The sequence below is a fragment of the Desulfovibrio sp. JC022 genome (assembly GCF_010470665.1).
Lineage (GTDB): Bacteria > Desulfobacterota > Desulfovibrionia > Desulfovibrionales > Desulfovibrionaceae > Maridesulfovibrio.
Genome location: NZ_VOPZ01000006.1, coordinates 1 through 115,343, shown reverse-complemented (window position 1 = coordinate 115,343; position 115,343 = coordinate 1). Strand labels below are relative to the sequence as shown.

The 115,343-nt window shown below is 48.6% G+C and carries 105 protein-coding genes and 1 pseudogene (1 of these 106 running past the window's edge); 32 read left to right on the top strand and 74 right to left on the bottom strand.

Annotation, left to right across the window (positions count from 1 at the left end; genetic code table 11):
- The 5 genes from FMS18_RS11110 to FMS18_RS11095 form a co-directional block, all read right to left on the bottom strand.
- On the bottom strand, nt 1-1,021 hold the 5' portion of the coding sequence (locus FMS18_RS11110; protein ID WP_368854166.1) for a beta-ketoacyl synthase. 185 nt of this gene lie to the left of the window's left edge; the window shows 1,021 of its 1,206 coding nt (coding positions 1-1,021); the start codon lies at nt 1,019-1,021; its stop codon lies off the left edge, out of view.
- A 93-nt stretch (nt 1,022-1,114) separates the two neighbouring features.
- Nucleotides 1,115-1,837, bottom strand: a complete 723-nt coding sequence (fabG, locus tag FMS18_RS11105) for a 3-oxoacyl-ACP reductase FabG (protein ID WP_163294485.1) — start codon at nt 1,835-1,837, stop codon at nt 1,115-1,117.
- A 74-nt stretch (nt 1,838-1,911) separates the two neighbouring features.
- The gene (locus tag FMS18_RS20470) at nt 1,912-2,085 is read right to left on the bottom strand and encodes a hypothetical protein (RefSeq protein ID WP_203544609.1); all 174 of its coding nucleotides are present in this window, start codon (nt 2,083-2,085) and stop codon (nt 1,912-1,914) included.
- 74 nt (nt 2,086-2,159) lie between these two features.
- Entirely contained in the window at nt 2,160-3,647 is a 1,488-nt protein-coding gene (locus FMS18_RS11100; protein ID WP_163294483.1) for a diguanylate cyclase, read from the bottom strand.
- Nucleotides 3,648-3,711: 64 nt separating this feature from the next.
- Nucleotides 3,712-6,012, bottom strand: a complete 2,301-nt coding sequence (locus FMS18_RS11095; protein WP_163294481.1) for a PAS domain S-box protein — start codon at nt 6,010-6,012, stop codon at nt 3,712-3,714.
- Between the two features lie 232 nt (nt 6,013-6,244).
- Here FMS18_RS11095 and FMS18_RS11090 point away from each other — a divergent pair, with 232 nt between their 5' ends.
- The 3 genes from FMS18_RS11090 to FMS18_RS11080 all read left to right on the top strand — a co-directional run bounded on the left by FMS18_RS11090 (nt 6,245) and on the right by FMS18_RS11080 (nt 11,114).
- A complete protein-coding gene (locus FMS18_RS11090; RefSeq protein WP_163294479.1) occupies nt 6,245-7,402 on the top strand; it encodes an efflux RND transporter periplasmic adaptor subunit in 1,158 nt (385 codons plus the stop codon).
- Nucleotides 7,402-10,641 (top strand): efflux RND transporter permease subunit, encoded by a 3,240-nt coding sequence (locus tag FMS18_RS11085; RefSeq protein ID WP_163294477.1) that lies wholly within the window; start codon nt 7,402-7,404, stop codon nt 10,639-10,641. Before FMS18_RS11090 ends, FMS18_RS11085 begins: the two co-directional genes overlap by 1 nt.
- A 110-nt stretch (nt 10,642-10,751) precedes the next feature.
- Nucleotides 10,752-11,114, top strand: coding sequence for a cupin domain-containing protein (locus FMS18_RS11080; protein WP_163294475.1), 363 nt, complete (start codon nt 10,752-10,754; stop codon nt 11,112-11,114).
- Nucleotides 11,115-11,182: 68 nt separating this feature from the next.
- On the opposite strand, the gene FMS18_RS11075 is transcribed toward FMS18_RS11080, so the two are convergent.
- A complete protein-coding gene (locus FMS18_RS11075) occupies nt 11,183-11,698 on the bottom strand; it encodes an ImmA/IrrE family metallo-endopeptidase (protein WP_163294473.1) in 516 nt (171 codons plus the stop codon).
- Between the two features lie 162 nt (nt 11,699-11,860).
- Between FMS18_RS11075 and FMS18_RS21060 the strand changes: the two genes are divergently transcribed.
- Entirely contained in the window at nt 11,861-12,337 is a 477-nt protein-coding gene (locus tag FMS18_RS21060) for a putative phage abortive infection protein (protein WP_163294471.1), read from the top strand.
- 53 nt (nt 12,338-12,390) lie between these two features.
- Here the strand turns inward: FMS18_RS21060 and FMS18_RS11065 are convergent, their stop codons facing one another.
- Nucleotides 12,391-13,383, bottom strand: coding sequence for an aldo/keto reductase (locus tag FMS18_RS11065; RefSeq protein WP_163294469.1), 993 nt, complete (start codon nt 13,381-13,383; stop codon nt 12,391-12,393).
- Nucleotides 13,384-13,492: 109 nt separating this feature from the next.
- On the opposite strand from FMS18_RS11065, the gene FMS18_RS11060 reads away from it, so the two are divergent.
- The 3 genes from FMS18_RS11060 (at nt 13,493) to FMS18_RS11050 (ending at nt 14,874) form a co-directional block, all read left to right on the top strand.
- The gene (locus FMS18_RS11060; protein ID WP_163294467.1) at nt 13,493-14,395 is read left to right on the top strand and encodes a LysR family transcriptional regulator; all 903 of its coding nucleotides are present in this window, start codon (nt 13,493-13,495) and stop codon (nt 14,393-14,395) included.
- 81 nt (nt 14,396-14,476) lie between these two features.
- Nucleotides 14,477-14,731, top strand: coding sequence for a hypothetical protein (locus tag FMS18_RS11055; protein WP_163294465.1), 255 nt, complete (start codon nt 14,477-14,479; stop codon nt 14,729-14,731).
- Nucleotides 14,728-14,874: a hypothetical protein gene (locus tag FMS18_RS11050; RefSeq protein ID WP_163294463.1), complete on the top strand. Its 147-nt coding sequence runs from the start codon at nt 14,728-14,730 to the stop codon at nt 14,872-14,874. Before FMS18_RS11055 ends, FMS18_RS11050 begins: the two co-directional genes overlap by 4 nt.
- Nucleotides 14,875-14,941: 67 nt before the next feature.
- Here the strand turns inward: FMS18_RS11050 and FMS18_RS11045 are convergent, their stop codons facing one another.
- The 15 genes from FMS18_RS11045 to FMS18_RS10970 form a co-directional block, all read right to left on the bottom strand.
- Nucleotides 14,942-17,551: a radical SAM/SPASM domain-containing protein gene (locus FMS18_RS11045; RefSeq protein ID WP_163294461.1), complete on the bottom strand. Its 2,610-nt coding sequence runs from the start codon at nt 17,549-17,551 to the stop codon at nt 14,942-14,944.
- A 34-nt stretch (nt 17,552-17,585) separates the two neighbouring features.
- On the bottom strand, nt 17,586-19,526 hold the full coding sequence (locus tag FMS18_RS11040) for a sugar nucleotide-binding protein (protein ID WP_163294459.1): 1,941 nt from the start codon (nt 19,524-19,526) through the stop codon (nt 17,586-17,588).
- Between the two features lie 15 nt (nt 19,527-19,541).
- Nucleotides 19,542-20,609: a radical SAM protein gene (locus FMS18_RS11035; protein ID WP_163294457.1), complete on the bottom strand. Its 1,068-nt coding sequence runs from the start codon at nt 20,607-20,609 to the stop codon at nt 19,542-19,544.
- A gap of 12 nt (nt 20,610-20,621) precedes the next feature.
- Nucleotides 20,622-21,281 carry a class I SAM-dependent methyltransferase gene (locus tag FMS18_RS11030; protein ID WP_163294455.1) on the bottom strand — a complete coding sequence of 220 codons (660 nt, stop codon included), beginning with the start codon at nt 21,279-21,281 and terminating at the stop codon, nt 20,622-20,624.
- 100 nt (nt 21,282-21,381) lie between these two features.
- Nucleotides 21,382-21,837 carry a hypothetical protein gene (locus tag FMS18_RS20680; protein WP_239061020.1) on the bottom strand — a complete coding sequence of 152 codons (456 nt, stop codon included), beginning with the start codon at nt 21,835-21,837 and terminating at the stop codon, nt 21,382-21,384.
- 17 nt (nt 21,838-21,854) lie between these two features.
- Nucleotides 21,855-22,886: a phosphotransferase gene (locus FMS18_RS11015; protein ID WP_163294453.1), complete on the bottom strand. Its 1,032-nt coding sequence runs from the start codon at nt 22,884-22,886 to the stop codon at nt 21,855-21,857.
- A complete protein-coding gene (locus FMS18_RS11010) occupies nt 22,873-23,499 on the bottom strand; it encodes a hypothetical protein (protein WP_163294451.1) in 627 nt (208 codons plus the stop codon). Before FMS18_RS11010 ends, FMS18_RS11015 begins: the two co-directional genes overlap by 14 nt.
- Nucleotides 23,500-23,661: 162 nt before the next feature.
- Nucleotides 23,662-23,889 (bottom strand): hypothetical protein, encoded by a 228-nt coding sequence (locus FMS18_RS11005; RefSeq protein WP_203544607.1) that lies wholly within the window; start codon nt 23,887-23,889, stop codon nt 23,662-23,664.
- A 3-nt stretch (nt 23,890-23,892) separates the two neighbouring features.
- A complete protein-coding gene (locus tag FMS18_RS11000; protein WP_163294449.1) occupies nt 23,893-24,369 on the bottom strand; it encodes an SIS domain-containing protein in 477 nt (158 codons plus the stop codon).
- 15 nt (nt 24,370-24,384) lie between these two features.
- Nucleotides 24,385-25,350 (bottom strand): hypothetical protein, encoded by a 966-nt coding sequence (locus tag FMS18_RS10995; RefSeq protein ID WP_163294447.1) that lies wholly within the window; start codon nt 25,348-25,350, stop codon nt 24,385-24,387.
- 1 nt (nt 25,351) lies between these two features.
- On the bottom strand, nt 25,352-26,881 hold the full coding sequence (locus FMS18_RS10990; RefSeq protein ID WP_163294445.1) for a PfkB family carbohydrate kinase: 1,530 nt from the start codon (nt 26,879-26,881) through the stop codon (nt 25,352-25,354).
- Nucleotides 26,882-27,748 (bottom strand): N-acetylneuraminate synthase family protein, encoded by an 867-nt coding sequence (locus FMS18_RS10985; protein ID WP_163294443.1) that lies wholly within the window; start codon nt 27,746-27,748, stop codon nt 26,882-26,884. It abuts the gene before it with no gap.
- Nucleotides 27,749-27,792: 44 nt separating this feature from the next.
- Nucleotides 27,793-28,419 carry an SIS domain-containing protein gene (locus FMS18_RS10980; protein ID WP_163294441.1) on the bottom strand — a complete coding sequence of 209 codons (627 nt, stop codon included), beginning with the start codon at nt 28,417-28,419 and terminating at the stop codon, nt 27,793-27,795.
- A 217-nt stretch (nt 28,420-28,636) separates the two neighbouring features.
- A complete protein-coding gene (locus FMS18_RS10975) occupies nt 28,637-33,700 on the bottom strand; it encodes a glycosyltransferase (protein ID WP_163294439.1) in 5,064 nt (1,687 codons plus the stop codon).
- A gap of 974 nt (nt 33,701-34,674) precedes the next feature.
- Nucleotides 34,675-34,818, bottom strand: a complete 144-nt coding sequence (locus FMS18_RS10970) for a hypothetical protein (RefSeq protein WP_163294437.1) — start codon at nt 34,816-34,818, stop codon at nt 34,675-34,677.
- Nucleotides 34,819-35,200: 382 nt separating this feature from the next.
- Here FMS18_RS10970 and FMS18_RS10965 point away from each other — a divergent pair, with 382 nt between their 5' ends.
- Complete coding sequence (locus FMS18_RS10965; protein ID WP_163294435.1) at nt 35,201-36,445, top strand: hypothetical protein; 1,245 nt, start codon at nt 35,201-35,203, stop codon at nt 36,443-36,445.
- Here FMS18_RS10965 and FMS18_RS10960 read toward each other — a convergent pair whose 3' ends face one another.
- The 6 genes from FMS18_RS10960 to FMS18_RS10935 all read right to left on the bottom strand — a co-directional run bounded on the left by FMS18_RS10960 (nt 36,446) and on the right by FMS18_RS10935 (nt 42,485).
- On the bottom strand, nt 36,446-37,531 hold the full coding sequence (locus tag FMS18_RS10960; protein ID WP_163294433.1) for a phosphonoacetaldehyde reductase: 1,086 nt from the start codon (nt 37,529-37,531) through the stop codon (nt 36,446-36,448).
- The gene (aepY, locus tag FMS18_RS10955) at nt 37,531-38,637 is read right to left on the bottom strand and encodes a phosphonopyruvate decarboxylase (RefSeq protein WP_163294431.1); all 1,107 of its coding nucleotides are present in this window, start codon (nt 38,635-38,637) and stop codon (nt 37,531-37,533) included. Before aepY ends, FMS18_RS10960 begins: the two co-directional genes overlap by 1 nt.
- 1 nt (nt 38,638) lies before the next feature.
- Nucleotides 38,639-39,934, bottom strand: coding sequence for a phosphoenolpyruvate mutase (aepX, locus tag FMS18_RS10950; protein WP_163294430.1), 1,296 nt, complete (start codon nt 39,932-39,934; stop codon nt 38,639-38,641).
- Nucleotides 39,935-39,936: 2 nt separating this feature from the next.
- On the bottom strand, nt 39,937-40,803 hold the full coding sequence (locus FMS18_RS10945) for a CDP-glycerol glycerophosphotransferase family protein (protein WP_163294429.1): 867 nt from the start codon (nt 40,801-40,803) through the stop codon (nt 39,937-39,939).
- A 326-nt stretch (nt 40,804-41,129) separates the two neighbouring features.
- The gene (locus tag FMS18_RS10940) at nt 41,130-41,342 is read right to left on the bottom strand and encodes a hypothetical protein (protein ID WP_163294427.1); all 213 of its coding nucleotides are present in this window, start codon (nt 41,340-41,342) and stop codon (nt 41,130-41,132) included.
- Between the two features lie 126 nt (nt 41,343-41,468).
- Nucleotides 41,469-42,485 (bottom strand): sialidase family protein, encoded by a 1,017-nt coding sequence (locus FMS18_RS10935; RefSeq protein WP_163294425.1) that lies wholly within the window; start codon nt 42,483-42,485, stop codon nt 41,469-41,471.
- A gap of 427 nt (nt 42,486-42,912) precedes the next feature.
- Between FMS18_RS10935 and FMS18_RS21055 the strand changes: the two genes are divergently transcribed.
- Complete coding sequence (locus tag FMS18_RS21055; RefSeq protein WP_368854165.1) at nt 42,913-43,014, top strand: 4Fe-4S cluster-binding domain-containing protein; 102 nt, start codon at nt 42,913-42,915, stop codon at nt 43,012-43,014.
- 622 nt (nt 43,015-43,636) lie between these two features.
- On the opposite strand, the pseudogene FMS18_RS21050 reads toward FMS18_RS21055, so the two are convergent.
- From FMS18_RS21050 to FMS18_RS10875, 12 genes and pseudogenes are all read right to left on the bottom strand, one after another.
- A pseudogene (locus FMS18_RS21050) lies at nt 43,637-44,395 on the bottom strand (glycoside hydrolase); the annotation flags it as partial.
- Between the two features lie 40 nt (nt 44,396-44,435).
- Nucleotides 44,436-45,665 carry a phosphoribosylglycinamide synthetase gene (locus FMS18_RS10925; protein ID WP_163294421.1) on the bottom strand — a complete coding sequence of 410 codons (1,230 nt, stop codon included), beginning with the start codon at nt 45,663-45,665 and terminating at the stop codon, nt 44,436-44,438.
- Nucleotides 45,666-45,782: 117 nt separating this feature from the next.
- Nucleotides 45,783-46,988 carry a methyltransferase domain-containing protein gene (locus FMS18_RS10920; protein ID WP_163294420.1) on the bottom strand — a complete coding sequence of 402 codons (1,206 nt, stop codon included), beginning with the start codon at nt 46,986-46,988 and terminating at the stop codon, nt 45,783-45,785.
- On the bottom strand, nt 46,988-48,541 hold the full coding sequence (locus FMS18_RS10915; RefSeq protein ID WP_239061019.1) for a TIGR04372 family glycosyltransferase: 1,554 nt from the start codon (nt 48,539-48,541) through the stop codon (nt 46,988-46,990). Before FMS18_RS10915 ends, FMS18_RS10920 begins: the two co-directional genes overlap by 1 nt.
- Nucleotides 48,542-48,550: 9 nt before the next feature.
- Nucleotides 48,551-49,480, bottom strand: a complete 930-nt coding sequence (locus tag FMS18_RS10910) for a transketolase family protein (RefSeq protein ID WP_163294418.1) — start codon at nt 49,478-49,480, stop codon at nt 48,551-48,553.
- Complete coding sequence (locus FMS18_RS10905) at nt 49,480-50,334, bottom strand: transketolase (RefSeq protein ID WP_163294416.1); 855 nt, start codon at nt 50,332-50,334, stop codon at nt 49,480-49,482. Before FMS18_RS10905 ends, FMS18_RS10910 begins: the two co-directional genes overlap by 1 nt.
- Before the next feature lie 9 nt (nt 50,335-50,343).
- On the bottom strand, nt 50,344-51,093 hold the full coding sequence (locus FMS18_RS10900; RefSeq protein ID WP_163294414.1) for an SDR family NAD(P)-dependent oxidoreductase: 750 nt from the start codon (nt 51,091-51,093) through the stop codon (nt 50,344-50,346).
- Between the two features lie 3 nt (nt 51,094-51,096).
- Entirely contained in the window at nt 51,097-52,011 is a 915-nt protein-coding gene (locus tag FMS18_RS10895; RefSeq protein ID WP_163294412.1) for a bifunctional 2-polyprenyl-6-hydroxyphenol methylase/3-demethylubiquinol 3-O-methyltransferase UbiG, read from the bottom strand.
- Nucleotides 52,012-52,058: 47 nt separating this feature from the next.
- On the bottom strand, nt 52,059-53,069 hold the full coding sequence (locus FMS18_RS10890) for a PseG/SpsG family protein (RefSeq protein ID WP_239061018.1): 1,011 nt from the start codon (nt 53,067-53,069) through the stop codon (nt 52,059-52,061).
- On the bottom strand, nt 53,056-53,742 hold the full coding sequence (gene pseF, locus FMS18_RS10885; RefSeq protein ID WP_163294410.1) for a pseudaminic acid cytidylyltransferase: 687 nt from the start codon (nt 53,740-53,742) through the stop codon (nt 53,056-53,058). Before pseF ends, FMS18_RS10890 begins: the two co-directional genes overlap by 14 nt.
- Before the next feature lie 24 nt (nt 53,743-53,766).
- On the bottom strand, nt 53,767-54,453 hold the full coding sequence (locus FMS18_RS10880; protein WP_163294408.1) for an NTP transferase domain-containing protein: 687 nt from the start codon (nt 54,451-54,453) through the stop codon (nt 53,767-53,769).
- A 19-nt stretch (nt 54,454-54,472) separates the two neighbouring features.
- Nucleotides 54,473-55,648, bottom strand: coding sequence for a CDP-glycerol glycerophosphotransferase family protein (locus FMS18_RS10875; RefSeq protein ID WP_163294406.1), 1,176 nt, complete (start codon nt 55,646-55,648; stop codon nt 54,473-54,475).
- Between the two features lie 267 nt (nt 55,649-55,915).
- On the opposite strand from FMS18_RS10875, the gene FMS18_RS10870 reads away from it, so the two are divergent.
- Nucleotides 55,916-56,344 carry a PACE efflux transporter gene (locus FMS18_RS10870; protein ID WP_163294404.1) on the top strand — a complete coding sequence of 143 codons (429 nt, stop codon included), beginning with the start codon at nt 55,916-55,918 and terminating at the stop codon, nt 56,342-56,344.
- 435 nt (nt 56,345-56,779) lie between these two features.
- Here the strand turns inward: FMS18_RS10870 and FMS18_RS10865 are convergent, their stop codons facing one another.
- Nucleotides 56,780-56,986, bottom strand: a complete 207-nt coding sequence (locus FMS18_RS10865) for a hypothetical protein (RefSeq protein WP_163294402.1) — start codon at nt 56,984-56,986, stop codon at nt 56,780-56,782.
- Nucleotides 56,987-57,187: 201 nt separating this feature from the next.
- Between FMS18_RS10865 and FMS18_RS10860 the strand changes: the two genes are divergently transcribed.
- Nucleotides 57,188-60,217 carry a hypothetical protein gene (locus tag FMS18_RS10860; RefSeq protein ID WP_163294400.1) on the top strand — a complete coding sequence of 1,010 codons (3,030 nt, stop codon included), beginning with the start codon at nt 57,188-57,190 and terminating at the stop codon, nt 60,215-60,217.
- On the opposite strand, the gene FMS18_RS10855 is transcribed toward FMS18_RS10860, so the two are convergent.
- Entirely contained in the window at nt 60,214-61,341 is a 1,128-nt protein-coding gene (locus tag FMS18_RS10855; protein WP_163294398.1) for a hypothetical protein, read from the bottom strand. The genes FMS18_RS10860 and FMS18_RS10855 overlap by 4 nt on opposite strands.
- A 157-nt stretch (nt 61,342-61,498) precedes the next feature.
- On the opposite strand from FMS18_RS10855, the gene FMS18_RS10850 reads away from it, so the two are divergent.
- Nucleotides 61,499-62,422 carry a DMT family transporter gene (locus FMS18_RS10850; protein WP_163294396.1) on the top strand — a complete coding sequence of 308 codons (924 nt, stop codon included), beginning with the start codon at nt 61,499-61,501 and terminating at the stop codon, nt 62,420-62,422.
- Nucleotides 62,423-62,632: 210 nt separating this feature from the next.
- Here the strand turns inward: FMS18_RS10850 and ychF are convergent, their stop codons facing one another.
- Complete coding sequence (gene ychF, locus FMS18_RS10845) at nt 62,633-63,733, bottom strand: redox-regulated ATPase YchF (RefSeq protein ID WP_163294394.1); 1,101 nt, start codon at nt 63,731-63,733, stop codon at nt 62,633-62,635.
- A 336-nt stretch (nt 63,734-64,069) separates the two neighbouring features.
- Here ychF and FMS18_RS10840 point away from each other — a divergent pair, with 336 nt between their 5' ends.
- On the top strand, nt 64,070-65,485 hold the full coding sequence (locus FMS18_RS10840) for a mannose-1-phosphate guanylyltransferase/mannose-6-phosphate isomerase (protein WP_163294392.1): 1,416 nt from the start codon (nt 64,070-64,072) through the stop codon (nt 65,483-65,485).
- Nucleotides 65,486-65,553: 68 nt separating this feature from the next.
- Here FMS18_RS10840 and FMS18_RS10835 read toward each other — a convergent pair whose 3' ends face one another.
- Nucleotides 65,554-67,050 carry a tetratricopeptide repeat protein gene (locus FMS18_RS10835; RefSeq protein ID WP_163294390.1) on the bottom strand — a complete coding sequence of 499 codons (1,497 nt, stop codon included), beginning with the start codon at nt 67,048-67,050 and terminating at the stop codon, nt 65,554-65,556.
- 183 nt (nt 67,051-67,233) lie between these two features.
- Between FMS18_RS10835 and FMS18_RS10830 the strand changes: the two genes are divergently transcribed.
- Nucleotides 67,234-68,415, top strand: a complete 1,182-nt coding sequence (locus FMS18_RS10830; RefSeq protein ID WP_163294388.1) for an NAD(P)/FAD-dependent oxidoreductase — start codon at nt 67,234-67,236, stop codon at nt 68,413-68,415.
- 150 nt (nt 68,416-68,565) lie between these two features.
- Here FMS18_RS10830 and FMS18_RS10825 read toward each other — a convergent pair whose 3' ends face one another.
- From FMS18_RS10825 to FMS18_RS10790, 8 genes are all read right to left on the bottom strand, one after another.
- Nucleotides 68,566-68,934: a response regulator gene (locus tag FMS18_RS10825; RefSeq protein ID WP_163294386.1), complete on the bottom strand. Its 369-nt coding sequence runs from the start codon at nt 68,932-68,934 to the stop codon at nt 68,566-68,568.
- Between the two features lie 122 nt (nt 68,935-69,056).
- A complete protein-coding gene (locus FMS18_RS10820; RefSeq protein ID WP_163294384.1) occupies nt 69,057-69,887 on the bottom strand; it encodes an FAD/NAD(P)-binding protein in 831 nt (276 codons plus the stop codon).
- Nucleotides 69,880-70,938 carry a 4Fe-4S dicluster domain-containing protein gene (locus FMS18_RS10815; RefSeq protein WP_163294382.1) on the bottom strand — a complete coding sequence of 353 codons (1,059 nt, stop codon included), beginning with the start codon at nt 70,936-70,938 and terminating at the stop codon, nt 69,880-69,882. Before FMS18_RS10815 ends, FMS18_RS10820 begins: the two co-directional genes overlap by 8 nt.
- 2 nt (nt 70,939-70,940) lie before the next feature.
- On the bottom strand, nt 70,941-71,900 hold the full coding sequence (locus FMS18_RS10810; protein ID WP_163294380.1) for a 4Fe-4S dicluster domain-containing protein: 960 nt from the start codon (nt 71,898-71,900) through the stop codon (nt 70,941-70,943).
- A 30-nt stretch (nt 71,901-71,930) separates the two neighbouring features.
- The gene (locus FMS18_RS10805; protein ID WP_136673522.1) at nt 71,931-72,395 is read right to left on the bottom strand and encodes a hydrogenase iron-sulfur subunit; all 465 of its coding nucleotides are present in this window, start codon (nt 72,393-72,395) and stop codon (nt 71,931-71,933) included.
- The gene (locus FMS18_RS10800; protein ID WP_163294378.1) at nt 72,383-74,341 is read right to left on the bottom strand and encodes a CoB--CoM heterodisulfide reductase iron-sulfur subunit A family protein; all 1,959 of its coding nucleotides are present in this window, start codon (nt 74,339-74,341) and stop codon (nt 72,383-72,385) included. The genes FMS18_RS10805 and FMS18_RS10800 overlap by 13 nt, the downstream gene beginning before the upstream one ends.
- Before the next feature lie 28 nt (nt 74,342-74,369).
- Nucleotides 74,370-75,260 (bottom strand): CoB--CoM heterodisulfide reductase iron-sulfur subunit B family protein, encoded by an 891-nt coding sequence (locus tag FMS18_RS10795; protein ID WP_163294376.1) that lies wholly within the window; start codon nt 75,258-75,260, stop codon nt 74,370-74,372.
- The gene (locus tag FMS18_RS10790) at nt 75,257-75,817 is read right to left on the bottom strand and encodes a 4Fe-4S dicluster domain-containing protein (RefSeq protein WP_163294374.1); all 561 of its coding nucleotides are present in this window, start codon (nt 75,815-75,817) and stop codon (nt 75,257-75,259) included. The genes FMS18_RS10795 and FMS18_RS10790 overlap by 4 nt, the downstream gene beginning before the upstream one ends.
- Before the next feature lie 572 nt (nt 75,818-76,389).
- Here FMS18_RS10790 and FMS18_RS10785 point away from each other — a divergent pair.
- The gene (locus tag FMS18_RS10785; RefSeq protein WP_163294372.1) at nt 76,390-76,869 is read left to right on the top strand and encodes a cytochrome c family protein; all 480 of its coding nucleotides are present in this window, start codon (nt 76,390-76,392) and stop codon (nt 76,867-76,869) included.
- Between the two features lie 10 nt (nt 76,870-76,879).
- A complete protein-coding gene (locus FMS18_RS10780; protein ID WP_163294370.1) occupies nt 76,880-78,883 on the top strand; it encodes a methyl-accepting chemotaxis protein in 2,004 nt (667 codons plus the stop codon).
- Between the two features lie 266 nt (nt 78,884-79,149).
- On the opposite strand, the gene FMS18_RS10775 is transcribed toward FMS18_RS10780, so the two are convergent.
- From FMS18_RS10775 to FMS18_RS10765, 3 genes are all read right to left on the bottom strand, one after another.
- Complete coding sequence (locus FMS18_RS10775) at nt 79,150-79,569, bottom strand: hypothetical protein (protein WP_163294368.1); 420 nt, start codon at nt 79,567-79,569, stop codon at nt 79,150-79,152.
- A gap of 69 nt (nt 79,570-79,638) precedes the next feature.
- On the bottom strand, nt 79,639-80,712 hold the full coding sequence (locus tag FMS18_RS20900) for an OmpA family protein (protein WP_163294366.1): 1,074 nt from the start codon (nt 80,710-80,712) through the stop codon (nt 79,639-79,641).
- A gap of 117 nt (nt 80,713-80,829) precedes the next feature.
- Nucleotides 80,830-82,149, bottom strand: a complete 1,320-nt coding sequence (locus tag FMS18_RS10765) for a serine dehydratase subunit alpha family protein (protein WP_163294364.1) — start codon at nt 82,147-82,149, stop codon at nt 80,830-80,832.
- A gap of 455 nt (nt 82,150-82,604) precedes the next feature.
- On the opposite strand from FMS18_RS10765, the gene rfaD reads away from it, so the two are divergent.
- The 6 genes from rfaD (at nt 82,605) to FMS18_RS10735 (ending at nt 90,554) form a co-directional block, all read left to right on the top strand.
- Nucleotides 82,605-83,582: an ADP-glyceromanno-heptose 6-epimerase gene (gene rfaD, locus FMS18_RS10760; protein ID WP_163294362.1), complete on the top strand. Its 978-nt coding sequence runs from the start codon at nt 82,605-82,607 to the stop codon at nt 83,580-83,582.
- A gap of 136 nt (nt 83,583-83,718) precedes the next feature.
- Nucleotides 83,719-85,944 carry an LPS-assembly protein LptD gene (locus FMS18_RS10755; protein WP_239061017.1) on the top strand — a complete coding sequence of 742 codons (2,226 nt, stop codon included), beginning with the start codon at nt 83,719-83,721 and terminating at the stop codon, nt 85,942-85,944.
- 133 nt (nt 85,945-86,077) lie between these two features.
- Nucleotides 86,078-87,967, top strand: a complete 1,890-nt coding sequence (gene mutL, locus FMS18_RS10750) for a DNA mismatch repair endonuclease MutL (protein WP_163294358.1) — start codon at nt 86,078-86,080, stop codon at nt 87,965-87,967.
- Between the two features lie 29 nt (nt 87,968-87,996).
- The gene (alr, locus tag FMS18_RS10745; RefSeq protein ID WP_163294356.1) at nt 87,997-89,121 is read left to right on the top strand and encodes an alanine racemase; all 1,125 of its coding nucleotides are present in this window, start codon (nt 87,997-87,999) and stop codon (nt 89,119-89,121) included.
- Between the two features lie 18 nt (nt 89,122-89,139).
- On the top strand, nt 89,140-89,328 hold the full coding sequence (locus FMS18_RS10740; RefSeq protein ID WP_136673534.1) for a hypothetical protein: 189 nt from the start codon (nt 89,140-89,142) through the stop codon (nt 89,326-89,328).
- 77 nt (nt 89,329-89,405) lie between these two features.
- On the top strand, nt 89,406-90,554 hold the full coding sequence (locus FMS18_RS10735; RefSeq protein WP_163294354.1) for an ABC transporter substrate-binding protein: 1,149 nt from the start codon (nt 89,406-89,408) through the stop codon (nt 90,552-90,554).
- Here FMS18_RS10735 and FMS18_RS10730 read toward each other — a convergent pair.
- The 7 genes from FMS18_RS10730 to FMS18_RS10700 form a co-directional block, all read right to left on the bottom strand.
- Nucleotides 90,538-91,128 (bottom strand): flavodoxin family protein, encoded by a 591-nt coding sequence (locus tag FMS18_RS10730; protein ID WP_163294352.1) that lies wholly within the window; start codon nt 91,126-91,128, stop codon nt 90,538-90,540. The two genes, FMS18_RS10735 and FMS18_RS10730, sit on opposite strands and share 17 nt — an antisense overlap.
- Before the next feature lie 133 nt (nt 91,129-91,261).
- On the bottom strand, nt 91,262-92,515 hold the full coding sequence (locus FMS18_RS10725; RefSeq protein ID WP_163294350.1) for an iron-sulfur cluster carrier protein MrpORP: 1,254 nt from the start codon (nt 92,513-92,515) through the stop codon (nt 91,262-91,264).
- Nucleotides 92,516-92,709: 194 nt separating this feature from the next.
- Complete coding sequence (locus FMS18_RS10720) at nt 92,710-93,069, bottom strand: NifB/NifX family molybdenum-iron cluster-binding protein (protein ID WP_163294348.1); 360 nt, start codon at nt 93,067-93,069, stop codon at nt 92,710-92,712.
- Between the two features lies 1 nt (nt 93,070).
- Nucleotides 93,071-93,541, bottom strand: coding sequence for a NifB/NifX family molybdenum-iron cluster-binding protein (locus FMS18_RS10715; protein ID WP_163294346.1), 471 nt, complete (start codon nt 93,539-93,541; stop codon nt 93,071-93,073).
- 132 nt (nt 93,542-93,673) lie between these two features.
- Nucleotides 93,674-95,008: a sigma-54-dependent Fis family transcriptional regulator gene (locus FMS18_RS10710; RefSeq protein WP_163294344.1), complete on the bottom strand. Its 1,335-nt coding sequence runs from the start codon at nt 95,006-95,008 to the stop codon at nt 93,674-93,676.
- Between the two features lie 232 nt (nt 95,009-95,240).
- Nucleotides 95,241-95,897: a hydrogenase nickel incorporation protein HypB gene (gene hypB, locus FMS18_RS10705; RefSeq protein WP_163294342.1), complete on the bottom strand. Its 657-nt coding sequence runs from the start codon at nt 95,895-95,897 to the stop codon at nt 95,241-95,243.
- 15 nt (nt 95,898-95,912) lie between these two features.
- The gene (locus FMS18_RS10700; protein WP_163294340.1) at nt 95,913-96,263 is read right to left on the bottom strand and encodes a hydrogenase maturation nickel metallochaperone HypA; all 351 of its coding nucleotides are present in this window, start codon (nt 96,261-96,263) and stop codon (nt 95,913-95,915) included.
- Between the two features lie 356 nt (nt 96,264-96,619).
- Between FMS18_RS10700 and FMS18_RS10695 the strand changes: the two genes are divergently transcribed.
- Together FMS18_RS10695 and FMS18_RS10690 are read left to right on the top strand one after the other, a co-directional pair.
- Nucleotides 96,620-97,279, top strand: coding sequence for a CBS domain-containing protein (locus tag FMS18_RS10695; RefSeq protein ID WP_163294793.1), 660 nt, complete (start codon nt 96,620-96,622; stop codon nt 97,277-97,279).
- Nucleotides 97,280-97,440: 161 nt separating this feature from the next.
- A complete protein-coding gene (locus FMS18_RS10690; RefSeq protein ID WP_163294338.1) occupies nt 97,441-98,196 on the top strand; it encodes an ABC transporter substrate-binding protein in 756 nt (251 codons plus the stop codon).
- Between the two features lie 13 nt (nt 98,197-98,209).
- Here the strand turns inward: FMS18_RS10690 and FMS18_RS21045 are convergent, their stop codons facing one another.
- Nucleotides 98,210-99,103 carry a hypothetical protein gene (locus tag FMS18_RS21045; RefSeq protein ID WP_163294336.1) on the bottom strand — a complete coding sequence of 298 codons (894 nt, stop codon included), beginning with the start codon at nt 99,101-99,103 and terminating at the stop codon, nt 98,210-98,212.
- A 191-nt stretch (nt 99,104-99,294) separates the two neighbouring features.
- Nucleotides 99,295-99,603, bottom strand: coding sequence for an IscA/HesB family protein (locus FMS18_RS20665; protein ID WP_239061016.1), 309 nt, complete (start codon nt 99,601-99,603; stop codon nt 99,295-99,297).
- 196 nt (nt 99,604-99,799) lie between these two features.
- On the opposite strand from FMS18_RS20665, the gene FMS18_RS10670 reads away from it, so the two are divergent.
- Complete coding sequence (locus FMS18_RS10670) at nt 99,800-100,354, top strand: TetR/AcrR family transcriptional regulator (protein ID WP_163294332.1); 555 nt, start codon at nt 99,800-99,802, stop codon at nt 100,352-100,354.
- A 145-nt stretch (nt 100,355-100,499) separates the two neighbouring features.
- Here FMS18_RS10670 and FMS18_RS10665 read toward each other — a convergent pair whose 3' ends face one another.
- A complete protein-coding gene (locus FMS18_RS10665; protein WP_163294330.1) occupies nt 100,500-101,876 on the bottom strand; it encodes a sodium:alanine symporter family protein in 1,377 nt (458 codons plus the stop codon).
- A gap of 625 nt (nt 101,877-102,501) precedes the next feature.
- Here FMS18_RS10665 and FMS18_RS10660 point away from each other — a divergent pair.
- Complete coding sequence (locus tag FMS18_RS10660; RefSeq protein ID WP_239061015.1) at nt 102,502-103,104, top strand: tetratricopeptide repeat protein; 603 nt, start codon at nt 102,502-102,504, stop codon at nt 103,102-103,104.
- A 67-nt stretch (nt 103,105-103,171) separates the two neighbouring features.
- On the opposite strand, the gene FMS18_RS10655 is transcribed toward FMS18_RS10660, so the two are convergent.
- Both FMS18_RS10655 and FMS18_RS10650 read right to left on the bottom strand, forming a co-directional pair.
- The gene (locus FMS18_RS10655) at nt 103,172-104,011 is read right to left on the bottom strand and encodes an arginase family protein (RefSeq protein ID WP_163294328.1); all 840 of its coding nucleotides are present in this window, start codon (nt 104,009-104,011) and stop codon (nt 103,172-103,174) included.
- Nucleotides 104,012-104,013: 2 nt separating this feature from the next.
- Nucleotides 104,014-106,500, bottom strand: a complete 2,487-nt coding sequence (locus FMS18_RS10650; RefSeq protein ID WP_163294326.1) for a heavy metal translocating P-type ATPase — start codon at nt 106,498-106,500, stop codon at nt 104,014-104,016.
- 139 nt (nt 106,501-106,639) lie between these two features.
- On the opposite strand from FMS18_RS10650, the gene pyrR reads away from it, so the two are divergent.
- Genes pyrR through FMS18_RS10635 form a run of 3 tightly spaced genes read left to right on the top strand, consistent with a single transcriptional unit; the run spans nt 106,640 to nt 108,379 of the window.
- The gene (gene pyrR / locus FMS18_RS10645; RefSeq protein WP_163294324.1) at nt 106,640-107,176 is read left to right on the top strand and encodes a bifunctional pyr operon transcriptional regulator/uracil phosphoribosyltransferase PyrR; all 537 of its coding nucleotides are present in this window, start codon (nt 106,640-106,642) and stop codon (nt 107,174-107,176) included.
- 52 nt (nt 107,177-107,228) lie between these two features.
- A complete protein-coding gene (gene thrB / locus FMS18_RS10640) occupies nt 107,229-107,783 on the top strand; it encodes a homoserine kinase (RefSeq protein WP_163294323.1) in 555 nt (184 codons plus the stop codon).
- Nucleotides 107,783-108,379, top strand: a complete 597-nt coding sequence (locus FMS18_RS10635) for a hypothetical protein (protein ID WP_163294321.1) — start codon at nt 107,783-107,785, stop codon at nt 108,377-108,379. Before thrB ends, FMS18_RS10635 begins: the two co-directional genes overlap by 1 nt.
- Here the strand turns inward: FMS18_RS10635 and FMS18_RS10630 are convergent.
- A complete protein-coding gene (locus FMS18_RS10630; protein WP_163294319.1) occupies nt 108,376-109,215 on the bottom strand; it encodes a WcbI family polysaccharide biosynthesis putative acetyltransferase in 840 nt (279 codons plus the stop codon). The two genes, FMS18_RS10635 and FMS18_RS10630, sit on opposite strands and share 4 nt — an antisense overlap.
- Nucleotides 109,216-109,281: 66 nt before the next feature.
- On the opposite strand from FMS18_RS10630, the gene cobT reads away from it, so the two are divergent.
- From cobT to FMS18_RS10615, 3 genes are all read left to right on the top strand, one after another.
- Nucleotides 109,282-110,367, top strand: a complete 1,086-nt coding sequence (gene cobT, locus FMS18_RS10625) for a nicotinate-nucleotide--dimethylbenzimidazole phosphoribosyltransferase (protein ID WP_163294317.1) — start codon at nt 109,282-109,284, stop codon at nt 110,365-110,367.
- Nucleotides 110,368-110,370: 3 nt separating this feature from the next.
- Nucleotides 110,371-111,411 carry a selenide, water dikinase SelD gene (gene selD / locus FMS18_RS10620; RefSeq protein ID WP_163294315.1) on the top strand — a complete coding sequence of 347 codons (1,041 nt, stop codon included), beginning with the start codon at nt 110,371-110,373 and terminating at the stop codon, nt 111,409-111,411.
- A 102-nt stretch (nt 111,412-111,513) separates the two neighbouring features.
- Complete coding sequence (locus FMS18_RS10615) at nt 111,514-112,323, top strand: arylamine N-acetyltransferase (protein ID WP_163294313.1); 810 nt, start codon at nt 111,514-111,516, stop codon at nt 112,321-112,323.
- Nucleotides 112,324-112,446: 123 nt separating this feature from the next.
- Here the strand turns inward: FMS18_RS10615 and FMS18_RS10610 are convergent, their stop codons facing one another.
- The 6 genes from FMS18_RS10610 to FMS18_RS10585 form a co-directional block, all read right to left on the bottom strand.
- Nucleotides 112,447-112,668, bottom strand: coding sequence for a hypothetical protein (locus FMS18_RS10610; RefSeq protein ID WP_163294311.1), 222 nt, complete (start codon nt 112,666-112,668; stop codon nt 112,447-112,449).
- Nucleotides 112,669-112,853: 185 nt separating this feature from the next.
- Nucleotides 112,854-113,123 (bottom strand): helix-hairpin-helix domain-containing protein, encoded by a 270-nt coding sequence (locus FMS18_RS10605; protein ID WP_163294309.1) that lies wholly within the window; start codon nt 113,121-113,123, stop codon nt 112,854-112,856.
- Nucleotides 113,110-114,036, bottom strand: coding sequence for a hydroxymethylbilane synthase (hemC, locus tag FMS18_RS10600; protein WP_163294307.1), 927 nt, complete (start codon nt 114,034-114,036; stop codon nt 113,110-113,112). Before hemC ends, FMS18_RS10605 begins: the two co-directional genes overlap by 14 nt.
- A gap of 33 nt (nt 114,037-114,069) precedes the next feature.
- Nucleotides 114,070-114,324, bottom strand: coding sequence for a zinc ribbon domain-containing protein (locus tag FMS18_RS10595; protein WP_163294305.1), 255 nt, complete (start codon nt 114,322-114,324; stop codon nt 114,070-114,072).
- A 206-nt stretch (nt 114,325-114,530) separates the two neighbouring features.
- Nucleotides 114,531-114,929: a hypothetical protein gene (locus FMS18_RS10590; protein ID WP_163294303.1), complete on the bottom strand. Its 399-nt coding sequence runs from the start codon at nt 114,927-114,929 to the stop codon at nt 114,531-114,533.
- A partial coding sequence (locus tag FMS18_RS10585) for a hypothetical protein (RefSeq protein WP_163294301.1) occupies nt 114,907-115,343 on the bottom strand: 437 nt, incomplete at its 5' end. The genes FMS18_RS10585 and FMS18_RS10590, both read right to left, overlap by 23 nt.

Genomic DNA, 115,343 nt, shown 5'->3' with positions numbered 1-115,343 from the left:
CTTGGCTGGCCCCGGACATCCATAATTCGTGCCCGGTCATGGATTTGGTAGATGAAATGCGTGGGCAGCTCTCGCCGAAAAGCGTTTTGATATTAGCGGCTTCTGCTCCGTCACCAGCCGGGGTGGCTGTGGCGTGGGCGCAGATATAATCAATGTCTGCCGGGGTTAGGCCGGCCTGTTTGATGGCTTTTGATCCGGCCCTTGCCAGCCCTTCGCGTCCGGGAACTGAAATGTGTTCACCGTCCGATGAAAAACCGTAACCGCTGACTGTGCCGAGGATTTCAGCACCGCGCTTTTCTGCAAGGTCGTACCGTTCCAGCATGATCGCGGCAGCTCCGCCACTGGGCACCAGACCGTCACGTTCTTTATCAAAAGGACGGCTGGCTTGTGCGGGATTTTCGGTTTTGGCGGAGAAAGCACCCAGTCCGTCAAAACTGCACATGGATTGCCAGTTCAATTCCTGGGCGCCGCCGCAGATAATCCGTTCCTGCTGGCCCATGGCAATGAGACCTGCGGCCTGACCCACGGCATGCCCGCCGCTGGAGCAGGCTGAACTGATTGTCCACGCTGCACCGCGGGTTTTGAAAATTGTGTTCAGGTTCATGGTTACGCAGGAGGTCATGGAACGGAAAACCGCGCCGCTGCCGATGAGTGCGGTTTCGCCCCTTTCCTTAAGCAGTTCTACCTGCTCAAGGGCGGCAATACAGCTGGAATCACAACCGAAGATCAGCCCGCTTTCATCGTTATGGAGGTTTTCTTCAGCAAGTCCGGATTGCGCAAGGGCTTGCTTGGCGGCGGCATAAGCTTGCACCGCGAAGTCGGGCATGGTCTTGCGCTGCTTACGGCCCAGCCATTTTTTGGGATTGAAATCCTTGATCACTCCGGTCAGCGGGCTTTCAAAGCCGAGTTTGATCCGCTCCTCGTCAACTTCAATGCCCGAACGCCCGTTCCTGAGCGCGTCCGCAATGGTTTCAAGATCCGATCCCAGAACCGAAATGGCTCCGATCCCTGTTATTGCCACTTTATGCAAGTAAAAAACTCCGTGAAATTAAGTATGACGCTCTTAAAATAAATTCATATTTATTTTAAGGAAAAATTATTTTTGTTGTTTTCTTTAAGTATGAATTCCGCCGTTAACAGCGATAGTCTGTCCGGTGATGTAGCCGGCCTTGTCTGAGCAAAGAAATGAAACCACTCCGGCCACTTCTTCAGGGGTCCCCAGCCTTTTCAGTGGAATCTGTTGTTTGATCTGGTCCACAGGAAGCTCAGCAACCATATCCGTTTCAATGAATCCGGGGGTGACCGCGTTGACCAGAATATTGCGTTTGGCAACTTCCACAGCCAGCGAGCGGGTGGCCCCGATGAGTCCGGCTTTGGCAGCGGAATAGTTGGTCTGTCCAGCTACGCCGGTTTCACCGGAAGTGGAGGCTATATTTATGATACGTCCGGTCCTTTTGCGCAGCATGCGCGAAACAACAGGTTTGGTCACATTGAAGAAACCACTTAGGTGGACTTGCAGCACTTTGTTCCAGTCATCGGAAGACATCATCATCATGATGGAATCCCGTGCAAACCCGGCATTGTTGACCACGATGTAGGGGACTTCTGCTTGCAGCAGGGGGGATAGCGCGTTCTCTACCTCTTCCTCATCGGTTACGTCGAATTTGAGCAGGGTGCATTCTCGGTCCATTTCGCGGATGGCTGCTGCTGTTTTTTCCGCACCTGCATCATCGCTACGGTAATTAAGCCAGATATCGTAGCCGTCTTCGGCAAGTTGCAGGGCGATGGCCGCGCCGATGCCTTTGCTGGCTCCGGTGATTAAAGCAATTTGTGACATATTTTGTCCGTAAAAACTCTGTATCAAGCAAAAAGGGGCTAAAAGCCCCTTGTCTGCAAAATTATGTGTTAAAACTACATGTTGTCTTCTTTGGAACTCCGGCCTTCTTTGTAGCCTTCATGGAATTCGCCGGGCATTTCCTTGACTTCCTTAACGGCCTGACCTGTGGCTTTGCCGATTTTCGCACAGCCAAGGGAAGAAATCATAAGTACTGCAATGATCAATGCAGCTCCGATTCTGGTGATCATATCTCCTCCAGCGTGTTTGTTTGTGTCTAACTAATCCGGTATTTTTTAAAAAGTCAAATTTCGTTCAGTTCGGATTAGCGGATTATACAGCCGGTCAGGGTCGCTAATCTGTTCCGTCCGTTTTGTTTTGCTTCATAAAGGGCGGCATCGGCGATTTCAATCAGTTGCGCCGGGGTTGTAAGTCTGTCTTCATTGCAGGCCAGTCCGATGCTTATGGTCATGTGGTGGGTGTTTGCTTCGAATTTGAAAGGAGTTGACTCCACTGCCCGGATAAGTCTTTTACCGATGGTAACGGCTGTGTCTTGATTCGTTGCAGGCAGGAGCAGAGCAAATTCATCTCCTCCAATACGGGCCAGCAGGTCGTTTCTGCGCAGCTGGGATTCGCATATTCCCACTATGTGTCGCAAGCCCTGGTCACCGGCTTGATGTCCGTAGCTGTCGTTGAGTTTTTTGAAATGGTCGATGTCAAAAAAGAGTAGAGTGAAAATAGTTCCTTCGTTGATGGAGTAATCGATGAACTCCTGTAGACGGTGCTCGAACAGCCGGCGGTTGGTAACCCCGGTGAGCGGATCGGTGACTGCTTCCTCGCGTAGCCGCTCCTCCTCACGTTTACGTTTTCGTATATCGATCAGTATTCCGGCCAGTTGTTCCGGCTTGCCGTCCTCGTTACTGCGTGTATTGCCTATCAATTCCACCCAGCGCAGGTCCCCGCAATCCGTGAAAAGCCGCATATCAAAACGGAATACTTTTTGGCGGTTGCCCTCGAGGTATTTTCTGACTGAGAAGAGTAGCGGGCGGCGGTCTTCCGGATGAATCATGTGCAGTGCCTGATGTAGTGAAAAGCGGATGTTCTCAGTGGGCACCGGGACAGAATGGAGAAGTTCCGGTGAGCACCAGATCTGTCCGGTCTTGAAATCGAATTCCCAGACGCTGCTGTCCGTAAGCTGCTTGAGAATGCTGAACTGCCTGCGTTTGGCACTGAGCCTGTCGCGCAGTACTGCGTTTGAAATAAGGTATCCGGCTGTTTTTAGCAGGGCTATTTCCACGTCCGACCAGTCGTAGGCCCGTTCACAATCGTCAAAACCGAGGGTTCCCCACCACTGATTTTCAACCATGACCGGAATGGTCAGCATGGATTTGATTTTCTGAATTTCCTGACTGTCCCTCAGCCAGCCCGGCTGCAACTGGTTGGTGACAATCTTTTGCCATTCTCCGCGCAACCTGCTCTGGATGGTCTCCCGGTATTCCGGGCGCTCGATCTTGTTGGTAAACATACTGAACATGGGCATACCCAGTTGTTTATAACGAGGGGCGGCTGCCCATTCAAAAGTGTAGTTCTGGGTAATGTGGGTGTCAGTTACTGCGATAGTCTGGAAGATCCAGACCCGGCTCACCCCTGTGGCTCGGCCCAGAGCAGCCAGAAGGTCGTTTACCCCGTCAGGCCAGCCTTTGCCGGATGTGAGTTCTTCCGCGCTCCGGGCAATCGCCGAGAGCAGGGCGGCATTGGAACCCTCTTCATAAGAGTTTCCCAGATTTTTAAAATTCCCCGTATTTATCCCCATAAAAGAATGTATTTCACTTATAGATGTTGTTCGTCAACCTGTTATGCTGGCGTAGTTCTTCAGGTTAACCCCGTTGCAAAGTTTTCATGATTGTTTTGTGAAGTTCCTCTTTGACTACCGGCTTTGCTATATAGTCGTTCATGCCTTCTTCAATGAAGCGGTTCCGGTCTCCCTGCATGGCATAGGCGGTGATAGCGATGATCGGGATTCGTTTGTTGTGTGCCCCGGCTTCTCCGCGTCTGATGGCCTGCGTAGCTTCAATACCGTTCATCACAGGCATCTGTACATCCATGAGTACAAGGTTGAAATCCTCATAGAATAATTTATCCAGCACCTGCTGCCCGTCTGTAACCGTTTCCACTGTGAAGCCAAGCTGTTCAAGGAATTGTTTGGTATAAAGCCTGTTCACTTTTTCATCTTCAGCTATAAGGATACGGTAGTTATCAAATGAGGTTGTAGTTTTGGGTTCGGTGGCTGGTTGTTCATGATACAAGGTTTTGCAATCGGGTATGGCAAAGGGAAGGGATATGTAGAAGGTGGTCCCTTCCCCTGCGGCACTGTCCACAGCAATGGTTCCGCCCATAAGCTCTGCGAGTCTCTTGCATATGGATAATCCCAGACCTGCCCCCTGATACTGGCGGGTGTAACCTTCGCTGGCCTGTGTAAAAGATTGGAATAGCAGATTCATTTTGTCGTCTGCGATTCCTACTCCGGTATCCTCAATAATAAATAGGAGATGGCAGTGCCCCGGAGTGCTGTGGGGCAGCATCTGTGCTCCAATTGAGACGTGTCCTTCGTGGGTGAATTTTAAAGCATTACCTACAATATTAGTCAGAATCTGTTGCAAACGGGCCGGGTCTCCGCTGACAATCTCCGGGAATTTGCGGGGTATTTTGAGTTCAAGCTTAACCCCGGAATGGCGAGAAGTGACTTCGAAAAGTTCAAAGACATGTTTCATCTCGTCAATAGGCTTGAATTCATTATTATAAAGGGTAAGCTTCCCCGCTTCTACCCGGGCCAGATCAAGAATGTCGGAAAGAACGTTGTTCAGCCGTTTAGAAGCCTGCATTGCCGCGTTAGTGTATTCTTCCTGCTTTGCAGCCGGGGTGTCAGTGTCCATGAGTTGCAGCATTCCCATGATTCCGTTCAGGGGGGTACGGATTTCGTGGCTCATGTTGGCCAGAAATTCTGATTTGGTTCTGCTTGCCGCTTCTGCCCTTGCTTTTTCCTGCTCCACTCGTTCAAGAGCATCCTTTAATTCAGTAACATCGCGGACAATGCCTTCCACCATAGCCGGATTGCCTTGTTCATCGTAGAACGGGACATTGCTTTGTTGCAGCCATTTTACCTTTCCGTAGCGGTCGATAATCCGGTATTCAACAAGGGGGGCCATTTTTCCGGAAGCCATGTCATACCATTGCTGGTGCATGAATTCTTGTGAATCAGGGTGGACCATATCAAAGAAAAATTGTGAGTTGTCATAGAATGTTCCCGGCGGATATCCGGTCATCTCAAGGCAAGCTGGGCTGACGTATTTGAATACTCTATTCGGGACAGAAAATCGGTAAATAAGATCCTTGGTGTTTTCCGCCATTATTTTGAAGCGGGCTTCCGCTTTTGCCAGCTTCTCTTCAACCTTTTTGCGTTCGCTGATGTCTTCGGCTACCCCGATCACTTCCGTTGGTGGATTGTCCGGAGCAATGGGGTTAAACATTCCCCGGATGAAAGTTGTTTTGCCTCCGGTCACGGAAGTGTAATAGTCCTCGTACTCCGTTGCTTCTCCGTTTATGGCCATGCGTAATTTTTCAGATACTTTTCGGGGGCTGTTTTGGACGACATTGAAACCAATCAGTTTTTCCCGTGTGGAGCCCATCTGGTCTATGAATTTCTGGTTGCAGTCGATAACACGGCCTTTTGTGTCGCAGCGGACTAAACCAAGGGGGGAATGGTCAAAGACAAGGCGGTGTCTTCTTTCGCTTTCCGCAAGTTTTTGTTCAACTTTTTTACGGTCAGTAATATCTTCAAGAGTGGCAATTACTTCGGTTGGATTAGTCCCTTTGTTCACAGGGTTGAACACAGCGCGGATGTATGTGGTTTTATTGCCCGTAACGGAAGTGTAAATATCTTCGTATTCGGATTTCTCACCTTGGATTGCTTTTTTTAAAGCAGCACTCATTTTGGGGTTGCTCTGGCGTACCGTATTAAACCCGATAAGTTTTTCTTTATCTGCCCCCATTAGTTCAATAAATTTTTGGTTGCAGTCTAGAATAGTTCCGGTTTTGTCAAAGTGGATCATTGCCAGCGGAGAAAAATCAAAGATTAACCTGTAACGGTTAGCATCCTTTGGCATTTTTTTGGCGTTCATCTATTCTCCGAAAATATATTCTTTTGTTTTAAACTGATTAAAAGCATAGGCACAATACAGAAAAATTAATATATTGTGAACTGGTTGTGTTTTTTTACGTAGACGAGTCTTAATGATTTCTTTTTTTAGGTGCTTTAGAAATGTTTGTAATTGAAACAGTCGCTTAACGGTTGTATAAATGTTTAAATAATTCTTATTTCATGCAGATCATATTGTTTTACCGGAGTTGGTTATGACTAAAAAATGTGTTCTGGTTGCTATGCTTGGCGCAGCCATAATGTTTCTGGTTCTTTGGATGACAGGCTCTTTCGAGTCAGGGATGATCGAAAGGGGGCGTATTGTCTCAACGCGAAGTGTGGACGTTCCGGCCGGAACCGCTGTTGCTGAATTCGGAATTGTCCCGGTTGTTTATGAAGCAGTGGGAACCGTGCGTCCTGAGACCGAAGCTTCCATTGAATCACAGGTTACCGGAAAGGTTCTCAGGGTTCTGGTCCGCTCCGGGCAGAAGGTCCGCAAAGGAGATAAGCTCATTGTACTGGACAGCCGTGAATTTAAGACTCGGCTGGAGAGTGCCCGGCAGGGGCTTAAATCTGCGGAGGCTGCCGAGCGTCAGGCCCGCGAAGCCATCAACGCAGCTAAAGCCGAATCCGATACGGCAACAGCTACATGGAAGCGGATGAAGAAGCTTTTTGCCGATAAGGTCGCCACCCGTGATGAAATTGACCGGGTGGAGGCCGCCTACCTCAAAGCCAAGGCCGGATTGGCACAGGCCGAAGACGGTTTGGACGCTGCTTCCGCCGGGGTCCGGCAGGCCCGCAGAGGCGTGGAGGCTGCCGGTATCGGGCTTGGGTATACAACCATAGCAGCTCCGGCTGACGGCGAGGTTGCGAAACGCATGGTCGAACCGGGGGATCTTGCTTTTCCCGGCAAACCGCTCATGTTGATCCAGACCGGAGGGGCTTTGCGTCTGGAAGCCCTTGTGCGTGAAGGCGTTATCGGTCAGGTGCGTATCGGTCAGAAGCTTGCGGTAGATATTCAGGCTCTTGGTGAGCGGGCCGAAGCGGTTGTGGAGGAAGTTGTTCCTTCTGCCGATCCTCTGACCCGTACCTTTCTGGTCAAGGCCGGACTAGATCCCCTGCCCGGATTATATCCCGGCATGTTCGGGCGTCTGCTTATTCCGGTGGGAAAGAGAGAGGTTGTACTTATTCCGTCAAAGGCCGTGTCCCGAGTAGGTCAGCTTGAGACCGTGCTGGTACAAAGCGGTGAGGTTTGGGAACCTGTATATGTGCGAAGCGGTGCAAGTTCTGGCAGCAAAGTGGAGATTCTTTCTGGACTGAGCGGTAACGAAATTGTTGGTTATGATCTGCCCGTAGCCGGAGGGCAGCAGTAATGTCTTCGCCCGAAAAAGCCCAAGGGTTGATTGCGTCGGCTGTCCGTTTTTTTCTGCATTCTAAATTGACCGTGGTACTGGTCATTGGCGCACTTTTGCTTGGCGTGGCTGCTGTGCAGCTGACTCCGCGTGAAGAGGAGCCGCAGATTGTGGTGCCCATGGCTGATATCATCGTTCAGGCTCCCGGTGCCGGGGTGGAAGAGGTGGAAAAGCTGATCACCACTCCGCTTGAGCGTATCCTCTGGCAGATTGACGGCGTGGAGTATGTTTATTCCATTTCCCGGCGCGATTCCTCCATGGTTACGGTCCGTTTTTTTGTGGGAGAGGACCGTGAAGAATCTCTGATTAAGCTGCATAATGCCATTACCAAAAATAATGATATTGCGCCGGGGATCGTTTCCAGCTGGGTTATCAAGCCTGTTGAAATTGATGATGTTCCCATCGTGGCTCTGACTCTCTATCCGTCCATGAATCCTGCCGCCGGGCGCGAGAATATTTCCGATTTTGAATTGCGTAGAGTGGCTGAAGAATTTGCTTCCCGGCTGGCTGAAGTTGAAGATCTTTCCCGTGTTTCTCTTGTTTCCGGACGTTCCCGCGAGGTCCGGGTGGAGTTGCTGCCCGAACGTATGGCTGGATTCAATATCTCCCCGCTGGAAATAGCTGGAGCACTTGAAGGTGCTGACCAGTCTGCTGTTGCTGGGTCAGTCCTTTCCGGCAATCGTGAAGTGACCGTAGCTGCAAATTCCTTTTTGGAAGATGCTGCCGATGTGCGTAATCTGGTGGTGGGAGTATTCAATTCCCGTCCGGTCTACTTGCGCGATGTGGCTGAAGTTATCGATGGTCCGCAGGAAGCTGATTCTTATTCTCGCATCGGCTTTTCGCGTATGTATTTGACAAATGCAGGACAGGACTCGGAACAGGCTTCCCGCCCGGCAGTGACCATTGCATTTTCCAAGAAAAAAGGAACTAACGCGGTTAAGGTTGCCGAGTCCGTGCTTGAACGTATGGAGCAGTTAAAGCAGGCTATTCTACCTGCCGGAATTGAGGTGCAGGTTACCCGCGATTACGGCAAAACTGCCGATGCAAAGGTTGACGAGCTGCTCAGTTCATTGGGATTTGCCGTGGTTACGGTGGTTATCCTGCTGGCTTTGACTCTTGGCTGGCGCGAGGCTGCGGTGGTCGCCCTTGCCGTACCGATCAGTTTTTCGCTGGCTCTGTTTGTCAACTACCTGCTCGGCTACACTATCAACCGGGTTACCCTTTTTGCGCTCATTCTTTCCCTCGGCTTGGTGGTGGATGATCCCATCACCAATGTGGACAATATCCAGCGGCACATCCTTATGAAAAAGAAGAAGCCGTCCGAGGCTACTCTTGATGCTGTTTCCGAGGTGCTCCCTCCGGTTATTATGTCTACGCTGGCGATTATTGTTTCGTTTGTGCCTCTCTTCTTTATCACCGGGATGATGGGACCGTACATGGCTCCCATGGCCGCAAACGTGCCGCTGACTGTTATTTTTTCCACGATCTGCGCCCTGACTATTGTTCCATGGCTGGCTTTCCGTTTGCTGAAGGATTTGAAACCGAAAGCTGTAACAACCATTTCCGGTCCGGGACGTATTGAAACCATGTATACCCGGATCATTACCCCTTTTCTGGAATCCCGCGCACGCCGCTGGATGTTGGTGGGAGTGATCGTGGTCGGGCTGATCTTTTCCATGGCTCTTGCCGGATTGAGGATGGTGCCGCTAAAAATGCTGCCTTTTGACAACAAGAATGAATTCCAGATTGTCATCGATATGGATGAAGGGACTCCCCTTGAGCAGACTGACCGGGTGGTCCGCGAACTGGAGCAGGTTCTTAAAACCGTACCCGAAGTAACCAATTATGTGACTTATGCGGGCGAACCGTCTCCCATGGATTTTAATGGGCTGGTCCGGCATTATTATTGGCGCGAGGGTGGGCATATGGCCGACATTCGGGTCAATCTTGCGGACAAATCCCAACGTGAAGAGCAGAGCCACGCCATTGTGCTCCGTTTGCGTAATGAGCTGGAACAGGTTGCCCAGCGCAACAACGCGAATATTAAGATTGTGGAATCCCCGCCCGGACCTCCGGTCATTTCCACTATCACAACTGAAGTCTACGGTGCTGAGGACCGCCCTTACTCCGCCCTTATTGAAGGGGCGCAGCAGATTGCAGGGATCATGGAAGAGGAACCCGGAGTGGTGGATATCGACACATCCACTGAGGCGGATCAGACCATGGTCGATTTTGTACTCGATAAGGAGAAAGCGGCTCTGCATGGAGTCAGTGCCCGTGACGTGGTGGGTACTTTGCAAATGGCTCTTTCGGGCATGGTTCCGGCAACTGTCCATGAATATGGCGAGCGCAATCCTCTTCCCGTGCGGCTCATTCTGCCGCTCTTGCGCCGGGCTGATGTGTCCTCGCTTGAGCAGCTCAAGGTGCGCACTGCCGAGGGCAAATCAGTCCCGCTGGCAGAGCTGGGGACTCTGGTTGAAATCAGCCGGGAACAGCCTGTTTATCATAAAAATCTTAAGCGTGTAGTTTACTTGTTTGCGGAAATGGCCGGGCGTGCACCGGGTGAAGCTATTATCGACATGCAGGGCAAGCTTGATAAAGACCCGTTGCCTCCGTTTATCTGGTCCGATTGGGCCGGGGAGGGCGAATGGCAGATCACCCTTGATGTTTTCCGTGACCTCGGCCTTGCATTCGGCGCGGCCCTGCTGGGCATTTACATTCTGCTCATTGTGGAAACCGGTTCATTCGGTATGCCGCTTTTGATAATGTGCGCCATCCCGTTAACCCTGCTGGGCATCATGCCCGGATTCTGGCTGCTTAATGTTGTTAGTGCCGGGACTGTACAGGGTTTTGTTGGCGAGGCTTTTGTCGATCCGGTCTTCTTTACCGCTACAGGCATGATTGGCATGATCGCATTGGGCGGGATTGTCATCCGCAACTCTTTGGTACTCATAGACTTTATCCGCCAGTCCGTTGCCGAGGGGATGAAATTAAAGGATGCCATCATCAAGTCCGGTTCCGTGCGGCTGAGGCCTATTGTTCTTACTGCGGCAACCACCGCCTTGGGTGCATGGCCTATCACTCTTGACCCGATCTTTTCGGGGCTGGCATGGGCGTTAATCTTCGGGTTGTTTGCATCAACCCTGTTTACACTGCTTGTAATTCCGGTGGGGTATTATGTATTTGAGAAAGAAAAATAGGTATGTTGACTTACATCATATAAATCCTACTTTCTTTGTGTGAAATATAAGCCGTAGCGGTTGATAAATTCAACCAGAACCCAAACCCGACCTTTTATATGGAGGTTGATATGGCTGACTTAGAACTCAAGAATCTTAAGGACGTAACCATAAAGAATATTGACCATAACAAGGTGCTGAACCTGACTGAGCTGGTGGTTTACCAGGAAGGGCAGGTGGTCAGCAGAACCCTTTCACAGGTCAAGCAGATTTCTCTAACCCTGTTTGCTTTTGATGCCGGGGAAGGAATCAGCACCCACAGCGCACCGGGCGATGCCATGGTGCAGGTGCTGGACGGAGTCGCCGAAGTGACTATCGGCAGCGAAGTCTTCAACGTGGCGGCAGGTGAATCAATCGTCATGCCCGCAAATATTCCCCACGGCCTTGAGGCGCGGGAACGGTTCAAGATGCTGCTGACTTTGATTAAGCTGTAGTATGTGATACAGGTTTTAGACTAGTTTAAACAAAAAAACTCTTGGCGATTCGCCAAGAGTTTTTTTGTTTATATGAGATTTAATGATTTTAGCCGAACTCTTGCCGCGGCACTTGATACCCCAAAGTAGTCAGCAAGATCTTCATGGTTATATTGCAATTCTTTTGCTTTCTGCCCAAATTCCTGTTTAGGCATTAAAAGTTCTGCTGCGAACCAATTGGCTTCCCACTCAAGACGATCACTGCCACCTCTGTTGCAGGATATTGTTTCGCAGGTTCCAGTAACTCGATCTTTTAGGTGTAGAAAGTAGTGTCCTAATTCGTGGGCAATAGTGAAATTATCTCTGACAACTGAAGTTCCATGAGGAAGGAAAATAGTGAATTTTCCATTTTCAGCTTCAATTGATTCTGTTCGTGTCGTATTTTCTAAAAATAAGACTTTTCCATTCAGTCTTTCTATCATTTTGGCCAACTTTTTTGATGTTGGCATATCAGATTGAAAGAATTCATTTCTAATTTTTAAAGCTATATTTTCTATTTCAACCTTTGGTTTTTCCGTAGGCTGTGGAGGTGTGCAAGAGTGCATTTTTTATCTCCATTCTATTTGGTTTTTTGAAAGAATTTTTACATCTTTCTCTATCACATAGAATAAACAACCCTGTTAAAAAAGCAACAATTTTATGTTTAAGAGTGTCTTTTGTTGTTGCTAAATAATTGTCCTTGACTACATGTGTTTGAATAATTCAATGTGACTCGGTCTAATAATGAATTTTTTACAGAAAATTTTGCCAAGGAGTTTGGGCTTGAGTTTGATTTTTTACGAGAGGATTCTGGTGAGATAGCAGTTGAAAAAGGAAGCGAACAATTTCTATATGAAAGTATTCATAAAGTTTTTGATAGTTATACAAATTATGAATTTCATGTGTATTTTAAACATCTATATCAAATTTTAAAATATGTAAGTCGCTGTCCGTGTTCGAGTCCCAATGATTACGTGGCAATATTAAGGGCACAGCTAACAAGTTATGAGTATGGTGTACTGTACTATCACGCCTTATCCGGTAATGATTATCTTGAGGGGGCAGTCGAAACAAAATTTCAGCAATTGATACAGAAAACATCTTTTTTCCATTCAATGGATTATAATTTTATCTTTGATGACTGCAAAGCTGGGCAGTATAATTTATCTGCTTTTGGTGAGAGAAGGAGTCCGTACTCTTCATAGTTTAATGAAATTGTTTGTTGTTCAAAAGAGAGGCCCAAGCTAGGGCCTTTTCTTTACACATTCACACCCTTCATACCTTCATCAGTATAGCGGTTTCCTTGCACTTTGTTAGCCGCGAGGATCTTTTCAATAGCAGCAAGATCGTCTTTATCTAAATCTATCTGCGCTGCACCGATGTTGGAATCAAGATTTTTGATTTTTGTGGTTCCGGGAATGGGAATGATGTTCTCTCCCTGTGCGCAAACCCAGGCCAGTGAAAGCTGAGCCAGTGTGCAGCCTTTGTTCTCGGCGATGCGGTTGAGGGTTTCGGCGATTGATTTGTTGCTGTTATATGCTTCTCCCTGAAAACGGGGCAGTATGTTCCTGAAATCGGTTTTGTCTTCTGACGGGGTCCAGTTGCTGAGCAATCCCCGGCAGATGGGGCTGTAAGGCACAAAGCTGATTCCAAGTTCGCGGGTCAGTCCCAGTATTTCTTCTTCCGGGTCACGGGTAAGCATGGAATATTCTGATTGCAGGGCGGAAAGCGGGTGCACCGCGTGCGCGCGGCTTAGGGTTTCTGCGGAAGCTTCCGATATGCCGATGGACCTGATTTTACCTTCCTCCACAAGCCTAGACATTTCTCCGATGGTCTCTTCAATAGGCGTATTCATATCAACGCGGTGGATATAATAGAGATCGATGTAATCAGTTTTCAGACGGCGCAAACTTTCGTGGCAGGCCTTGCGCACATACTCAGGTTTGCCGCTGATCGCCCGGGCATATTCGCCATCTTCGCGTACAATGCCGAATTTTGTGGCGATTACCGCTTCTTCCCGGCGTCCATTTATGGCTTTTGCCAGCAGTTTTTCGTTATGTCCCCCGCCGTACATGTCTGCGGTATCAAAGAAATTAACACCTTGATCAAGAGCATGGTGGATAAGTTTGCAGCCTTGCTTTTCTGATGCTGGTTCTCCGTAAAATTCACTCAAACCCATGCAGCCGAGACCGATAGATGAAATCTTGATGTCGCTGTTGCCCAGTTTTTTTAAGATGATTTTTCCAGACATAGTTATCTCCGGTTATTTTGTGTTGGTGGATGAGCGTATAAATATTGGCGGGTGATAAATATGTCGAATATATCTTTTTGATTAGAGTAATATCTGTTAGATATTACTCATGGAGACACGACAACTGAAATATTTTCTGGCTGTGGCTGAAGAGTTGCATTTCGGACGAGCTGCTAAACGGCTTCATATCTCACAACCGCCGCTTAGCCAGCAGATAATGAAATTTGAGGATGAGCTTGGAGTGAAGCTCTTTCAGCGCAATAAGCGTTCAGTTTTCCTGACCGCAGCCGGAAAATCATTGTTGCGCGATGCGCGGGCCATCCTGCGTTCAATTGAACGGGCCGAGGCTAAGCTGTTGGATGCCGCTTCCGGGCAGGGTGGTCAGTTGTCTCTTGGGTATATCGGTCCGGCACTTGAGACTTCGCTGGCAGAAATTATTCGAGAGTACAAGGCCAGTTATCCTGCTGTTCGTTTAAATCTGCGGGAAATGTTTACCAACGACCAGCTCAAGGCTGTGCGTGATGGCGAGATTGACGCTGGGGTAGTCCGGCTGTTTCGGCATGATGTTTCAGATCTAGAGTGTGAATTATTTCATCGTGAATCATATGCTCTGGTCCTGCCGACGGGGCATCATTTATCTGAAATGGAAAGCGTGGATGTTTCTGATTTGTCCGGAGAGCCGCTTATATTTTTCCCCCGCGCAGAGCAGCCTCGGCTATATGATGAGTGGATGAGGGTTTTTGCTGAGGCAGGGTTTGTGCCTGATGTGGTGCAGGAAGCTGCCCGTAAAAGTGCGACTGTTTCTCTTGTTGCCGCCGGTATGGGAGTTGGGATTGTCCCGGAAAGTATGGCCAACCGAAGGCCGCAGGGGGTAGTTTTTAAAAGTTTGACCGGGGATTTTCCGTCCATTGAATTACATTTAATTTACATGCCCAAGGATGGTTTTCCAGCAGTCTGTAATTTTATTAATGCTGTGCGTGAAAGTGGGACAAATGAGATTCATAAAAATTGAGAGTGATATTTGGATTCAGGCTTTGCGCAGTTCTTTCAGGAGAGATAATCTGAACTCAAATGTAAGCCAAAGGAGGTTTTTATGTCTCTGGGAAGAATAGCCATTTTTGCAGCTGGAGCCACTGCCGGGGTTCTGGCCAGTTATGCCGTTAAATCAGAAAAAGTTCGTCCTGTCGCAGTCTGTACTGTTAAAGCCGGACTGAAGGCCAAGGATTGGACTGTTAAGCAATACGAAACCATTAGGGAAGATGTGAAATCTCTGGCTGAACAGGCCCGTGAAAAAGGCAGCTCCCTTGTTTCCAAAGAAACCAAAGAAGCTGCGAAGGAAACAGCATGACCACATTAGCCAGACTCGCGCTCTTCGGAGCTATCGGCACACTTCTGTTCCTGCCTCTCATTGCTAAGCGTAAACATTGTCACCGCCACGGCAGCCCCGTCCTTGTGCGTAGCGCAGGGGGAAGTGGCAAAGGCCGCAAGTAGCTTTCGGGCCTAATGTACTTATTAACTTAAAGACCTGTTCTTCGTTGAGAACAGGTCTTTTTTGGTTTTATTTTCCCATGCTGGAGCGGATCATGTTCGCTACCCTGCGTTTAAGCTCCCGGACCGGAATAATGTAGGTGATGTGGCAGTTAAGGCAGGCCGGATCAGTGATGTTTCCGGTGATAAGTTGTTTGCGCAGGTCTGTATAGTCCGCGCTGTGCATGGCTTTTCTGATTGATGTTTCATCGTCTACTCGACCCATGACCTGCCCTCGGATGCAGCAGGAATGTAAATCACCGTTGGGCATTACGTAAGCTGAGTTCCATGGAAACAAGCAGGCCCGTGTCTCACCGGGGCCGGGAACGGCTTTTTTTTGTTGATACATGCGGCCTTCTCCCTGAATATTATTCATTTTTTCACAGAGTCTGACCGGGGTTGCTGCTATATTGAGTTCTACACCGAATTCTTCCATAGCCCGGTCTTCAGCAAGCCTGCTCTGGACCATATCGTCCCATGCGGGAAGGACACTCATTCTTATATCATGTTTTTCAGCCAATTTGCGGGCTTTGTTAATTTGTTCAATAGCCGTGCGAAATTCGTTACCTTTGAGGTTGAAGATACTGTTTAACGGAAGTTGGCGGTCATCAAAATAAACCAGTTCGTTGCAACTTATTTGGGGGACATTGTTGGATGATGCAAGTGCAACCAAGTCCGGCAGTTGTGAGGCAATCCGGTCAGAGAGGGTGCAGGCCCATTGGAAAATGGGGGCCGGTCGGTCATCGGCAATGGCTGTTGCACGGATTTTGTGCATGTTGTGCAGCATTCTCGCAAGATTTGCCGGGGGGCGGATTGCTTTCAACATTTCACTGTCCGAGGAGTCAATGCTAAGTTGCAGATGCTGGAACCTGCTCAGTACCCGGCAGTCCTCAGTGCTTAACTTCATATTGAAATTTGAGCAGATATTTAGGCTTACTTCCTCGTTGAGTAATTCCTCGCATATCCGGAGCCAGTTCTTGCTGATCAATGTTTCCCCGTAAAATCCAATGGTGGATTGGATCACATCATTTTCTTTGATGTAATCCAGAATGCGGCGCAGTAGTTTGTCATCCATTTCACTGCCCTTATCTTCATTCCAGTGTTGGGGACAGTAGACGCAGCTGAGATTACATTTCGATGTGGGCTGGAAGCAGACGGAATCAATGGTCAGCGGCGGAAAGTGCAGGTCGTAATCAGCCAGAACTTCGGGGAAAAAATGTTCATCTTCATTGTTACCTGCATTTTTAATTTCCGTTACCAGTTCAGCAGCTTCGAGTGAAAAATTTTCCCATAATGGACCTGATTTTCCATTGTGAAAGCGGATTTCGTGCTCAAAATATTGCCAATGGAATTCATCCGCATGGTCTTTCGCCCAAGCGGCGGTATAGCCGATATTGAAGGGGTCATTGAGTTCGATGGTCCGTACCTTTTTCCGGCTGAGGTCAAATCCGGTCATTTCATCAGAATCGCGGGTGATATATACCTCTTCGATGTTTTTGCAGATATTGCGCACGCAATCGTCATCAACAGTTCCGTGAAATACGCTTAGTTCTTCCGGGTGAACCATGAGCGGGTGCAGATGGAAATTTCGAGACAGAATTCCTTCGCCCGGAATTTCCCAAAGCAGCTGAGAGGGCCAGCCGTTGGTTTTTTCAGCTCCCATGATGGCATTACGGGTGTCGGGATGTAGATTCTTAATGACCAGATTTATAAGATCCCGGGCTTTGATAGGAGCTTCAATTGTATCTTCCGCAAAGAAACGTTCCTTCATCAGAGGCAGGAAATCTTCTTTAACCACCCGCATCGTTCCGATCATGATGGCCTTGTAGCCTTCTTTTGTGCGTTGGTACAGATTGCGGAAGGTGGAAGAAGAAAAAACACCGTCAGGGGCAAGGAATATGACCCGCGCTCCTTCCCAATGGGCTTTGTGGATGGCGTGTTTGTGGCCTTGCACCATATAGTGGTACTTTCCTGTGTTTTCGATGACATCAAGATCAACACAATAGATCCGTACATCCATTATTTTGTTAAGTTCAGCAAAGGCGGGGGAGTTTTTAATGACCTTGCTATCCTGTGGAGTCGTGTAAATTATGTATAAAGAGCGTGTTTCAGCATTGAGAGCTTCGATATTTCCGGGGCCGAGCTGAGTAGGTAGGATATAGTTAGCGAATAAGTCGGTGAATTCTTCACCAAAAACTACGATGATGGAGTGGAAGAAAATTTGGTCTCTAGTCCGTTGAACGCTGTTGTCCACAAATTCTTCACAGGGAAAAGCTTCCATGTCGGCAGCGTTGTAAGCGTGTTGCAGGTATTTTTTTTTGATCTTTTCATCATTGGGGGCGAGCTGAAGGGCATGGGTGATCAATTCCCCTGCCTGATGATGCCTCTCTTGCTGATCGAAAAGTTCAGCAATTTGTAATGATGTGTCGAGATCAGGCTCGGCGATATCCATATATTTTTCAAAGTAGTTAACTGCGATTTCGGGGCGGTCGCATTTTAGAGCCAGCTCTGCAATCAGTTTAATCGCTAGCGTATTTTGGCTTTCATTTTTGAGCACCCTTTTAAGCGCTATTTCTGCTTCGATGTAGTCTTTATCAGCCAGATGTTTGGCTGCCTGATCCAGAAGTATGTCAGTGCTCATCTATGTCTCCGTGTGCGGGTTGTCGGTATCTTTATCAGTCCGGAATAATAAAATTTATATGGGGATAGCAATTATTCAACCGCCGGACAATGCGTGTGCCCAGTTCTTTGTTGAAGCCCATGATTACTGCTGCACCCTGTGGAATATTGTCTGGTGTGATTATGGGCAGGTCCATATGGGTTTGTCCTTGTTTGCTCGAATCTTCATCAACAAAAAAGGAAGCCTCATCAAGGGATGCAGCCAGCCAAGTGCCGGCTACGGCTGTACCGAAGATTCCAACTTTTTGTTTTGCGCAGAGTTGTTTTGCCTTGCGGCGCAGTTGATTTAGCCAGCCTAGAGAATTGTTCATACTTTGCAGATTATTTTCAACCCGGATCGGGGGCTGATGAGTTAATCCCTTGCGGGCAGTAAAGCCGATTTCTTTAGCCAGCCACTGGTCGGTTCTTCCGGTAATCTTCAGTCCGGCCTGTGTTGCCAGAAATTCGAGAGTACCGGGGGTGAAGTGAGAGCAATGATCACAGACCATGAGATCAAAGGGATTGTTTTCAAAAGATGAAGTGTGGATCATGAGCTGTCCGTCTTCCCGCAACAAGCCAATCAGTTGCTTGAGTACGCTAACCGGATTAGTAAGATGTTCAATTACATAAGTCATGGTGATCAGGTCGAACTTGCGGTCAATCTTATCCAGTGCTCCAGAGTAAAAGGCTTCTACTCCGGGCAGGTGCAGGATCTCTTCCCTTTGTGCGGACTGCTCATGTCCGCTGAGTTTCCATTTGGGACGGCGTAGATGAAATTGTTGCAATAGGCTTCCGTTGCCGCAACCCACATCAAGCATTTGCCCTTTTTCAGGTAGGGAAAGCGCAGCGATGAGCTTGTCCAGCAGGACTCCACTACGGGGAGTGCCCGTCCCGTTATTATCAAAAATAAGCGGCTCGCTGCCCGCACTCAAGGGATACATTTCATAGCCGGAGTATATTTCGTTGATGTCTGCGAACCACTTTGCGGAAAGTTTTTTCTGAGCCAGCCCGCACTCTTTGCAGAGCATGAATTCACCGCTGCGGTCCCATGGTTTGCAATCTGAAGTTATGCCGGGGAATCCTTTGAATTGCTCAAAGCTATACAGCTTGCTGCTTCCGCAAAGCAGGCAGCGGGGTTGCAGCAGCTTTGCGATAACCTGCTCAGGGGCGGGAAATTTGAACTGGATCAATTTTTCTGTTGCGCTGGTTTCAAGCCCGCAATGAACCGGGCAGTAATCTAAAAAATCGTTGCAGCTGGCAGGCTTGATCAGATTGCTGTCAAAGCCGGATCGCTTACAAACCATGTGGGCAAATTCAAGATAGCTGATTTCTTGCGGCCCGGAACAATGGAAGACTCCACCGTTTCCGTATTCCATTATTCGGCAGCAGGCTAGGGCTGCATCTTCAAACAGGACCGGGGCGATACTTCGGTCATTAAACGGTGTGATGGTTTTCCCTGTTGCAAGATCGTTCAGCCAACTGGAAATGAGTGGAGTGTCACGTTCCAGAAGCTTTGTCAGTCGTACTATAGCTGTCTGTTCGGGATATTTTAGCAGGAAATTTTCAACTTCATTTTTCTGGCGGCCATATTCTGTGGACGGGCTGGTGGGCGTTTCAGGTGTGGGAAAAGTAGTTTTGCCATCAAAAACAGCAGTGCTGGAGGGAAAAAGTATTTTCGCGCCCCGTTCCAGAAGATTGCGGCAAAGTTTAAGGGTTTGCTCAACGTTAACTATACGGGACTCAGGGCTTTCTGCGCATTCTTTATATCCTGAAATCCCGGCAGCTATAACCGCCCAGTCTGTTTTTGGTAAAAAAGTGAACTCTTGTTCATTTTTTAAGTCAAAATGAATGAGTTGTTTGTTCTTGCGCGAAGTTTGAAATAGTTCATGCTCGGATTTTTGGGTATGTCGGGCAATTGAATTTCCAAGTGCACCGTCCCCGATTACCAGAATTTTCATGCTGTCCCCTTTTCTTTAAACAAAAGGCAGGTGGTCGGGGTTGGCGTTCAGGTAATCGTGGATGAGCATGTTCTTACCGTTGGAAATGCAGTGATGATTACAATGCTTGGACGGGTTGATCTTGAAGAATTTATCCCGGTTGTTATACCAGAAGTCCTTGAAGCGTATATCCTTGATGGAACCGAGTACTCCGCAATCAAGGTTATAGGCTTTGTCCTGACAGGTATAGACTCGCTGGTCCGCTCCGATAATGGGCAGAATTTGTTGGTATGGACACCACTGGTAGTTCTTGTCGAATTTTTCGTCCAGTTCGTGATAGGCATCAAAAACTTCGAATCCCTCTGATTGTAGTTCTTCTTTTGCTCGCTGGGTCTGTTCTTTGATTTTTCCAAAGACAGGCGCGTGATAGCGGTTGTTTTCGTGACCGTCATTGCTGACCACACAGCCGGAAAATTTTATGCTGTCAACTCCAGAATCTTTAAGTTTTTGGGCCATTTCAAAGACGTGCTCGGCATTATCTCGGTTGATGAGGTAGCTGACGCCCAGAAAGCATTTACCGTTCAGCTTCTTGAAATTTTTTATGTTGGTCATGATTTTGGAGAATTCATAGTCAGCAACTGAGCGGAAGCGTGAATAACTGGGACCGTCCCAGCCGTCCATGGAAATTCTGATCCAAGTGCCCAAGGAAGAAAACACATCTGCAACTTCACCGTCCAGCAAGCCGCCGTTGGTCAGGGTGGCGATGCTGACCCCGCCTTCAGCTAGATTGATGGCGGTGGTTGCCAACTGTGGGTAGCAGAGCGGTTCCCCGCCGCCGCTGAAAGTTACAGCTTTGACGCCCATATCAATACAGTCGGCAACAATTTCTTTCATCTTGCTTGCAGGGATGCGGTCGGCAATGGACATGTCTTGCCCCAATTGCAGGGCCGGGTTGCGGTAGGCGCAGTAAGAGCAGCTGTGGTTGCACGCATTGGTGGGCTTGATGCGAATGTGGATCGGTGCTTCAGTGCGTTCCGATTCCGGGGGCAGTGAATCAAGTTTGTGCTGGTAATGGAAAATTTTCAGATTGGTGTAGAACTGCATTATGTTCCCCGTTTATTCAAAGTAGATGAATTCATAGTCACCGGAATAATTGAATTCCGTGAAAAGCCATTCCCACTCTTTTTTACTGAAAAAAGATTCACAGGTTAGGGCCCAGCATTGGAGATTAAACAATTCCTGTTCATTGCGGAAGCTTTCAACACAAAGATATTTATTTCGACCCACCCTTTCCATTTCGACCAGGGCTTTTTTGAAATTGAAGACGGGCAGATTGTGCAGGGAATTGACGGAAATAACCAGATCGAACTCCTTGTCAGCGTATGGAAACGGTTCTTCGGCCTTGTGTCTGAACAGTTTGTCGCGGATTTCGTCTTTTGCTCCTTCAAGCCCGTGGTGGGAAATATCAAAGCCGTGCACTTCCATGCCCAGTTTATGCAATTCATAGAGCAGGAATGCTTTGCCGCAGCCCACATCTAGAATGCGTGCACCCTTATGCAGTCCGTAGGTCTCGATCAGTTTCTCAGCCACCGGGGTCCAGTAGCCTGCAAGGTAACGGTAGCCTCCGTATCCGTAGCGACGGTCTCCGTCCCAGTAGTCGAATTCGTATTCCTTGGCCTTGAGCATGCACTCTACTTTATCATCCACCATGCGCGGCAGGTATTCGCGTTTGGTGGATGTGTGTAGCGGAGTGATTAGTTTTAGTAGATTTGCCATAAGTTGTATGCTGCGCTGCGCGCTTTTGGGGTGTAAAATTTTGCTTCCGGAGGCCAGAGAATTTTTTAATAGGGTTTTGCCGCTGTATATAAAAAAACGTCTAAGCTAGCAGTTTTTCGGCTTCACTAACAATATTTTCCGCGGTCAGGCCGTTGTGGGCGAAGTGCTCCAGCTGCGATCCGTAATTTTCGCTGAAGGAGTCCGGTGAACAGAGCCGTTTTATGCGCAGCGGGTTTGGCAGGCAGGCATCAGTCAGGATTTCTGCCACCGCGCTGCCCGCCAAGCAGCCCGTCAAAGGAGCAGAAACTGAACAGCTCTTCTTCGCGGATGAATTTTTTCCCGCCAGCATGCAAAGGGCCAGACAGCCGTGGCCTTTGCTGAGAATGAAGCTGTCTCGTACCACTGATTGCGGATCTGCGGAATCATACTTAAGAACCGAATCATAGAGAACACGCAACATTTCCACCAAGGACATGGACGGACCCACGTGACCGCGTCCCGCATGGTGGAGCACATCCACGATGTTTTTTCTGAGCTGTTTAGAGTGTTGGTCCAAGATTTTTCTCCAGTGTATTAATTACGCAAATTCAGTGCGGTTAGTATCTTCTGGTCTTTATTAAGGAAATTTTCAGCCTTATCAAGCTGATCAGCCCGTAAATCATTGCGGTCGGAGATATCCCCGGCAGCAAACTCCCGTCGCTGGAGATGCTGGTTCAAAAATTCGTTAAGCAGGATCATACACCACTTCAAGCGAAACAGGGGCAGGTATGTTTTGAAGCGGACAATGAATTGTTTATCGTTTTTAAAAATATTTTCCATGCCGGAAAAGAAAAGTACCATCTGGCTTTCGCTCAAATTCATTGCCGGGTGTAGCAGAAAATCCGAGGTCGATTTTACAGGATCATCCCAGCCGAAATATTCAAAGTCCACAAAAGTGAAGCTTGTGTCACTTTTTATCATGTTGTGAAATCCAAAGTCGGAAGGGCTGAGCGTCTTATAATGTTGTTGGAGCGGTTTGGTCCATAAGCAGCCGGGGAACTTTTGTTCTGCTTTGATGATACTCTTTTTAAATCTGGGTGTGAATTCGTTCACCAGAAATGAATGCATGAGTTGATATAGTTCATCTTGCGCGGGCAGTTTGCGCAGTTTATCAAACCGCAGTTTGATGTTTTCCACTAATTCAGCAGGGGAGAAGCACGCTTCGGCAGCGCGGGGTAAAACTGCGGCATTGTCTTGAGTAGAAAAATCTTTGAGTTTGGCGAGAAATGCAAGGATGGCACGAATGTTTTCGTCTGTTGCTTTTTTCTCTGGAGTTCCATGTATAAATGAATAGACAGTTCCTTGAACCGTTTCATCAAAGCCAAGCGGGCGGGGAATATTTCTAAGTCCGGATTCATTAATGAATTGTAAAGCAGTCCATTCCTGTTCTAATCTGCTATGTCCGTCCGCTGTAGGCTGGAGGTAAAATTTAGCCAGCAGGGTTCGGCCGGATTCGCAATCCACCCGAAAGACCCGGCTGTTACGTCCGGCACAGATGCGTTTAGCATTAACCGGAATTTCCCCGGTCAAATTACGGACAAGTCTTTTGGGATCAGAATCGACCATATTTAATCCCCTCAAAAACAAATTTACTTATCTTCGCAAAATCGGGCAACAAGGTTATGCCGGGCAGGTCGAGATTCGATTCTGACGAGAAGAGAATTTTGGAGGTCTGGGCCGGGAAGTCTGGTTCAAGGAAAAGCTCCTTGAGATCATCGATGAACAGGGAGCATTTGTGCTCGCGAATGGTTTCTATTTTCTCCGCCCTAGTAGATAAAAAAAAGACATCCTTCTCAGTCAATCCCAAGCCGGATTCAGCGAAAAAATCATGCTGGCGCAAAAACTCCATTGCCGCCGCACGCAGGTCAACTTTGCAGTCTCCGTAGTTAGGATAACGGGTCTTGTGACTGATGATTTTAAATTTTATCCCGCGTTCTTTTAAGCCAATCAAAAAATTCCATACCCCGTTCATGAGTTCCGCCCGCTCCATATGAGTTCCGTAAATGGCGATCTGTAGTTTTTGCCATTCAAATTCGCTGTGCTTTGAACGTACCTCATCCCGGATAATTCTTTTGATTTTGGGTGTTTCACCGGAAATTAGGCCGCGTTCAAGAGCAATCCCATGCAAGGTATTGTCATAGCAGATGATAGTATTATCAAGGTCGATTCCAATATTCATAACCTAACCTTCCTAATAGGGATTCCAAAGGGACTTGGTTTCTTTGGTCGCCAGATGCGAAATCATAGAACAAATACGCGAAGTACATTAACTTTTTGCCTTAAATAAAACTAACATGATCGTCTGGATTTTGAAGCTTCCAGAGATAAATGTTGGTTTTGTTCATGCGGCAGTTGTCACAATTCCGGGAATACGTTCCCGGAAAATTTCAAGGTTCAGATATTTGGGCACGTAATTCATGAAATTGTAGCTACAAAAACGGAAGCGATGGTTACAGGCCCATCTGGGGCAGACCTCCATGTGCAGGGGGGAGATATTTTTCCCCTCCAGCCATTCTGCAACCCGGCGCGGGTGCAGCTTGTGGAAATCAAAGCGCAGATTGTCGTTCATAATTTATCCTTCTGTCGGGGGCACGGAAACGGAATCCATCCAGTAGTGGAGAATGCAGGCGTGTCCGGTTTCAGCGGCAAAGCAGCAGGCGTTCAGCATATTGGGTGAGTTGCCGGAACTGCTGATGGCCACCAGCATATCATTGGAAGTCAGTCTGCGTTTGAGGGGTTCAACAAAGGCCTGATCGTAGGAAATATCGTTGGCAAGGGCGGTAATAAGTGCCAGATCAGTGAATACCTGCGTGTGAACATGGGCATTTTTTGCAAGGTCGGCGGAAAAGTGGCTGGCCATGGACGCGCTGGCCCCGTTGCCGATCAGGTAAATAATTTTGCCTTGTTCGCGTAGTTTTTCGGTCATTGTTTTCCAGACCGTGAAAGCCTGATCACAACCGTCCGGGCAGCATCCGGGAGTTCTGTTGGCCCCGCTTACTTCAATGGAATTGAGGCAATTCTGTAATCTTTGTGTGTGTTTATTCCACAAAATATTTCCCGGTGCTTAAAGTTTTTCGGCTGCGGTCCAGAGCTGGGGGATGGTCTGCTGATGGAATCCGCGCACATAGTAGCTCTTGCCACCGTCTGCCACAGTGCGGACCAGCATGGTTTTCCAAGGGCGGAAATAATACTGGGCATCGTTCTTAGGGGCTTCGGTTCCTACTTTATCGGGCAGATCATGCAAGTCGCATACTAACGTTGTGAAATTGCGAATTGTTTTTGTGGGGTTGGAACTTGCTGCCGCATTACGGACCATGGCTAGGGCTTTGAGGTAGATTTCTGGGGCCATGATGGCACTTCCGAAATTCATGATTACCCCGTGTTCAAGCTGTTCCAGCTGGGCAGCAAAGATCAGGAAATCACGGTAGCTGGCTTCGCCGATGGCTGCCCCGTCACAATTGGGATGCTCGTGGATGATGTCGTAGCCTATCCCCGCATGAACCGTAACCGGGATGCCAAGCTCGTAAGCCTTGGCAAAGAGGCTTATTTCAGAGTGGGGGAGATTCTTTTCGTAGATGTATTTGCCAACAGCTTCACCGAAACCAAGCCCCTGCGCATTGCCTTGGGAAATAATGTCGTTGAGAAGCCCGGTTTCATTCCAGAGACCGAACTGTCCGTTTGAAATGTAGGTGGCAACGCATTCCGTGGTCTGTCCGAGCAGGGCGAATTCAAAGTCATGGATGGCACAGGCCCCGTTTACCGCAATGCAATTGATCATTCCTTTTTCCATGAGGTCAAAAATATAACGTTGCATGCCGGAGCGGATTACATGGGCACCGATCATAAGAATGCGTGAGCTGCTTTTATCCCGTGCAATTGCAAGCTCTTCTGCAACAGCTTTAAGGGAAGGATGAACTTCTGTGCAAGGTTTGGGGGCTTCGATAAGCCCGGTATCAATCAGACTTTTGCGTTCTGACAGAGGAAGCACTTTAAGTCTGTTGCGGTCGAATTGGTGGTATTTGCTGCTCATTTTATTTCATGGTCGCGGTTATGTATTTGCGCATGGATTGCTTGTCTATGGCCCGGTCATTGCCCATGATCTGCACTGCCAGCGATCCGGCAATATTGCCTAAGAATCCGACCAGCTCTTCATGCAAGCCCATGCAGGCGGACATGGATGCAATGGAAAAGAGTGCGTCCCCGGCTCCGACCCGGTCCACCACATTGGACTGGAAGGAGGGGATACGCACAAATTCGCTGGTCGGATTGTAAAGGGAACAACCCCGGCTGCCCTGTGTGACCAGAGAAATCTTTGTGTTCAGCTGCTCACTGGTTTCAATGAGCAGGGGGCGCAGCTCATTGAGCTGGTCGCGGGTTTCAAGACGCAGTTCATGTTCTGCCAGCGAGAAAAAGTCCATCTGCGGATATTTGCCGATGGTGTTGAAACCCCGGTTCCCGGCATTTGCCTGCGTATTCACCGCAAGATAGGGGGATTTTTTCGCAAGTAGTTCGACAACCGCAGGGCTGATCAAGCCGTGCCCGAAGTCCGCAGCCAGCACGAGATCATAATTGGAAATTATTTTATCCAGCTCAGCGCATATTTCCTGCTCAACATTATCCGGCAGGGGACTATCATCCATGACATAAATTTCCATGACCTTGTTCAGGGAATAGCTGTCAATGAACCTGCGCTTGAGGGTGGTCGGCCCGTTTGGCCGGGTGAAAAAGCAGGGGCTGATTTTGGAGTCCAGTTTTTCGCGGATGAAATCTTCGTAACGGTCATTTGCGCCAAGCATGGTTAGCAGGCTAACTTCCCCGGCAAAGTTGGCTACGTGATTGGCTACTGCCAGGGCGCCCCCGGCATAAAGCTCATGGGACTGGTATTTGAGGGCTAGAATGGGGTCCTTGGAAGATTTCCCCAGCGTGGAAGCAATCTGGTATTCATCAAGGATAGTATCCCCGATAACCAGAACCTTGAGGTCATGCATACGTTCCAGATGGTCCAGCAGGTCCTCAAGCTGGTAACGGTTGCGGAACATCTTCAGGTATTCGTTCAGCTCTTCATTGTTGCGGTTCAGATAGCGGTTGATCAGGTTTGAGGAGCTGTAGACAATGTCCGAGGTAAAGACCAGCTCGGCACCGATTTCGCGGACCACGTCTGCTTCTTTACCGATTTTTCCCAGCGGGTCGTTATCGATATTTTTGAATTCATCGCCCTTGGCATAAACGTGCGGGCGGATGGCGCGTAGTGTTTCTTCAGCAGTGGGCCATTCATTGATAGCTACGTAATCGGTCTCTCCAAGAGATGCGAGGGCTTCGGCGCGCAAGATTTCAGTGAAAGCCGGCCGGTCCGGTCCTTTGTCCACAAAGTGGTCCGGGGTCAGGGTGACGATTAGTACATCGCCATGTTCCTTGGCCTGATTGAAATAGCGGATATGTCCGATATGCAGCAGGTCGAATACGCCGTGGCAGAGTACTACCCGTTTGCCGCTCTCGCGCAGCTCTTTGGATATTTCTGCAAGCTCTGAAATAGTTTTTATTTTACTGTCCGCACTGGCCATTTATTCTGCTTTCCATGTCTTTCTGATTGATTTCAGGGGGCGCAGCCCGTCCGCAGGGTCGGCCCGCCATTCCCGGTCTGGCAATTCTATTTCAACTGGAATTTTGATTCCGTCTCCATCCGCAGCCAGGCTCTCGTGAACGCTTCTGATCATCTTTTCAACCTGATCCGGCAGCCAGCAATGCCCGAATTTGTATTCTGCCCCGGTTTCGTCAAGATCGAGGTGTAGTTCAATTACCTGAGCGTCATACTTATGGATTGCCCGCTGGATGACGGCTTTGCTTACTGTATGGTCAGACCAGCCTATTTTGCAATTGAATTTATCTTTCATGGTCTGCATGGCCGCGAGATTGGCCTGCTCCACCGGGGCGGGGTAGCCGGATACGCAGTGCAGCAGGGTAAGATCAACGCAGCCTGAATATTGTAGTGTTTTAACTGCCGTGCCGATTTCGTCCATATCAGCCATCCCGGTGGAAAGAATAACAGGCTTGGAGCTTACAGCACATTTTTCTAGCAGGTCGGTCCAGAGCAGTTCGTAAGAGGCAATTTTAAAAAAGTTCACATGGGGAGTCAGAATTTTGACAGCATCAATATAGAACGGTGTGCAGGAAAATAGAATTCTCCGCTTCCGGCAACGCTCTGCAATGAGCGGGACAAAGGACTCCGGTAGTTCCCAGCGTTTCCTGTCACGGTGTTCTTTACTTTGCGCGAGAATTTCCGGGGCGAAAAGTTCATCAATTTTGAACAGCTGGAATTTTACCGCACCACAGCCGATGCGCGCGGCGGTGTCGATGAGTTCATAGCAGCGGTCAAGGTTGCTGCCGTGGTTGCTGGACACTTCGGCTATGAAGAGGGGGAGGGTGTGCATGAATGCTATTGTTTAGTTATTACTGAGTATTGTCAATGATCGCCTCAGTTAAAAAGTTGCCGTTCAATTTCAAGGCAGATTGCATGATAGATGGGGAGGTGCAGTTCTTGAATAATATACGTTTCTTGTTCAGGTACTATTATGTTCTCATCACAAATATCTGCTAATTTTCCCCCGTTTCGTCCAGAGAGCAATATTGTTTTAACGCCTTTGGCTTTTGCTGCAATCGCAGCATAGACAATATTTGGGGAATTGCCGGATGTGCTTATGGCCAGCAGGCAGTCTCCTTCATTTGCAAGATTATATACCTGTTGGGCGAAGATACAATATGGTTCGCAATCGTTTAAGTAGGCAGTGGAGAGTGAAGGCATGCCGGTTAGAGGGATAGCACGAATTCCTTTTTGCAGGTTGGACGCCAGTGTTGCTCCTTCAGGTCCCAGAGACTTAAGTTTTTTCAGTTCGTTCTTGGGTAATGGCCTTTCACGAACAAAGGATTTCATCAACTCTCCTGCAATATGTTCAGCATCAGCCGCTGAACCGCCATTGCCGCATGTGAAAATTGTGTTTCCTTTCTTCGCGCATTCAACGAGGATATTTGTTGCCTCTTCAATTGAAGTGCTGATGCTAGACAAGACGGGAAATCTTTTAATTAATTTTTGAATTTCGATCATGGTGGGAACTCCATTTCTAGATAAATCTTTTTTGATTTGGCTACGTCTATCCGATTATCAATAATTATTGCAAGGAAGTCAGTTCCTTGTTTGACCGGGATGGGCAAATGCTGCTGTTTTCCGTGTATCGTCGTGTTAGCATACCTGCTCTTAAAATATTAGCTGGTGTGCGTTAAATCATAACTTTGTTCCACAATTGAAGTTCAGTGGGGAATTCCTATTCCCCACTGAAAATCTCTTCCAATACTTCCCGCCATCTTTCAGCATGGCGTTCACGTGAGAAATGTTCCCGGTAGCGTATTTCAGCTTTTGCGGCCATTTCTTCGCGTTCAGCTTTGTTTTTTCCCAGTCGGATAATGTGTTTTGCAAGGTCCTGCGGCTGGTCCAGTGAGAACATAAGACCGGTTTCCCCGTGGATGATCATTTCCGGTATGCCGTATACATCGGAAGCCACACAGGTCCTGCCTAGGGCCATGGCTTCCATGATAGAAAGGGGCAGGGCTTCCTCGCGTGAGGGGAGTACCAGCAGGTCGCTGGCGTAAATGTAATCAAGAGCGTTGTCTTTGGCTCCTACGAAATGAACCCGGTCAGAATAGGGCTGGTTCTTGCTCATTTCCACAATATCCACCCCACCGCGGTCAGGCAATACCGGGCCGACGAATATGAGCCGCGCATTGGGGATTTCGGTAAGAATTTCATTCATCTGGCTTAAGAGGATGTCTTGCCCTTTACGGTGCTGCACGCTGGCAAGGCAGAGAATCATGAATTCCTGTTCAGGTACCCCCAGTTCCCGGCGGATTTCTTGGGCAGGACGGGAACTTACTTCGGCAGCTTCATCCTCACGGATGCAGTTAGCAATGCTGAACCATTGCTTATCACGTTGTTCGGGAAGGCTTTTCCATTCTTCGGCAACTGTGCGCGAAACGCTGATGTTGTATGTGTACTGCTCCAGATTTTTGAGCATTACAGGAAGGGATCCGTCATCAGTGATCTCTCCTGAAAAGTGGTACGGCGAGTTGTGGTGCATATATAAAAGTGGACAATCAAAGTTCAGTCCCAATCCGGTCAGGAAATCATGAGGTTCAGTCCGGACTCCTTCAATTATAATCAGGTCCGGATTTTCTTCCGGTAAGCGGCAGGGGAGCCATTCTCCGGTAAAGTCCTTTTGGTTGCTTATGCCGAGATGATTTTGCGGTTCAGTCCTGACTGTTGCTATAAAATCCGGCCATGAAGCATCCTCCCTTTCGCGCGGGACATGGTACTGGCGGGAAAATTCGGCAATTCCTGCGGGAAGGGCAATTGTCAGCGGGGTGACCATAGTCACTTTGCAGAGGTCATCATTGGCAAGGATGCTACCCAGAGTCATGAATTTTGCCTGCGATACTCCGTTGATTCCTCCGCCTATGTAGCCAAAGGCATTTGTTACATACCAGATATGTTTAACTTCTTTTTTTGATTCAGCAGAATCCGGCAGTGGAACTGATGGGAGTTTGATGCCTGCTTCTGCGGCCTGTTTTCTCGTACGTTCTGCGGCTCGGTAAAGTTTTCCCGCGATTTGGAATTCGAATTTTTTCATCCATGCCAACCGATAATCCGGGGCCAGCAGGGTGGCTCCTTCAAGAAAGCCGAGAGCTCTGTCTTCGTTTCCGGGTTGGTCGGCCTGACCGCACAGGCTGTGCGCCATTCGCTCAAGAATGTGTTTTTCCCAATTCCAGAGGGAGAGGTAAAGCGATCCGACACTGTAGCAGGTGGAGAAATCATTGTTTTTGATGAGCGAGTCCATGAAGAGGAGAACGCTGTTTCTTTCCAGTGGATAAAGCGAAAGCAGAACAGCTGCAACGTCAATGGCTTCTATGTTCTGATTAGCGGTATTGAGTTTTGTAACCCTTGTGGAGATTTGCTTGTGGAGTGCCGCGAATTTTTCCTGCTCCCCGTTTCCGGCATCTGATTTCAGGAAATGTTTTTTCATGCGAGGATCAATCTGAGCCAGTAATCCCAGAATATGCTTTTTCAGGTTCTCAAGCTGTTGCTCGACTTCGCGGTCGGCAACCTGTTCTGCGCCACCTTGACTGGGGAGTTTGAAATCCCCTCTGACCAGTTGCGGCGGAATCCAGTTGGACCAGTGCATTTCCTTTTCGAAATTTTTCAGTCGTGAAGCATCGTAAATGTCCGGGTGGAGGCGTACAATCTGCTCTTTGATCTCCGCGTCTTTCTGGCGGGAGTTGGTGATCATGGAGTCGGCTTTGCGGCGATAGAAAAAGAGCGGCTCATCAATTTGAGTTCCGATCCATCCGTTTTTAGTGGCTCGAATCCATAACTCCCAATCTTCGTAGCCGCGGGTCATTCTTTCATCGTATCCGCCAAGTTCCTTCCACATGGATTTGCGGAAAAGGGTGCTGCATGTTTGCTGGTTGGTGGCAAAGAAATTGGCCGGAACAAGTTCGTTCTTGGGCCAGATCAGATTGGAATGTCCGAAGAAAAGGGCTTTTGTGCTTACGTAGCCCAGCTCCGGGTGTGCTTCGAGGACAGGGACAGTCTTGCTGAGGAAAGTGGGGGCGATTAGATCGTCCGCATCAATGGGCAGGATGTATTTGCCTTTGGCGACAGTGCAGCCCCTGTTTCTGGACCTGACCAGACCGCTGTTTTCCTGATTTATGTGCCGGATGCGGTGGGTGGGGAATTCTTCTTCAAGTGCAGTGGCAACCTCGTCTGTGTTGTCCGTGCTGCCATCGTTGATGATGATAATTTCAAAGGAATTAAAATCCTGCCTCAGTAGGCTGAGTATACATTCACGCAGATATTCTGCGTGGTTGTAGCAAGGGACTATGAAGGAGACCAGAGGATTTCCTTCCGCCTGTACCTTTAATTCTCCATCCGCAAGTTGGGATTGCATCACCCAGGAGGCCAGTGTTTCGGATTCTCCTTCGTTTTTAAGGAAATCCAGTACAGCCTTATAAAGATTTTTTGGTCGTTTACCTGTTTTGGCAATCTGATTTACTGCTGTCTCAAGTTTAAATTTGGTGGAATTCTCTTCGTTCATGCCCGGCTTGGCAGTGTTTTTTTGCGGGCTTGTTTTTGCGGTCGATTTGTCCTGCTTAGCCGACAGGGCAAGGGCGGCCATATCAGCGATTGTTTTCATTTTTGATTTCCAGTCGAGGCGGTTCAGGGCGTATTCGCGGACCTGCAAACGCACTTCCGGACGGGTTCTGCTTTTTTTTGCGAACCCGTAAAGTCCGGCCAGATCAATGGGGGTCTCATCGTCCGGAAAAGTATGACAAAATTCCATATTCGGGCTGAGATCGGTATCCTCACCGGCAAATGCCAGCGGCAAGCCCCGCAATACGAATTCGCGGTGCTTAAGTGCCGATGTCTGTGAAAGTGATTTTCGCAGCGGGGCAAGTACCCCTATTCCGATACTGCATAGGTCGGCTATGGGGCCAATTTTATCCGCCAGCAGATATCCGTGATATACGAATGATTTTTCCAGTCCGTATTTTGCTATTAGTTCCTTGCCCTGCTCCAATGCCGGGCCGTATCCCACGAGGTGGAATTTGAATTTGGCACATATTTCCGGGGCGGCAATGCACCCTGCAATAAGCCTATCCAGTCCATGCCAGAACTGAAAATCAGCCACAAGCAGGGCGTGTATTTTGCCTGTCTGGGATGGTGCCTTGGAGATTGGCAGCAATGTCGTATCGATACCGTTGCCCATTGTGCGGTAGTGTTTGTCTTTTGCAACCCTCCTGCGTTCATAGCAGGTGATTTCATCTGTTACCCCAACTCCGCCAAGTCCGCGCTGCATGCAAGTCGCTCCAAAGGCCAGCTCATTGTAAAAAAGGTTGGGATTGGATTTTTCCAGCTCTTCGATTTCAAAGGTCTGGTGTTCGAAAATGATGTCTGGGAAATGGCGGGTCAGGTATTCCAGATGGGCGTCGGCAACCGGGTAGCGCATATAAATAATATCCGGGGAAAGCCGCTTCAGTACTTCCACGGCGATGAGACCTTTCTGCGCAGGGCCGTCCTGATAGTCCCGCAGGTCAATAAAGTCGAAGTCGTAACCTGAAGTATCAACATCATCCTTCCCGTTGCCTATGACAATGCAGTGGGAGTTGGGATGGTTTGCTTTGAGGCCTTTAAACTGTCCGTGGACTTTTTTAAAGATTTGCGGGTAGGTGGCATTGATGAAAGCGAGAAAGATGAGCCGGAAATCTTTACGAAGAGCGGGGTATTTATTCTTGTTTGCGGATTTGTATATGTGCAGCAGTTTCCTGTTTTTAAAATCGGAAATTATACGAAAGCTGTCGAGAGATGAGTTTTCGATAATCAGTTTTGCAAAATCCTCAGCCTGTCTCTGCACTGGAGTTAAAGTAAACAGCTCTTCGGTGTTAACTTTGGGCAGCAGTTTTTTCAGTTTTGAATTGTCTTCTTTGGATTCCATGAGGGAAGGCAGAGAATCTAGTGCTATGACGGTGTCGAATTTTTGTTGGTCACTGAAATAATCTAGAAGATCGTGTTCGGATATTTTAAAATTAGATTCGGTGGCCTTGCGTAGCCTGCCTATGAAATTATGATCGTCTGTTTTGCCTCTCAGGGCAACGCAATCTCTGCCTAACGGCTCTAAAATAGTGGAAAGGTATCCCCAGCTTGAGTCTGTCTCCAGAATGCTTTTCCCTTTGGGGAGCATGTGGTCGATTATCAGGGATGATAATCCCATGTTGTCAGCCGGGGTGTGAATAAAGTCAGGATGGTCAATGGGAAAACCAGTTTTTCCGCTGTTGCTCCGAGCAAAGTTATTGATCTCTCCTTGAAGTTTTTCCCACTCTTCGTGGCGGGCGACGATTTTTACCGGAATGGAATCAATTTTAAGTAGTTTGGCATAGCTTAACTTGTGTTCCCCGCTACTCAGGAGCAGTTTGCCTTCCCGGTCAATAGCGATACAGATACAATCGTCAGTTCCTATCTGTCGAAAACCGAATTCTTTTGTTTCATGGAAAGCTCTTTCCTGATCAGCACAATGTTCAAGTAGCTGAGCAATGTCAGTACAGCCCTGACTTATTTTCCCGGATTTGATTTCTTTGAAGCAATGTTGAAAATATTCAGTCTTCTCCCATTCAACTCCTGCTGTCCGCTGCTTAAGGGACTTATAGAATGCAGAGTTTTTTTCAAAGGGCAGAGTTTCTTTATCCCAGTTTCCGGTAAGGGTATTGGCATTGCCGTCTGCAACGTTCAATTCTTCCCTTAGGCAGAGATTTATTTTTTCAGGAGAAGCCCAGTAGATCATTTGATTGAACCCGATATATTTTAGACGGTTGATAGGGAATTCATAAGACAAATAATATTTGCATATGTTGGGCCGGGATGTCCAATGTTTAAGCTTGTCCGGATAACAATGCTACGTTTCTCCGACACGTTGAAGGAGGCTGATGATGACGTTTGGTGGCGGGTGTGCTAAATCGCTGGAAGAAAGAAGTTTTAGCGAGGTTTATGGGTGATGATTGATCTTATTGGTAGTCCTGTTCTTGCCGTCTTATTCGCAGCTGTCTGTCCTACTCTGTTTTTGACCTCTGTGAATACAGAGCAGTTCAATGTTCGTCAGATTAGGAGTTCGTTGATTCTGGTCTGCTGCGTCGGAGCTGTTTTGGGGGGGCTGGCGGTTTTTTTTGCTGGGCTGGCCCCGATAGCCGTGCCTGTTAAAAGGGTAATCGTCAGTTTGTTCGCGCTGGCACTCTTTTGGATCATGTCTGAAAAAAGTATATCTGAATTGATTCAGGGCAGGATGAAGGCATATATAATTATTTTTTCCACATGCATTTTCTTTTTATTATCCTACTTTTTTTCTCTTGCACCTTTGAACCTCTTTTTCGCTTTTCTGACTGGAATTTCTGCATTTGATTTGTTTAAAAATTTGAAAAATCAAAAAGAACATACCCCGAATTTTGTCCGAACAGCCGAGCCGGAAGTCAAATTCAAACATACTCCAAATATTTATATTCTTCTTCTTGAGTCATTTCATTCCAGTAAGGCTCTGAAAAGTATATATTCTATTGATAATGACGATTTGTTAAAGAGCATAAAAGACAAAGAGTTCACCGTTTATGATCGAACCTATTCCAACTTGTCTTCAACTGTTGAGAGTCTTTCATGCATGTTATGGCCAGGCAGGGTTTATGAAATAGCCGATACTCCCATCCATAATGTACCGAAAACGTCAAAGAGACTTAATATTTTCAAGGACAACGAGTATACTACTAATTTTTACTCCTCTCCGTACATGCTCTCCTTTTTTAAGGAAACTTTTGACAATGCTTTTTCCAGTTCATCGAATATGGACTTTTTTCTACACGCTAGGTTTGCGCCTCTTTTTGCCCAGTCTTCGTTGATCAGGAAAATTTTTTCCATGGATGATGTCTTCGAAGCGGAAAACGCAACTCCGCAGATTAAGGATCACCTGCGGCACAATATTAAGTCGAAGGAAAATGATCCTCAGCTGCATGTCTTTCATTTTGGAGCCAGACATACCCATGCTTCACTTGACTGGAGTGAACTCGAACCTTTTGTTGATGACTACCGGGAGGCATACGGACAGGCAGAACGTGAATGCGAGGATGTCATTGATCTTATTTTAGAAAATGATCCCGGAGCTTTGATCATCGCGTCCGGGGACCATGGTGCCTTACGTTTCAGGCAGGTTGAAGCCGGACAGAGTCAGGATCTATCAGAGAATATCAGAGTCAACGGTTTTAATCCGTCCCTCATTGCTGAGGACCGCTGCGGGGTATTATTGGCAATCCGTTGGCCTGTCACGCACTATAGTGAAGGAAAAGTCATATCTCATGTCCAACTGCTTGATTATGTATTTGCCGCACTTGCTGAAGATGAAAATCTTTTGGAGAATTTACAACCTAACATTTCAATCTCCAATAATAAAAAGTTTGCTCCTCAAATAATTGTGCGCGAGGGAGTGCCTCTTGAAAATTGGGAAAAATTGACCTTTGATGATCGAAGTTCCCAATTGAAAAGAACAATAGAGCTTTACCTTGACAAGAATATGATTCTCAAGGCCAAACAGGCTGCAAAAATGCTGGCCGAGCAGGAAGTCAGTTCTCCTTTTCCGCCTTACTACCTGTCAATTATTGCTGAGCGGGAAAATGATTCTCAGGCTTTTGTTGCTAATATGTTGAAAGCTTATGGACTGGCAGATGAAGAAAACTCCCAAACTGAATGGGGGATCCGTTTTGTCGAAGCGTGTGCTCTTTCGGGAAATTGGTCTTTGCTACAAGAAGGGTATGGCAGATTTACCAAAGAAGTTGAATCGTACCTGGATTGGAAAATGCGTTATCTGGCTTACAAAAAAGAAGGAAACAGATCTATTTTTCAATGGATTGATTCTCTCATTGCCCAAGGGGACGCAGAGCAGAAAAAAGAATTATTGTTGAAGAAGTTGATTCTACTGCTTGGGAGCGGGGAGTGGGCTGATGCTGAGTTGGTTGCCCGGCAACTGCTGGAACAGGGAGTTAATGATGATGTTGTTTACGTTGTCCTTTCCAATTGTTTGGAACAGCAGCAGAAACTTAATGACGCTTTGCAGGTTTTGACTGCAAGGATTTCCGAGTCCAAAGCACCATATCTGGTAAATCAGCTTGGTTATTTGGCTATCCGTCTTAAACTTATGCATACTGAATTAGCGGAAGTAAAAGCTCTTGCGCGGGTATATGTAGCCAACTTGAAAGAGAAATTTGCGGAACATCTACCTTTTGACGAGAAGTGGTATGTCTCCCGATACAAGCCTCTACTTGGAGGGACAACTCCTATTGATCATTATCTCCAGAATTCAATAAGTATGGTTCTTTCTCCCAACGATAGGTTTGATACTACTTATTACTATATGAACTTTCCAAAACTTTTTTTGCAGGAGCAATACGGAGCACTTCATTTTTACATGTTCAGGCAATATGAAAGGGATATCCCTAAAGGTAGATGTGTTATTGATGATGGATTTTTAGTGAATATTGATTGGAAAGAGTAATTATGCGGAGTGATAGATTTTTTTGAGATTAGTTAGCAAATCTTCCTTATCTAAAATAACCGGATTATTCTTTAATCTTTCCAGATTGACGTAACTGATTATGTTTTCGCACTCTGTCTCAGGAATACCGAGCTTTTCCATGCGATATTCAAGCTGGCAGTGATCCATCATTTCGTACCATAAGTTGTAACATGCCTCAGCTGAATCGCAGTTCATGATTTTATACAGCCCGCTGGGTATTGCGCCTTGGTTGATTTTGAAAAAGAGTCCGGTAAATATTGCTACTGCGTGTCCGTGGGGAATTCCGTAAGCGGAGGTCAGGTAGTATGAAAAAGCGTGCGGAGCGGTGGTCTTACTCAGGTTGATTGCCTTGCCAGCATAGTGCGCGCCCAAGGCCATGTCCTGCCTGCTTTCCGGGGCGGGGCTGAGTATTGCATTTTCCAGAGCAGGAAGAATCAGAGAGATTGCTCTTGCGGCATATTCCCTGCTTTGCTCAGTAGCTCCGTTTGCCCAATATGATTCAATGGCCTGACTCAGGGCGTCAAAACCGGAGCAGGCTGTCAGGTATGGCGGCATGGACACTGAGAGTTCCGGGTCGACAGCAACTCCGAGCGGGATAAGTTTTTCATGGGCGAGCGAGTACTTTTGACCGTCCATGTATATTACAGCAAAGTGGGTGGCCTCGCTTCCTGATCCTGCTGTTGTGGGGGCGCAATAAAAGGGCAGTGTTTCATGAATCTCCTTCTGCCCGAGAACCATCTGCCGCAACCCTTCCCTGCTTCCGGGGTTCAGGGAGATGGTCTTGCCCATATCGATTACACTTCCTCCGCCAATAGCAAACACTGCCTTAATATCAGAGGATTTTATCTTTTCACAGCCGGCATAACTTTCTTCAAATTTAACGTTGGGCGAGAATTCCGAGAAGAAAGTAAGCTCGCTTCCCTGAAATTCGGAAATCAACTTCTCTTTCAGCCCTGATTTATCAAAAGAGGATTTTCCTGTAACAACGAGAATCTTTCGGTATTGTCGTGTTTTAATCTCGTTCAGAAGTTGTTTTAGACAGCCGTTGCCTGTGAAAACCTTCATTAGAAATTACCCATGAACTTTTTTTTGTTTTGCAGCGGAGTGCTCGTCGGACGTCCTATCTCTTTTAACTTATGGTTGTTGGTCATAACTTCCAGAAAGCAAAGTCCTTCAGCGTCAGCCAACCGGGCCTTTAGTTCTTCTTCGGTTTCAATTCTGGCAACTGAGCTGTAGCCGCAGGCTTTGGCTATCTGGCAGAGATCAACTTCACGGGAAACTGTGGGCTGGCCTCCGGTGGAGCCGTGTTCACCGTTATTGATAACAATGTGGAGCAGGTTATCTATGCCGCTTGAGCCTATGGTCGCAAGGGAACCGAGATGCATCAAACATGCTCCGTCACCGTCAAGGCAGATGACCTGCTTTTCCGGCGCATTGGCTGCTATCCCCAATGCGATGGACGAGGCATGTCCCATACCGCCTACGGTCAGGAAGTCTGTTGCGTGTGAAATGTTGTTTTCTTTCCTGATATGGAAGAGTTCCCTTGAAGCCATTCCGGTGGTGGAAACAATGACATTGTCTGCGTTCTGTGCTTTTACCAGACACTCAATGGTTCTTTGTCTGCTGAGCGGATAATCTTTGATCGTCCCGGTTACACTTTTATATTTTGAGAATGTACCTTTTTTTACCAGCAGGGCATACGGACGGTCGTGTTCTTGAAAAAAAGCGTTGGCTTTTTGAAGCTCTTTTTCAATGTCTGAATCCTTATCGAGCACGGCATAATCGATCTGGAGATTCTCCAGCATTGCCGGGGTTATTACCCCTTGGAAGGCGTGTTGCGGTTCATCTTTGACTCCCGGTTCACCTCTCCAGCCCACGATGAGCAGCATGGGGATGGAGTAGACTTCTTTGGCAACCAGCGATGTCAAAGGATTCACTGCGTTACCAAGGCCTGAATTCTGCATATATACAACCGGTGCTCCAGCTGTGGACAGGTGGTAGCCTATGGCTGCCCCGATGGCTGCACCTTCGTTTACACATATGGTGTGCTGTAATTCTTTGTCGTCAGTTGCAGCGGTGCAGAAGTGTTTCAGAGTGGAGTCCGGCACTCCGTAAAAGGTGCTGAATCCGTTGTCCTTACATTTTTTTAAGAAAAAAAGAGGATCAATCATTTTATTTGGTTCCGGGTATGAGTTCGAGAATTTCTTTAATACTCATGCAGGTGTCGTTGCACTCAAATGACCGCTCGTTTCTAAGTATTTCTTTGGCTACTTCCATCATAGCCGGATAGGCGGCCCGCAGCAGGTGGTTGGCGTAGATTACAATTTTTACACCGGCATCAACGAGTTGTTGTTCGTAGACTTTATTGTAGCTGGAAGGGACAGCAATGATAGGGGCGGTATGCCCGAGTTCCTGATAGCGGTGACAGAAATCAACAATGTCCTTTTCAGACTTGTCTTTTGTGTGAATCATGACCCCGTCTGCCCCTGCACCAAGGTAAGCCGTGGCTCTTTCAAGGGCATCGTCCACTGGTTTGTTGAAGATCAGGCTTTCAATTCTGGCAAAGATCATGAAATCCTCCCCGACCTGACTTTTTTTACCTGTTTCAATCTTATGGCAGAAATCTTCAATGGAAGCTTGATGTTGTTCCACATCAGTCCCAAACAGGGAGTTCTTTTTGAGGCCCACTTTGTCTTCAATGACAATTGCCGAAACCCCAAGCCGCTCAAGCGAACGGACAGTGAAGGCCAGATGTTCCGGTTTACCTCCGGTGTCACCGTCGTAAATCATGGGTTTGGTGGTCACTTCGAAAATTTCGTTGATGGTCTGCAAGCGTGAAGTGGTATCAACTGCTTCAATGTCGGGCTTCCCCTTCATGGTGGAGTCGGTGAGGCTGCTTTCCCAGATGGCATCAAATTCAACTGAGCGACCATCCTTCTTGACCGAAGCATTTTCCACAATCAGTCCGCTCAGTCCGCTGTGGGCTTCAAGCACCCGGACAACGGGCTTGTTCGCAAGGAGCCGTTTTAATCTCTGCTGCCGGGTAACGGGTGATACTCCTATTTCCTTGAGCATGCCGTTGAGCTGGGTTGAACTGATGCCTTCGGTGTAGGCCGGTTCTATGAGTTTGCCGTCCCATTGGGAGATCGTGGCAATTACCCTTTCTCTGGTCTGTTTTTGCGGTCCAGTCTTCCAGTCGTCTCCGTGGACAACAAAATCCGGGCGCACTTTTTCAAGGTTTTCAACGTAATCCAGTGTGTGCTGGGGAATTACCTCGGTAACTCCTTTGATGTTTTTTATGATCATTTCGCGCTGTTCATAAGTCATGAAAGGGAGCCGTTTGTAACTGGCGATTGCCTTGTCGGTAAGCAGTCCGACAACTACGTCTCCATAAGAAGCGGCAATGTTAAGTATATTCATGTGGCCGGGGTGGACAAGGTCTGCGCTCATTCCTACATAAACTTTCATGATTAATCCTTGAGGTAGTTGTTGATAATAAATTTGACGATAGCTGCGGAGGAGCAGCCGAAATTTGCTATGGATTTATCCCTGAATCGAGCAAGGTCTTCCGGGCTGTATTCATTGATGGTTTTGGAAATTAATTCCGGGAGTTGTTTTATGTTTGTTTTGTCTACAACTCTGCCTATTTCAGATGATGATTTTTCAGACCATACTTCATCCTGATACACTGATTCGTACTCTTGTCTATTCTCCAGTGGAATAGAGAGAGTTATGACCGGCTTGGAATATAAAAAGGCATAGTCATATCTGATGGATGAACTGTCTGAAATGAGAATGGAAGATTTCTCCATTGAGTCAGTTCCAAGGAGATTTGTGTCCCATGCTATCCCGTCACAGTCGGTAAGGCTTTGTTCCCATTCTTTAACTTTGCCGGGTTCGGAAATATACGACTGGGGATGAAGCCGGATGGTGATATTGAATCCTGCCCTGCAAAGGTCTTTGACAAAGTCAGTTCCATATTCGGCAAAACAGCCTTTGCTGCCCCACGAGGGAGCGATCAGTACGGAATTTTGCTCAGCTTTGTTTTTTTTAGAAACCTGCTGGTGGAGCAGATCCAGATACGGAACTCCAAGGGCAACAAGCTTTTTGGCCTTGAGTCCGCGTTTTTTCTCAACTGTCCGTAGGGCTCTTTCTTCATGTTTGCCAGCCAGAATGGCCACATCATAGTGGTCTAAGGCTCCCAGATGGTAGTTGGAAGTATCGCTTATGGAATGAAATATGTGGATAAGGGTCTGGACATAAGGAGACCTTTTTAAGGGATACCCATCTGTCCCGATGTTGGGGGTAGTGGAAAGCATGACCGGAGATTTGACCATGCTCAGCCGTAGATATCCCCACGTGTTTTTGGGATAAAGTCTGATAAAAGCATACGTGCTTTTAATTTTAAGGCCAGGGTCGTCGGGATCGGTGGTGAAGTATCTGAAAGGAATTTTTTGCCGGATAAGCTCGTCAACAATAGGGCAGAAGCTTCCCCAATGGCTTTTTCCTCCACTATGAATAACCAGCGTTGCTTTGTCTTCTTTACTGTCGAACAGCTTTGTTTTTATAAACCATAAAATGAGCAAAGCGCATAAAACAGTTAGCACACCCAGCAACATATCTGCCCCGTGATTGGGTTAAGTGTTCAAATAGCCGATAATGGCTATTTTTGGGATTTCTTAAACATGCCTACGATTTTTTCTTTAATTTTTCCAACAGCTGCGGCTCCTGCAACAATCCATTGAACAAGTGAACTGTTCGCTCCCGGATCAAGATAACCGGCATGGGCATCAGCGGGCATCAAAATAATTATACTAAAGAGGCACAAAACGACAGCAGGAAAGTAAGCTTTCCGGATCTGGTTAAAATGGGTCATGACAACTCCTGAAATGTATAAGTCAAAAAAGTGTCAGAAATTTATATCTGACAGTACAAAGTTAATGTTCGTGACAGGAGTTGCAAAAAAGATTCCACTTTGGTCTTGTTCTGCTCCGTCACCCACTCATATCTCAAGAACCATCCGTTCAACCACAGGCCCCTCATGCTTTCTTGAAATATAGTAAACCGCAATGATCTGTCCCTCGCCGTTAACGGCCAGATCGCCGTAACCGCCGTGGAATCTTCCGCCCTTGTACCATGCTAATGTCTGGGGATGGCTCCATGTTGCGCCCTCGTCTTCGGATATGGTCAGGGCTACGCGGCATTTCGGGTTTTTGCGGATCATGCCCCGGTAGATGTCCAGAATACGCCCGTCAGGCAGGACTTTGATGGTAGGGGCTTCCCCGTAAAGTCCGATTGGGGCCGGGGTGGACCATGTTTTTCCGTCATCATCCGAGTGGGATTTGAACAGGCCTTCCATGCAGGGCTGCTGACGCATGAGAGCCAGTATTCTCCCTGATGGCAGGCGGGCGATGGATGTTTCATTGAGCCGGTATTCCGGGAAGTATTCGTAAATGTATGATTGCTGGGAAATTTTCCCAGTTTCGGGGTTTAAGCGGAAGGTGCCGCAGCCGGGACCGTTGTAAAATGAGCCGATGAATGTGCTTTCATCATCCAAGCTTGGAATGAAATGGCCGAAGGAAGCCCATTCGCCACCGGGCAGGTCCAGCGGTCTGCGGGGTGGAAATGTTTTACCGCCGTCAGTGCTCAAGGAGAAATAGTTGCGCCGCAACTGCGAAGTATGGGTGCGTGAGATGAGTAGCACCTTGCCGTCACCCAGATGGGTGACCAGTGCGTCATGTTCGTTGGTCTGGTCTTGGGCGTGGCTGATGATCAGCTGCGGATGTTCAAAAGTTATGCCGCCGTCAGTTGAGCGGGTGGTGTAGATATCTCCGGCCATGCCGTGGTCCATTCTCTGGCGCAGGTCTTCGCTGATATTTACCGCCCTGCGGAATCCCACCAGCAGTTCGCCGTTCACATCGGTGATGGTCGGGAAGGATTGGTAGCCGTCCCATTCCTGCGGGGTGATCCGTTTGCTGTCGATGATGGAGATGGAAAGTCTGGGACGCTTGTCACTCATAGTTGTTCTCCGGGGCGGGGTTTGATGCTGAACCCGGTGCTGAAGGTAAATTTGGGATCGGGGCCGCATCCGCGCAGGCTGGTCTCATCCATCTCCTGCATGGAGAAAAACACTCTCACAAAAGGCGATGGGGTGGCCTGTCTGCATTTGACCATGCCGATGAATCCATGCTCCGGGTGCAGGGGGCAGATTTCCAAGGCCCGTTCCGCTCCACCCAGCACCACTTTTGAGTCAGTCATGCCCAGTCCCTGCGAGGCTGAAACGGCAAATGAAATATTGTCGCTGTGATCAAAGGTCAGCCTGTTTAATGGGAACATTTCTTCCTGACCGCCGTTGTTGGTGGAGTAAAAAAGCTTTGCCGGGTCCATGTGTTGAGTTAGCAGAGTGACATGCCCGATACGTGCGAACCCCGGAGGTCTGCAATCCAATGCGAAACGGTATAGGATATCGATTTGTTCTTTATCTTTATGGATGCGCATGGCCTTGTCGAGCATGCCTTGATAAAGGTCGATGGAGCAGGAAATCGTGATGAATTCTTCGGTTTCGTCAATCAGCGGGGTGACTCGGGCCAGATCTGTATCTTTGGGAATTCCCGGTCCTTCCATGATGATGTGCCCGGAAAAGAAGTCCGCGCCCAGATCAATCTCTTCAAAGTATCCGTGACTGAGTGTTCCAAAGGAAGGAATGTTTTTGTGAGAAGGAAAAGAGGCTTTGTGTACAGCCAGCCCTTTGGCGGTGTTCAGGGTGATATTGGCGTAATTGGTTGTTAATTCCAGCATGCGCCCGTTGTCGGTGGTCGGAGTTCCAGAGACTTGAAAGTAAGGTTCTCGGACAGCAGCTTTGGTTTCAAAGGCCAGTTGCTCAAGTTTCGCAAAAGCCTGATCATACCGTTTGCCGGTGATGTGGGTGCGCAGGTCGCTGGACCAGCAGAAACAGAGTTCGCGCCATTTTTTTTCATTCTCTGTGCAGAAAGGGAAGTCTTGTTCAAGTTTATGGCAGACTGCCCGGCACAGGGAGTTGAGCTGGAAATCGTCACGCCCACTTAGTGCCCAGCGGTTGATGTTGTATTTACTTTGTTTTTTTACCGGGATGGGTTGGCTGGCACAGCTCAGATCAAGCTCTTCGCCGCCATTTTTGTGGTTAAGTCCTTGGAGGACCGTAGAGGGTAATTGGAATTCGTGTCCGCGTTCCCGCAAAATTTCAAACAGCTGCCGGATCAGCTTCCATTCACTTTCCGTATCCTGCACAGCTTCATGTCTGTACCTGCGGGGTCGAAAATCGAAAATTTCAGCATCATTGCCGTATATGGGCAGCCAGCCGTCAGCGGTCCCCAGATTTTCCACGTAATCAAGATATTCAGGCAGTTCCAGTTCCCGGTGGGCGAAACGCTGCAACTTCTGGAAAACCATGGAGCGGCTCCAGATTACCGGGATGGATTCGCCGCCGGTTCCTTTTGCTCGCTGAGGAAAGTGCTGGATGTGTTCGCCCCAGTCGGCATAGCGGGCCGGATTATCATAATCCATGAAGACCGCTTTGTAGCCGGCTTCAAGATAGTGACCGACCATGCCGGCGGACCAGGCCTGTTCATTGACCAGCGCGATTTGCGGGAGAGTCTCTAAAATTTCCTGTCCGGTCTGCATGCCCAAGTCAAGATTGGCCCGGTTCAATGAGGGCGGCACAAGGGGCCCTATAATCTGGCCGTATCCGCTGCCGATGAATTCGGCCTTGCCAGTATGGAGCAGGGTTTTGAAATTTTTGATCCAGCGCGGGTCAAGATCGCGGATAATTTCAAGGGTGATCCCCGAAGCTTCAATACCCAGCGGAAAGCCGCTCTCGACCAGCCTTAAAAGCGGCCAATAGCAGCGTTTAATGACCTCGCTGCGGCTTTCGCCGGGGATGGAAGAAAACATGAGGTTGAGATGAAATATGGCAAAGATTTTCATATCAACTTTACTCGGTAATGATTTTGATAGCTGCGACAGCCGCTTCCGCCTGCTCAATGGCTTCTTCGCGGGTCTGTGCTCGGGACATGATGACTCCGGCACGGGCTGGGTGGCTGGTGGCCGGGGAAATTGTTTCACCAACGGCGGTACGGATTTCCACCATGCTGATTCCGTTCATCTTATGCGCCTTGTTCACTCCCTCGATGGCAATGACTTTGCCCGGATCGGGGAAAAGATATCGCTGGGCCACGCCCTTTTGAAAGGACGGGGTCATCTCTGCGGCAGCGGGAGTTTCACCAAGAGCCAGCCGGATAGCAGAACCCACAAAATCCACTCCGGTGTTCCAAGGAATCTCGTGTGAACAGAAATAGCCCCCGGAAAGGCGGGCTGCCATTTCAATGACGTAGGGCTTGTCGCCATGGACGACCATATCACCTTTGAACATGGAGTTCTTAATGCCTAGAGCAATAGCGGCCTGTCCGGAGAGTTTCTTCACAGCTGCTTGTACATCCTGTGGCAGGAAAGAAGGCAGATCCCCACCATTTTCAATGATGTTGGGGGCGAAGCGGTCCAGAAATTCGTAGTTGCGGTCCGAGAATCCGGGACAGAAGGGCTGACCGTTGACCACAAATCCTTCGGTGCTGATCTGCGGTCCGTCGAGGTGTTTTTCCACCATGACCCGTCCAGTGGGGGATTCCTTTTGAGCACACTCAAATGCCCAGACGGAATCAGGCATATCCGGTGAACCGTACACAAGACGCAGCACCCCGCGTGCGCCCCGGCTGTCCACAGGCTTGATGACCAGCGTTTCCCGCCGTTCATCCAGAATTCGGATCAGCTCGTCCGCGCTGAAAATTTCCTGATACCACGGGATGGGTATTCCCCGTTCCGCGAAACGGTCCTTCATGGCTTTTTTGTCTGTTGCCAGACGGGCGGTTTCCGCGCTGACCGCGGTAAGTCTGAAATGATCAGCCACAGCCGCCACAGTGCCGGGAGCATCTACCGCCGCGCAGATTACGCCATGCGGCTTGCCGCCCTTTTGTGACCACTCGGTCAGGGCGGCAACCGATTTTTCCGGGGTGTAGACACAACCGATGATCGATTCATGGGCATAAGTAAATCCGGGAGCCTGCGGGTTGGCGTCCACCGCTACAACATGCAGTCCCATATCTACAGCTTTTTTGAGAACCGGAATGGATTCCAGTCCGGCCCCGATCACGATTAATGTCTTTTTCATAAACTAATGTCGTTTATTGCCTGCCATTTGAAACGGCGAAGCCTTAATAAAAGTTTTGGAAGAGTCCAGAGAAACTTTTTACAAAAAGTTTCTCTGGCCGCCGGAGGCATTCTTTTCTTAAACAGCCTTGCGGCAGACCATGAAAGTATTCTGGCCTTTGGGATCATCAGGGAAGACAATGCGTCCCTGTTTGATGCCTGTGGTCTGTATGATTTCAAAATGCTCGGAACAAAGCCCGCTGATCTCCTGTAAGGAGAACTCGTGCAGATGCTGGGAATTGACCGGGATATGCCCGAGGCTGTTCTGGGGAGTGCTTAAGATGAGCAGCCCTCCCGGCTTGAGGACCCGTTTCATTTCCTTGAAGAAAGGTGCGGGGTTGACGTGTTCCACTGTCTCGAAACTGGTTATGGCATCGAAAGAATTGTCTTCGAAGCTAAGGTCTGTCACATCTCCGGTCTGGAAGGTGATGTTGTCGAAATATTTACCTGATGAGGCCTGCCGAACTGTTTCGATGTCGAGATCCGCGGCAACAACATTTTGTGCTTTACCGGCAATGATTCTGGCTCCGTAACCGGGACCACATGCACAGTCCAGAACCAGAGCTTCAGAATCAATGTAATCAAGGGCCAGTTCATAATGAAATGTAAGCTGGTCCCCGGCACTGATCCCCTTGTGTTCACCTACATTCATGTTCCCGGCGATATAGACCTGCTCAGCTATTTCACGGCATTTTTTCAGCCATTCTTCGCTTACAGCCGGTCCGGCTATACGGGAGCATTTGAAATTATCATCTTCGCAGAACATAAAAAATTTGGGATGGACCCGGTAGGGTGCGCCGTTGGGCCGTTCTTCCAGAATAGCGAGTGCTTTTTTGAGCGCACTTAGCCTGTAGACATCTGCGGTGAGCTGGATGGGGAAATCGTCTTCCGTTTTTACGCAGTCCAGCTTTTCTTTTTCCGCCTGCTTGAGCATGTTCCGGGCATGCTCCGCCAGCCAGCCAAAGTGCAATCCGTCCACCCGGATAACCAGACTTTGATCCTCTGCATCCTCAAGGGCTGCGATCATGCGTTCCAGCGGGCTTTCATCATGACCGTAGAAAACAGAAATTTTGTGTTCCGGGAACATTTCAGGCAGTTCATTCAGCCTGCCTCCGCGATCAAATTCAGGTGCAATAATACGAATATCCGCTTTAGGAAATTCTTTGAGTGCGCTTTCAACAGTCAGGGCCACTACCGGGCGTCCGTCAACTTCGTTCATGCACCAGTCCGGTGCGCCGCTCCAAGCTCTAGATGCCGCCTGTACCAGAATAATCGGAGTATCCATCAGCTGTCCTTCCAGTTAAAGAGTTCGTCCGCGTGTTTTTGCAGGAAATAAGCACTGATCGGGGTTTCAAAACGTGTGTTGTAGTCTGAAGTTTTCATGAATGAACGGTAGCACCGTTGCAATTCTGTATATTCTCCAGCTGTTTGCCATTTGCCGTTTATCCGCAGATGCATTTCCTTTATCGCTTCCAGCAGTTCGTCTTCTGTATTGTCAATAACCGCAAAATCGGAATCTGCAAAGTTTTCAATGGGCCATTTGCTGATTCCGGCTTTGATTATTTCAGGAACGCTTAAAATTCGGTCTGTTGATTTCGAACGGATGAGCTTGAACAGGGCAATGTCTTCCGGGGAGCAGTATTCGATAACTTCCAGCCGGGCCACATTAATCCGCAAGCAGGGAACGCGGAAAACGTTAGCCACATGCATAGGCCCGCTCTGTACGCCAACGAAAAATATACAGGTGGCGGACAGATATATGTCCATGAAATTATTATGTTTACCGCTGCTGGCGTAATCAACGAAGTTGGGATGCTCGATTTTAAGTGGCTCTTGAACAATGGAGCCGATCCTGATCACGTTGTAGCCGAGTTTTAGTAATTCTTCGGCTCCGGCTTTGAGGGTGGAAATCTCCATGTTGCGGGGTTCCTGCATGTCCCCGTCACTTTCGGGCATGGTCTGTTGCAGGAATGCATTGTCGCGGCCCAGCAGGCAGACGTGCGGTCGATTCGGATCAAGGCCGAGGGCCTTTAATTCGCGTCGGCCTCTTTTGGTTTCTTCTTCCGTGAAAGAGACATGGGTATCCGTCTGCTGGATGACACATTCAAAGTCCCGTCCAAGAGCGATGGTCCGGGTGTTTAGCTTTAATCCGTGGTTATCGTTAAGATTGAAAAATTGCACCGCTTCCAGCAGGTAGCGAAATTTATTGCTGATATTCATTTTGCGGGAGAACAGTTTGGCCAGAGTGTTGTTGGCAACCTGATCGTCCTTGAAATAGAATAGGTCAAGGAAGCCGTCGTGGCGGCCCAGCTCTTTTTCAGAAAGATAAAGTTCACAATCAAGGGCCAGATGCCCCAGACGGGTGGAGTATATTTCTGCCATCCGTAACGGCTTAAACAGAGATACTGCTTTTATCAGTAGTGCAAGAGTTCCGAGACTTGTCCATTTGCAGATTGTCTTGATCGGGTTTGGTTTAAGGCTGGCATTCGCCGGAGACAGTTTGTTTCTGACGCAGGTCCTGATGCGCAGGTCATAGAAGTTGGCGTAAAAAGAAGCCGCTTGGACCACATTGTCGTGGTCGTAGGTCATGCCGCAGACAATAATAACTTCATGCGGCCTGAAAGTGAGCATTGCTTTTAGGAGGGGAGGGAATAATGGATGAAATGTGCCGGAGAAAAAGACGGTTTTCTCGTCGTCAAAAATCCCCCGGTCCCGTTCCGGGAGCAGGAGCAGAACTTCCGTCTCATTGCAGTCTACGCCGCTGAGGAAGTTTATGATGTGGCTCTGCTGGGCAGTGCCGATGATAAGCAGACGTTTGAGGTCTACCATTTCACTCATTTCACTCCATTACTTTCGTTTCATAACACGGCGCACCGCTGTTGCGATGTCATTGTCCGTGAGTCCGTATTCACGGGCTAGGTCTTCCGGTTCCCCGGAACTGCCGAAAATATCATTAATTGCCACCCGCTCCACAGGAATCGGATGGTTTTCACAGACGATCTCCATAACCGCTCCGCCGAGGCCCCCATATTTGTTGTGGTCTTCGCAGGTCACAATGGCCCCGGTTTCCTTGGCGGCTTTGATTACCGCTTCCTCGTCCATAGGTTTGAGCCAGCTCATGTTCAGCACCCGGCAGAAGATTCCTTCCTCAGCGAGTTTTTGCGCTGCCAGCACGGCCCGGTGGACCATGACTCCCACAGCCATGATGGTACAGTCTTCGCCTTCCACAAGCACTTGGGCCTTGCCGGGCTCAAAGACCGTGTTGGTATCAAATACATTAGGCAGGGGGCTGCGTCCGGTACGCAGGTAGAGCGGGCCGGGGTTATCCAGCAGATGGGGCAGAACAGCCCGAAGTTCAATGGGATCAGCCGGGGAGACCACTGTCATGTTTGGAATGCTGCGGTAAATGGAAATATCTTCGAGGGCCTGATGAGTCGCACCATCCGGCCCTACGTCCAGACCGAGATGGCTGGCTGCAATTTTTACGTTAAAATCCGGGTAGGCAATGGAATTGCGAGCCTGTTCCAGCGCACGCATGGAGGCAAACACCGCATAGCAGGTCACAATGGGGATAATCCCCGATTCAGCTAGTCCCGCAGCCATGGAGAACATGTTCTGTTCCGCAATGGCGCACTGGATGAAACGGTCCGGGCAGGCCTCGCGGAAATGATAGGTTCCGGTTCCCCCGGCAACATCAGCATCAAGGACCACGAAATCATCACGGATGGCGGCAAGCTCCACAAGGGCTTTGCCGAATTCGTCGCGCATATTCTGCATTAGCTAAGCTCCTCGCATCCGCATTCGCGCAGGGCGCATTCCCGTTCCTTTCCGGTGGGGCAGAGGCTGCCGTGCCATTTGGGAACATTCTCCATGTATGAAATTCCCTTACCTTTAACAGTATGGGCGATGATCATAGTCGGCCTGCCTGCTGTTGTCCGGGCGCGGTAGAATGCGTTTTCAATTTCGCGGAAGTCGTGCCCGTCAATTTCAATGACCTGCCAGCCGAAAGCCTTGAATTTATCGTTCAGCGGTTCAAGGGCGGTGATGTTCTCGTTGAGGTCATCACTTTGAAATTTGTTGTAATCCACCACCGCAACGATGTTATCCAGCTCGTGGTGCGCGCCGAACATACAGCCTTCCCAGATCTGGCCTTCGTTCAGCTCCCCATCACCGAGGAGGACGTAGGTGCGGTTGTCGCGTCCGGCCCGTTTTGCGCCCAGCGCACAGCCAAGCGCGAAAGAAAATCCCTGTCCCAGTGAACCGGAGTTGAACTCCACGCCCGGAGTTTTAATGCGGTCCGGGTGGCCCTGCAATATGCCGTCAGCGTGGCGCAGTTTTTTAAATTCATTCTTGGAGAAGAATCCTTTTTCAGCCAGAGCAGCGTAGAGAGTCAGACAGGAATGGCCTTTGGAAAGGATGAAGCGGTCCCGGCAGGGATCAGTCATGTTTTCCGGGCTGAAATTCATTTCCCGGCTGAACAGCCAACTGACGATTTCCACACAGGAGAGGGAGCCGCCCGGATGACCGGACCCGGCATAGCAGTTCATGGTGATGATGGATTTGCGCAGTTCGGCGGCGAAATCTTCTAGCTCTTTGTATTTGGGCTGGGCCCCGTGTTTGAGTTGGTCCATGGTCTCTCCTTAGAAATACAGTCCGCCGTTGACGTTGATGGTCTGGGCGGTGATGTAGGAACTTTCGTCAGAAGCAAGGTAGGCCACGCTGTCCGCTACTTCCGAAGCAGCGGCAAAACGTTTCAGAAGTACATTTTCTGCGGCTTTTTTCACTGCCGGATTCTGCATCCCTGCGTCAGCCATATCTGAGATGACCAGCCCTGCGGCAATGGTGTTGCAGCGGATATTCCAATCAGCACCGAAGCGGGCGGCAACCTGAGTCATGGAAATTAGTCCGGCTTTGCTGGCAGCGTAATGGGCGGTGCGTGGTCCGCCGTATTGTCCGCTGACTGAGCCGATATTGATCACGCTGGCTCCTTTACTTTTCTTGAGCAGATCAAGGCAACGCTGAGTACACAGGAAAGGGCCTTTCAGGTTAACGGACATGATGCGGTCCCATTCTTCCGGGGTGATCTTATCGAAATCCTGCGGATCATTGATTCCGGCATTGTTGACCAGAATATCAAGCCTGCCTTCATTGGCAGCGATGTCGGCGACAACAGAGTCCACGGACTCAGAATCACTTACTTCAAGTTGCAGGATGCGGACTGTTCCGCCGTCTTTGGAAATTTCTGTTGCAGTCTGCTCTGCGCTAGCGCGGTCATTAATCCAAGTAAGGATAACCTGCGCACCTTCGGTAGCCAGCTTGAGGCTGATGGCCTTGCCTATTCCGCGCCCGCCCCCGGTGACCAGTGCGATCTTATCTTTCAGTCTTTGCATGTATTAATCCTTTTTGCCCGCCATGAGCACTGCATGGCGTCCGAATCCGGCCTCGGCAAAACAGTTGTATAATTTGTCCAACACTTCGCGGTTGCCTGTGCGGGTCAGGTTAAGCTCAAGCTCTTTGCGCATAGCGTGGCATTCGCGGCCCAGCTGCGGGTCGTGTAAATAGTTTTTGCCCATGAGCAGGAAGAGTTCCAGTGGAAAAGTTATTTCATAATGCAGCGGCTCAAAATCCAGCCGTCGTACCAATTTTTCAAGAGAATTGCGATTGAAGAAATTTATGTGATGCGGGGGAGCTACCCACCATGGCTTTTCGTCGAGGTCCGAGGTTATGATTTTTTGCAGCTTGTTGTAATCATTGGGAACACCGATGACAATCAGCCCGCCGGGATTGAGTACTTGTCGGCAGAGGTTGAGCATCCCTGCCGGATCAGGCAGGTGTTCGAGTACTTCCCAGAGGTGGATTACGTCAAATTTGCCGATAGAATCGGCACACTGCTGGTCAAACACACCGTGAACCACATCAAGGTCGATGGATTTGCAATACTCAACAGCTTTGTCGGACGGCTCCACGCCTTTGGCCTGCCAGCCCATTTCAACTGCCTGCTTAAGAAAAAAACCGTTGCCGGAACCAATGTCCAGAATGGTCCCTTTGCGCTTAAGCTGTTTCTCAATGGATTCCAGCCGGGCTTTATTGGTGGCTTCATGCCAGTCCGCATCTTCCAGCTGGTGCTGGAGCATGAGCGGTTTATCTTTGACGTGGTACTCATGTTTGTAAATGCGTTCCAGCTCTTCTTCGTCCGGGATAGGGATGATGTGCTTGAAGCCGCAACTTTCGCAATGGATCACATCGAATCCGTCAATTGAATCCAGTACGATGCCGCTGTGATCGACCCAGCATTTTCTGTCACTCAAAGTTTTGCTCCGGCGGCCAAAGGGACTAAGCCCCTTTGGAATCCCTATTAGTTTTTGCTTTTTTCTATGATCAGAGATGCGATGTTGATAGCACCTTGCCCGATGCCAAGTCCGGCAGCTTTTGCAGTCATGGACTTAAGCGAATCTTGACCGGAAATGAAATTTTGCAGTTCTGCAGACAGTTTCCGGTCGCTTATGCGGTCAAATTTTCCCAGTGAAACCGCTGCTCCAGAGGCATGCAACGCTGATGCCGAGCGGGCGTGATCTTCGCTTAAACAAAGCAGCATTTGCGGAATCCCGCAGGCGGCAAGCTCATAGGCAGTCATGCCGAAGGATGCGATTGCTGCGTCAGCCCGCTGCATGGGCAGGGACATGTCCTTTATATCATGCAACAATTTCACTCTCTTTCCGTGATCTACCGTTATCTTGTTGATTTTGTCCAGATTATTGAGCATGGGGCCGATTACAACTTCGGCCTGCCAGTCTCCGGTGACGGATTTTAAGGCCTGCAATATTTTCAGGGTCAGGTTGTGAGGATCGCTGCCGCCCATGGTGATTAATATTTTGGGCGGGAAAAATCTCTCTTTCGGTTTTTGGGCAAGCCGGAATTCCTTACGCAGGGGGATGAATTCCCAGCCACGGTGGATTGTGCCCTTAAATCCGGACCAGTCCAGCTCATGGAATTGTGGCACAGGCGGATAGAATACCAAGTCACAATGCACTCGGTTGGGAGTGGGGTCATCGATGGAGACCAGTAGCTTGTCCGCTGTTTCCGCGCGCTGGAAAAATGATGATGAAAGGGGAATGCGCAGGTCGAGGACCACGGCAGATTCCTGACCGAATTCCCATTGCTCAAAATCCTCAACGGTAATGGTTCTGAATCCGGCTGCATTGATCTTTTCTTCAGCAGCCTGATCGCCCCGGAAGCCGAATACGGAATCGCGACCGAATCCATCGCGCAGAGCTGCGGCTATGGCAAGACAGCGGCCCGCATGCCCGAATCCGGTCTGCGCTCCGGCTTCACATAGAAAAAGGACCGGACCGCTATTTTTCATCATTCATGAAAGCCTGATAGAGCCGTTCGGCAATGTGCCAGTCTTCTTCGGTGTCGATATCCACCACCATATAGCGGGGCAGAAAGTAGGGCACGCTAAGGCCTACTTCACGGTCTTCCGGTAGATCCGTGAGCTCGATCCAGTAGAACTGGGCCGCGTCGTGGAAGAAAACAGGAAGATCCTGTGATCTGCACGGCGCGTATTCCGGGAAGGCGTATTCCACTCCGCCCTGTTCATTTTTTTTGAATGAACGCAGGATGGGGTAGGGGAATTCCGAAACTCCGAGAACGCAGTTGGCCCTGTGTTTACGGAGCATTTTATAACCGCCGTGAATATTCTCCGCAGTTACAAAGGGATTGGCAAAGAATTGGCAGTACCGTTCGGGGGCACCCCAATTGTTTTTGACCCAGTCCACAGCATGATCAATGACCGGCTGGGTGGGGGTGAAGTCGTCAGCCAGTTCCGCCGGACGCATAAAGGGTACCTCGGCCCCGTATTCACGGGCCACCTCAGCGAATTCTTCGCTGTCCGTGCTGACCACAATATGATCAAAGAAGCCGCTCTTGCGGGCGGCTTCAATGGTATAGGCTATAAGTGGTTTTCCCAGAAAAGGGCGGATTGATTTTTTAGGAATCCGTTTGCTTCCGCCCCGAGCCGGGATAATTGCTATTTGCATTGATGTTTGAATCCGTACTTAGAGTTACTGGTCGGCGCGCAGGAAGGTCTTTTCCGCGAACTGCCAGTCCTCTTCAAAGTCTACTTCGACGCATGCGTGCTCTGACACATCCACGGGCTTGAGGTTGACTCCTTCTTCAATGATGAATTCGAGACCTTTTTCAAAATAATCCTGATCTTCGCAGCGACGCAGGGCTTCCTTATATGCGGCCAGATCCTTTTGTTTCACAAGGTTGATGCCTACAGCTTCGCCTTCGGCATTGACCACCTGCTTGGAAATTTCGGTGATGTAACCCTTGTCGTTGAGTACATACTTGATCTCTTCTTCACCGCAGGATTTGCGGTCAACTGCGATGCGGCTTTCATCCTTTGCTTCATTGAGAAATTTTTTCAAAACCGGTTTGTCGAAAACAACGTCACCGTTGAGCCAGAGGATGTCATCATCAAGCTCTTCCACAGCCTTGAGCAGGCTCTTGGAGGTGTTGGTGATGTAGTAGTCCGGGTTGTACTTGTAGAAGACTTCCGGAAATTGTTCCATGATCAGGGTCATCTTAAAGCCCACAACCACTATGATTTCCTTGACACCCAGTTCACGCATGAGCCGGATCTGGCGTCCGAGAATGGTCTCCCCGTAAGGAAGTACAGAAAGTGATTTTGGGAAAGGTCTGCTCAGTCTGCTTCCGATTCCTGCTGCAAGAATAACTGCTTTCATGGTCTGCCCCCTTTGCGGGTTAGAGGTATTTGGCGATAATGTGTTCACCCAGTCGTTGCGCGGCCTTTCCGTCGCAGTGGGTGAAGGAAAGTTCTTTCAGTTTTGTCCGTTCTTCAACAAACTCATCTATATTGTTTATCACGATCTCCTCAAAAGCGGTATAGAGTTCCTCTTCTTTTCTGACCTTTTTACCCGGAGTCATCTCATCGTAGTCGTAAAGAAGCTCCCGGTTTTTGGTAACATAATCCTCAAAATCATAGGGATAGAAGATCATGGGCCGGTCCAGAAGCAGGAAGTCGAAGTAGATGGATGAATAATCTGTCAGCAATGCATCACAAAGTGAAAGCAGCGGATAAGCGTCGCTTTTGGGGTTCATGAGTACTATATTCGGTGGCATCTGGACCTGTGCGATGCTCAGGTACGGATGGAATTTGCAGACAAATAAGATGTTGTTCTGCTGGCAGAACTGCGAAAGTCGACCAAGGTCAATGGCTCCGTCCTCAAATGGTCCGCCTCCGAGATCACGGAAGGTGGGCATGAAGAAAACCACCTTGCCACCCTGTTTACGGAATTTAACCATCTCGGCGTATAGCTCGCGGTCGGCATTAATCATATCAAATTTACCGGGGCGGCGCAGAAGCACATCGTTACGCGGATAGCCCAGTTCCAGAAAATCCTCGGCCTTGAATGCGCGTCCGAAGGCGGTTTCGGTGAAATACGGCGAAGTGGAGAGTACTGCATTGTACCCGGAATAGGCAAAGGACAGGTGTTCGGCCTTTTCCGGATTCATGTTCACTGCGGAGTTGATTTCCGGGAAGCCGATGGCCTTGAGCGGGATACCGTGCCAGAGCTGGATGGAAGTGGCTTCACTGAGCAATGCCCAAAGCTGGTCCTGAGTCTTCCAGCTGAAATCGTCACTGATCACCAGCGAGGCCTTGGTCATCAGGGCAAGGGTTTCCGTGTCATTAATCCACAGCGCGGGAAGGCCTTGTTTTTTCAGCAGGTCCGCTTCTTTTTTATCAAACGAAAGGAAGAAGCATTGAAGCTCCGGTCTGTGCTGCACGCAGTGGATGAAGAAATATTTGACGTTATCAATAAAATATCCGCCTGCGCGCCCGAAGAACAGGGCCAGATTTTTTTGTTTGGGGACTGAAGCTGATAATTCCCGCAGCTTTTGCAGTTCGTCTTGTTGCATGATTTCGCGCTGTCCGTTTGAGTCGGTTTAAGTTCAAGAGGAAAAAATGTGTGTTTTCTGACACCTGTGAACAGTTTATTCAATTTGGGTGCCAAAAACAATGCAAAGGTTGAACATCTTAGTAAAAGAGTTAGCGCAAGAATGCTGTTCTATTTCTAATTTTAGAGAAGTGGATATTGTTATACTCAAGTATCATGCTGATATATAAGAGTATGTTTTTAGAAAATAATCTTGAGTCAGTAGCAGGTCGGCAGTATCCTCAGCCACATGAGAACAACTGCTGACAGAATAAGACACACACTTTTATTCGAAATTATCGGTCTGTGTACCTGCACACCGCTGGCTTCATGGATACTTGATAAAGATTTGGGCCGGATCGGGATTATGAGCATGGCGATTTCCCTGACCGCCATGGTCTGTAACTATCTATACAATTTGATTTTTGACAAGGTGCTGGTGGCCTTGAAACGTCCGGTAAACGTGCGCCCCACATGGATGCGCGCATTGCATGCAATCCTTTTTGAGATTTCGCTTTTAGCCTTTACCGTACCTTTCGTTGCATGGTGGCTGGATATGACGCTCTGGCATGCCCTGATCGCTGATATCGGGTTCGCGCTTTTCTTTTTGGTCTACGCTTTTGTCTACAACTGGGTCTACGACATTGTATTTCCCATGCCGGTGGCGGATAACGTGTAATTTAGAGTCGATATTTATTCTTCCTGCCCGTAAAAGGCGGTTCGGTTGATTCCGGGCCGCCTTTTTTTTGCTATGCAATATAGTATATCGCCTTGATTTTATTGTTGCGTAAAACTATGTCTGAGTAAATGGATGTCTATGCTACGAGTGTGGTTTGTTTAATTTTTGGATGCAGGTGCGTAAATGGGTTTGCCAAATGAATTTTCAAAAGCTTTCAACAGGGATTTATTGCGTCCTGGAGTGAAAGGGGAAGATCCTGGAGATGCTTTTCAGCAGGTTGCGGGCAAAGTTATCAAGCGAATTGATAGCAGGGCTAATGTCTACCCGACTCGGGGTAAAGACGGCAGTATTGACCTAAGTTGGGTTGCTCCTGACGGTAAATTTTGCTTTGGCGAATGCAAGCAGACCAACAAAGGGGATATGGTCACCATGACCTCAGCTTGGCATGAGGTCGCCGCTAAACTGGAAAAAATGAAAAATCCTGACGAGGTGCAGAGCCAGTACCGCCCATGGTTCGAAGGCCGGAAGGTGGAAAGGTTTGTCTTTTTTGTAAGCGTTCGGCGGGGAAATGAAAGTGTGTGTCGTGAGCTCGAAAGGAATATCCGGGATTTTTTTGCAGAGCTGACTTTGAAGGCAGACCATCTTGCTCACCTTTCTGATCTTGATATTGAAGTCTGGGACTGGGGCAGAATTTGTGATGAAATTGAAAAAGATGCTTCCCTGCGCTGGACGGTTTTTAATGAGCGTTTACCCGGAGGAATAACCCGGTTTGAGGGAAGCAGGGCTTCGCAGAAAACAGGGACGGGCAGGGTTAGGTTCTATGATTATCTGGATGAAAAAAACATGTCCTATTATAGCCGGGAGCAATTTAAGGAGGAGCATCCAGACATCCGGGGCATAGAAGATGAGGATGAACTGCTGGCCCTGCTCGAATCCGAGAGGGGGCTTTTCATTTCAGGTCCGGGGGGGACCGGCAAAACCCGTTTGATGTTTGAGCTGGGTAAAAAAGCCTATGAGGACGGGTGGGCTGTTTTTGAAATGGGGTTTAGCACTGAAGCGCGGGATGTCGAGGATTTGAGTTGCCGTTTCAGGCCCGGAGGAAAATATCTTTTCCTGTTTGACTATCTGGAGACCAAGGAGTCTTACCAGAAGATAATTGAAGGCCTTTATTCCATTACAGGCGGTTCCGAGGATGTCTTTTTTATTGGGAACTTTCGCAGTTCTTTTAAGGAAAGTATTCGCGGAGAAACGTATACTGTTTCCCTTGATGAAGGGGAGAGTGTTTTCGAATATCGTAAGGCGGTTGTCCGGCATGTTTTACAGAAAACCGGACTTACTGAGTGTTACGGCTCTGATCTTGAGTCCGCCTGCCACTCCGTGCCCATGCTTTCTGTTTTTATTTACTTTTTGTCTGAACAAAAGAAGGGCGGTGATCTTGATTCGATCCGTGGCGTAGATGGTTTTAAAGGGTGGCTGACCAACCGTATTGAGGCTACTTTTGCCAAGACTCCGAACAGTTCGGGCAGCGGGAAAATCCTTCGGGAGCAGGTTGCGCTGATTCTGTCCATGTTTCCCTGCTCGGATGATGCAAAGGTGGCTTTGGACCGGAAATATCCTTACATCATGGAATCTCTGGTCAGTGATTTATGGCTTGAATTTAGGGAAATCAGTGATTCTGAGGAAGGTGAGGGGCAGTGGTCTGTTATTCATGATGTCTTGACTGATGCTGTGCTTTCAAATGTTTTTGACGCTCGGAAAAATACCAGCGGAGCTTTGCTTGGATCGATCATCGATGAGGCTATTGAGTTCAATTTTTTGGAAGTATGCCTGCGTTCGCTTGAACGTATTTGCGATAATTCTGGTCTTAAGCATGCTGGAACAATGAGTGTGATAGAGAGGAGTATTGAAACTAATCCCGCTATTTGGGGGCGTACGGGAAGTCTTGTGCTCAATTCGCCTTTATTGTCACTGAAAGATAGGCTGACTTTGTTTTTCGAGGGAAAGGATGTCTGGAAGAATGCTTTTAGCGGGGTGGAGTTTGCAAATGCAGCAGCTAATTTTCTTTTGCAGATTTTCCGTTTGAAGAAAAAACAACCTGATGAATTTGCAGAATTGTCTAGAAATTTGGGAGCCTTGAAGTATGTGCTTGATTCTTGGTTGAGGAGGAATGGGGGGAAACAGGAGGCTTACTATGTCATTTATAGCCTGCTGACTGTTTTGCGTAGTCCTGAATCAATACGTCGCTTTATCAGTTGCTGGCTTGATATTCATGGGGGGAAACCCGAAGCTCGATTTGTGATTTCTGGCTGGTTAAATGGGGGTGGAGATGATGATTTCATATTACCATATGTTTCGTGCTGGATTAATAAACATGGCCAATCATATTATGCCACCAACTTGATCGTGCTCTGGTTGACGCATAGTGGCAAACACAGGTGGATTTTATTTGAGCATATCCGGTCTTGGCTGGATAAGCACGGTCATTCCCTTGCGGCTTACCCCATGCTTGGATTTTTACTGACGCATGCTGATGGAGGACCTATTGTACGTAAATATGTAGGGCCGTGGTTTGAAGGGTATGGACACAGGGTGGAGGCAGGATCTCTTCTTTCGCGCTGTCTTGAAGCAAGGTTTGATAGTGATTTGACAAATTTTTATCTGGAATCATGGCTGGAAATTCATGGTAGGACAATGGAGGCCAGACCGATTTTGGAACGTTGTCTTGATCGGATGGATTTTACCGATCAAGATGGGTTCGTAAAATTATGGCTAGACGACTATGGATGTAATTATGAGGCTTACACTATTTTGTGCCGTTGTCTGGAGCACAATGTTAATATTGATTTGGGGGCGTACGTTGATGATTGGCTGAAGCTTTATGGGAAAGAACTTAATGCCAGGGTGCTCTTTAGTGGATGTTTGGAGCATCGGATAGAGATTGATATACATAAGCCCATTGACCTGTGGCTGAATATGCATGGTAAAACTTTGGCTGCGCGACAGGTCCTTGCCGTCTGTGCGAGAATGGATGTTGAGAATATAGTGGATAAATATATTGATGGGTGGTTGGTTAAAAATGGCGAGCATAGAAAGGCCGCTCACCTTTTGAATATTTGTTTTTTAAAGGGAATGGGGGGCGAGATTGATGAGTATGTAAGAAAATGGCTTGTCGTTTACGGCTTAAGTTCAATGTCCTTTTCTTTGGTTTTTTCGTGGGTGTCCAAAAATGGGGCTGATGAATTAATTCGTGAGTATGTATTATACTGGATAGATAAAAAACCTATCGACGCAAAATGTTTAAGATTGCTCCGCTGCTGGACGCAGGCACTGGATGATCAGGGTGAAGCTCACCGTATTTGGGCTTTTTATTTGAGGAAAAATAATTACCGGAATTGGTTTGCGCATGAAATTTCTCATTGGCTTTTTTATACGGATGAGCCTGTCAAGGCTAAGGACTACGTTGAAAAATGGCTGAAACAGAATGAATCAGGAATCGAAAGCGGGCAGGTTCTTATCACTTTGCTTGCGATCGGTGATTGCCGCCAGAGTGTAAAAAAATGTTTTGAATGTTGGCTTGACACCTATGCTGAAGATTTAGGAGCTATGGCTGCCTTGAATACATGGGTCTGTAAAGGGCATTCTGTTCCCGGAGTGGATAGGTACGTGTTTGCATGGCTCGACTTATGGAGAGGAGATCTCTCAGCATTGAATCTTCTGGTTTCTTTTCTTAACTCTGGGAGGGAGCCTTTTTTACTGCAGGAATATGTTGCTTTCTGGTTGAAAATTCATGGAGATTACAAGAAGGCCAATGTCTTGATAGAAGCATGGCGCGAGAACGGCGGATACCCAGCTGTGCTAGCCGACTATGTTTAATTTTTCCTCTTAAACAAATTCTTAACCCTGCCAAGCCTCTTTCCCGCTTTTTCTTTCATAGTTTCCGGTTCCGGCTCAGGTTCTTCCGGCTTATCACTTCTGAATGTGGCAAAACGGGCCACTTTGCCTACCTGTGAGGCTGAATATTTAGCTGCTTTGCTGGTGGCCTGAAAAGCTTTGTCTGTGGAGTCTACTACTTTTTTTGCTGCGCTGGCGGCTTTCTCCCCGGCTGCTCCGGTAATGGTTTTCAGGTAGGCTGTAGTGATGGTCTTGGTGGACCCCATGGCTATAGAAAGGAGCATGCCCGCTGCTTCGCGCAGGACGGCCCGGCGATAGCCCGGTGAATTCTTTTCCGCATGGAAATTGAAATGTCCACGGGTGATGATGCCGACCCTGAGCGCAAGGAAGGCATTGGTGGAGCCGTCCAGAATAGAGGCGGTCACAATTGAGGTAAGCCCGCTGGCACCGGGGATCATGCCCAGGGCGGACCCTGCCAGTACCGGGGACATGATGGCTTCGATCTGGGCTTGAATATCCAGTTCTTCCACTGCGCTGGCAAAGAATGCTGTGCCTGCTACGTTTGCGTAAACTGCAATCATATCCCGCATGGACGGACGCTGGTTATAAATTTTGGAGACATCCCAGACCAGTTTAGTCAGGGTGCCGAGTACGATGAAGGAATCGAGTTGCCCGTTCTGGGAAATTGCCGTGGAAAGGAAAATTCGCGAAGCCACGGTTTTCATTTTCTCTGTGGAAATGCGGTCCAGATGCTCAAGGGCAATGTCGAGATCTTCGGTTGTGGAAAGGGGAAGAGCGGCCTCACGGATATATCTGTTGCTGCGCAGTCTTTTGCGCAATTTGCGGATGAATTCCCGTTGCTCGGCAGGAGTGGGGTCGTCAGGCATGACCAGCGGGCCGGGGCGGAAAAAATGGATCACCAGCGGACTTAGACAGATCACTAGGAATATTCCACTCAGTCCAAAAAGAACGTAATCGTGAGAGGCCGGAAAATACACGGCGCAGAGCTGGGCCAGTCCGGCAATCTGGTTGAGCATGAACAGGATGAATCCGCCCATAAGAAAAAGCAGCAGGGCGGTTATGAGTCGCGGCAGGGCCTTGGACATATATTTAATCCTCTCTGTATCTATTTTGTTTTCAATAATTGTATCTAGCCGCCAGCCCCCGAGTACGTCAAATTTCTCTTTGCATCTTTTCGCTGTTGAAATATTGTGCCGCACCGTATGCGTCATGCGCTGCGACTAACATTGAAGGATAAACAAAATGATCAAGCCTAAATCATCCGCAAGTCTTGGAATAGCACAGGCCCTTGGCGGGGCCGCCCTGATTTCCCTTGTGGGTATTTTTATAAAAATTATGGTGGTGGATTATGCTCAGCCTATTTTCGTGGTCACTTTCTGGCGCAATCTGTTTGTCAGCACCATTCTTATGGCCGGGCTGCGTATTTTTAAGCCGCATAAACTCAAGTTTGAGCGGGAAAACATCGGTTTGCTGGCTATGTACGGACTGGTTCTAGTGGGATTGAATGGGATCTGGGGCGGTTCAGTTTATTTTAACGGGGCCGGGGTGTCCACCGTTCTGGTCTACGTTTCCGTGCCTATCACCGTGCTGGCTCAATGGTGGCTGGGCGGGGAAAGACCGAATCTGCGTATTGTTCCCTCAATCTTTTTCTGTTTGTTCGGTTGCGCTTTGGTTTGTGGAATTCAGGGAATGTCTGATTTTTCACTGACCCCCATGGGAATGTTTCTGGGTTTGCTTTCCAGCGTCTTTTTTTCGGCTTACGCTCTTCTGGGGCGGGAATGCGCAAAACGGGGCATAAGTTCATTCAGCACAATGATGCATGTTTTTGGAATTGCAGCCATTTACATGCTGCCTCTGAATCTCTTTGCCCAAGGGATAATTCCCGGCACAGCTCCAAATCCAGCTGCTATCTTCATGCCCGGAGTGGACTGGAAAGGCTGGGCCTGCATACTCACTCTCGCCATCGGTCCGTCCATGACCGGTTGGACTTTGATCACCGCCAGTTTGAATCATCTTTCGCCATCAGTGGTTAACATCTTGCTGACCGTAGAACCCATGATGACCGGGTTGGTAGCCATCCCGGTTCTAGGCGAATACATGACTATGGAGCAGTGGGCGGGGTGTTTTCTGGTTGTGATTGGGGTAATTGTACTTAAGAAAAGATAAGAAAAATCCCGCAATATCCAAAATATTGCGGGATATATTTTAAGCAAATTTTAACTCGCGAAGCGGCGAAGCCCAATAAAAGTTTTTGAAGAGTCCAGAGAAACTTTTCCCAAAAAGTTTCTTACCTGTAGCCGTTAGGCGAGAGCTTCTTGCTCGAGTCTTACGGATATAGAGAGCAGCGCTGGTCCCCGAAGGGCCGCCGGAGGCAAATTAAACATTAAACAGAAAGTGAATAACATCGCCGTCTTTAACGATGTATTCCTTTCCTTCTGAGCGGAGCACTCCGGCTGCGCGGCAGGCTGCTTCATTTCCATTGGAGATGTAATCGTCGTAACCGATAACTTCGGCGCGGATGAACCCTTTTTCAAAATCAGTATGGATGGCTGCTGCGGCGCGGGGAGCTTTGTCGCCGTCATGGATGGTCCATGCGCGGACTTCTTTTACTCCGGCGGTGAAGTAGCTGATCATGCCGAGGGTGTGAAAACCGGTGCGGATGATCTTGGCAAGGCCGGATTCAGTTACGCCGTATGAATCGAGAAATTCGGTGTATTCTTCATCATCAAGACCGACCAGCTCTTCTTCCATTTTGGCGGAAATTTTTACAAATTCGGCGCCGCGTTCTTCAGCAAGAGCCATTACTTTTTTGACGTAATCGTTGTCCTCGGTAAGGCCTTCTTCGTCTACGTTGGCGCAGTAGATTACGTTCTTTTCGGTGATGAGGCGTAAGTCACGGAGCATTTCGACCATGATGTCAGTTTCAAGCTCACCGTAGGTGTTTACGGGGTTGCCTTCGTTGAGGTGTTCAAGCAGTTTTTCAGCTTCGGCAATTTTGGGACCGAGAGATTTGTCGCCCTTGATTTTCTTTTTCATGCCTTCAATGCGGGTATCAAGAGCCTGCACATCGGAAAGGATCAGCTCGGTTTCGATAACTTCGATGTCGCGCAGGGGATCAACTGAGTTGGAAACGTGGATAACGTCATCGTTGTCAAAGCAGCGTACAACGTGAAGGATGGCCTGAGTTTCGCGGATGTTGCCGAGAAATTTGTTGCCGAGTCCTTCGCCCTTGCTCGCGCCTTCAACCAGACCTGCGATGTCGATGAAATCAACAGTGGACTGCTGCACGCGCTGGGGATTAACCAGTTCGGCCAGTTTGTCGATGCGCTCATCGGGAACAGGCACAACAGCCTTGTTGGGTTCGATGGTACAGAAAGCGTAGTTCGCGCTTTCAGCGTTCTGGGCCTTGGTCAGGGCGTTGAAAAGTGTGGATTTACCTACGTTGGGCAGTCCCACGATACCGATACTGAGAGCCATAATAAATTCTCCTCAAAAAATATAAAATTCCTTTCCACGCCGCAAATATCCCTTACATGCAAGGTTAGCTGCATGAAAAAAATAATTTATCCAGAATATTGTGCCATGAAAGGTGAAATATCGTTTTCATTATCTATAAAGATAATATCACGTGTTGCGGCCCCTCAATACCCGTCTTTGCGGGGATGGGCAAGTGTTGATTATGGGGCGATGATATCTCTGTTTCGGCATGTGTTTGCGCACTCCCGGTGAACCGTGTACTTCTAACTGTATTACTAATGGAATTTGATCCAGAAATTTTGCAGAATTATTCTACTTTTTCAGGCAGGTTTAAACATGATCGTACCAGTAATCCTTTCCGGCGGCAGCGGGACCAGACTTTGGCCTCTTTCGCGCAGGAATCATCCGAAGCAGCTTTTGAATCTGATTGGGGAGCATTCCCTTTTGCGTAATACTGCTGAACGTGGCTACGGAGTGGATGGTGCACAGCCTCCTGTTGTGGTTTGCAACGAGAGTTATCGTTTTATGGTTGCTGAGGAATTACGGGCGGCTGGAATTAAACCCGAAGCAATCTTTCTGGAACCGCAGGGCCGCAATTCAGCCCCGGCTATTGCTGCTGCGGCTTTTCATGTCCGTAAAAATAATCCGGATGCGCTTATGCTGGTAATGCCTTCGGATCATGCCATTTATGATCTGGATAAATTTAAAACTGCTGTTACTGTCGGGGTGGAGCCCGCCAAGTCCGGCGATCTGGTTCTTTTCGGCATTGTCCCGGACAGGCCGGAGACCGGATACGGGTATATCCGTACAGCCGGAGATTTCAAATCCATGGCTTCTCAGGCTGTGCAGGAATTTGTTGAAAAGCCAGACCTTGAAACCGCTAAAACATATCTCGAATCCGGTGAATATTTATGGAATGCGGGTATTTTTTTGTTCAGCCCGGATGCTTTTTTGGAAAAGCTTGAGCAACTCGAACCTGAAATCTATACCGCCTGCCTTGCTGCAACTGAAAAAGCACGCACTGATTTGGATTTTGTCCGCCTTGATGAGGAAAGTTTTACAGCCAGTCCTGCCAAGTCGGTTGATTATGCGGTGATTGAAAAGGTGGACAACCTGAGCGTGGTACCGTTTGACGGCGGTTGGTCCGATATCGGCTCGTGGGATTCGCTAATGCGTGAACGGGAAAGGGATCAGGCTGGGAATGTTATTGCCGGAGATGTGCTTGCAAAGAATGTGGGTAACAGCTTTCTTCATTCTTCAGGCCGATTACTAGGCGTGGTCGGTGTTGATGACGTTATCGTAGTCGAGACTTCAGATGCCGTTCTGGTTGCCGGACGGGAACACGGGCAGGAAGTTTCCGGGCTGGTAAATGAACTTAAAAAGCAGGGCCGCGCGGAAGCGGATAACCACCGCAAGGTCTATCGTCCATGGGGATCATTCGAAGCTGTAGATAGCGGAGACAGGTTTCAGGTCAAGAGGATAATCGTTAAGCCGGGTGGGGTTCTCTCACTGCAAATGCACCATCACCGCGCTGAGCATTGGGTAGTGGTTAAGGGTACGGCAAAAGTGCTGGTCGGTGAGAAGGAAATTTTATTGCAGGAGGACCAGTCTACCTACATCCCACTAGGAACCATGCATCGCTTGGAGAATCCCGGCAAAATCAATCTTGAATTAATTGAAGTCCAGACCGGTAGTTATCTTGGTGAGGATGATATCCAGAGGTTTGAGGATGTTTATGGGCGGTCGGAGTAGGGGATATTGGGGATTTAATTTTATTTAAAAGTAAAGAGGCGAAGAGCTGGTGCTCTACGCCTCTTTTTTTATGCGTTATCTTTGTCTTCGTCTGATTCAGCTTGCTTGGCTGCGGCTTCTTGTTCTTCTTGGCGGAGTTCTTCGAGGAAGTCTTTGAACCATTGTTCGTTGCGGACAGTTTCAAAAAGTTTGTCTTTCTGTAATGATTCCGAATTAGGAAATTTGGGGTTTGTTTTGCCAAGTTCTAGCCATTTTATGCACTCAGATTGATTTTTCTCCATAGCAGCTACAGTAGCAAGGGCATAGCATCCCCTTTTAGTTTCGTAGGGGGTTGCGTGCGAAGCTGCGTCCTTGGCTTCAGAGAGTAAGTCCTTACTAGGTGAATTTATAGAATACGGAGGAAGTTGCGCTTTGTTGGAAAGAAGGGCTGCTTTATTGCTCCATGCATATGAATTATTGCCCAATTCAATTGCTTTTTGATATTTGTCTAGAGCTAAAGAAAAGTAATGATTTCTTTTGTCCTCTTCTAATTGAAGTCCTTTCTGATATTTAATCCACCCCCAATTATTCCACACATATGGGTCAGAAGGTGTAATCAATGATGCCTTTTTAAGGCTGTTATCCGCTATGTCTAATAGTTTCTGTTTAGCGGTTATATTTGATTCTTTTTCAGCAATGTTCCACGTTAGAGAACCTATCTTATAGTTAGCATCTTTGTTGTTAGGAAATTCTTGCTCAATACTAGTCCAGATCAGTATAGCTTTATCCCATTCTTCATTCATCTCATGTCTAAGAGCTTTTGCTTTGAGGTGAGTATATAATTCGTTAGGTTTACTTGATGCTACATCTTTTACTGCTTCTTTAGTGTCATTGTCCATGTCATGAGCATCATGGTTGTCCTTAAAGTCTTTAACCGTTTGTTCTTGTTCACTAAGAAGTTCATCTGATTTGCAAGCATTCTTTTCGCAAATTAATTTAAGCTCTTCACATTTTTTGACCAACTCATTAATTTCTGCATGTTTTTCTGTGATGAGTTCTTCCAGCTTTTTTTCGAATTCTTTTTTGTCGGTTTCTATTGTCTCTTTTTGTTCTTTAGCATTTCGTTTGAACTCAGCTTTGGTTTGACTTAGTTCTTTTTCAAAAGCTTCACTGGCTTCTTTTGCAGTATTCTTTTGTTGCTTGACAATGAAATAGCCCAAAACAGTCACGGCTATACCGAAGACCGTTACCCAGGCTCCCATAAAACTTGAGATCACTGACAGAGTATTGGCCCACTTTTCGGAACTGATTTTTTTCTCATCTACCCATTCCCGAACATGCTCTGCCTGCTCCTTAGTCCGCTCAAACCACATCTGCCCGCTATTATTAACCTGAAAATTCTTTATCTCAGTAATATCGCTTTCAATGCTGAATAGCTTCCGTTCAATTTTATTAATCTGTTCGGGAGTGGCTTTCGATGAAGCTTTCGTTTCCTCAGCCCAAACTCCCCCACAAACCCCCAAAACCAAAATAAGGGCGAGCATCATCCCCGAAAAGACACGAACAAATCCATTTCCCCGACGCATATATCTACTCCAACTGAACGAAGTTCTTAATCAAATTTAATCTGAAAATTACAGCTCAATTCTTCTACAAGATCATCCATATTTCGTCCAGTATGCGGAATAGAAAAGTGAATACTCCTCAAGCAAAGCAGGACAGCACTTTTCCCCTTTACCAAGCCCCCAATCCAGCCTACAACCCTTCTCATGAGCAATACCTCTTCAATCTACGATGTAATTATTCTCGGCGCGGGCGCGTCCGGGCTTTATTGTGCCATGCATGCTGCTGCGCGCGGGCGTAAGGTGCTGGTGCTGGACCATTCCGGTAAGGCGGGGCGTAAGATCCGTGTTGCCGGGGGCGGTAAGTGCAACTTTACCAATATGGATGTTGCTGCGGATAACTATATTTCGGCAAACCCCCATTTTGTGAAGTCCGCTTTGGCCCGTCACAATCAGTGGGATATTATTTCTCTCGTTTCCGAGGCCGGGATTGAATATGAAGAGCGCGAAGACGGACAGCTTTTCACTCTTGAGGGGGCGGGGCTGATTGCCGGACTACTGGTTTCCAAATGCCACCGTGCGGGCGTGGAAACACTTATGAATCGTGAGATTGAATCAATCAGCGGGGAAGGTCCGTTTGTGGTCAAGAGCGGGGGGCAGAGTTTTGAGGCTCCTGCGCTTGTTGTTGCACTGGGTTCTCCTGCATGGCCCCAAGTGGGCGCGACTCCGTTCGGTTACAAAATTGCGGAGCAGTACGGTTTGAAAACCATTCCGGCCCGGCCTTCCTTGGTTCCGTTTACTATCGGCGGACGTGACGGGAAGTTTTGCAAGGAACTTAGCGGCAATGCTCTGCCTGTTTCGATTGAATGCGAAGGGCGTGTTTTCCGCAGTGATATGCTATTCACCCACAAGGGTATTTCCGGTCCGGCTGTACTCCAGATTTCCAATTACTGGCGGCGCGGGTCAGCACTGACTATCAATCTGTTGCCTGCTCACGATATTTCGGAACTGCTTGAAGCACATCGGACTGAGAATGTTGCTCTGAAAAATTTCCTTGCCCGTTACTTCACTCGCAAAATGGTCGAACTGCTGCTTGATGGGCAGGATTCAGATACCGCAATCAGCCAGTTGACTAAGGAGCGCAGGCTTGCCCTTGCTGAGCGCATCCATTCATGGATGGTCAAGCCGCAGGGAACCGAAGGATTCGCAAAAGCCGAAGTCGCTTCCGGCGGAGTGGATACTGACGAAATTTCATCAAAGACCATGGAATCCAAAAAGGTTCCGGGATTGTATTTCATTGGCGAAGTGCTGGATGTAACCGGCTGGCTGGGCGGCTATAATCTGCAATGGGCATGGTCTTCGGGGTACGCGGCTGCGCAATTTGTTTAGCCAATTTATCGTGCTATGTAGCGAAGCCTAATAAAAGGTTTTGGGATTATTGCACTAGCTCTTAGGCGAGCGGTCTTCCGCGAGTCTTAGAGATAGCGACAGTGGAACAAACCCTTTTGCAAAAGGGTTTAAGCCGCCGGAGGCATTATTTTAACTAGTCGCTTTTTCAATAACATCAAGCAGGGTCTTAAAATCAAAGGGCTTGCAGACGTAGTGTTTGATTTCGGCCCGCTTGAATTCTTCAAAGGCATCGGAATAGCAATGCCCGGTCATGGCTATGATGGGTGTTTGGGACTTCTCGCCGAAAACAAATTTGTCCCGGATTCTGGCGATTGCTTCATAGCCATCCATTTCCGGCATCTGGATATCCATCAGGATACAGTCGAAATCTGATTCTTCCAGCTTATCAAGGGCTTCAAGGCCATTGCAGGCAGTAGTAACAGAATAGCCCTGTTTTTCAAGCAGACGTGAAGCGGATAGTGTATTAATTTTTTCGTCATCAACTAGCAGGATTTTCATGGTTGCATAGTAATAAGAAAAAAGTGCAGCTGTAAAGATAAAGTCAAAATAAACCCCCGTCCTTGCGATAAGGACGGGGGTTCTTTTTTTGTAATTGGAGCCAGTCGCAGGGACCGGAATAATTACATTTCGTTCGGCAGTGCCTTGAGCTGTTCGTATGTGTAGACAGGACCGTCCTGACATACGTAGCTGGTGCCGATGTTGCAGCGGCCGCAGATGCCGACGCCGCATTTCATACGTTTTTCAAGAGTGGTGATGATCTGATCATCCTTGAAACCGAGCTTGGCAAGAGCCTGCACGGTGAATTTGATCATGATCGGCGGTCCACAAGTGACAGCGTATGCGTTTTTAGCTGAGGGCTTGATGTCCAGCAGTACGTTGGGGATAAGTCCAACGTTGTGTTCCCAGCCTTCGTATTCTGCATCAATGGTCAGATGGGTATCGAGGTCATCGCGTTCCATCCATTCGGGCAGTTCGTAGCTGAAAGCCATATCTACAGGGCTTCTTGCGCCGTAAAGCAGGGTAATCTTGCCGTAATCTTTACGGTTATCCAGCATGTAGTAGAGCAGGGTACGCAGAGGAGCCATACCGATACCACCACCGACGAAGACAATATCCTTGCCTTTCATCTCTTCGTAAGGAAAGCAGTTACCCAATGGTGCGCGCACGCCGATCTGGTCGCCGGCACTTAAGGTGTGCAGCTTTTCAGTAACTTCACCGGTGCGCATGACACTGAATTGCAGGTAATCCATGCGGGTGGGGGTGGAGTTGATTACGAATGTTGCTTCACCGATACCGAAGGCGGACAGCTGTCCTACCTGACCGGGTTCAAAGGTGAAGTTTTTTCTGATTTCCGGGTTGTTGAGTGTTACCCGGAAAGTCATGATATTGTGAGTTTCCTTGATGACCTCCTGAATGGTGGCCATTGCCGGAAGATAAGGATTGCTAGTCATTTGCCTTCTCCTTTGCTTCATATGCAATAGCGTTCAGGACGATTTCGCGGATATCCACGCCAACGGGGCAGCTCTTGATGCAGCGACCGCAACCGCAGCAGGAGATAACTCCGTCATGCAGGTCCGGGTAGTAGCTGAATTTGTGGCCGACCCTGTTTTTCAGGCGGTGGGCCTTGGTGGGGCGGGGGTTGTGTCCGCTGGCTTCCATGGTGAACATGGAGGACATGCAGTTGTCCCAGCTTCTGATGCGCTCACCTTTGACTCCGTCGGATTCATCGGTGATGTTGAAGCAGTAGCAGGTGGGACAGAGATAGGTGCATGCACCGCAGCTGAGGCATTTAGCGGACTGCTCTTCCCAGAAACCCATGTCGTCGAAAGCTTCAAGAAGCTTTGCGGGAGCTTTGGAAAGGTCCTGTGCTTCGCCCATGGACTGGTCGGCGTCGGCACGGACTTTGTCCGCTTCAGCCTGTTTGGAACCGCCGTCTTCCAGCAGGGAGCTGGCGAGCAGTGCTTCACCGCGGTCGCTGACTGCTTCGAGGAAGTAGCCGCCGTCAACGGGAACCATGAGCACGTCAGACCCGGTAGGATCAGACGGGCCGGAACCAACCCAGTTGCAGAAGCAGGTGGTTTCGCCTTTTTCACACGCGAGGGTGATGAAGAAGGTGTTTTCCCTGCGGGCTTTGTAATATACGTCCACGTGCTTACCGTTCAGGTAAACACGGTCGAACATGGTGAATCCGCGCGCGTCACAGGGACGGCTGCCGAAAACTACCCATGATGAATCGGGAATGGTTTCCTTAACATCAAGAGCAACTTTCTCTGGATTCTCAAGATCTTTAATGTGGCTGAATTTAACGAGGGTTTCACTCTGGGGGAAGCAGGCCTTTTTCGGAGGGGCGGTTGCTTCACGTTCGATGTTGAAACCTTTTTTGGCGTCGTAGGGCTTGAACACAATGGAATCGCCCTCGCCTCTGGGAGCGAGCACTTCGTGTTTCTGGCCCAGTTCTTCCAGCCATGCCGATACCTTATCGGATTTGATGAATTTTGCCATGGCTACCACTCCTTCTCCTTGATAGTAGGTTCATCAATCTTGAAGGTCTGAAGCGGAGGTTTGGCCTCGGGATCGAGTCCGGCCTCGTAGTTAAAGACTTCCTTGATTTCCTTGTTGAACTTCTTCTTGAAGAGCAGGATGGGAATGTCTACCGGGCAGGCGCGCTGGCATTCACCGCATTCGGTGCAGCGTCCGGCGAGATGGTAGGCATGGATAACCTGAAACATCCACTTGTCGCGGACGTGGGCTTCCTGGCTCAGCCAGTGCGGATCGCGGGACTGGGCCACGCAATGGTCGCGGCATACACACATGGGGCATGCGTTGCGGCAGGCGTAACAGCGGATGCAGCGGTCCATTTCACCAAGCCAGAAACCGAATTTTTCTTCGGTGGACTTGGCTTCGAATTCCTCAAGGTCTTTGTAGCCGTCTTCAAAGGAAGCGGTGGCCTTTATTTCGTCACCGACAAACTGGTCGGAAACCACAGCGTTGGGGTAGCGGCAGGTCTGGCATTTGTCAGCAATGACATCAGCCATGGGCAGCTTGTGCTCTTTGCCTGCTACACTGAGTTTGACTTCAGCATCGCTGACTTCACAAGCTTCAACCTGTCCAACATCACCAACTGCGCGGCGGATCTTGGTCTGGTCCACAACACCAGTGCAGCCGAAACCAAAAATGGTCACGTCATCACGGTTGATGAGGTTTTCCTGCAACAGTTCAACAACGCTGCGGCTGTCGCAGCCCTTGACCACGATACCGACCTTCTTGCCCTTCAGGGAGGGCAGGTAGGTGGCGAGGTTGTGAACGCAGAGAGCGTCCACTTTCAATTTATCTACATCTGCTTCACTGCGCATGAAGTGCGGAGTGGCATGCAGAGGATCGAAACTGTCCGTCCAGCCGATGACCACATCAAGCTCAGACAGTCCGTCCTTGATTTGTTTTTTTAAATCTTCCAGATTTTTCACTCTGTTTCTCCTTGGGTGGAACCGCCCTGCCTAGAGGGAAGCTTCCATCAATTTGAGTGTCTCCTCAGCTTCCGGGCCTTCAATCTTCTGGGCCGGGCCGAGTTTGTGAATCTGTTCGGTGAACTTGGTCACAACTTCCTGCCAACGCTGGCCTTCTGATGCGGAAACCCAGGTATAGTCGAAACGGTCAGGGTCTATTCCCAGCATGGGGATGAACCTTTTGAGCATTTCGAGCCTGCGGCGGGCATAGAAGTTACCTTCAGCGTAGTGGCAGTCATTGGGGTGACAACCGGACACGAGCACTCCGTCCGCACCGGACATGAGTGTCTTCACAATAAACAGAGGATCAATTCTTCCTGAGCAGGGAACTTTGATAACCCTTAAATCTGTCGGCTGGGTGAATCTACCAACGCCTGCGGTATCCGCGCCGCCGTAGGAGCACCAGTTGCAGAGAAAACCGACGATTCTGAGCTCTTTACCTTCTAGAACCGGCATACTGCGTTAACCTCCGCAAGAATCTGATTGTCAGTGAAGTGCTGGAGCTGGATAGCGCCCTGAGGACAGGTGGCTGTGCAGATACCGCAACCCTGACAAATTGTTTCAATCACTTCAGCTTTGGGCTGTCCGCGGAAGTCTACTTCTTTAATAGCTCCGAAGGGACAGGTGCTGATGCATTTGCCGCAACCGATGCAGCGTTTGATATCAACTACAGAAACCGCGGGGTCACTTTCCAGCTGGTCCTTGGCGAACATGGCCAGAACCTTTGCCGCTGCCGCACTACCCTGTGCAACAGAGGAAGGAATATCTTTGGGACCCTGACATGAACCGGCGAGGAAAACCCCGGCGGTGTTGGTTTCAACAGGCTTGAGTTTGGGGTGGCCTTCCATGAAGAAACCGTAAGCATCGTAAGAGATGCGCAGTTTCTTGGCCAGATCGGAGGCACCGACTGCTGCTTCCGCGCCAACGGCGAGGACAACGAGATCAGCGTCTACTTCAACCTGATCACCCATGAGGGTGTCGGCACCGCGTACGATGAGCTTATCGCCCTGCGGATAGATCATGGACACGCGGCCACGGATGTAGCGTGCTTCGTATTCTTCCTGCGCCCTGCGGGTGAACTCGTCGAACATCTTACCCGGGGAACGGATATCCATGTAGAATACGTAGGACTGTGAATCCGGGCAGTGGTCTTTGGTCAGAATGGCCTGCTTTGCAGTGTACATGCAGCAGAAACCGGAGCAGTAGGGACGCCCGATGGATTTGTCACGGGAGCCTACGCACTGGATGAAGACCACATTCTTGGGCTCTTTACCATCGGAAGGACGTTTGATGTGTCCCTCGGTGGGGCCGGAAGCGGAGAGCATGCGTTCGTACTGTAATGAAGTGATTACGTCGGGGTACTGACCTCCGCCGTATTCGCTGTATACAGTCCAGTCCACGAGGTCGAAACCGGTAGCCGCAACAACTGCGCCCACTTCTTCGACTACAAATTCATCCACCTGATCGTAAACGATGGCTTCAGAAGGGCAGACTTTAGCGCAGACGCCGCATTTATCGCGTTTGATTTTAATACAGAAGTTGGGGTCAATAACCGCTTTCTTGGGGATAGCCTGCGGAAAGGGGATATTGATGGCGGGTGCTTTACCCAGATCTTCGTCAAAGGGGTTGTCAGCCTTTTTGCTGGGGCATTTTTCCATGCAGATACCGCAACCGGTACATTTGTCCCAATCAACATAGGTGGCTTTTCTTTTTACTTTAACGGAGAAGTTACCCACATACCCGTTTACTTCCTCAATCTCAGAGCAGGCGTAAAGGGTGATGTTCGGATGCTGGGCAACGTCAACCATGCGGGGGCCGAGGATACAACTGGAGCAGTCCACTGTGGGGAAAGTCTTATCCAGTTTGGCCATCTTGCCGCCGATGGAGGATGTTTTTTCAACAAGGATAACATCAAGGCCGCCGTCAGCGCAGTCTAGAGCTGCCTGAATACCGGCAACACCGCCGCCCACAATCATAACCCTTTTGTTCATGTCAAAGAATTTGGCATTGAGGGGCTTGTTGTTGAGCAGTTTAGCCGCTGCCATGCGAACAAGGTCAACGGACTTGTTGGTGTTGGCTTCGCGGTCTTTACCGATCCAGGAAACGTGTTCCCTGATGTTGGCCATTTCGAAGAGGTAGCGGTTGAGTCCGGCCCTTTCCAGCGTTTTGCGGAAGGTGGGCTCGTGCATTCTGGGTGTGCAGGATGCTACGACTACGCCGTCGAGTTTATGTTCCTTGATTGCATCTATTATCTCGTCCTGTCCGGGTTCGGAGCAGGCGTACATTGTATCTGTTGCGAAAACAACACCGGGGAATTCACGCGCGGCTTCTGCAACTGCGGCAGTGTCCACGGTACCTTCGATGTTAGTCCCGCAATGGCAGACAAAAACTCCTATTTTCATTTAAGTCTTCTCCTTAGCAGGGTTTCCGCTATTTCTTCTCTTCTTTGCCGATGGCATCAAGAGCTTTACGGGGGCTCACGCAGAGCTTGTCCATTCCAAGTTCTTTTTCACTCATGCCAAGGGCAAGGCCCATGAGCTGGGTGTAGTAGAATATGGGCAGGTTGTGCTTGGCTCCTGTTGCAGAGTTGACCTGAGTCTGGCGCAGGTCAAGGTTCATCTGGCACAGGGGGCAGGCGGTGACCAGTGCGTCAACACCGAGATCGTCCGCCACGTCAAGCAGTTTGCCGGACAGTTTCATGACCACGTCCTTGCGGGGGATACCGAAGGAAGCACCGCAGCATTCAACCTTTAAAGGAAAGGGAAGCACGGTTGCACCCATGGCTTTCATGATATTGTCCATGGCCATGGGGTGTTCCGGGTCATCAAAGTTCATCACTTCCGGGGGACGGTTCATGATGCAGCCGTAGTAGGCGGCAACTTTGAGTCCCTTGAGCGGTTTGATTGTGCTTTTTTTCAGAGCGTCAAGACCAAGGTCTTCAACGAGAATCTGAAGCACGGATTTGGTTGCAACCCCGCCGTTGTAGGGAGTGTCCAGCAGTTTGTTGACCTTCTCACGCATTTCGTCCTTTTTCATACGATGTTCTGCGGATTTGAGGTTGGTCAGACAGCTGGGGCAGGGAGTGATTGCAGTATCCATGTCCATTTTTTCAACCAACTGCAGGTTGCGTGCAGAAAGTGCACTGGACAGAGAGTGGTCCACAGTGTGGGCCGGGGTGGAACCGCAGCAACTCCAGTCGGGGATGTCGGTGAGCCGGATTCCCAGCTTGTCACAGACAGCCCGGGTGGACATGTCATATTCCATAGATGTTCCAGCACCGGAACACCCGGGGTAGTAGGCATATGTTAAGGAATCACTCATTTGCGGGACTCCTCTTCGAATCTTTTGAAGATTTTTTTGATTTCATCCTTACCCTGAATTTCGTGGGGTTTGAAATGCATCTTGCCTTTGGGCAGAATTTTCGGTCCCAGATCAATATCGGTCCAGAATCTTCCTGTCTTGGCTACATAAGCCGCAAGAAGACCTACTTCAAACACTCTTCCGTTGTTTTCAACGGAATCGAGGAAGCTGTCCCAGAATTTTTTGACCGTAGGTACAGGAGCGTGTCCTTCTCTGCGGGCCATATGGCGCAGCACATCCATGATGTGGGCCACGTCGATGTTGTTGGGGCACCTTGTGGTGCAGGATTCACAGGTAGCGCACATCCAGATGGATTTGCACTTGAGCACGGTGTCCTTTTGCCCTGCCTGAACGAGACGCATGATCCTGCTTACAGGGATGTCGTACGCAAATGTGTACGGACACCCGGCGGTACAGTTACCGCACTGGTAGCAAAGGGCGACATCTTGTCCGCTTTCCTTTTCTACCTGCTTTACAAAATCGGCATCGTAAGTCTTAGTAATATTCACTATTCCCATAAATGACTATCCGCCTTTCCGCTTTAAAAGCCCGGTGGAGCGGACCTTTAGTTTTCGTAGATTGGCTTAAAGATTATTGACAGAGTATGGATTCTTAAGAGGGGGTATTCTGCCAGAAGATCTATGGATTCTGCAAGCGATAATAACGTGTTTCAGCACGCTTTCTTTTTCGAGGTGTTTTTTCGAGACCGTGCAGCGGTTATGGAGCTTGTGTAGTAGGCTTAAAGGACTTGGTGTTCTGTAAAATCGACTATAGATAATTTGTTTTTCTGTTGCGGGCACGCCTGTGCGGTAGTTGTAAGACTGGATAAAGGCGAGAAGTCTCAAAAATATTATATTTCCCATTGAGGCTTAGTTTGAGTTGGCTTATAATGATATGATTTGATAGAATCATGTTTCACTTTTGTTACAAGAAGAGGGTGAAATGTTAAAATGTACTTCACTTCTATATAAAAACAGGATAGTTGAAGCTTAGTACATATAATATAATACTGACGAGCCTTTAGGTTGTGGAAGTGGTGTTTGGGGCTTGGTTTTGAAGGATGCAGGACTATCAAAACAACGGGGTTATTATGATAGGTAGAGGGTTTACCGTACGAATTGGGGTGATTCTGGCGGTAATTGTTGTTTTCAGCTGTTCGTTGGCCGAATACGGTATTACGGATTCAGCTACTTATGTGGGGTCCGAGGCCTGTGCTGATTGCCATGAGGTGGAGTACGGGAACTATAAGAAATTTTCTAAAAAAGCACATTCCGCTAAAAGCGTGAAGATCATGGCATCAGATCTTGATCCTGATGAGCTTAAGGAATGTTTTACCTGTCATGCTACCGGATACGGGAAGCCCGGTGGTTTTATCTCTTTTGAACAGACTCCGCATCTTGCCGACGCCGGTTGTGAAGTGTGTCATGGTCCTGGATCTCTTCATGCTGAAGACGGTGATCCTGATTTGATTAAAAGAAAAATGACCATTGAAGAGTGCGAAGTCTGCCATAACGCAGAACGGGTTAATAATTTCAACTACAAACCGCTGATTTTCGGCGGGGCGCACTAGGGAGGTTACTATGAAATTTATTAAAACCTCCCTTGGGAACAAGGTTCTGGTCCTGACCTCGTTGCTTACAGCAACTGTTTTTGTATGCCTTTTTCTCGCCAATTCTTTCTGGCAGCGTACTACCATGATGGAAGAGATTGAGAAGAACGCCTATAAAACAGCCGATATGCTGCAACTCGCCATTCGTGAACCCATGGCGAAAGGTGACAACAAGGGAACAACAGCGAAGTTTGCCACAGTTTCTAAGAAGTATTCCGATGTGGATATCTATCTGACTAACTTTAAAGGTAATATTACCTATTCCACTAGCCCAGGGGATATTCGTTCCGATCTGAAAGATAGAATTAAGGACAAAGGAATAAATTCCCTTGTTGCCAAAAGTCTTAAAACTCCCCTTAAGAGTGGTCTTCTTTCCGAACTTGGCGGTAAGGAAGTTTTTGTAGAAGTTGAAACCATTAAGAACGAGCGGGCATGTTATCACTGCCACGGTAGCCGTCAGCCTGTTCTCGGAACTTTGGTTATGGTGCAGGATGTCTCACCTCAATTCGCCGGTTTTCATGAGTCGCAGATGAAAGGTGCCGGGCTGTCCTTCGGTGGATTTATCGCTTTGCTGGGTGCGCTCCTTTTCTTTATGCGCAGATCCATTGTTGATCGTATTAAGGTGATTTCAAGTGCTACCAGCGATTTTGCCCAAGGCAATCTTGATGCCCAGTTCGCAGTAAATTGCAGCGATGAACTTGGCTCTCTTGGAGAGAACCTCGGCGATATGGCCCGCCAGATTAAAGATCAGCTGGTGTACAACCGTGGCGTGCTTAACGGTATCACCGTGCCCATGATCGTTACGGACGGCGATAGTAAAATTGATTTTGCCAACGCTCCCATGCGGTCCATCCTGGATAAATCTGAAGATGATCTTCTCGGAACTCCTGTAGGTAATTTCTTTAAGGTGGACGGCAAGTCTCTGGTCGCAGACGCCATTGCCACCGGAGAATGCCCTGAAGATTTATTGCGCTTTAACAGGGAAGACGGGGTTGAGTTTCCATTGCGCTATCAGGTTTGTCCGTTGCTGAACGCTGAAGAGGAAACTGTCGGTGCAATTGCGGTAATGGTCGACCTGACTGAAGAGGAAGCCAGTCGCAAGCATATTGAGCAGCAACAGAAGTCTCTGCTTGAAGTGGCCAATGAAGTCACTGAAGTTTCTAAAGCATTGCTTTCGTATACCACTGAACTTTCCCAGCAGATGAATGAACTTACCGCCGGAGTTGATACCACGGCCATGCAGACCGGACAGGTCGCAACAGCCATGGAAGAGATGAACGCGACTGTTCTTGAGGTTGCTCAGAACACCAGTGAAACCGCTGAAGCTTCCGACAGGGCCAATTCTGTGGCCCGTGATGGCGGACAGGTGGTCAGCAATACTGTTTCAGAGATTCATATTGTAACTGAGACCACGGACAAGCTTTCCGATATGTTGGCCGATCTTTCGGATCGGGCCATTAATATTGGTGAGGTTATGTCTGTAATTAACGATATTGCCGACCAGACCAACCTGCTGGCTCTGAATGCAGCCATTGAGGCTGCCCGTGCCGGTGAGGCCGGACGCGGGTTTGCTGTGGTTGCCGACGAAGTCCGCAAGCTGGCAGAGAAAACCATGGGCGCAACCAACGAGGTTGAGAGTGCCATATCCCTCATTCAGCAATCCACCGATAAGGTTGTCGGCGAGATGAACGGAGTGCGCGGCAGGGTTGAAAATACTGTGCAGATGGCTGAAGGTGCCGGCGGTGTTCTTGGTCAGATCGTTAACGAGTCTGAGACCATAGCCGATATGGTCCGGGCCATTGCCACTGCAGCTGAACAGCAGACTGCAACCAGTGACGAGATCAACAACAGCGTCACTGAGATCAACAGTCTCTCACAGGCTCTGTCTGACGGTATCCAGAATGCCAACTCCAATATTCTGGAAGTTGCCGACATGGCCCAGCAGCTGAGCAATCTGGTGGAACGGTTCAAGTAAGACTGAATCATACAAAGTACTACAAAGCCCCTCCCGCAAATTTGCGGGAGGGGCTTTGTTCTGTTAAGCCGCGTTTGTGTAGCACACTTAAACCGTGCAAAGAAAAACACCGCAATATCTGTATAAGATTATTGCGGTGTGTGTTTTGAAAGACGCCCGAATGCGCTAGATGCGAAGCATACTGAAAGGTTCTGAAAGGGATGGGGTCTGGGGAAGGGAAAACTCTTGCAAGAGTTTYCCCTYCCCCAGCCGCCGGAGGCGGCTGTCTAACGCCAGCCTTTGCCGGAGTTGCTGAAAATTTCTGTAATGCGGATATTTTTTACGGGGGTAAACTTGTTGGCCCGTGCCTCTTGAGGGGTTTTGCCTGTGCTTTCGTAGATGGTCTCTATGTATTTGAGTAGGCCGACCAATCCTTTGCGCTTGGCACTTGTTTTCTTCACCCGGCATGAGATTGAATCCGGTGATATGGCGTGATAGCGCGCGAGATAACTGCCGTCCTTTTGGAGAGTTATTTCCATGCGGCTGAATCCTTTAATATGGCTTTTGTTAAGCTTAACCACCCAGCCGATGGCAAAATTATTAAAGGTGTCCAGCTCTTGCTTGGATCCGGGCTGGGAGCCGTAGGCCGCTGAGCAGAGCAGCAGGCAGATAAAAAATGATGTTAAAATCTTGCGGACAAGTTTCATCAGGTACTCCAAATTGCGAAAAGGGTGGAAGGATTGATCCTTCCACCCTTTTTATTACTTCTAAGGCTTCTAGTCTTCTACGTCGATTTCAACGCGGCGGTTAAGCTTACGGCCTTCTTTGGTTTTGTTGTCATACTTGGGATTCATTTCACCATAACCCTTAACCTGCAAGCGTTCGGAAGCAACTCCGTTTGCAGCCAGCCAATCGGCAACAGACTTGGCTCTGCGTTCGGACAGGCCCTGGTTGTAGCTTTCCGAACCGGAGGAATCGGTGTGACCGCCAACCATCACTTTAAGGTTGGGGAATTCCTCGAGAAGGACAGCAGCTTCAGTCAGAGCCGGAACCATCTCGTCGGTGATTTTGTATTTGTCGAAACCGAAGTTGAAGTTACGGAAAACAATTTTTTCCTGAACCGGGACAACCGGAGCGATAACTACTTCTTCGATTACTTCAACGATGAGTTCTTCTTCCTGAGTATAGAAAACGTCCTGTGCGAACTTATCGAGAACTGCTTTATTGGCAAGAGCAGTAGCGTCAACATAAACACCGCAGGGGGTCAGGCTGGCAAGGCGTTTCAGGTTGGACTTACCGCGCGGGGTGTCTGCTACGCTGATAACATGCAGGCAGAAACGGTCGCCGTACTTTTTAGCCATGTCGGAAACAACGAGGGAAGGGTTGCGGCCTGCATTGGTCAGTCCGTCGGATACGAAAACAACTGCGAATTTGCCATCCCAGTTCTTGAGTACGCTATCAAGATCCTTAAAGCCTTCACCCATGGGGGTGGACTGGAAGAAATCCAGATCGCTGGGCAATGTGGAAATTCCTTTTGCCATGGCTGATCTGGTGAAAATTGACTTGGGAGCATATGTCGCAAAGTCAGGCATTGCGTAGAGGGCGGAATCATAGCCCAGCTCAGGAACTACGTTGTTGAGTCTTTTCAGGGCGTTGATTCCGGCAATGATTTTGGGATTACCGGTGGACCCGTATGATTGAGACATGGAAGGGGAGGTGTCTACAAAATATGCAAAGGCATCGACTTTGGGTTTGAGGATGATTCTGGATTCAGCAAAGGCCATTGAGCCGAAGGCCAGAAGGGCGGCTAAAGCAACGGTCAGAATTAATACAACATTTCTCTTATGCATTATGAAAGTCCTCCGGTAAAATTGGTTAACGGTTGTTAGTGGCATTTTTTACTCTTATAAAATTAAGGTATTGGCAGACCTTAATCAATAGTTTTGTGTTATTTTTATGGTTCTTTTTTAATTTTCTGTTCCGCCAAAGTGTTTTTCAAGCATAATTTTAAGAATAGTCCGGTCTGTGTCAATCATGCCTTGAGTGCTGAGTGTGCCGATGTTCTGCATGGTCTGTTCAGGTGAAGTTCCAATGATGCCGTCCGTGGAATGGACATTGACTCCATGGATGGCAAAGAGAGCGGCCTGAACTGCGGTACCGGCTGCGGTGGCAAGTTTGAGGGCGCACCCGGACTTGGCTCCGTCACAGATGATTCCGGCAAGGTCTTCTGTAAGATTTGTGATTGCCCCGGCCATATGTTTTGTGGTGCCGCCCATAAGGTAGGTGATCCCGGCAGTGGCTCCGGCCCCGGCAGCAACCGAACATCCGCAGACCGCAGAAAGGCGTCCTGTCTGCGCCTTTACATAGGCAGTTACGAGATGGCTGAGGGCGATGGCTTCGAGCATGATTTTTTCAGTACAATCCACAAATTCACTCACTGCATAGATGGGTAAAATCGCAGTCAATCCGTGGTTGCCAGATCCGCCGGAGCTCATGGCTGGAAGTTTGATTCCGCCCATGCGGGCATCTGATGCAGCTGAGGTGACAATTCGAGCGGCAAGTATCATGTCTCGGGTCAGGATTTTCATACGGGCCAGTTTTTCAAAAGTGGCACCAACTCCGAGTCCTGAACCATGTTTGAGGCCGTAGTCAGCCAAACGCATGTTGTAGGTGATTCCTTCTTTGAGAAATTCAAAATCCTGCTCATCAAGATCGCCGATCATGTCCACAAGGTCATCAAGAGACAATGTCTTAATGAAATCTTCGAGTTTGGAAACATCAGCTTTCTGGGCTTGTTTCTTTTTGACCAATGTTGAGTCCTTGACCGGTTCACCGTCAAGAGTCAGGGAAATGATGTTGTCGTGGACGCCTTCAATAATTGTCTCAACTGAACTTGAACCGAAAGTGAGCAGGGCACGAACATATATGCCATGTCTGTCTTCTAAAAGATTGACCGTAACAGGATTGTTTTTTTTGTATTTGCAGGCTTCTTTTGCGCTCGGTTCGTCCAGTGGTTCAAGAACCTCAAGGCCAAGCGACGGATCGCCGTAAAGAGCGCCCAGCGCAGCGGCTGTGTCCAGTCCGTTTAATCCGCCGGTGCCGGGAATGATTACGGCAAGTCCGTTTTTATAAATATTCGGGTCAACCCAGACTTCGATTTTGTCCGGTCTTTTGCCCGGCATGACAGAAGCTGCTGCTGCGGTGGCAAGGGCAATGGCTACCGGCTCGGTACAGCCCAGTGCCGGAGAAACTTCAAGATGCAGGATTTCTTTGACTGAATATCTCATAACAGTTCCTAGTTTTTTTAAGTGTTGCTTTTATGTTGGTTTGCTGATTTTCCCGGACAGGTAAACAGCGATTGTAAATAAAGTCTAGAAAAAATCATAATAAAGTGTTTATTTAGACAGATACAACATGAAGATAAAACGAATCAAGATTAAAAACAATGCTTGGAAAGATGAAGTTAGAGCCTGAAAGGGAATTGAATGTGAAAATGATAGTGTTTTTGTTGTTTACAACAATCTTTCTTAGTCTCTTGTTGCTTTTTTATTTTAAAAAAATGTTCTTTGGAGCTTAATCAATGTAGAAAGAGTCTTTTTACTTGTGTTCTTATGCAAATCAGCTCTTTTTACTTAATTGTAGTTGAAAAGTGTCAGAAAAATAAGTAACATCCGGCAACTTGTATTATGTAATAGTCTTAATAAGTTTTGATATCTGCTTAAAATAGCTGGAGAAAATATATATGTATATTGTGACAGGCGGAGCCGGATTCATCGGTAGTGCCATGGTCTGGAAGCTGAACCAGATGGGGATCGATGATATTTTGATCGTCGACAACCTTGCAAAAACAGAGAAATGGAAGAATTTGGTCAATCTTCGTTATGAAGATTACGTCCACAGAAATCAGTTTTACAAGTTGATCCTCGAAGGGGATGATCCCTTTGAAACCGATGCTGTAATTCACATGGGTGCTTGCTCTTCCACTACAGAGCAGGATGCTGATTTCCTTATGGAAAACAACTATCGCTACACCCAGATGCTCTGCCGTTTCTGCCTTAATCACGATGTCCGTTTCATCAATGCTTCCAGTGCCGCAACTTACGGTGACGGCCGGTTCGGCTTTGATGATGACCATGCGGGGATTGATCAGCTTCAGCCCATGAACATGTATGGTTATTCCAAACAGCTTTTCGACCTCTGGGCCAAACGCGGCGGTGTGCTGGATAAATTGGTCAGCCTTAAATTTTTCAATGTATTCGGTCCTAACGAATATCATAAAGACGACATGAAAAGCGTTATCTGTAAGGCTTTCAACCAGATTGGTGAGACAGGCGAGATGAAGCTTTTCAAGTCTTACAAACCGGAATACCCCCATGGCGGACAGAAGCGTGACTTTGTCTACATCAAGGATTGCGTGGACGTTATGTGGTGGTTTTTACAGAACCCGGATGCAAACGGTATTTTCAATATCGGAACCGGGCAGGCCCGTGAATGGAACGAACTGGCAAGATCTGTTTTTGCGGCCATGGATGTGGACCCGAACATCAGCTACATTGAGATGCCGGAAACCATCCGCGACAAGTACCAGTATTTCACTCAGGCCAACATGAGCAAGCTGGTGGCTGCCGGTTATGATAAGCCGTTCACTTCCCTTGAAGACGCGGCTAAAGATTACGTACAGAATTATCTGGCTCAGGAAGATCCTTACCTGAAGAGCTAGTTGTCAATCCGGTCAGCCGGGACAGTTGAATATTAAAGGGCAGGTTGTTTTGAAATCAAGGTTCGCTATATTTGTAGTTTTACTTCTCCTCTGTTTGCCGTGCGCAGCTTTTGCGCAGGAGCAGATGACTGTGCCCATGACAGACAGCAAGGGTGTGGAGCAGAAGGGTGAGCAATGGAAGTTTGCCGCAGACAAGCTTGTTGTGGAGAACGACAGCGAATACCTTCAGGCCTACGGTGATGTGACCCTGCGTAGCGGGGACAACTACATCAAGGCAGATTTCGCCCGCTTTTACAGGGCTACCAAATGGATTTACCTGCGTGGTAATGTAAAAGCGCAGATCAAGGGCGACTTTTACGATGCGGCCGAGGCTGAATTCGACCTTAACAATATGGTCGGTTGGCTGAAAAAGGGCCGCGTTTTTGTTGCCAAGCCCCATGTTTACTTTGAAAGTGAGTTTATTGAGAAGCACAACGGTGCCACATACAGTTTCAAGGACGTCAAAGTAACCGCCTGTGACGGTGAAAATCCGCTCTGGTCCTTTGAGTCCGGTGAAGGTGATATCACCATCAACGGTTACGCAAGGCTCTGGCATTCCAAGTTCAAACTTAAGGGTGTCCCGGTAGCGTACACTCCCTACATGGAACTCCCGGTGCAGCGTGAACGCCAGTCCGGTATACTTAACCCTGAAATAGGTAACTCCAACCGTCTTGGTAACAGGATTAACCTGCCGTTTTATTGGGCCATCAATGATGAGATGGACATGACTTTCTACCCGGAATATCTGAGCAAACGCGGTGCTCGTCCCGGTGTTGAATTCCGTCATTCCGAAGATGTGAATACCAAGGGTTCATGGCGTGCGGACTGGTTGTACGATAGCAAGAGTTATGACGACCCCAATGCTGCAAGCTATTCTTTCAGTGATACTATGATCCGTCCCAACCAGAACCGTTGGTGGATCAGATCAAAATATAACGGATATCTTGGAAATCCCGATTGGCAGACCATATTTGATATGGACCTTGTTTCTGATCAGGATTACCTGCGTGAATTTAAATCCGGTTCCAATGGTTATGATGCCACCCGTGATTCCTTTCTTGATGAATTCGGGCGTGACATTGCCACTGCGGATTCCAATAAAAGAACAAGTACCGCTCTTGTAGCCAGAAGCTGGGATAATTATTCTGTTTCAGCCTTGGCAGAATACACTGAGAACCTGCTTTATCGGAACGGCAACAACCCTTCCACTCAGGACCCGACTTTACAGAAGCTGCCGGAACTTTCCGCTTACGCTTTTAAGAATAATTTTTTAGGTACTCCCATTGAATGGGAAGGTGAATTTCAGGCCAACTATTTCTGGCGTGAATACGGCACCACCGGTGGACGTTTTGACATCAAACCTTCTTTCAGTATGCCGGTACGTCTTGGCGGGATTACTTTTATTCCTCATGCAGGAATCAGGGCGACCAACTATCTTGTGAGTTCGTTCCAGAACGCAAGTTCTGAAATCAACCGCGACAGCAGCCAGACCCGTATCCTTGCCGATGCCGGAATGAGCGCAGCCACTGATTTTTACCGTGTCTTTGAGTTGGAGTCCGCTCCGGTTGTCAGCAAGGAGAATGTTGGTAAATCAGGCTGGACCCGCATGAAGCATAACTTTATTCCCCGGTTGGAATATTCATGGGTTCAGGATGACTCTGCTTCGCAGGCCAAACTGCCTTACTTTGATTCCCGTGACCGCATTTCCGAGCAGAATGATGTAGTTTTCTCGCTGACCAACGTTTTTGACCGTAACCGCGCAACTGTTGTTATGGGCGATGACGGCAACCCGGTACTTGAAGCGGACTATCTTGAATTTCTGCGTGTCCGCCTTGAACAGGGATATGACATTGACGAGGAAAATCGTTCTGTCGAACTCAGTGAATATGAACGGCGTCCATTTTCCGATTTCATGGCGGAAGTCATTGTTACTCCATATAATTTTGTGAATCTGACTTCCCGTACATGGCTTTCCCCTTACCTTGGTGATATCACCGAACATGAAAATATTCTCAAGCTTTTTTACGATGAGTATGCGGAATTCTCTCTTGGTTATGATTACCTGCGCAAGATCGATGAATATAAACGTCAGCAGGATTCTGATATGCAGATTGTCAGCTACGGCATGAAAGCCAAGCTGCCCTGGAATCTTCAGGTGGGCGGTAAGTTCCGTTCTGATCTTAATGCTGACCGCGATCTTGAAAAGACCGCTTCTGTGGGTTGGAATCATCAGTGTTTCTTCATGGAATTTACTGCATCCAAGACTACTGTTGACGAACGCTACAGCGTTAATTTCAACCTGATTGATATGAGCATGTTTTAAAATTTGATTTTGAGAAAAGTTACTGGGCCCTCCGACTACTGACGTGTAGACGGGGGGCCTTGCTTATTGTATTCTGGGCAGTAGTTAACACATGTTTTAAAGTTAAATAAAAATACCGTATAGATATATCATTATGAGTACTCCTGAAATTCATGTCCTTCCAACTTCCCTGCGTAACCAGATTGCAGCGGGGGAGGTTGTGGAGCGGCCTTCCAGTGTGGTTAAGGAACTGGTTGAAAATTCCATTGATGCGGGCAGCACGCAGGTTGATGTTGTTGTCGAGCGTGGTGGACAGGGCTTTATTGCTGTCAAAGACAACGGTCACGGGGTTGCTGCTGATCAGTTGAAATTGGCCGTTACCCGTCATGCCACCAGCAAAATTTCCAATGTGGATGACCTTGCAGCCATTACCAGTTTCGGATTCCGGGGAGAGGCCCTGCCCAGTATTGCCTCAGTCTCGAGGTTTAAAATGAGTTCCTGCCGCAAAGGCGCGGACGAAGGCTGGTTCATTCATGTTGAAGGCGGGGATGTGGCGGATGAAGGTCCGGCAGCTATTCCTAGCGGGACTTCGGTTGAAGTGCGTGACCTGTTTTTTAATGTCCCGGCCCGGCTGAAATTTCTGAAAACGGAGAATACCGAAGCCCGCCGTTGCAATCAGGTTCTCTTTAAGGTCGCACTTGCCAATGTGGGGGCCGGATTCTCTTTTACCTCCAATGGCCGGGAACAGTTCAGGCTTCCTGCCGGACAAACTCTGCCCGAACGTCTGGCTGTCTTTTGGCCGCGTAATATCTGCGAATCCCTGCTGGAATTTTCCCACGAGGCCGGGGACATGAAGGTCCACGGCTGCGCGGGTATTCCCGGATTGGCTCAAGGACGTGGTGACCGCATTGTTATGTTCGTCAATGGCCGCCCGGTGCAGGATAAGCTTCTGCTCAGTGCCATTCGCGGGGCTTACAAGGGGCGTTTGATTTCTCGTGAATATCCGCAGGCGGTGCTTTTTCTGGAATTGCCTCCGGAACTGGTGGATGTGAATGTGCATCCGGCTAAGATGGAGGTGCGTTTTCAGGAGGAAAGTTCTGTTTTCAGCATTATCCGTAATGGAATCGGGCAGGCTTTATCCCGTTATGAACTGGGGATTGTGGAAGGCGATAGCCATTTTGAAAGACAGTCTGAAATGCCGGTCCGGCCGGTCTTGCGAGAAAAGAAGTTATCGGAAAGCGTGTCTCTGCCCATCGAACCTGCTGCTAAATTTTCCAGCTGGAACGAGTTTAAAAATACCGATTTCACGGCTATGGATGATGAGCCGGAAGCGGCTGCAAGCTTTGTCAAAACAGATTTTACTTCTTCTATGGCTGAACATCGCCCGGAACCGGATATGGTTCACGAGCGGCCCATGGATTACACCGCGCAGGAGGTTCAGGCAGCGGAACAGAATCAGCATGAACCATTTGCAGCGGGTCCGGTATTTGTGCCGGGATCACGCATTGAATATCTCGGACAGGTGGTTGATACTTATCTGGTGCTAAAGCTGCCTAACGGCTCCCTTGGTTTGCTGGATCAGCATGCGGCCCATGAACGAGTTATTTATGAGAATATGAAATCCCTGCGAACCCGCGGGGAGTCCCGTCCTCTTGCCTTACCTATCGATATTGCCCTCCATCCCAGTGAAGTGCAGCGAGTGCAGGAAATGTGGGAGGACTTGCAGGCCGCCGGGTTTATGCTCGAACTGGAATCCGGGCAGACTCTTTCCATGCGCGGAATACCCCCAGGACTTGAAACCGGGGAAGCAAGGGAGTACTTAAAAGCAGCTGTGGACGGGCAGGCCAAAACACTTGATGATCTTTGGATAATGCTTTCCTGCAAGTCTGCTATTAAAGCCAACCTGTCCCTCGCAGTTGATGAGGCTCTTTCGCTGCTTGAAGCATGGGTAAAATGCCCTCAGCGGGAATACTGCCCCCATGGCAGACCTGTTCTGGTCAGCTGGTCCGCACTGGAAATGGAAAAACTTTTTAAACGTAAGTAGCTGTCTCGCAATCTCATCGGAGCTTCCTCATGACTATCGGATATAATGCACTTGAAGTTGAAGTAGATCTAAATGCCGTCCGCCATAATTACCGCCTGCTCTGTGAAAAGGGGAGCAGGGTTTATGGTGTAGTCAAGGCTGATGCTTATGGGCATGGGCTGATTGAAGTGGCCCGCGCCCTTGAAGAAGAGGGTGCGGATACTTTTGCTGTGGGCACAGTGGGCGAGGGCATGCAACTGCGGAAAAGCGGTTGCTCCAAGCGCATAATTTCCTTGCTTGGGCCACTCAATGAGGAAGATTGTTTCAATGCTTCGCAAAGTGGAATTATACCATTTTGCGGTGAATTTGAGCAGCTTGAAATGCTGGCCGGAGTTGTTGCGGCGCAGGGGCGCAAGGTTGATGTCAGCCTCAAATTTGATACCGGCATGTCCCGGCTTGGATTCAGTGTTCATGAACTGGATAAGTTGATTGAATGGTTGAAAATTAACCCCGAGATCCATCCGGTTCTGGCAAGTTCGCACCTTGCTACTTCTGATGATCCGGCTTACGAGGGATACATGTCCGCGCAGGCGGAGACTTTTTCAAATATTTTGAAAAGACTTTCCGAGGCCGGGTACGAGCTTGAAGCCTCACTTGCCAACTCCGCCGGGATTCTGGTTCATGATCAGGTTCATTATTCCGCCCAGCGCGGAGGGATCGCACTGTACGGTTCCAATCCCCTGTTGGGCACTGAGTGGAGCGAGTGCGGTCGTGATTTAAAGGCTGTCATGCAGGTACGTACAAAAATTGCGGCTGTGCGGGAGCTTAAAAAGGGGCAGGCCATCAGCTACGGCTGCACCTATACCGCAGAGCGGGACATGACAGTCGCCATTGTCTGCGCCGGATATGCCGACGGTTACAGCCGCGGGCTTTCCAATGCCGGACAGGTTTGTATCCACGGTAAGCGGGCTAATATTTTGGGCCGGGTCTGCATGCAGCTTTGCATTGTTGATGTGAGCCACATTGATGCTGTGAAGTTCGGCGACACTGCCTACCTGCTGGGCGGGGAAGGCGAAGGCCGAATCAGTGCAGAGGATCTAGCGGGATGGTGGCAGACCATCACGTATGAAATTTTTTGTCTTCTGGGGATGAATCCGAGGACATATAAAAAATAGAAAACGGGAGATATAAAAATGTCTTGGAAAGTAGCAGAGAGTCATCCGCTTAAGGATGTTGATCCGGCAGAGCTCAGGAGTAAATGGGTGGAAGTCGCCATGGATATGGCCCTGATTCCTGAAAACAACATTCGCGTTTACATCGAAGACGGCATTGTCCGTATTGAAGTGAGCGAAGAACTTTACAACTGCATGGCTGGTATTTAGCTGTGTAGTAAAAGGCGGTCTACATAGGCCGCCTTTTGTTTTTTTAATTCGGATGTAACTGTAAATCGGAGTTTTTCATGAAAATATACAGATTTATTCCGGTCTTCTTTGTCTTTGTTTTCGTCCTTTGTCTTTGCGCAGGGTGCTCGGATAAAAAAACTTCCGGAGAATTCAAGGTCGGGGTTGTTGCGGTTACAAGCGGAGAACTGTTCAGAAAAGGGAATTACATCATTCGCGCAGCACGTTACGCTGCTGACAAGATCAATAAGTCCGGGGGGCTGGAATTAGCCGGGCAGGAGTATAAGGTTAAGCTTTTTCCTGCGGACAGCAACGGCGATTCCGAGATAGCAGCTAAGGCCGCTCTCCGTTTGATTGAGAAAGACAAAGTCTCAGCTATTGTTGGCGCAGCCGGAAGTAAGGTCGCTCTGGCTGTGGCTAAGGTGTGTGAGGAATATAAAGTTCCTTTCATCACCCCTGTTGCGGGAACCAATAAACTTACTTCATTTAAATATTCTTTCCGTGTTTCATACACAAATACTGTGCAGGGTGAAGCTCTGGCCCTGTTTGCTAAAAATGATCTGGGCCAAAAGGATGTGGGAGTGCTTTTTGCCTCTTCCAGTCCTTACAGTGCGGAACTGGCCCGTTTTTTCAAGGAAGACTATTTAAAAGGCGGAGGGAAGGTTGTTTCCTTTCAAAACTATGCAGCAGGACAGCGTGATTACTCAACCCAGTTGAAGGAAATAATTGAATCCGGAGCGAAGATTCTTTTCCTGCCCAATAATACCAAGAAGGTGCAATTACAGGTTGCTCAGGCCCGTAGACTTGGGTTTAAAGGCATTCTCATGGGCGGAGATTCATGGGACCCTATTGAGCTGCAACGTAACTCGCTTTTCAAAAACAGTTACTATACCGACCACTGGATTCCGGGGTTGCCCATCGAAGGCGGGGCTGAATTTGAAAAGGACTACAAGAAAAAGAACGGGGTCGATCCCAGCGAGCTCGAAGCCTTGACCTATGATGCGGTGATGAGCCTTTTTGCCGGTGCAAAAATCGCCGGAATCGCTGATCCTGTGGCAATTCACGATGCTTTGGTGGATATGCCACCCTTTCATGGGGTCACCGGAACATTTGATTACAACAACAACGGTGATCCGGATAAAGACGTGATCATCTCCACCTTCCGCGACGGGCATATCGCGGTGCAGGATATTATTGATCTGAAATAGCCTTTGCCAGTTTGATGCCTGCGTTTTGCGCCCGTTCCATGATTTCCTGATGCTCGGCGATGATGCCCCGGTCAAAGAGTCGCAGCACCGGAAGTTCTTCCACTATTTCATAGCCTAAAGCCTCAAGAGGCAGGCGCATGGCTTCAATGGTGAAGCCCATATCCTTTTTATCTTCCTGCTCGGCAATGGCTCCGATTACTGCCTTGCGGCCCTGTCCGGCAAGTCTGCTGGACCATGCCCGCGGACGGGTATCCTCAAAATTGTAGTAGCAGTACAAGCGGTCTATGAATGCTTTCATCCATGCGGTGACGTTGTAGTTATGGACCGGGGAGATGAGCACCAGCCCCTTTGATTCCTCAATCTCAGGATAAAGATCAGTCATGTCATCTTCAAAACGGCGGCATGCTTTTTCTTTACGGCAGATTTCGCAGCCCACGCAGGGATCATATTTAAGGTCCCGCAAATGCACTTCGTTGCCGGGGATTCCCTGCTGGGATGCTCCGCCAAGAATAGCCTGCAACATTTTGTGGGAATTTCCTTTTTTGCGGGGGCTGCCTTCAATACCTAAGATCATGTGCTGTTCCTCATTTCTAGTAAATATTAGAGATGGAACAATCGCATATACTCTTTAGAAATGCAAAACAGCCTGCGGGATTAGCGCAGGCTGTTTCGGTTCGAGATATGTACGGTAGATGTACTTATGGCTTTTAGTGGTCGCAGGTATTCGATCCTGTCTGGAGGGTACCTGCGAGGTAGCTGGAAACCACGTTTTCAGGGGCTTCAGCAGGGGAGCCGACAATGACTTTAACGCCGGCGTCAGTGAACAGGGACTGTGCCCGTGAACCCATGCCGCCAGCCAGTACCAGCTGTACGCCCTGATCGGCGATCCACTTGGGAAGTACGCCGGGCTCATGGGGCGGGGGAGTTTCCATATTGGTGGCTACAATACCTTTGGTCGCAATATCAATATCCATGAGAGCGAATTGTTCGCAATGGCCGAAATGCATGCAGAGTTTGCCTGCTGCAACGGGAACCGCAATTCTCATCATGCCGTTTTTGACTTCAAATTCTTCAGGTTTAGGCATCTCATTGTTTTCCTGTAAAGTCTCGGTGAGATTCAGCATGGGTTTGATGATGGTGTTCAGAGCCTGTCCTGTTGCACTTTCGTGATCAGTACGGATGATGGGGTAACCTTCATCGCCGGAACGTCCTACTTCAGGATCAAGAGGAACGCGACCGAGGAAGTTTACTCCGGTTTCTTTGGCAAGTTCTTCACCGCCACCGGAATTGAAAATATTATGTACATTGCCGCAGTCAGGGCAGACGAAACCGCTCATGTTCTCAACAATACCGAGAACAGGGTTGCCGACCTGTTTGCAGAAGTTTACAGAGCGGCGCACATCGTCAACAGCCACGCCCTGAGGGGTGGTTACGATAACAGCATGGGCGTCCTGACCGAGGGTCTGCAATGCGGAAAGGGGTTCGTCACCGGTTCCGGGAGGGCAGTCAACAACGAGGAAATCAAGGTCGTTCCAGGCAACATCCTGCACGAACTGCTTGATCAGGCCGATTTTTACCGGGCCGCGCCAGATGACCGGATCGTCTTTACTGGGCAGCATAAAGCCGAGGGACATAACCCAGAGATTGCTGGACCAGGAGATAGGCTCAATTATTTCATGGCCGATATGCGGCTTTTGGTCTTCAAGGCTGAGCAACCGGGGGACACTGGGGCCGTGTACGTCAACATCAAGCAGACCGACCTGTTTCCCGGCAAGGGAAAGGGCTACAGCAATGTTGGTTGCCACAGTACTTTTACCTACGCCGCCTTTACCGGAAATAACCACGATTTTGTGTTTGATTCTGGAAAGGGCTTTTTTCAGTTTCATGTCTTCAGGTGCACAGCCCTGAGAAGAACATCCTGATCCGGAGGAAGAGCAGCTTCCGCATGCGTGATCGCTCATATATCAATCTCCTGCCCCTCACTGGCAGAGGGGGTTGTCATTATAAAAAAAACAGATTTTTTCAATCTGTTACAGTAGACATTTCATGGTAAACTAAGACGTGAACCTGACTTGTCAATGGCTGGGATGGTTCAGTCATGCCCGCAGAGCAAGGGAGAGGAGAAGAGGCATGACTGAACAGGATGCAAAAAATATTACCAGTGGCCCGGTTTGTCTGCGTCCTCGGCTGCTTCAAGCTTGCCGTCCTTGAATGAGGCCAGAGCTTCGGCAACAGTTCCGCCACCGATGAGGTAGATTTTGATGGAACCCTTATCAAGGGCGGTGAAGGCCTTGGGGCCTACATGGCCGGTGATGACCGCAGTGGCACCTGTGGCAGCCACGTTCTGGGCGGACTGGATTCCGGCACCTTGAGCGGCATTCAGGTTCTGGGTGTTGTCTATGTATTCCTGAGTGTCAGCGTCGGTATCACAGACCAGAAAGCCTTTTGCGCGACCGAAACGAGGGTCGATATCACCGTTGAGATCGTTGCCCTGACAGCTGATGGCGATTTTCATATTATTTACTCCTTTGCGCTGAGTTCAGGGTCGGTCCGTTAGGATGCATTGCTTCCTGCGCGGTTTTTCTGGCCCTGAAGCCCCTGTTCCCCTGTCCGCATCTGCCCCTGCCGCGGCATCCGGGCATGACATGATTTTCCAGACAGTTCTGTTGATAGGCCGCGAGTACCTGGTCTGTCATTCCCGTGATCCACGGAATAACCCTGACTCCGGCCTGTTCCAGTTCATTCATGGTGCAACCGCAGATTGCACCGCATATTAAAAATGTTGCCCCGCAGGTCATAATGGCGGATGTCCTGTCCTTTGGGTCTTTTGAGGGAAGGGATAGGTAACCTGCGGGGCAAATTTTATTGTCTTCCACCCTGAACAATTTAAGGTCCGGGGCATTATCAAATACAGAGGCCAGCCTGTCTTCATAACAAGCCAAACAAAGCAGCGTAGAATTATTTGTGCGTCCTTCGTTTCCTCTCATGGACAGCTATAAGGCATAGTCTGTGCCATAGATATAAATGACAACTATAACAGGGTGTTGGGTGATTTGTGTGTGCGTGTCGGCAGTTGGCTTTGGCTCATATTTAGCCGAAAAGCAGAAGGGTAGGACTAGTTATGCGCCCACTTCTTTGCAGCGGGCGATGGTGCGGCGCAGGGTGTCTTTGGAAATTCCCAGTTCGCGGCAGGTAGCCATTTTTTTACCGTTGTTGCGGTCAAGGGCGCGGTGTACGGCAATGCATTTTATTTCGTCCATGGTCAGGGGCGTATCTTCGTGGGGGGCGGTTTCTTTGGACTGGGGCTGTAAATATTCAGGCAGGTGTTCTACCTGAATGAAACCCGAGGGGCAGAGGATAAAGGCGAATTCAAGGATGTTTTCCAGTTCCCGTACGTTGCCGGGGAAGGGGTGACGCATGAGGATGTGCAGGGTGTCTTCGGAAATACCGTCGATATCTTTGCCTTGCAGGGCATTAAGTCTGTTGACGAAGTGATTGATAAGAAGCGGAATATCTTCGACCCGTTCTTTGAGTGCAGGAAGTTTGAGGGTAACTACATTGAGGCGGTAGTAAAGATCCTGCCGGAAACTTCCTTCTTCCACCAGTTCTACCAGATTTTTATTTGTGGCGGCCACAATACGTACATTGGCCTTTACGCTTTGTACCGCGCCCAGAGGCTCAAAGGTCTTTTCCTGCAACACGCGCAGCAGTTTGACCTGTAGTTTGGCGGGCATATCCCCGATTTCATCCAGAAAAATAGTGCCGCCTGCGGCCAGTTCAAACCGTCCGGCCTTGTCTTTGCGGGCATCGGTGAATGCCCCTGCCTTGTATCCGAAAAGCTCGGATTCGAGCAGGTTGTCGGGCAGTGCTCCGCAGTTTACAGCTACAAACGGGCCTTGACTGCGCTCACTGAGGTTGTGAATGGCGCGGGCAAAAAGTTCTTTACCGGTACCGGATTCGCCCAGCAGCAGAACGGTTGCCTCACTTTTGCTGACTTGCGGCAGGATGGAGAAGACTTTTCCAAGCTGGGTACTTTTGCCGATGATATCTTCAAAGCGCCATGACTCCTCCACCTCGCGGCGGATCATCTGGATATCAGTCAGGTCGCGGAAGCTTTCCACGCCGCCGATGAGGTTACCATCGCCGTCAACAAGTGGCGCGGCACTGATGGAAACCGGAACCTTGCGTCCGTCTGCGTGGATGAAAAATATGGATTTGTTGGAGATGCGACCGCAATCTTTCATGCAGGCCCGCAGGGCGCAGTCGCCGTCGCAGAGGCTGGAGTGAAAGACGTCCCAGCATTTGGAGCCCACCGCTTCTTCAGCATCCACTCCGGTGATCCGGCTGGCTGCCTCGTTGAAGAAAGTGATGTTCCAGTCCCGGTCTACCGTAAATACTCCGTCTGCTAAAGAGTCAAGAACAGCCGAACACGGTAGGTTACTAGGGAATTTCATGATTTATTTGCCTCCGGCGGCCAGAGGGGAAAAACTTTTGCAAAAGTTTTTCCCCTCTGGACTCCCCTTTTCAAAACCTTTTGATAAGCTTCGCTCTGCTAATACAAAGCGTCATTTTAAAGGGAAAGTTTTCGTAGCTACCCAATTTAAAACTGTTAAAAGTTTTTGGGATTCTTAAACCCTTTTTACAAAAAGGGTTTAAGGCCCCCGGCAGGGCCGCCGGAGGCAATTATTACTTCTTAGTAGCGCGGGCTTTGCGGAGCCAGTCGTACCAGTCTTCCAGTCCTTCGCGGGTGCGGCAGGACAGGGGGAAGAGGTCGATGTCGGCATTGAGCTTGCGCGCATGCTGCTTGGCCTTTTCAAGATCGAAATCCACGTAGGGCAGGAGGTCGATTTTGTTCAGGATCATCACAGATGAAATGTGGAACATGAGGGGATATTTTTCAGGTTTGTCGTCGCCCTCAGTTACGGTCAGCAGGGTAATCTTGTGGTCTTCGCCGACATTGAATTCGGCGGGACATACGAGGTTCCCCACATTCTCAACGAAAAGGATATCGAGTCCTTCAATATCGATGAGAGAAAGAGCTTCCTTAACCTGGCTGGAGTTGAGGTGACATCCGCCTTCAGTGTTAATCTGAACAGCCTGTGCACCGGTGGCGGCAACACGGCGTGCATCGTTGTCGGTCTGGAGGTCACCTTCAATGACCGCCATCTTGAATTCACCTTTGAGGTCCGCGAGGGTCTTTTCCAGCAGGCTGGTTTTACCGGACCCGGGTGAGCTCATCAGGTTGAGGCAGAGGATGTTTTTCTCATTGAAAAATTGATTCAGTTCATCGGCAATTCTGTCGTTTGCTTCCAGAATATTGCGTACCACAGGGATTTCACCCATTGCTAACTCCTTAAGTTAATCGTCAATCTCGATGCTTTCGATCTGCAATTCCTTGCCCTGAAGTACTTCATGGCCTATCTCCAAACCGCATTCAGGGCAGGCCATGTACAACTTGTCTTCGGGTAAAAATTCATGTTTGCATTCGCCGCAGCGGACTTTGATGGGAATCTCATTCACTTCAAGGACTGAGCCTTCAAGGGATGTTCCCACGGTAACCGCTTCCCAGCCGAAAGTGAGAGCATCGGAGACTACTCCCGCAAGCGCGCCGTTACCAACCACAATTTTATTGAGGGTGGCGCCGGGTTGCTTTTCCATTTCCTCTTCAATGATTGCAAGTATACTTTGCGCTATTGACATTTCGTGCATGGGATTTGGACTAACTCAAAAAATTATCAGGGGCAAGGTGCTTTGGCGTATAAATCTGTAAGTTTTGTAACACGGTTAATAATAGTTTGACCTCATCCTAATGATGGAGTGCTTTTTATGGTGGTTGTGATAATATAAAAAACACACGTAAATGCGGGCATGTCTTGCAAGTGGATGAAAGCTTGGGTATGTGGAGGAGGTGTTTTATCTTGCCGTCATGTCCGGCGGCATTTCACGGGTTCATATCAATGGGAGATTCGGCTGCTTTCACGTAGTCGGATTTTATTTGTTTGATCCCCTGAATAACTAAACTTTTTTACGCACCGGACACTTTCCGGACTCTGGAGGACATGCAGATGTATGTGGGACTGAAAATGCTCAAGGACTTTGTGACCGTAACCCCGGATACTCTGGTCAAGGAAGCGGACAAAATTCTGGAAGACAATCAGTTGTGGATGCTTCTTGTGAAAGACGGGGAAGACCTCGTGGGCTATGTCACCAAGGAGGATGTCCGTGCGGCTTTGCCTTCAGTTATCAATTCACTTGATAAGCACGAACTCAGCTACCTGCTGAGCAAGATCACCGTGCGTGAAGTGGTTCGCAAGAATATCACCATGATTCCTCCGGAAACCGAAATTGAGGCCGCTGCCGACCTCATGTTTGAGATGAACCTTTCCGGCCTTGCTGTTGTTGATGAGAATAAGAAGCTCATCGGTTACATTAATCGCAATAAGATGTTGGAGCTTCTTGTTGAGGAAATGGGCCTTAAGCAGGGCGGTACCCGTATTGTTGTTGATGTTGAGGAGCGTACCGGGGTGCTTTATGAAGTGGCCGGGATCATTTCCAACATGAAGTACAACATCATCAGTACCGGACTTTTTCACCATAACAACCGTAGAATGGTTGTCGTGCGGGTGGATACCGAAGATGCTTCCCTCATTGTGGCAGCACTTCAGGAACGTGGGTATAAGGTGGTCGGTCCTGAAGATTTCATGGCTGAATGGACCAATAAATAAGTTTTCCAAAAAAAATCCGGCCGCAGCCGGAAAATTTTAAGCCGGAAGCAGGATCAAACTGCTTCCGTTTTTTTTTGTCTTATTGTTTTTGGGGTTTAATCGGGGTATAGTGTAAGAACTGCTTGTTGCGTTGTCCAAATTAGGAAAGGGGTAGGCTTTTCATGGTAAAACGTTATTTGTTTTTTTTAACTTTGGTTCTGAGTCTTTTACTCCCGGCAGGTTCCGGGTTGGCAAAGGATTGTGAACTTAGGATAATCACTGAAATCAGTCATCCCTCAACTATTGAGGATCAAGGTCGGATCACCGGTTTCGGGGTAGAAATTGTCGAAGCATTAAAAAGAGAAATCGGTTGCGATACGTCCATTGAAGTTATGCCTTGGGCACGGGGATATAGATATCTTCTTAATCAATCTGATATATTACTTTTTTCTACAGCCAGAACAAAGGAACGTGAGAGCAAGTTTCACTGGGTGGGGCCCATCGCCTGCTACAAGTGGGTCTTTTATGGTTTGAAGGGAATGAAGGATGAAGTTAAGACATTGGAAGATGCAAAAAAGGTTTCCGGCATTGGGGTTTATCGCAATGATGCTCGGGCGCAGTTTTTGAAGAGCAAAGGTTTTACTAATCTTGAAGTCATGGATTCTCAGGATACAAATTTCAAAAAACTTTTGCGGGGCAGGGTTGAGCTGGTGGCTACATCAAATATCGGTGTGCCGGGATTTCTTGCTTCTAATGAAGAATTGCGCAAAAGAGCAATTCCGATTTTTACTTTTCGTAGTGTTAAGCTTTATCTTGCATTTTCAAAGAATACTGATCCGGGAAATCTCAGAATTTGGCAGGATGCTTTTACCGTGCTGAAGGATCGGGGCACTATTGGAGAGATTCAGGATAAATGGATTGAGCAGTGCAAAGAATGATTTTCCTTTGTCGTTAAAAGTTCAGGTCTTCAACCGCAAAATCGGTAGCAGCTTCTGTTGCCGATTTTTTTTTGGAGTGGCTGTTTTCAGAGGCAAGACTGTTTTTGAGCAGGGAGTCCAAAACATTTTTATCGTCAGCTGTTTTTGCAATTACCTGATCCAGAGTGCATTCCTCGATAAAACCTTTACCCTTAAGGAAGTTCAGAAAGAGACATGCTTCTTCCAGCTTTTTGTTAAGTCGCAATGCCTGCCGGAGGTGTTCAAGACAGGGTTTGAGGTCACCAAGTTCAAAGTGGGCTCGGGCTATGTTCAGATGCAGGTTTTCGTCTTTTTCAACCAGTTCCGTAGCTTTCAGGTAGTATTCAAGGGCCTGCTGAAGCATGCCGTTTTTGCGCAGAGATATCCCGAATTCATTGAACAGATGTTTGTGCTGCGGCTCATAGCTGGAATCAAGGCAGACCAGTCTTCTGAAGATATTGTCAGCTCTATCCACTTCTCCCCGGTCAAGGTAGGTCAGCCCCAGTCCGAAATTGACGCGCACGTTCAGTTCATCAAGGCTCATGGCTTTGTTGAATTCATATTCGGCACTGTAGCTTTCGCCTTTGGCCCGGTGACTTTCGCCTAGTGATATGGATTTTTCCAGCTTTTTTGTATTGGGAATGACTTTTTCCACATATATTTCCGGTTCGGGGTGGTACGAACTCAAAAACATATCCATCTCCACTGCGGCCTGCGGGCCGGTGGGAATATAGTTGGTATTGAGGGCTTGAACTTGCAGGACTCCGCTGTCCTGTTCTTCTGCGTACCAATATGTGGTTTGTACTGTTTTTTGTTTAGTCGTTCCTGTGCCGATGACAGATTTTGTTTTTGCTGAAAAAATCCCCTGAATCTTTTCCCGTTTCCTCACATAAAACTCCACTTATTTAGTCAAGGTGTTTTCAGTTTACACAGGGATTGCCCGTATGCAAAGCAAGTATTGTTAAGAATGGGTCATAAAAAAGACCGCCTCCGAAGAGACGGTCTTAAAAAGCCTGAAAAGGCTTGAACTGTCAGGTCAACGCGATCAGGAAAAGGTTTAGTCTTTTCCTGTGCGGCTAATTAACCGCAGCTTCCAGAGCAGGAGCCGCATTCGCCGCCGCCGAGCTCAATCTTGGAATCAATTACGAAACCAGTGTAGCTGAGGTCAACGCGGAAGGGGCTGCCCTGTTCGTTAAGGTCTTTATCAAGCAGGAAGGTGAAACCTTCCACTTCAAAACTTTCATCGTTATCTTTTGACTCATCCAGAGCCAATGCCAGCCTGGGGCCAGCTCAGCCACCAGTGGCAAGGTAGATGCGGATAGGGGTCCTGTCTTTATCTGCAAAATAGTTTTCAAGCTGTTTTTGCGCAGCTTCGGTAATTTCAACCATTTTTTCCTCCTCATAGGATTTGTCTATCCAAACTAAGTTGTCTATCAGTTTTTGTCAATTGGTCCCAGTTGACCTTGGCTCCCGCATGGGGTAATTAATACAGTTTAGAGAGAGTGTTAGTAATTCATCAGTATCTAATAAAATATTTTTAACATGATCGAACAGGGGCGTCCTGACGCTCAAGGGAGACCGTAGAATGAAAACCAAGGATATCATCCTCGCAACTGCCAAGGAAATGATTTCAGAGGTGGGTTTCCACAAAGCCACTACCGCCAATCTGGCAAAAATGGCCAATATTTCTGAGGGTACCATCTACAGACATTTTGAAAGCAAGGAAGATATCCTGCTTCATATTCTGGATGCCCTTGAGGAACAGTTCTCGTATTATATCGAAGCCATCCGGCAGAAGCTGGACCGGGACGAATGTACCATGGAAGAGATCATGAACGAGTACTTCACTTTTGTAGAAGCAAATGAAATCGACATGAAGATCATGCTTTCAACATACGGCCTGCTGGATTCATCCAAGCGGTTGATGGCTGTTTTTCTCAAGAACCTCGAATTGATCCTTGAGGATTGCATAAAGCTCGGCATCAAGAAGGGTGATATTCGTGATGTTGCAGTGGAAGAGAATGCCACTGTGGTCATGACTATTATTTTCGGCCTGACCAGAATGCAGCTGTACTGGCCTGATCGTCGGGATGTTCGCGCTGAAGCTGTTGAGTTCTGCCGTCGCAGTATTCTTAAATAAGTTTCATTAAGATTTGATTTTTTAAAGGCTGTCCTTAATCGGGGCAGCCTTTTTTTATCTTTGATGGAGTCGGTTATTTTCTAAAAGAAATCCCCCGTCCGGATTCCGGGCGGGGGATTTTGGTTAACCGTTTGTTAGCGTCAGACTATTTGGATTCAGTCTGTGCGGCAATTTTCTTGTCCTGCTTGGCAAAGTACTTCTTGGTTTCAGCCACAACAACCGGGGTCAGCATGAGCAGACCGATAAGGTTGGGGATCGCCATGAGGCCGTTGAAGGTATCGGAAAGGTTCCATACGAAGCTGAGCTTGGCGATGGCACCGACACCTACGAAGCAGATGAATACGAGACGGAAAGGCAGGATAGCCTTAACACCGAACAGGTATTCCATGGATTTTTCACCGTAGTAGCACCAGCCGAGGATGGTGGAGTAGGCGAAAAGGATAAGGCCGATGGTAACGATGTGCGCGCCGCCGGTCATACCCATGGAGAAGGCTATGGTGGTCAGCTCGGCACCGGTGGTTCCGTTGGACCATGCGCCGGTGAGAATGAGTACCAGGCCGGTCATGGTGCAGACGATGAGAGTATCGATGAAGGTCTGGGTCATGGAGACCAGAGCCTGGGTGACAGGTTCTTTAGTCTGCGCAGCAGCAGCAGCGATAGGAGCACTACCGAGGCCGGATTCGTTGGAGAATACGCCGCGGGCAACACCCATGCGGATGGCGAGCATTACGGTTGCGCCTGCAAAACCGCCAACTGCGGAAGTGGGGTTGAAAGCCTGTTCAAAAATGAGAGCAAAAGCCGCAGGGACTTCCGCGATGTTGGAAAGGATGATGTAAGATGCACCGGCCATGTAGAAAACAATCATGATGGGTACGAGTGTTCCGGTTACTTTACCGATCTTCTTGATGCCGCCGAGGATAACAGCAGCGGTCAGGACCATCAGCAGTCCACCGGTGATGTAGGGGGAGACTCCGTAAGTAGCTTCGACAGCGTCGGCAACGGAGTTGGACTGTACCATGTTACCGATACCGAAAGCAGCGATGGAAGCGAAGATTGCGAAGAGTGTTCCCAGCCAAGGCATGTTCAGGCCCTTGGAGATGTAGTACATGGGACCACCGCTCATTTCGCCGTTCTCGTCAACTTCTCTGTATTTAACAGCAAGAACAGCTTCAGCGTATTTGGTTGCCATGCCTACGAGGCCGGTAATCCACATCCAGAACAGTGCGCCGGGACCACCGACTGCTACTGCGGTGGCAACACCTGCAATGTTACCGGTACCGACAGTGGCGGAAAGAGCGGTCATCAGGGCCTGGAAGTGGGTGATGTCGCCGGGTTCGTCAGTGTCTTCCTTGCGTTTGATGAGTGCAAGGTACAATGCGTAGAAAAGTTTAGTGAACTGGACGCCGCGCAGAGCGAGGGTCAGCCAAAAGCCTGTACCGACCAAAAGAACCAGCATGGGCGGTCCCCATGCAAATGCGCCGATCTTGCCAACAATTGCGTCCAGTGAAGTCATGAAATCCATAAATAATCCCTTGTTTTTTTTAGCACCAAATTTCTGCGAAATAATTGCACAAGTTCGCAGAATTACCCCTTTGCAAAATATTGTTCAGAGATACGTACATAAAACAGAAGGAATCGGCAAGAAAATTATTGCGTAATTTTTTTTACGTCAAAAAAGTAGTGCTTTTGTTGCGGAATGACGAAGGTTTTGCATTTGATTTGTATGTTGTTTGTTGTGAATTGCAGTGGAAGATTACGTTTATGTAGTGATAGGTTGCAGTTTTGTATAGTAAAGAGGTCTTCCAGAAAATATAAAATATAATATCAAGCGTTACGTTTTGGTGAAAATTAGATGTGTTTTTTTGATTAATAATGAATTTAAATAAAAAATGAGTTTAAAGACTTTTGCATTTTTGTATAAAATCGAGAGTATTTTTTATTGGGTGAAATGTTATTTCCTTTGTTTAAGATTGGTACAGCAGTTGCTTAATAAGACTTAATGTATGGCGTATGTTTTTGTAATTTAAGGTTAATTGCTTGTCCTTATGTGCAAGGTGAGTGATTAATTGCACTAATCTTGTGCAAAGTGCACAAAAATGCACTTCGGAGTTTGAGGCCGCAAGTGTAAGAGAGAAAGGGAGATCGGTTTGGGAAAGAAAAGAAAGGGGAGAAAATCCTCAAGCAAGGGGAGACAGTCCGCAAGCGGTAGCGCAAAAAAAAGTAATATGGTCATCGTTGTGATAGCCGCTTTGGCTGTAGGGTTGTTTTTTGGCGGTGTATTCATGCCCGCTTTAAAGGAATCCTCAACACCTCAGTCCTCTGGCGGGGCAGTTGATTTTGCCCAGCAGATTGTGGAAACAAAGAAGCTTCTTGAGTCACAACCGGATTCAGTAAATCTGTGGACCAAGCTCGGGAATATGTATTTTGATACGGATCAGTATGCCAATGCCATTGAAGCTTATAAAAAGTCTTTAGCCTTAAAGCCTGACAATGCGCACGTGCTCACCGATCTGGGCGTAATGTACCGACGTAGCGGTAATCCGCAAAAGGCAGTAGAGACTTTTGACAGGGCGATTCTTGCTTCTCCGAAACATGAAACCGCTCGTTTTAATAAAGGGATAGTTCTGTATTATGACCTTGAAGATAAGGCCGGAGCTATTCAGGCCTGGAATGGGTTGGTCCAGATGAACCCAGGAGCCAGAGCTCCCAGCGGAAAACCGATTAAGGATATGATTCGGGATCTTTCTTAGTGATCTATAAGAGTTGATCAAAGTAACGATGCCGTACTGTTTATTGTTTTACAGTACGGCATCGTTTTTATTTTACAAGAAATCCGGGCAGAGTCTTTTCGATCAGCATGGCGGCTTTTTCAATGCCGCGCTCACTGCCGGGGTGGAACTCGGTTATGCCCAGCCCGCAGATATCCATTCTGTTACCGACTTCTGTTATGATTTTTAAAACATTGCTGAAGTGCAGCCCGGCTGGGGGAGATGGTTTTCCGTGGGCAAAACCTATGGGATTGACCGCGTCCACATCCATATGAATGTAGACCTTGCTGAATCCGGTTTCCTCAATTTGTTTAGCCAGCCATGCCGGGTCCCGTTCCAATTCGCCGGGTCCGAAGAATGACATTTTGCTGTTAACTATAAAATCCAGTTCCGGCGGGTCAAATGTTCTGGCCCCTGCGCAGAATACTTGTGTGGGATGTAAGGGGGTAAACATTGCACCGTTAATTTCCGGTCCCGCATTACCAAGAATTGCGGAAAGGGCCATGCCCTGAAAACGCCCGGATTGTGTTGTCTTCGGGGTAATCAAATCCGGATGGGCGTCAAACCAGATCAGGGCCAGTTTGTCTCCATGCTTGCGGGACATCCATGAAACCGGTCCGGTTTCCGTTCCGCAGTCGCCGCCCAGCAGGAGAGTCCGGTCGGGGTTCTCCTGTTCAAGCAGGGCACATGTGTTTTGCAATTGTCTGATTATATCATCCCTGCCGGCAATGGGTGGGCCGGATTTTATTTTCCTGAAAGGGGCTGTATCCACTGTGCGGGGGGAGGGAAGTCCGGGGATTCCGTCCGCCAGAGCAAATGCACCTTCATATAAGGCTTCATTGTCGATGGAGCCCTGCCATTGCGGGAAAACAAGGGTGATGTCTTTCAATATTAATCTTCCGGTTTAAAGAATTTCAGTCTCAGGGCGTTGCTGACTACGGTTACCGAGCTGAGGGACATGGCTGCTGCTGCAAACATGGGCGAAAGGGTCGGACCGCCGAAAATGTGCAGCAGTCCGGCGGCTACCGGAATCCCCAATACGTTGAAGGCAAATGCCCAGAACAGATTCTGTTTGATATTGCGCACTGTTGCCCGGCTCAGTGAGAGTGCAGTGAGTACTCCGCTCAAATCGCCTTTCATCAGTACTACGTCTCCTGATTCAATTGCAACATCAATTCCGGTGCCCATAGCAATTCCCATATCCGCCGAAGCAAGGGCCGGGGCATCATTGATGCCGTCCCCGATCATAGCAACTTTACACCCTTTTTCTTTTTCCATGTTGACCACTTCAGCTTTGCGGTCAGGCATTACTTGTGCGACGACCTTGTCTATTCCGGCTTCATCTGCAATGGCGTGGGCTACTTTTTCATTATCCCCGGTAAGCATGACTGTCTTAACTCCGAGCTTATGGAGTTTGCTGATTGTCTGAGGTGTTTCCTTTTTGATGCGATCGGCAATAGCCAGAATACCGGCCAACTTGCCATTTTTAGCTATGTAAAGCGGACTTTGCCCGGACGCCGCAAAACGCTGGGCAGTTTCATTGGCAGCGTTGTTATCCAATCCACCGATGAAGTTTTGTTCAAGGAATTTGCGATTTCCCAGCAGCATGGGCTGCCCCCCGGTTACGGTGTTGATACCCAGACCGGATATAGCTTGAAAAGATGTTGTCTTCGGCAGGGGGGAACCTGTCTCTTCAGCTGCACGGACTACGGCTTTTGCCAGCGGGTGTTCGGATTGTTTTTCCGCTGACCCGGCCAGCAGGAGCAAATCCTGCTCGTTTTCGCCTTCCATGGTGAAGGTTTCGGCTACTTCCGGTTTTCCGTAGGTAAGTGTCCCGGTTTTGTCGAAGATCATTGTTTCTATTTTTCCGGCGGTCTCAAGGGCTTCCCCGGATTTGACCAGTACGCCCAGCTGCGCTCCGCGTCCAGTGCCGACCATGATTGCGGTGGGTGTTGCCAGTCCCATGGCGCAAGGGCAGGCAATAACCATTACGCTGATGAAAATTCGCAGGGCAAAAGTAAAAGGTTCATCGCTGAAAAAGAACCAGCTCAGCGCGGCGGCAATGCCGATAGCCATGACTGCGGGTACAAAATAAAAGCTGACCGTATCCGCAAGGCTGGAGATGGGGGCCTTGGAGCCCTGCGCTTCCTGCACAAGGCGGATGATGCGCGAAAGCACTGTGTTTTCACCCACATTGGTGACCTGAACATTCAGTGCGCCGCCACCTATGTTTACTGTTCCTCCGGCTACGTCATCGCCTGTGCTTTTGGACACGGGCATGGATTCCCCGGTGAGCATTGATTCATCTATGTCGGAATGTCCCTCGGCTACCTTGCCGTCGGCGGCAACACGGTCTCCGGGGCGGATGAGGATCAGGTCTCCGGGACCGATTTCTTCCACTGGCGTGGGTACTTGTTCCCCGTTCTGCAACAGGATGGCTTGCGCCGGGGTCAGGTCCATGAGTTTTTCAATGGCATCTGATGTGCGTGAACGGGCGCGGGTTTCTTGAAATTTACCGAGCAGAATCAGGGCGATGATGGTGGCGGCGGATTCATAATAGAGGTCCATAGCCCGCGCATGGGCATCAATTCCCAGTGCAATTTCAATGGTATTCCACAGGGAGTAGATTACAGCCGCCGAGGTCCCCACGGCAATGAGCGAGTCCATGTTCGGTGCCCCGCGGAGCAGATTCGGGAATCCCTGCTGGTAAAAATTACGTCCGAACCAAAGCACCGGACCAGTTAGAATCAGCTGAATCAGGGCAAAGCCCAGCGGTGAAGTGTGGGGATTGATGGCATCAGGCAAAGGTATGCCTACCATGTGACCCATGGTGATGGTCAAAAGAGGGATGGTGAACGCAAGAGCGGCAAAGAGACGGCTCTTCATTTTTACCAGTTTCGCTTCGTTTTCAGCTTTTCTCTTTTCAAAATTTTCTTTGGCATTGTGGGCAGATTGGATTGGTCCGGATTCAAATCCGGCATCAGCGATGATCTGTCTTATGCTGCGTAGTGATATTGTTGCCGGGTTGAAATTCAAGGTTGCGGTTTCAGAAGCAAGGCTTACCTGTGCCTTTGTGATTCCTTCAGTCCCATTTAGTACCCGGTCCAACCGTGAAGAGCAGGCCGAGCAGGCCATGCCGGAAACAGGCAGGGTAAGTTCCGTGCCTTCAATCTTTTCTACTGCTCCAAATCCTGCCATTTCTACTGAAGCGATAATGTCGGCTGTGGAAATCTGTCCGCTATCATAGTCGGCAGCCAGTGTTTCTGCGGCTAGATTAACTGTTGCCCTTTTAACACCGTCCAGACTGCCGATGACTCTTTCCAGCCGCGAGGAACAGGCGGAGCAGGTCATACCTTTGATTTCAAATGTGCTGTGCATAATATATCCTTGTTTGTCGGAGGTCCGGGGATTGCATTGCCCGCATACATTACTTATAGCTAGTCCCGGCAGGTTGTTTTAAAAAAGTGATTTGAACAGATTTGATATTAAGAATCAACTTCTTTTAAGATAGGACAATATGAAGGAACAAAAAGTAATACTTTCGGAAAAGGCCATGGCCCGTACTCTTGACCGTCTTGCGTCAGAAATTACTGAGCGGCGCGGGGACAGTGAAAATATAGCTATTATCGGTATTCAGAGACGCGGCGCGGACCTCGCGGAGCGGTTGAAACTTATTCTGGACGAGAAATTAGGACGTAAAATTCCTCTCGGTAAGCTGGATATCAATCTTTACCGTGACGATTGGACCAACCTGACCCGTCAGCCGAGCATCAACTGCACTGAGATTCCTTTTGATATTGAATCCGCTTCCATTGTTCTGGTGGATGATGTGCTTTTTTCCGGCCGCACTGTACGTGCCGCCCTTGAAGCAGTTCTTGATTTCGGACGTCCGCGCCGGGTGGAGCTGCTGGTGCTGGTGGATCGAGGTCACCGTGAATTGCCTATCCGGGCCGATTATGTGGGTAAGGAAGTGGTTACTTTTGAAGACCAGCATGTAAATGTTCTGGTTAAGGAAAGGGATGACGAAGATAAGGTTGTTCTGATCCGTTCCTGATTTTCTGCTTCAGCTGCGGAGCGCATTGCGCCCGGAAGGTTTGATATTTTTTATGCAAGAATGGAATCATGAGTTTTCAGAAGACAGTTCTGTTGTTCTGATCGGTATGGCCGGAGCCGGAAAGTCAACTCTGGCACCTCTGCTGGCTGAAAAACTCGGCTGGGAGCATATTGATACTGACGCTGTAATTGAGAGCTACTACGGTCGTCCTTTGCAGGATATCGTGGATCATCTTGGTGTGCCGGAATTCCGCAAGGCCGAAGAGTACATTATTTCCAGCCTAGGGGTTTTCCGTACAGTTGTTTCTACCGGGGGCAGTGTTGTTTATGGACCCAAGGGTATGGAAAGACTTAAAGTACTCGGCCCGGTTATTTATCTGCGTATTTCAAGCGAATCCTGCCTCAAGCGGGTCGGCGGCGGAGAGAATCGCGGTCTGGCCATTGTTCCGGGGCAGACACTTGAGAGTCTCTACGAAGAACGAATCCCCCTCTATGAACAGTATGCTGATTTTGCCGTTGATACGGACAGTTGCTCACCGGAAGAATGTGTTGAGCAGATTCACCAGTGGCTCAAATCAAAAGAAGTAAAAAAAGTTAAGGATATATAATGAAAAAAATGACCAGACAGGCCGTGTTCCGCAAGCTGGATGCGCTTTATGGGCGTATGGCTTCTGTTTATGCTGACACATCCGCCAGGATCGGTCTTTCCTGTGAAGGCTGTGAAGAAAACTGCTGCACCAGCTATTTTCAGCACCACACCTATGTTGAATGGACCTACCTTTGGCAGGGCTTGAATCAGCTTCCCGAAGACAAGCGTAATGAATATATCCGCCGTTCAGAAGACTATGTGCGTAATGCCAAGGCCATGCTGGATAACGGGATGCGTCCTAAGATAATGTGTCCGTTAAATGATGACGGTCTTTGCGGGGTTTACAAGCACCGACTGATGATTTGTCGTATGCATGGGGTGGTTAATACTCTGCGTCAGCCTAACGGACGTCAGCTTTCTTTTCCCGGCTGTTTCAAGTGTCAGGAGTTGACCGAGGGTATGGATAACGTACCTGTGGTTGATCGTACTCCGCTTTACAAGGAACTCGTGGGGCTTGAAATGGGACTGCTCGGTAATAAGATCAGGACCTTACCTAAAGTGGACCTGACCCTCGCTGAAATGATTGTTATGGGACCGCCGAATTTGAATGGTTAATTCTTTTCCATTCCTGCTGTGGCCATGAGGAAGGCAATGAAATCTTCAATATTGTTTTGGCGGCATTTGATGTAGCGCATGGCGTATTCTTCAAAGGTCAGCTCCGTTCCGTATACATGGTAACGATGTTGCGGACCGCCGAATTCAAGGCCGAGGAAATCTGCCACCTGCGGATGAATGGGCTGTTCAAAATCCGCAAAGGGCGGCGGGAATTTTTCCAAATCCTGTTCATTTAGCCGCTCCATACCCAGCTCTTGCAGTATGGTGTTTGCGCTCAGAGTCAGCAGTTCGGAGCGCGGATGGTTGATGGTATTGAATAAGGGCTTTCTCGTGTAATTTTCAAGAATCCAGTCAACGTATTTGACAGGGGTTCGTGCTTCTTTGGTCCTTTCAATGTTTATGGACTGATCCGTGATCTCTTTAAAATCGTAGATGTTGGTCAGCCTGGTGTTCATGAAAAGGTGCAGAATCTGGGATTCACTCAGTTCTTTTTCAAGCAGGGAATCCAGAAATGTGTCCCGGTAATCGAATCCGGTTCTGCTGGACCATAGCGGCCAGTAGTGCTTGAACAGCATGCTTGGAAAAGCGATGGAGCGGGACGTGCCTTTTATCCGGGAGATGATTTTATCCGAGGCTAGTTCTGCCCAGCTTTCGCCCAAGAGGGGCTGGTACAGAAAAAGGTCACAATCGGCGATGAGTTCCACCGGGATGGATTCGCGGGTGTAGTTGGTGAAACGGTGGATGTCATAGCTGGAGCTGAATTCATCATTCAGCAAAAGCAGTTCTTCCATCGGTTCGCCTTGACAATTGGCATGTAAGATACAGGTTTTCTTCATTTCGGGATGAACCCTAGCATACCCGTTTATGGTTTCTCAATACGGCAAGGGTGCTAATATGAGGTTATGGCAGTGAATAAAATTTCCGCAAAAGAGTTGCAGCGTCTTGTTGATGCTGTTCAGCCTGTGGATTCAGCTCTTGAAGAGCAGGCTCGCGTCCATCTGGATAATCTGACCAAACCGCTTGGAAGTCTGGGCAGGCTGGAAGATCTTGCTGCGAAAATGTATGTGGCTTCCGGCGGTATAGCTCCGCAGGCCGACCCTGCCCGTATTTACACAATTGCCGGGGATCATGGGGTTAACGAGGAAGATGTCAGTTATTTCCCGCAGGAAGTCACTCGCCAGATGGTGGAAAATTTTTTAGACGGGGGAGCGGGAATAAACGTTCTGGCCCGTACTTCCGGGGTGGAGCTGCTGGTAGTTGATGCCGGATGCAAGGGCGGTCCTTTTCCTGAACATCCCAACCTGATCCAGCGCAGGATCGGTTGCGGCACAGCGAATATTTCTAAAGGTCCGGCCATGAACGGTGAGTGCTGTAGGCAGGCTGTTGCTCTCGGATTTGAACTTGCTGATGAGGCCCATGCTCAGGGCATTAAAGTTCTCGGCACCGGAGAGATGGGAGTTTCAAATACCACACCATCCACAGCCCTTTACTGCGCTTATTTCGATCTAGATCCAGCTGATATAACCGGACCGGGCGGGGGGATAGATTCCGAGGGAGTGCGCCGTAAAACAGACGTTATCCGCTGCGCCCTTGCTGCCAATGCTGAGGTTGTTCGGTCAGCTGATCCTTTTGCAATTCTTACGGCCCTTGGCGGGTATGAGATTGCCGCACTGGCTGGATTGATCCTCGGCGGGGCAAAGAATAAGCAGATGGTCTGCATTGACGGATTTATTTCCACAGCCGCCTATGCCGCTGCCGTAAAGATTTGTCCGGCAGTGAGCGGTTATTGTGTGCTCAGTCACGCTTCAGCCGAACCGGGGTACGCGAAAGTGATCAAAGCCCTTGGACGCAGGCCGCTTTTGCATCTGGACATGCGGCTCGGTGAAGGGTCCGGGGCAGCACTGTCCATGTTCATGTTGCGCGCAGCCGCAAATATTTTTAACGAAATGGCAACGTTCGACGATGCCGGAGTTCACGCAGGAGGTTAAGTCATGCCAAAAGAATTGGTAAAGACTGTTAAAGCAGCCGGTTGAGCTGCTAAGATCGCTCCGGGGGACCTGGAGCAGGTTTTGTGCGGCTTAGCCGTTGAGGACGAACGTCTGCTGACCGGGCTGGGCGGGAACGAAGATTCCGCCATAGTCTCTTTTCCTGCGGGTAAAGCACTGGTCCAGACCGTGGATTTTTTTACCCCGGTAGTCAACGATCCGTTCTGGTTCGGGCAGATTGCCGCGGCTAATTCCCTTTCTGATGTTTACGCCATGGGCGGCGAACCTTGGACTGCCATGAATATTGTCTGCTATCCCATGAAAGAAATGGGGCCGGAAATCCTGCGTGAAATCCTGAAGGGCGGCATGGATAAAATCCGTGAAGCCGGGGCTGTGCTCGCTGGTGGGCATAGCGTCGAGGACGATGAAATCAAATACGGCCTTTCGGTGACCGGGATGGTTGACCCTGACGGATTCGCTTCCAATAAAGGTTTGCGTGAGGGCGATCATTTGCTGCTGACTAAACCGCTCGGAACCGGAGTGTTGGCAACAGCTCTCAAAGCCGATTGGGACGGCGCAGAGCGTTTTGAAAAAGATGTTTACAAATGGGCGTCCAAGCTGAACATTTCAGGCGGAAAAGTCATCCGTGAATTGGGCCTCAAGGGTGCCACTGATGTGACCGGGTTCGGCCTTGGCGGGCACGTGCTGGAGATGGCAGATGCCTCCGGCGTGGCTGTGGAGCTGTGGCTGGACAAGGTGCCGTTTATGGATGATGTGATTGAGCTGGCCTCCATGGGCATGATTCCGGCGGGCAGCTTCGCCAACCGTAACTATTGCAGTTCACAGGTTAAGGCCGCAGCAGATGCCGACAGCATCAAAACTGACCTTGTTTTTGATGCTCAGACATCCGGTGGTCTGGTGCTTGCCGTGCCTGAAGACCAGTTGCAGCAGGCCAAGGATATGTTGCTGGAAGCTGGCGATCTGGCCGCCCATGTAGGGCAGGTTAAAGCTCATGAAAATGGGGTTGCCAGATTACGTATTTTGTAGTTTCCATCCGGAGTAATTGCCAGTGGTCCTAAAAGAGACATTTGATGTTTTATTCAAAATTGCAGGGTGATAGAGATTAGTATTAAAAGATAGGAGCGACCTATGAAACGGCGTGAACTAGTAGAAAATTATTTAAGAATCCTGAACCTGCATGGTCGTAAATCAGATTTAAATTTTATAAGTGATCTTGTTGCACGCCACGTAGCCACTTTTCCGTTCTGTAGCGTAGGGTGTCAACTTGGTGACGACCTGTTGCTGGATTTTGAATCTCTATACCGGAGAATAATTATAAACCGGCGTGGTGGATATTGTTTTGAGCAGAATGGTTTGTTCTTCGGAATTTTAAAGGAGCTTGGCTTTTCACCGAAACTTTATCTGGCACGCGTAATTTATAATCAGGATATACATCCCGGATTAACACACCGCATTACGGTGGTTGATTATGAAGGGGAGAGATACGTTCTGGACGTAGGGTTTGGTCCTTCAGGACCTAGGATTCCGGTTCCAATGTCAGGTGACGAGTCCCCTGACGGTGAGAAAGCTTTCCGCATTTCGGAGGGGCGGCCCGGAGAATTTCATATGCAGGTGTTGAAGAAGGGTGAGTTCTTTTCTTTATACAGGTTTGAGCTTGCGCGCTATGGCCAATCTGATTGCGAATTGGGTCATTTTTATTCACATCGGCATCCTAACGCTGTTTTTGTAAATAATTTGGTTGCTTCCCTTATTTTAGAAAGAGAGATCCGATCTTTGCGTAATTTGGAGTATTGGGTGATTACGCAATCCGGCACCAGAGTTGAAGAAATCAGCAGTTCAGAACAACTGGGGCGTATCCTTGGTGACGAACTTGGAGTTCAGGTAAAAGGGACAGAAAGTTGTAAATTGTATGAAAAGGTAAGTTTATTAGAAAAATAAATTCTGCTGACAGCAGGCTTTATTAGCTGAAAAAAATTTAAAAATAAAAGGCGCAGGTTTTTGCAAACCTGTGCCTTTCATTTTTATGAGGAGGAATTGGCGTTTCCTTTTTGTGAAATTTTTTTACGCAGAACCTCGGCTGCTTGTAACTGCCTGAATAAGTTCCGCATTGGCATTGTATACTGGTGAAGAGGTAATCTTGACCAGCTCGCGGTACATGTCGGGATCCGCGAATGCCTTTCTCCGCAAGCGCTTGCGTTGCAGATTCTTCATTGAGTTTGCCAGATCTTCGTCCCTGATGGGAGGGGCCTGAGAAACCTTGTTGAGTTCGGGTGCGTTTGCCATTGTATACCTCCGTCCTTGGAAGTTATAAATGATGATTTTAAATGAACATGAAACCTGTTTATAACTCTTATCGGACAGCTGGACGGTTACTTTAGAGGCTTAATGTAAAAAAAATAAATATATTAAAAAAGCCCGGATTCGACTAAGTCGAATCCGGGCTTCAAACTTGATTCAAACCATGTAAATCAATCTTTCCAATTCCACCATTTTTCTAGCTCAGGGTCCCGCTTCTCGTTACCCACATAGTAGACCGCACACCTGAACACATACAGCATGCAGCGGTCCACATGACAACCTGCAAGCTCTTCAAGTCGTGCATACATGTCGTCCGGATTTTCGCCCTTGATTTCATCAAGGGAACGGTAGCCCATATTCCAAAGGTCCATGGCAATGGATTTACCGACTCCCGGAATTGTCCGGAAATCTTTCAGGATTTCGGGATCAGCACTTTTCATAAACGCGATCGAGTATCTCTTTAGCTCCTGCGGCCAGCACTTCTTCGGCCAAAGCAAGACCAATGTTCCATGCATCGTCAGCAGGACCGCTCTTTTCCATGCGAATGGGGCTGGAACCGTCTATATCAGCAACGAATCCGGTCAGTTTGACCTGATCGCCGTCAAGCTGGGACCATGCTGCAATGGGAACCTGACAACCGCCGTCAAGGCCGGTCAGGAATCCGCGTTCGGCTTTAACCTGACGGGCAGTCATTCCGTCATGCAGAAATGCGAGGATGTCCTGAATTTCAGTGTCCTCAATGCGGTATTCGATGCCCAGCGCGCCCTGTGCCACTGCGGGCAGGAAGGTCGGGGGGCCGAGGATTTCGCTTTTGGGAGCGGAAAGACCCAGCCTGTTCAGTCCGGCAGTGGCAACCACAATGGCGTCGAATTCGCCGTTCAGGAGTTTACCTACACGGGTATCGAGGTTTCCGCGCAGGGATTCGATCTTGAGATCACCGCGCAGAGCCAGAACCTGAGACTGTCGGCGAAGGCTGCTGGTGCCGACAACTGCGCCTGCGGGCAGGTCTTTGAGAGAATCGTATTTTACGGAAAGCAGGGTGTCGGTTTCTGCTTCACGCGGGGGAATAACGCCAACTTCAAGGCCTTCGGGAAGTTCGGTAGGAACGTCCTTCATACTGTGTACGGCGAGGTCTGCGCGACCATCAAGCAGTGCTTCTTCGATTTCTTTTACGAAAAGGCCTTTGCCGCCTACTTTTGCCAGCGGAACATCCAGAATCTTGTCGCCCTTGGTTTTGATCTTGAGCAGTTGAACGTCGATTCCGGGATATTCTTCACGCAGAAGATCGGAAATATGGTTGGCCTGCCAGAGGGCAAGTTTGCTGCCACGGGTTGCGATAGTTAGTTTTCTCATTGTTCCGCCGTATTGTTGAAATTTATTGTTGATTTAACTTCCGCAGGAAGAGCAGTCGCCGCCGGAGCATCCGGCGCAAGCGCTGCTGGAAGAAGCCGCCGGAGCGGGAGCAGAACTGACGTCACTCATATCAGGAGCCCCGCCGCCGGTTTTGAATTTGCAGGCGGACATGAGTTTGTCAGTTTTTTCAGATTTGCAGTGCGGGCAGGGAGGACATTCGTCGCGGTTGAAAACCAGCTCCTCGAATTCCTTGCCGCAGTCAGCGCATTTATATTCGAAAATAGGCATTTATATTTACTCCGTGCTTTGAAATATCTGTTGCGAGAAATTGCATATCCCAAATTATCAAGTGGGGCAATGTCTGGGCTACATATAAGTTCGGATGGGGAGATGGCAAGATAAGGGGAGGGGGTGAAAATAAATTTATTAGGCTCTGTGAAGTAGGTGGAGATAATGAAATGAACCAGCCCCCGGACCGGGGTCCGGGGGCATTGTTAATCTTCTTCCGGTGGAGTGAATTCTTCCGGAGCATCTTTTAGCTCTGGGTGGCGTTCGTAAAATCCATCGAGAGGTTCTAAATTGATTCCACATAATTCGCAGGAAGCATTTGCAGGTGCTTGTCCTGCAAGATAAACTTTTTGACACTTTGAACAAATGGATTGTTCATGACGGGTAAAGTTTTTACCTCCTTTCGAGAACTTATAAAGCACACCACACCAGAACATAATAATCCCGAAAACAACTGTTGCCCATCGACCAACTATTCCGACTTCATGCCCTTTATAGTAACGAGGAGTTTCAGTAGGCCAAGCTCCAACAATCACGGCAACTGCATATACAATAACAATGATTCGCCCCAAAGAAATATGCTTACTTATTTTTTTTATTCCCACTCTTGTTTTTTACCTCTTGTACAACCTCTCTGCCATTTTTACCGGCATCATTCAATCCATATAGTGCTCCGATCGGGCCACTTAATTTGCCATTTGACGGAGGTAAGCCATCAATAAAAGTAGTAGCACCTTCGACTACATCGTTAGAGTCCACCTCATATTTACCTTTAGTCGCTTTTGCTGAATTGTTTTTTATATTTATATCAGCCTTTCTTCCTGTATCCCGTACCAAATCCCTAGTACGCTTTGCCGCCTTCCCAAGCTTCTCAAGCCCCCTACTTACATGAGGTGCAGCCCTTCTGGCAGTTGCGGCTCCCACGGTTGCAAGCTCCCCGCCTGCAAGTATACCACCTGCAATGACTCCGGGTAATGCTGCCGCTGCCAGTGTTGTTCCATAAATCCTTGGATCACTAG

Excerpts from the sequence above, each read along its gene's own strand:
- FMS18_RS10710 (WP_163294344.1), bottom strand. The coding sequence starts at position 95,008 with ATGAAATTCCCTAGTAACCTACCGTGTTCGGCTGTTCTTGACTCTTTA.
- pyrR (WP_163294324.1), top strand. The coding sequence starts at position 106,640 with ATGAAGGAACAAAAAGTAATACTTTCGGAAAAGGCCATGGCCCGTACT.
- FMS18_RS10865 (WP_163294402.1), bottom strand. The coding sequence starts at position 56,986 with ATGGTCTGCCTTCAAAGTCAGCTCTGCAAAAAAATCCCGGATATTCCT.
- FMS18_RS10850 (WP_163294396.1), top strand. The coding sequence starts at position 61,499 with ATGATCAAGCCTAAATCATCCGCAAGTCTTGGAATAGCACAGGCCCTT.
- pseF (WP_163294410.1), bottom strand. The coding sequence starts at position 53,742 with ATGCAAATAGCAATTATCCCGGCTCGGGGCGGAAGCAAACGGATTCCT.
- FMS18_RS10860 (WP_163294400.1), top strand. The coding sequence starts at position 57,188 with ATGTCCTATTATAGCCGGGAGCAATTTAAGGAGGAGCATCCAGACATC.
- FMS18_RS11055 (WP_163294465.1), top strand. The coding sequence starts at position 14,477 with ATGTCTCTGGGAAGAATAGCCATTTTTGCAGCTGGAGCCACTGCCGGG.
- FMS18_RS11035 (WP_163294457.1), bottom strand. The coding sequence starts at position 20,609 with ATGCAGTTCTACACCAATCTGAAAATTTTCCATTACCAGCACAAACTT.
- FMS18_RS10595 (WP_163294305.1), bottom strand. The coding sequence starts at position 114,324 with ATGCCTATTTTCGAATATAAATGCGCTGACTGCGGCAAGGAATTCGAG.
- ychF (WP_163294394.1), bottom strand. The coding sequence starts at position 63,733 with ATGGCTCTCAGTATCGGTATCGTGGGACTGCCCAACGTAGGTAAATCC.
- FMS18_RS10610 (WP_163294311.1), bottom strand. The coding sequence starts at position 112,668 with ATGGCAAACGCACCCGAACTCAACAAGGTTTCTCAGGCCCCTCCCATC.
- FMS18_RS10945 (WP_163294429.1), bottom strand. The coding sequence starts at position 40,803 with ATGGTCAAATCTCCGGTCATGCTTTCCACTACCCCCAACATCGGGACA.
- FMS18_RS10910 (WP_163294418.1), bottom strand. The coding sequence starts at position 49,480 with ATGCAGAATATGCGCGACGAATTCGGCAAAGCCCTTGTGGAGCTTGCC.
- FMS18_RS10985 (WP_163294443.1), bottom strand. The coding sequence starts at position 27,748 with ATGCACACCCTCCCCCTCTTCATAGCCGAAGTGTCCAGCAACCACGGC.
- rfaD (WP_163294362.1), top strand. The coding sequence starts at position 82,605 with ATGTATATTGTGACAGGCGGAGCCGGATTCATCGGTAGTGCCATGGTC.
- thrB (WP_163294323.1), top strand. The coding sequence starts at position 107,229 with ATGCAAGAATGGAATCATGAGTTTTCAGAAGACAGTTCTGTTGTTCTG.
- FMS18_RS10605 (WP_163294309.1), bottom strand. The coding sequence starts at position 113,123 with ATGAAAAGTGCTGATCCCGAAATCCTGAAAGATTTCCGGACAATTCCG.
- FMS18_RS10830 (WP_163294388.1), top strand. The coding sequence starts at position 67,234 with ATGAGCAATACCTCTTCAATCTACGATGTAATTATTCTCGGCGCGGGC.
- FMS18_RS10835 (WP_163294390.1), bottom strand. The coding sequence starts at position 67,050 with ATGCGTCGGGGAAATGGATTTGTTCGTGTCTTTTCGGGGATGATGCTC.
- FMS18_RS10890 (WP_239061018.1), bottom strand. The coding sequence starts at position 53,069 with ATGATGAAAAATAGCGGTCCGGTCCTTTTTCTATGTGAAGCCGGAGCG.
- FMS18_RS10695 (WP_163294793.1), top strand. The coding sequence starts at position 96,620 with ATGTATGTGGGACTGAAAATGCTCAAGGACTTTGTGACCGTAACCCCG.
- FMS18_RS10880 (WP_163294408.1), bottom strand. The coding sequence starts at position 54,453 with ATGAAAGCAGTTATTCTTGCAGCAGGAATCGGAAGCAGACTGAGCAGA.
- FMS18_RS11030 (WP_163294455.1), bottom strand. The coding sequence starts at position 21,281 with ATGGCAAATCTACTAAAACTAATCACTCCGCTACACACATCCACCAAA.
- FMS18_RS11100 (WP_163294483.1), bottom strand. The coding sequence starts at position 3,647 with ATGGGGATAAATACGGGGAATTTTAAAAATCTGGGAAACTCTTATGAA.
- fabG (WP_163294485.1), bottom strand. The coding sequence starts at position 1,837 with ATGTCACAAATTGCTTTAATCACCGGAGCCAGCAAAGGCATCGGCGCG.
- FMS18_RS11040 (WP_163294459.1), bottom strand. The coding sequence starts at position 19,526 with ATGAAAATTCTGGTAATCGGGGACGGTGCACTTGGAAATTCAATTGCC.
- FMS18_RS10735 (WP_163294354.1), top strand. The coding sequence starts at position 89,406 with ATGAAAATATACAGATTTATTCCGGTCTTCTTTGTCTTTGTTTTCGTC.
- FMS18_RS10875 (WP_163294406.1), bottom strand. The coding sequence starts at position 55,648 with ATGCAACAAGACGAACTGCAAAAGCTGCGGGAATTATCAGCTTCAGTC.
- FMS18_RS10670 (WP_163294332.1), top strand. The coding sequence starts at position 99,800 with ATGAAAACCAAGGATATCATCCTCGCAACTGCCAAGGAAATGATTTCA.
- FMS18_RS10795 (WP_163294376.1), bottom strand. The coding sequence starts at position 75,260 with ATGAGTGATTCCTTAACATATGCCTACTACCCCGGGTGTTCCGGTGCT.
- hemC (WP_163294307.1), bottom strand. The coding sequence starts at position 114,036 with ATGAGAAAACTAACTATCGCAACCCGTGGCAGCAAACTTGCCCTCTGG.
- aepY (WP_163294431.1), bottom strand. The coding sequence starts at position 38,637 with ATGATTGATCCTCTTTTTTTCTTAAAAAAATGTAAGGACAACGGATTC.
- cobT (WP_163294317.1), top strand. The coding sequence starts at position 109,282 with ATGGCAGTGAATAAAATTTCCGCAAAAGAGTTGCAGCGTCTTGTTGAT.
- FMS18_RS10800 (WP_163294378.1), bottom strand. The coding sequence starts at position 74,341 with ATGAAAATAGGAGTTTTTGTCTGCCATTGCGGGACTAACATCGAAGGT.
- FMS18_RS21055 (WP_368854165.1), top strand. The coding sequence starts at position 42,913 with ATGCGAAACGGTATAGGATATCGATTTGTTCTTTATCTTTATGGATGC.
- FMS18_RS11045 (WP_163294461.1), bottom strand. The coding sequence starts at position 17,551 with ATGAGCACTGACATACTTCTGGATCAGGCAGCCAAACATCTGGCTGAT.
- FMS18_RS11090 (WP_163294479.1), top strand. The coding sequence starts at position 6,245 with ATGACTAAAAAATGTGTTCTGGTTGCTATGCTTGGCGCAGCCATAATG.
- FMS18_RS10870 (WP_163294404.1), top strand. The coding sequence starts at position 55,916 with ATGAGAACAACTGCTGACAGAATAAGACACACACTTTTATTCGAAATT.
- alr (WP_163294356.1), top strand. The coding sequence starts at position 87,997 with ATGACTATCGGATATAATGCACTTGAAGTTGAAGTAGATCTAAATGCC.
- FMS18_RS10815 (WP_163294382.1), bottom strand. The coding sequence starts at position 70,938 with ATGGCAAAATTCATCAAATCCGATAAGGTATCGGCATGGCTGGAAGAA.
- FMS18_RS11050 (WP_163294463.1), top strand. The coding sequence starts at position 14,728 with ATGACCACATTAGCCAGACTCGCGCTCTTCGGAGCTATCGGCACACTT.
- FMS18_RS10935 (WP_163294425.1), bottom strand. The coding sequence starts at position 42,485 with ATGAGTGACAAGCGTCCCAGACTTTCCATCTCCATCATCGACAGCAAA.
- FMS18_RS10730 (WP_163294352.1), bottom strand. The coding sequence starts at position 91,128 with ATGATCTTAGGTATTGAAGGCAGCCCCCGCAAAAAAGGAAATTCCCAC.
- FMS18_RS10970 (WP_163294437.1), bottom strand. The coding sequence starts at position 34,818 with ATGGAAAAAATTTTCCTGATCAACGAAGACTGGGCAAAAAGAGGCGCA.
- FMS18_RS10980 (WP_163294441.1), bottom strand. The coding sequence starts at position 28,419 with ATGATCGAAATTCAAAAATTAATTAAAAGATTTCCCGTCTTGTCTAGC.
- FMS18_RS11005 (WP_203544607.1), bottom strand. The coding sequence starts at position 23,889 with ATGAACGACAATCTGCGCTTTGATTTCCACAAGCTGCACCCGCGCCGG.
- FMS18_RS10840 (WP_163294392.1), top strand. The coding sequence starts at position 64,070 with ATGATCGTACCAGTAATCCTTTCCGGCGGCAGCGGGACCAGACTTTGG.
- FMS18_RS10775 (WP_163294368.1), bottom strand. The coding sequence starts at position 79,569 with ATGAAACTTGTCCGCAAGATTTTAACATCATTTTTTATCTGCCTGCTG.
- FMS18_RS10855 (WP_163294398.1), bottom strand. The coding sequence starts at position 61,341 with ATGTCCAAGGCCCTGCCGCGACTCATAACCGCCCTGCTGCTTTTTCTT.
- FMS18_RS10900 (WP_163294414.1), bottom strand. The coding sequence starts at position 51,093 with ATGCAAAGACTGAAAGATAAGATCGCACTGGTCACCGGGGGCGGGCGC.
- aepX (WP_163294430.1), bottom strand. The coding sequence starts at position 39,934 with ATGAAAGTTTATGTAGGAATGAGCGCAGACCTTGTCCACCCCGGCCAC.
- FMS18_RS10925 (WP_163294421.1), bottom strand. The coding sequence starts at position 45,665 with ATGAAAAAGACATTAATCGTGATCGGGGCCGGACTGGAATCCATTCCG.
- FMS18_RS10720 (WP_163294348.1), bottom strand. The coding sequence starts at position 93,069 with ATGAAAATCGCCATCAGCTGTCAGGGCAACGATCTCAACGGTGATATC.
- FMS18_RS10825 (WP_163294386.1), bottom strand. The coding sequence starts at position 68,934 with ATGAAAATCCTGCTAGTTGATGACGAAAAAATTAATACACTATCCGCT.
- FMS18_RS11015 (WP_163294453.1), bottom strand. The coding sequence starts at position 22,886 with ATGGTCGATTCTGATCCCAAAAGACTTGTCCGTAATTTGACCGGGGAA.
- FMS18_RS10755 (WP_239061017.1), top strand. The coding sequence starts at position 83,719 with ATGACAGACAGCAAGGGTGTGGAGCAGAAGGGTGAGCAATGGAAGTTT.
- FMS18_RS11010 (WP_163294451.1), bottom strand. The coding sequence starts at position 23,499 with ATGAATATTGGAATCGACCTTGATAATACTATCATCTGCTATGACAAT.
- FMS18_RS10805 (WP_136673522.1), bottom strand. The coding sequence starts at position 72,395 with ATGCCGGTTCTAGAAGGTAAAGAGCTCAGAATCGTCGGTTTTCTCTGC.
- FMS18_RS10780 (WP_163294370.1), top strand. The coding sequence starts at position 76,880 with ATGAAATTTATTAAAACCTCCCTTGGGAACAAGGTTCTGGTCCTGACC.
- FMS18_RS11085 (WP_163294477.1), top strand. The coding sequence starts at position 7,402 with ATGTCTTCGCCCGAAAAAGCCCAAGGGTTGATTGCGTCGGCTGTCCGT.
- FMS18_RS10765 (WP_163294364.1), bottom strand. The coding sequence starts at position 82,149 with ATGAGATATTCAGTCAAAGAAATCCTGCATCTTGAAGTTTCTCCGGCA.
- FMS18_RS10665 (WP_163294330.1), bottom strand. The coding sequence starts at position 101,876 with ATGGATTTCATGACTTCACTGGACGCAATTGTTGGCAAGATCGGCGCA.
- FMS18_RS10920 (WP_163294420.1), bottom strand. The coding sequence starts at position 46,988 with ATGGATACTCCGATTATTCTGGTACAGGCGGCATCTAGAGCTTGGAGC.
- FMS18_RS10635 (WP_163294321.1), top strand. The coding sequence starts at position 107,783 with ATGAAAAAAATGACCAGACAGGCCGTGTTCCGCAAGCTGGATGCGCTT.
- FMS18_RS20900 (WP_163294366.1), bottom strand. The coding sequence starts at position 80,712 with ATGCATAAGAGAAATGTTGTATTAATTCTGACCGTTGCTTTAGCCGCC.
- hypB (WP_163294342.1), bottom strand. The coding sequence starts at position 95,897 with ATGGGTGAAATCCCTGTGGTACGCAATATTCTGGAAGCAAACGACAGA.
- FMS18_RS10740 (WP_136673534.1), top strand. The coding sequence starts at position 89,140 with ATGTCTTGGAAAGTAGCAGAGAGTCATCCGCTTAAGGATGTTGATCCG.
- FMS18_RS10725 (WP_163294350.1), bottom strand. The coding sequence starts at position 92,515 with ATGAGCGATCACGCATGCGGAAGCTGCTCTTCCTCCGGATCAGGATGT.
- FMS18_RS20470 (WP_203544609.1), bottom strand. The coding sequence starts at position 2,085 with ATGATCACCAGAATCGGAGCTGCATTGATCATTGCAGTACTTATGATT.
- FMS18_RS11080 (WP_163294475.1), top strand. The coding sequence starts at position 10,752 with ATGGCTGACTTAGAACTCAAGAATCTTAAGGACGTAACCATAAAGAAT.
- FMS18_RS10785 (WP_163294372.1), top strand. The coding sequence starts at position 76,390 with ATGATAGGTAGAGGGTTTACCGTACGAATTGGGGTGATTCTGGCGGTA.
- FMS18_RS10915 (WP_239061019.1), bottom strand. The coding sequence starts at position 48,541 with ATGAGTGAAATGGTAGACCTCAAACGTCTGCTTATCATCGGCACTGCC.
- FMS18_RS10790 (WP_163294374.1), bottom strand. The coding sequence starts at position 75,817 with ATGGGAATAGTGAATATTACTAAGACTTACGATGCCGATTTTGTAAAG.
- FMS18_RS10690 (WP_163294338.1), top strand. The coding sequence starts at position 97,441 with ATGGTAAAACGTTATTTGTTTTTTTTAACTTTGGTTCTGAGTCTTTTA.
- FMS18_RS10715 (WP_163294346.1), bottom strand. The coding sequence starts at position 93,541 with ATGAGAGGAAACGAAGGACGCACAAATAATTCTACGCTGCTTTGTTTG.
- FMS18_RS11065 (WP_163294469.1), bottom strand. The coding sequence starts at position 13,383 with ATGTCTGGAAAAATCATCTTAAAAAAACTGGGCAACAGCGACATCAAG.
- FMS18_RS10615 (WP_163294313.1), top strand. The coding sequence starts at position 111,514 with ATGAAACGGCGTGAACTAGTAGAAAATTATTTAAGAATCCTGAACCTG.
- FMS18_RS11060 (WP_163294467.1), top strand. The coding sequence starts at position 13,493 with ATGGAGACACGACAACTGAAATATTTTCTGGCTGTGGCTGAAGAGTTG.
- FMS18_RS10700 (WP_163294340.1), bottom strand. The coding sequence starts at position 96,263 with ATGCACGAAATGTCAATAGCGCAAAGTATACTTGCAATCATTGAAGAG.
- FMS18_RS10940 (WP_163294427.1), bottom strand. The coding sequence starts at position 41,342 with ATGACCCATTTTAACCAGATCCGGAAAGCTTACTTTCCTGCTGTCGTT.
- FMS18_RS10975 (WP_163294439.1), bottom strand. The coding sequence starts at position 33,700 with ATGATCTACTGGGCTTCTCCTGAAAAAATAAATCTCTGCCTAAGGGAA.
- FMS18_RS10990 (WP_163294445.1), bottom strand. The coding sequence starts at position 26,881 with ATGGCCAGTGCGGACAGTAAAATAAAAACTATTTCAGAGCTTGCAGAA.
- FMS18_RS10630 (WP_163294319.1), bottom strand. The coding sequence starts at position 109,215 with ATGAAGAAAACCTGTATCTTACATGCCAATTGTCAAGGCGAACCGATG.
- mutL (WP_163294358.1), top strand. The coding sequence starts at position 86,078 with ATGAGTACTCCTGAAATTCATGTCCTTCCAACTTCCCTGCGTAACCAG.
- FMS18_RS10905 (WP_163294416.1), bottom strand. The coding sequence starts at position 50,334 with ATGGACCAACTCAAACACGGGGCCCAGCCCAAATACAAAGAGCTAGAA.
- FMS18_RS10650 (WP_163294326.1), bottom strand. The coding sequence starts at position 106,500 with ATGCACAGCACATTTGAAATCAAAGGTATGACCTGCTCCGCCTGTTCC.
- FMS18_RS10960 (WP_163294433.1), bottom strand. The coding sequence starts at position 37,531 with ATGAAGGTTTTCACAGGCAACGGCTGTCTAAAACAACTTCTGAACGAG.
- FMS18_RS11095 (WP_163294481.1), bottom strand. The coding sequence starts at position 6,012 with ATGAACGCCAAAAAAATGCCAAAGGATGCTAACCGTTACAGGTTAATC.
- FMS18_RS10995 (WP_163294447.1), bottom strand. The coding sequence starts at position 25,350 with ATGAGCAGCAAATACCACCAATTCGACCGCAACAGACTTAAAGTGCTT.
- FMS18_RS11075 (WP_163294473.1), bottom strand. The coding sequence starts at position 11,698 with ATGCACTCTTGCACACCTCCACAGCCTACGGAAAAACCAAAGGTTGAA.
- FMS18_RS10820 (WP_163294384.1), bottom strand. The coding sequence starts at position 69,887 with ATGACTAGCAATCCTTATCTTCCGGCAATGGCCACCATTCAGGAGGTC.